The organism is Altererythrobacter sp. CAU 1644 (genome assembly GCF_029623755.1).
GTDB classification, from domain to species: domain Bacteria; phylum Pseudomonadota; class Alphaproteobacteria; order Sphingomonadales; family Sphingomonadaceae; genus Erythrobacter; species Erythrobacter arenosus.
Genome location: NZ_CP121106.1, coordinates 1377981 through 1488342, shown reverse-complemented (window position 1 = coordinate 1488342; position 110362 = coordinate 1377981). Strand labels below are relative to the sequence as shown.

Sequence of the window (110362 nt, the reverse complement as noted above, 5' to 3'; positions counted from 1 at the left end):
AAGGGTGATCTCGTGCTGCTCCATGAACTGTCCGAGGGGCCAGCGGACCGGAGCTATGGCCTTGCAGTCGCACGGCTTGCCGGCGTTCCCAACCCCGTGGTGAAGCGGGCGAAGCAGGTGCTCGACAAGCTTGAGAAAGGTCGGGCCGAAACGGGCGGCCTCGCGGCAGGATTGGGCGAATTGCCGCTATTTGCGACCTTGGCCGACGAGGAAGAGGTCGATCCAGCGGATTCGGTGACGATTCGCCTGTCAGACACCGATCTCGACGCACTTTCTCCGCGCGAAGCACTTGAATTTCTTTATGAATTGAAGCGCATGGCGCAATCTACCGAAAGTTAACCGCCCCGCCGCTAATTTTCCGCACCATGCGGATCGAAATGCTCACCGATTCCAAGAAGGCCCTCTTCTTTGCGGGGGCGATCGTCTTTGGCGTGATCATGACCGTGGATTCGAATAGCGGAGAGACCGCCTTCGACGCGGCTGGTCCGGAGTATGCTTACGAGCCGCAAGACATCGTCGACGAGCGCGATCGCTCCGAACGCTTGTTCGGGCAGAGCGAAGACGCCGACCTTGGGCGCTACGGCGAGGAGTCCGACTACGAAGGCACGGATCCGGAAGGCTTCGATCCGACGCCAGACGATACCAGTCCGACCAATGCGATCTTCGAGCGGGACCCATTTGCCGGCTCGGTCAACGGGGCAATGATGCGCCCCGGCATCGACGGCCCGGATACCTAAGCAGCTTCCCGGTGCATTGCAGCCAAGTCTTGCGCCTTGTCCTTTTGGGTCAAGGCACTAGCCTAGCTTGATATGGCCGAAACCGACGACACCACCCAACCCTCAGACCCCAGCACCAAGATGGCGGAGGATCGCACGGATTGGGCGGAAGACCGCACGATCATGGCGCTCGAGCGGACTTTCGCCGGTTGGATGCGTACCTCCTTCGCAGCCATCGCCATCGGGATAGGGTTTCGTGCGCTGTTCGGGGAATTCGACCCGCCTTGGCTGGCCAAGGCGATCGCCACCGGGTTCCTGTTGCTGTCGATCCTGTTCGCGCTCGGTGCAGAGCGGAGAGCATGCCGCGCCTTCGATCGACTGACGTCGCACGCGGTTGACGCGCCCAAACTACCCAACATCAAGTTGATCGCTTATTCGATCTCGATTGGTGCAGTGCTCTTGATCGTAGCCTTCTGGGTGTTGAGCGACGGAACGCTCGCGCCTGACTAGGAGCCGTCGCCCGGCAAGTCGTCGAGCTTGTTGCTCTCGCCATACTTGTCGACGTTGTCGTCATGGTTGGGCTCGCCCGCGAAGGCATCCATATCGATGCGTCCGGAGCTCTCCATATCGCGCATGTGATCGATGGTGTCCTGGGTCGAATTGCCGAGAATATCGCTGCCATTCGGACCCTTCACGCTTTCCGTCGCACCGGCGACGGCATTGGCGTGTTCGCGCGCCTGCTGGGCGATATTATGTGCCTGGCTCATCGCATCGTCCTGTTCGCTATTGTGCGTTTCAGGCGCGAGTTCGGACTCGGTTTCTTTGATCTTGGGCATACCTTCGGTCATGCAAATTCTCCTTTGCCAGACCAACGGGCCAGCACGGCCAGCGTTCCGGTTAACCCTCGAACCTACCGATAGATAGGGAGAAACCGGACGCCGCCTGCACTTACCCTACCTTCTGGTAGGCAATCTGGATATTACCGTGTCGGAACAGGAGCTTCGCCTGAATAATCGTAGAAGCCGCGGCCCGTCTTTCGACCCAGCCAACCGGCCTCGACATACTTCACGAGCAACGGCGCGGGCCGGTATTTCGCGTCGCGCGTCGTCTTGTACAGCACCATGATGATGTCGAGACAGGTGTCGAGCCCCACGAAATCGGCCAGTTCGAGCGGTCCCATCGGATGGTTGAGCCCGAGGCGGCAGCCCTTGTCGATATCGGCGATGCCGGCGGTCGATTGACCAAGCACAAAGATCGCCTCGTTGATCATCGGCAGGAGGATTCGATTGACCACGAAGCCGGGTTCGTCCTGGCTCAGCACCACTTGCTTGCCCAGGTTTTCGGCAAAGGCGGTGATCCGGTCGGTGGTGTTCTGTGCGGTGGCAAGGCCGGGGATCACCTCGATCAATCCCATCACCGGCACTGGGTTGAAGAAGTGCAACCCGATGAAGCGCTGCGGATCGGGTGAATAGTTCGCCATCCGGGTGATCGGGATCGAGCTGGTGTTCGAAGCCATGATGGCGTCCGGCCCCAACATCTTGCCGGCAGCCTCGAAAATGCTCTTCTTGATCTCTTCGCGTTCGGTCGCCGCCTCGATGATGAGTTCGGCATCGGTCATGGGTGAGTAGTCGGCGACCGGCGTGATCCGCGTTAGTGTCGCTTCGGCATCGGCGGCTTCGAGCTTGCCGCGACCGACCAGCTTGGTCAGTGCCTTGTCGACGCTTTCCTTGCCCGCCTCGGCGCGGGCGAGATCGACATCCGACAGCAGCACCTGCATGCCATGCTGGGCGATAGTCTGGGCGATGCCCGTTCCCATCTGGCCCGCACCGATGACCGCGACTGTTCGCATCTGAAATCCCTTCGCACCTGCAGCAAAGTGCGCCTGTTAGCGGCTCGGCAAGGGTGTGGCTAGTGCTGTTTGGGCGGGTTTGCCCGACGCGCTATCGATTGGCGCCAGGGACCCATTTTACGTCGGCACACCCGTTGTCATTGAGCACTCGCGCGAGCACGAAAAGGTAATCGGAAAGTCGGTTGATATAGGCGAGTGCCTGCGGGTTTATCGGTTCACTATCGCCCAAGGCTACCACCGCACGTTCAGCCGCGCGGGATGCGGCGCGGGCAACATGCGTGCGGGCAGCGGCTTCACTACCGCCCGGCAGGACGAAGCTGGTCAGCGGCTCGAGCCCTTCGTTGAGCGCGTCGATCGCCTGCTCCAGCCACGCCACTTGGCTCGCGACGACCCGCAGCACCATTTCCGATGGCGCGAAGTCGCCGTCCTCGCTCGGCGTCGCAAGGTCGGCGCCGAGGTCGAACATGTCGTTCTGGATGCGGAAAAGCGCGGCAGCGTGTTCGCTTTCTCCGAGCGCGGCGGCTGCCAGCCCGATCGACGAGTTGGCCTCATCGACCTTGCCGATGGCGACGATGCGCGCAGAATGCTTCGCGGTGCGCGATCCGTCGACCAGGCCGGTCGAACCATCATCACCGGTGCGCGTATAGATCTTGTTGAGCTTGACCATGCGCCCTCCCCCGCAATCCGGGCAGGTTAGCGACTGATCATCAGGATGATGGCCACCACTACGACCGCCAGCGCCTGATACTTGATCCGGGCGAACATCGCGCGGTTCTGCATCAGCTGCATCTCGGTGATGTTCTCGCTGGTGTTGTTCTCCAGATCGACCTTGGTGGTCTGCAGAAAGGCGATGATGCCGCGCACGAGCGAGACGACGACCATCAGGCACAGGATGGCGAGAACGATGATGAGAAGCGTTGTCATGGTTGGTCCTATCTAGGGACTCCCAAGCGAAATTCCAGCGGGAAGGTTCCCCGCCCGCAATCGGTCCGCCAGTGCCAGCCCATCCTCGCCGGCTTCGCGCATTTCGGCAAGCGAGGGGCTTTCCCTGCGCTTGGCCAGCTTCTTGCCGGTTTCATCGAGCAGCAGCGCATGGTGATGCCAGCGCGGCACGGGCAGGCCGAGCAGCGCCTGCAGCAGCCGGTGAATGTGGGTGGCCGCGAATAGGTCGGCCCCGCGCGTCACCAGTGTGACCCCGTCCGCCGCATCGTCCAGCGTGGCCGCCAGGTGATAGCTCGCCGGCTCGTCCTTGCGCACCAGCACCACATCGCCGAACTGGAGGGGGTCGGCTGACTGCTCGCCCGCCAGCTCGTCGAACCAGGAGAGCTCGCCGACCTGCATCAGGGCCTTCTCGATATCGAGCCGCAATGCGGCAGGCCTGGCGGGATCCAGCAATCGTCCCTTGCAGGTCCCGGGATAGATCAGGCCGTCCGGCCCCAATCGCGGCTTGGCAGCCTCGATCTGCTTGCGAGTGCAGGTACAGGGGTAGACCAGCCCCTCTTGAACCAGGCGGGTCGCTGCTTCCTCATAGCTGGCCAACCGCGATGACTGGGCTGACACCTCGTCCCATTCCAGCCCCAGCCACTCGAGGTCACGGTGGAACTCGGCGGCCAGTTCTGGGCGGCTGCGCGCGCCGTCGATATCCTCGATCCGCAGCAGGAAGCGCCCGCCCCGCTCTCGCGCCAGGTCATGCGCAACGACGGCCGAATAGGCGTGGCCAAGATGCAGCATGCCATTGGGGCTAGGCGCAAAGCGGGTAACCGCCGCGCTTGACTCGAATTGCGATTCGCTCACGCTTTCAGTCAAATCCCTCTTGTGGAAAGCATCTTTGTAACGGGGTTGACGCTTTTGGCAGCAAATGATTCTCTGGCATCAGTCAGGGAGGGAGCCAAGATTTGTTCAAGGCCGAACTGATCGAACGGGCCGCGCGCTTTCGCAGCGCCGATGAAGATCCGACAAGGAACCTGTCGGCATGCCCTTCGCTCGTGCTCAATGCGGACTACACGCCGCTGTCCTATTACCCCCTCAGCCTGTGGCCGTGGCAGACGGCGATCAAGGCGGTGTTTCTCGACCGGGTCGATATCGTGGCGAGCTACGACCGCGAGGTCCATTCGCCCTCGCTCGACATGAAGATCCCGAGCGTAATCGCGCTCAGGCAATATGTGAAGCAGAGCGAGTTCCCCGCCTTCACGCGCTTCAACCTGTTCCTGCGCGACAGCTTTCAGTGCCAGTACTGCGGGAGCCACAGCCACCTGACCTTCGATCACGTGATGCCGCGCCGATTGGGCGGCAAGACCACCTGGGAGAACATCGTCACGGCCTGCGCGCCCTGCAATGCCAAGAAGGGTGGGCGTACGCCCCAGCAGGCCCAGATGCATCTCTATGAGAAGCCGATTCGCCCGACCAGCTGGCAATTGCAGCAACGCGGCCGACTCTTCCCGCCCAACCACCTCCACGAAACCTGGCGCGATTACCTTTACTGGGACATCGAGCTGGAGGAGTGAGGCTCAGATCCCACGAGATCAACGGAAAGATCTGCGCATGAATCTGTTGCCTGTGACGTTATCCGGGGCCACCTATTCCCACCAAGAGTCCAGTCGGTAGCGTTATTTAGACAGCCGGATCAGCAAGCTGCCGGATCGCTAGGGCCGGAGGGAATGCATCGATGGGAAATGGGGGAAACGAATGCTAATTTTTGCTCGGGCAATGGCCGTTTCGCTTGTCGCGGCTCTGGCTGTATTGCCATCGATGAGCGAGGCCGAAACCTCACCGCCCGCCGCTCAAACTGTGCGCGCACGGGATCTCGGCGTTCCCTTCGACGGGACACCTGGTCCGCTCAATGCGATCACCGATGTGCCGGGGATCGAAGTCGGGCACACCACGCTGATCGCGGGTGAAGGCAAACTGGTGACCGGCAAGGGACCAGTGCGTACGGGCGTGACCGCGATCCTGCCGCGCGGGAAGACCTATGATCCGGTCTATGCCGGCTGGCATGCGCTCAATGGCAATGGCGAACTGACCGGCACCACCTGGGTCGAGGAATCGGGCTGGCTCGAAGGGCCGGTGATGATCACCAATACGCACAGCGTCGGCACCGTGCGCGATTCGACCATCGAATGGGCGCACCAGCGCAAATTCTTCGCGCCGCTGGCGGGCGAACCAGATACCTTCTGGATGCTCCCGGTCGTAGGCGAGACCTATGATGGCGATCTGAGCGACATCAACGGCTTCCATGTGAAGAAGGAGCATGTCTTCGCCGCGCTTGACGGCGCGAAGGGCGGTCCGGTTGCCGAAGGCAATGTCGGCGGCGGCACAGGGATGATCACCCACGGCTTCAAGGGCGGGATCGGTACGTCGTCGCGTGTCGTGACCACCGGCGGCGGCGAGTTCACCGTGGGCGTGCTGGTCCAGTCCAACTACGGGATTAGGGACACATTCACCGTCGCAGGCGTGCCGGTCGGCCGGGAGATCACGGACCTCACCGCGACCTATGGCGATCATAACCAGGAAACGGGCTCGATCATCATCGTGATCGCCACCGATGCGCCCCTGTTGCCGCACCAGCTCAAGCGCGTGGCGCAGCGCGCGACCATGGGCGTCGCCCGCAACGGCTCCTACGCCTCAAACGGTTCGGGCGACATCTTCATTGCTTTTTCGACCGGCAACCCGGGCGCGTGGAGCAGGGAGGAAACGGCAAAGGTCGCGAGCCTGTCGAACGACTCGCTGAGCCCGATTTTCCGGGCGACCGTCGAAGCGACCGAAGAGGCAGTGATCAACGCCCTTGTCGCGGCGAAGACCATGACAGGCATCAACGGCAACACGGCGCACGCAATACCGCATGACCGCCTGCAAGCTGCGCTGCGCAAGTACGGGCGGCTGGTTGAACAGACGGGACCCGCGCCGAAGAACTGACTTGAGGTCCAGGCGAGGGTTCCGCGCCGCGCGGATCGCCTGCCCCTAGGTGACTGCCGCCCGTTCGCGGAACTCGGGCCGCTCCCACTCGCCGGTGCGCAGGACCTCGGCCAGATGCCGCGCCGCCTCGGCCATATCCTCGAACCGCAGATAGGCAGGGGCAAAGCCCAGCCGCAAGATATCGGGATCGCGGAAATCGCCGATCACGCCGCGCGCGATGAGCGCCTGGCAAATGGCGTAGGCTTCAGGGTGGCGGAAGGAGAGCTGGCTCCCCCGCTCGGCACTATCCTGCGGACTGACAAGCTCCAGCTTGAGATCCTGCTCGACGAGACATTCAAGAAAGAACTCTGACAGGGCGCGCGACTTGCCGAAAAGCCGGTCGACCCCGATCTCGGCGATCAGTTCGACACCCACTTCGAGTGCCGCGAGGCCGAGTATGGGCGAGGTGCCGCATTGCAGGCGGTCGATGCCCGGGGCGGGCGCATAGTCATCGCTGAACTCGAACGGCGCAGCATGCCCGAACCAGCCGGTCAGCGGCTGATGCAGCGCGGCATGGTGCCGCTCGGCAACGAAGGCATAGGCTGGCGCGCCGGGACCGCCGTTGAGATATTTGTAGCCGCAGCCGACGGCGAAATCCGCGTGGCAGGCATTGAGGTCCACCGGCATCGCGCCGCCCGAATGCGACAGGTCCCATAAGACCAGCGCGCCCGCGCCGTGTGCAGCGCTGGTCAGCCCTGCCATGTCGTGCATCGCGCCGCTCTTGTAGTGAACCTGCGTCAGCAGCAGCAGCGCCACGTCGTCGTCGAGCGCCCCGATCAGCTTGTCGCGCTCGGCCAGCCGACGCTCGGCCAGTCCCTGCCGTTCCAGTCCGGCAATCATGTAAAGGTCGGTCGGGAAGTTACCCGGCTCGCTGAGGATCACCTTCCTGCCTGAGCGCATATCGAGCGCGGCTGCAATCAGCTTGAACAGGTTCACGCTGGTGCTGTCACAAGCGACGACTTCGCGCGGACCCGCCCCGATCAGCGGGGCGATCTTGCCGCCGACGCGGCGCGCCGCGCTGATCCAGTCGGCATCGTTCCACGACCGGATCAGCCCCTCGCCCCATTCCTCGCGGATGACCTGCTGCATGCGCGCAGAGGTCGCCCTGGGCAGCGCGCCGAGCGAATTGCCGTCGAGGTAAATCACGCCATCGGGCAGATCGAACCGGTCGCGGTAGCCGCTCAGCGGATCGGCCGCGTCGAGTTCCCGCGCCCGATCAAGCATCGGGCAGTTCCCGCAACACAGCGCGCACGGGCGAGGCATCTCCGCCAACAATTGGCAGCGGCAGGGCGATGAGTTCGTAGCGCCCCGGCGCGATATCATCGAGCACCAGGCCTTCGAGCACGCGCATGTCCGCCGCCAACACCGCCATGTGCGCATCCATGGTCTTCGAATCCTGCGGGTCGAGCGATGGACCGTCCATGCCGACAAGGATTACGCCAGCATCGGCCAGCGCCCGGATCGTTGCCGGCGCGATGGCGGTGTGTAGCTCCTCCCAGCGATCATCTGGAAAGGCTTCGTAGCTACGGAACAGCACCCTGCGCGCACCGCCAAGGTCGACGACATGCTGCGGCTCGATCAGGTCGCCGCATTGACGGGCGTCGATTACCACGCATTCGCCGAGATAGGGTTCGAGCGTCACGCTGGCGATGTCGGGCGCACCTGCGGCATAGTGCAGCGGGGCATCCGCATGCGCGCCGGTATGTGTCGAGAGCGTCAGGGCCGAAACGTTGACCGGCGATCCCTCACCCATCTGCCAGGTGCCGGCCTGCTGGAACTCAGTATCGCCCGGCCACACGGGGATCCCCGGACGGAGGCGTTGGGAAATGTCCCAGATCCGCCTCTCCGCCATCAGATCGCAGTCCTGACGCTCAGCAATTCGGGGAAGAAGGCGCGTTTCAGCACGCCCGCGAGATAGGGCACGCCCGGCGTTCCCCCGGTCCCGGTCTTGAAACCGATGATCCGCTCGACTGTCTTGAGGTGGCCGAAGCGCCAGCGCTGGAAATGGTACTCGAGGTCGACCAGCTTCTCGGCCAGTTCGTACAGATCCCACAGCTTGTTGGGATGGCGATAGACCTCGGCCCAGGCAGCCTCGACGCTAGGGGAGTGTTCGTAGGGCGTCTCCACGTCACGCTCGAGGACCGATGGGTCGATCGCAAATCCGCGCCGTGCAAGCAGCCGCACTGCCTCGTCGTAAAGACTCGGTCGGGCGGCTTCCGCGCGGAGTTTTCCGGCGGTTTCCGGCACGGCTTCGTGGATCGCGATCATGTCCGGATTGCGCCCGCCGAGCATGAATTCCATCAAGCGGTACTGCGCCGACTGGAACCCGCTCGACGAGCCGAGATGCGGACGGATGGTCGAGTAGTCATGCGGCGTCATTGTGCTCAGCACGTCCCAGCTCTGGATCAACTGCCCTTGCGCGCGGGCCACGCGGGCGAGCATCTTGAAGGCAGGGCGCAGATTGTCCGCGGCGATATGATCGCGCGCTTCGGTAAGCTCGTGCAGGCACAGTTTGAGCCACAGCTCGCTCGCCTGGTGAACGATGATGAAAAGCATCTCGTCATGCGCGTCGGACGATGGGTGCTGCGCGGACAAGACCCGGTCGAGATCGAGATAGCTGGAGTAGGTGACGTCTTGACTCATAGGCGAGCCCTAACCCAGACTAGTAGCAAATGAAACTAGCTCTCGATGATCTGTGTCGAGGGGTGATGCTTGTCGAGGTGGCGTTTGACGATCTTGAGGTTGCGCGTGTTCGAACGGAACAAGAAGTCGGCCGCGTCGCCCACGATCGGTACTGCGCCCAGCGCAGTATCAAATGCGACGTTGCCAGCCATCCGCCACAGTTTCCACTTGGGCATCCCGAGATTGCGGGCCTCCCAGACGAGATAGGCGCCCATCGCGGTAGTGACGATCTCGCCGAGAACCGGAATCAGCCCGACCACCGCGTCCAGGCCGACCGGGTAATTGATGCCGGGAATGCGGAAGCTGCGTTCTAACAAGTTCTCCATCGCCTCGATCCGCTGGCGAACCGAATGAGGGTCGTTACCGGTTGGAATTGCCATGCCCATGGGGCGAGGACGCTCAGGGCCGTTCATCGGATTCTCCTTTCCCACCTAATTGGTGGGTTCCGCGAGCGGGGACAAGGGGTGCAGCACCCAGCCATTGTCTTCGAACCCGGCAATCGTCCCGCGCACGAGCGACCAGCGGATCGGCGCCCCGAAGGGAATGAAGATATTCGAAGCGCGCAGTTCCAGCTGCGCCTCGGCCAGAGTCGCCGATTTCTCGTTGAGGTCAGCCTCATTGAGCGATTCGGCGACCATCGCATCGGCTTGCGGCGAGCACGGGCCCGACCGAATACCGCAATTGAACTGGTTGAGGAACCAGCGCGGAGAGGCATAGCGGGCGACGCTATCGAACAGCTCCAGATCCCCTCGCTGGCCCGCGGCGGCGCGCCGTGCTGTCACGCCGATCGCCTGGAAGTCGCGCGCGATCCGTTCGAACAATTGGTCGCTACCGGGGCCTGAGGGAAGGCTGACCGAGACGACAGCGTTACCGCCTTGAGAGCGCGCCCAGCTCCCGATCCGATTGCGCGCATCGGCGCGGCGCTGCTCCATCGTCCAGTCCTCCCAGACCACGCGTTGTGGGACGACGTCGCCCCACAGCTCGCGCGGGACAATCTCGTAGGAAGGGCGCCAGCCGCCGATGCTGAAGGGCTGCATCATCGTATCGCGGTCGATCGCCATCGACAGGGCTTCACGCATGCGCGGATCGGCCAGCAATCCCTCGTTGCTCCGGACGAGCAGTCCGAACAGTCCGAGGGCAGGGTCGAGCCTGACGGTGCCACGGGTCAGGGGGCCGGTATCAACCAGCGGCAGTTCTGCCAGCCGCCCATTAAGGACCAGATCGACCTCCCCATTGGAAAATGCGGTTACCGCCTGACCGGCAGGGAGCGCGCGAAAGGTCAAATCGCGGCTGCGGCCGCGCCAGTCGTCGGCTGCTGGCAACCCACGCAGCTCCGGTGGCAAGAGGGCAAGGCGAGCGATGCTGCTGTTATCCTCGCGGGTGAGGGCGAAGGGCCCAGTCCCTTCCCCACCGCGGATCAGCCCCATCTCGGGTTGCGCCAGCAAGCGAAGGAATTCGGGCATCGGGCTCGACAGGCGGATTTCAATAACCCGCCCCGCCATCGCGCGGATGTCTGAGATCTTGGCGAGATCGTGCCCCAGCGACGTCCCTTCGAGCTGGCGGATATTCTCGCGCAGCAGGCGCTGGACGTCGCGTGAGGAAATCCGCTCGCCGCCCGGCCAGGTGGAGTCGCGCAGCTTGAAGATGTAGCTCAACCCGTCGTCGGTCACGAGCCAGCGTTCGGCAATCGCGGGAACGACTTGACCGGTGGCGTCGAAGCCGATCAGCCCTTCATGCGTGGCCGACCGCAAGTGTTGCGCGCCGTAGGACAGCCGCACGCCCTTCTGGAACAGGCTGGCGGGCTCGCCGATCACCGCCACATTGACCGGCCCGCCGCCGCCGGACTGGCCGCAAGCGGCGGTCGTCACAAGCAGCAGGAAGGCCAGCCAGAATCGCACCATGCGACCGGCGTTAGCAGCATGCGCAGCAAAGGTCAGCGAAGTTTGATCGCGATATCGCCCGTCAGATCGGGCGGTACTTCTCGTGCCGGGTCGAGCCGCCCGGGCGCTCGACAATGGCGCTTTCAAGCGAACGGCTGGCGGCGCTGTTGAAATAGACGTGCTTGGCGTGTTCGCAATCGACCTCGACATCGAATGCCACGCCGAACCGATCGCCCTGCACCCAGGCAACGGTTCCGTTGACCGGCTCGAGTCCGCGCAGGGTTATGGTAACTCGCGAACCGAGTACGACCCGCGCCTCTCCGGCGCCCATCATGCCGCCAGGCGACAGGTTGCGTACCTTGATACGGTAGTTCGCAACCACGTTCTCGACCCGCATGTCCGCCATCATGATCAGGCTTTCACGGGCCAGATTCCGAGTTTCTACACCAGCCATGTCTGATCGAGATCCTTACCAAAATCCTCGCGTTAAGCACCAATACGCCCATCATCGGACGTATGTTTGGGAAGCTAACCCGAAGAGCCTAAGGAAGCTTTAACCTAAACCTTCGCGGCACCGCTGGTCGCAGCGCGCAGCGGGTCTCAAGACAATATCTGGGTGGTGGAAGAACTCGCGCCTCAATCGTCGCGCGAGATCTTCTCCTTGCGCTCGTGCGCTTCCTGCGCCTCGACCGTCATGGTCGCGACCGGACGCGCGATCAGGCGCTTCAGGCCGATCGGATCGCCGGTTACTTCGCAATATCCGTACTCGCCTTCGTCGATCCGGCGCAACGCCGAGTCGATCTTGGAAATCAGCTTGCGCTGCCGGTCACGCGTCCGCAGTTCGATCCCCCAGTCGGTCTCGCTCGATGCGCGGTCATTGAGGTCGGGCTCACGGATCGGGCCATCCTGCAAGGCATGCAAGGTCTGGTCGGCCGCGCTGTGGATCGAGCGCTTCCATTCGATCAGCAGCATGCGGAAATAGTTCTGCTGCTGCTCGTTCATATAGGGCTCGTCCTCACTCGGAACGTAGTCCTCGGCGAGCATGCGCTTTGCTTTAGCGAGAATGTCGATGTCGTTAGACGCCGCAGTGGCCATTTGGTCCTCGTACCCCAATCGCTAACCTGTCAGACCGTCCAATAGTGACGCCCCGGATTTTTCCGGTAGCGCGGTCCGACCCCAGGCTTTGGTCGATTGGCGCGCCTATAGGCGGGGCCGGATTGCCATACAAGACGGTTTGACCGGGAAGTCCTTTAGCGTGGAAAAATTAATCATTACGGAACGCCCAAAAGCGATGAATTCATCGGTGAGCGCCTCCTGCGCAGCGCGCTCCTCGATCATTTGCCCGGATAGCATGATGAATAATTGCATCACCAATTAACCATTTGTTGACCATGTTGGGGCGATCTCCGGGTCAGGCAGTCAGCGCAAAGGGGGCTCGGGCTGCCGACCACAGGGGGACCAAATATGGAACTGAAGGGTATCGATGGTGGCGCAGCCACGGAACTGAAGACAAACCAGGGCGACCTGCTGGTCGCGCGCTGCCTTGCCGCTGCGGCGCAAGGTGACATCTCGGCCTATTTCGACCTAGGCGTCGCTTTCTCGACCGGCAGCCATGGCGCCGATTGCGACCTGATCGAAGCGCACAAGTGGTTCAACCTCGCCGCTTCGAAGGGTCACGAGGAAGCAAGCTGGTGCCGCGCCGACATCTCCGACGAGATGTGCGCACGCGAAATTGCCGAAGCCCAGCGCCGCGCGCGCGAATGGCTGGCCGACGAACGCCGCAAGGCCGCCTGAAATTCGCCTTTAGCCCTTCTTGAAGGGCGTTCTCATGCCGAGGTAATTCTGGTCGAGTGCAACGCCTTCGCGTTCTCGCTCGAGAAAATCGGCAACAGCTTCACTGAAGGATGGGTTGGCCAGCCAGTGCGCCGACCAGGTTTTGACCGGTTCATAGCCCCGCGCGAGCTTGTGTCCGCCCTGGGCGCCGGCTTCGACCCGGTCCAGTCCCAGCTCAATCGCCAGATCGATTGCCTGATAATAGCAAAGCTCGAAATGCAGGAAGCGCTTGTCGAGCGTGCACCCCCAATAGCGCCCATAAAGCGCATCGCTCCCGATAAAATTGAGCGCACCGGCGATCGGCTGACCTTCGATCTGCGCCAGGATCAGGACCAACCGGTCGGCCATCCGTTCGCCGAACAGGCTGAAGGCCTCGCGCGTCAGATAGGGTGAGCCCCACTTCCTGGCCCCGGTATCCTGGTAGAAGATCCAGAAGGCGTCCCAGTGGTGTGGCTTGATATCGTCGCCGGTCAACCGAACGATCTCGACACCTTCCTGCGCCGCAGCGCGCTCCTTGCGCAGGCTCCGGCGCTTGCGCGATGCGAGCTCGCCGAGAAAATCGTCGAAACAGCCGTAGCCGCGATTGTGCCAGTGGAACTGGATATCGCTGCGCATCAGCCAGCCGGCCTCTTCGAACAGGTGCAGTTGGGCGTCCTCGATGAATGTCGCATGCGCCGATGACAGACCGTTCTGATGGCAAACGATGGACGCCGCCTTGAGCAGTTGCGGGGCAAGGCTCTCGTCCTTCAGCAGCAGCCGCGGACCGTTGGCAGGGGTGAAAGGCGCCGCGATCTGCAGCTTGGGGTAATAGCGCCCCCCGGCCCGCTCGAGCGCGTCGGCCCAGGCGTGGTCGAATACATATTCGCCCTGGCTATGTCCCTTGGCGTAGCTCGGCATGGCCGCGAGCAGCTTTCCCGCGTCATCCTCGATCACGATCGGCACGGGATCCCAGCCGGTACCGCTACCCACGCTGCCCGAATCTTCGAGTGCGCTGAGGAATTCATGGCTAACGAAAGGATTGCGATAACCGCCCAAGGCATTCCATTCGGCGGCATCGAACGCGCCGACCGAGGGCGAGAGTTTGACGGTCAGCTCTTCGCTGCTCATGCCAGCCCGGCGCCCTCGCTGATGAGCGCGTCGGTGCAAGTGAGTGCACGCGCGCGGGTCTCGGGCGAATTCACCGTCCAGGTGAGGACAGGCAGACCCTTGGCGCGCAGTCCAGCCACCCATGGATTGGGCAGCGCCGCGATATGATAGGCGAGAAACTGCGGCCGCGCGATCGCGAAGGCCAGCCGCCGCTGCCACGCCTGCTGCGTATAGCCGTGCTCGTCTTCACGCATGACCAAGCCATAGGGCGTGCCTGTTGAACTGCGCCGAAACCAGCGCGAGACCCGCGGGTCGAAGCTCATCACCGCATGGGGGCCGCGATAGTTGGCGAGCGCCTCTGCGACCAGCTTGCAGGTGTGTTCGACATCATAGCCGCGCTTCGACTTGATCTCGATCAGCAGCGGCGCCTGGCCGTTTACTTCACCGAGCAGGTCCGACAGCGTGGCCGGGCTTTCGTCGCTGTCGAGATAGCGCAACTCACGCAGTTCGAGCGCAGTGCGCCCTTCGGTGAGCCCCTCGGTACCGGTGAGCCGCAGCAGGTCCCAATCGTGGAACACCATCAGCGATCCGTCGGCGCTGCGCTGGATATCGCATTCGATGCCCATCCCGGCCGCGATCGCCCGCCGCGCACCCTCGAGCGAGTTTTCGGGTATGCCGTTCCCGTGCAGGCCGCGATGGGCATATTCCCATTGCGTCAGCCAGTCGGGAGCGGTCCTGCCAGTCACGCGCGAACGGCAACCACCGCATCGACCTCGACCGCGACGCCGAGCGGCAGCGACGGAGCGCCGACTGCAGCGCGCGCATGCTTGCCCGCCTCGCCGAACACCTCGAGCATTAGGTCGGACGCGCCGTTCACCACCTTGGGCTGGTCGGCGAATTCGGGAGTCGAATTGACGAAGCCGCCAAGTTTCACGATCCGCTCCACCCGGTCGAGCGAGCCCAGGGCGGCTTTCAGTTGGGCGAGGATCATCAAGCCGCAGCCACGCGCTGCCTTGACCCCGTCATCGAGCGAAACATCGTCGCCCAGGCGGCCCTTGAGCAATTGGCCGTCGACAAAGGAGACCTGGCCCGAGACATAGGCGAAGCCGCCCGCGACCACGACCGGCACATAGCTCGCCACCGGAGCGGCTGCCTCGGGCAGGGTAATTCCCAGTTCTTCCAAACGCGCGTCGATGCTCATCATTGGTCCTTTTCAAGCTCGCCGAGCAGCCAGGGAAGCGCCTCGGCCCAGTTGTCGATCCGCGCATGGGCGTGCCCCGCTTCATGGGCGCAGGGAATGCGCCCGGCGATCATGGGTTCGCCGCACAGGTGCAGCCGGGTCAGGTGCGGCACCGTCTCGGCGGCTGATTGATGGTGCTGGGCCAGATCGTCGATGAAGATCGCGTGCGAGGGGGCGTATTCCTCGACGATTGCCTTGAGCGTCGGCCCCTTCGGGCCCTGATTGGTGAAGACGCGCACATGCACGCCATGGTCGGCCAATTGCCGCGCCCGGTTGTCGCGGCGCTTGTCGAGCAGGTTGGTAAGGATGACCACGTCGCAATCCTCGGCCAGCCGGTTGATGCCGTGCACTGCGCCGTCGATTGGCATCTGGCGATGCATCTCCGTATCGAAGAAACCGTTGAGCAGGCGCCAGACGTCGTCATGTGCGACCAACTCGTCGCTTTCCTTCCACCGCATGGCAGTGCCGAAGTTGTTGCCGACGAGATTGAACGACACGCCCTGGCTTTCTTCGAGCCAGTCCTTGAAGGGCGCGACCATGTGCAGCAGCACTTCGTCGCAATCGCTGATGATCAGCGGGCGACTCATCGGGCCAGTTCCCGGTGCGCGGCGACCAATTCCTCGGGCGTGACCGCCATCGCCTCGGCGCAGCGGATCAGGTCCGGCTCGTGATTGGCGAGGAATTCCAGCACCGATGCCTGTACGCCACGTTCCGAGAGGCTTGTCCGCAAGGTGTCCGGATCGAGGCCGGTGAGCGAGAGAAACCGATCGGCCCGATCGCCGTCCTGCAGCACCCAGCCGAGCGCTGCCAGCGCCAAGGTGGAAGGTTCGGCGCCGGTATCCTTGGGGGATTCAGTCGAATTGCGAATTGTGGGGTTCATTCCATTAATCTAGTTAGGTGCCGAATGTGGGAGCGCTAGTGCCAGTGGCAAAGAGAATCCTGGTTGTCGAGGACAACGACCTCAACCGGAAATTGTTCTGCGATGTTTTGAAGGCCAATGGATTCGAAGTCGAGCCGGAAGCCGACGGCGAGCAGGCGCTCGACACTGCGCGGCGCGTGTCGCCCGATCTCATCATCATGGACATCCAGCTGCCCAATGTTTCGGGCGTCGACCTGATCGAGCAGGCCAAGCGGGACTTGACCCTGCGCGAGATCCCGGTGCTGGCAGTGACCGCCTATGCCGGCAAGGGCGATGAAGAGCGCATTCGCGATGCGGGCGCGGCGAGCTATCTTGCCAAGCCGGTCTCGATCGTGCCCTTCATGAATGCGGTGAAGGCCCTGCTCTGAAAAACCCCATTAAACCAAAGGATTGCCCCGAGGGCGGTCCGGCCCGCGGAACCTGCCGGTAGGCTCAAAGCTTGACAAGCGCGGCCAACAACCGCTTTTCCGCCGCAATAACGTGGCAGGCGCCGCCAGCCGACGAGATCTGAGAAAGAGAGTTCACACATGGATCGTGCCGAAGTCGACACCCGCATCCGCTCGCTGATCGAGCCATTCAACAAGAAGGGCGTCGAGATCAGCGAAGCCACCACCTTCGCGGGCGACCTTGAATTCGACAGCCTGACGGTGATGGATTTCGTCGCCGAGATCGAAGACGAATTCGATGTGATCATCAGCATGAACCAGCAGGCCGAGATCGAGAATTACGGTCAACTGGTCGACGCCGTAACCAAGCTCCAGGACAACTGAGAGGCGCCCCCAGCATGAGCGAAGGCATCAGCCAACCCGACCAGCCGGTCGCAATCGAAGGCGAGGGGAAGGATCTGTTCTCCAAGTTCGACGACCTGATCCAAATGCGCGAGGGCCTGCTCGCGAGCGGGGTCGAGGATCCGTTCAACCTGGTGATGGAGAAAGTGCTGTCGCCGACGCGCGCGATCTGCAACGGGCGCGACACGATCCTGCTCGGCACCTACAACTACATGGGCATGACCTTCGATCCCGACGTGGTCGAGGCAGGCAAGCAGGCGCTGGCCGATTTCGGTTCGGGCACCACCGGCAGCCGCGTGCTCAACGGCACCTACCAGGGTCACAAGGAGTGCGAGGAAGCGCTCAAGGAATTCTACGCCATGGATCATGCCATGGTGTTTTCGACCGGATACCAGGCCAACCTCGGGATCATCTCGACTATCGCCGGCAAGGGCGATTACATCGTGCTCGACATCGACAGCCACGCCTCGATCTGGGACGGCTGCGCGATGGGCAATGCCGAAGTTGTCCCGTTCAAGCACAACGACATCGAGGCAATGGAAAAGCGCCTCCGCCGTATTCCCGAAGGTGCGGGCAAGCTCGTCGTGCTCGAGGGCGTCTACTCGATGCTCGGCGACGTTGCCCCGCTCAAGGAAATGGTTGCGGTTGCCAAGAAATATGGCGCGATGGTGCTGGTCGACGAAGCGCACTCGATGGGCTTCATCGGCGAACACGGTCGCGGCGTTGTCGAAGACCAGGGCGTGATCGATGATGTCGATTTCATCATCGGTACGTTCTCGAAGAGCGTGGGCACGGTTGGCGGCTTCTGCGTTTCGAACCATCCCAAGTTCGAGATCATGCGGCTGGTCTGCCGCCCCTATGTCTTCACCGCTTCGCTGCCGCCTTCGGTGGTGGCAACTGCGGCGACCTCGATCCGCAAGCTGATGCACGGCTCGAACAAGCGCGCCCACCTGTGGGAGAATTCGAAGAACCTGCACAAGGGGCTAGCCGATCTCGGCTTCCAGCTTGGTACAGAGGAACCGCAAAGCGCGATCATCGCGGTGATCATGCCCGATCTCGAGCGCGGCGCGGCGATGTGGGAAGCGCTTCTGAGGGAGGGCCTCTACGTCAACCTTGCGCGCCCGCCGGCAACGCCCGCCAACATGACGCTGCTGCGCTGCTCGCTGTGCGCCGAACATACCGAAGAGGAAGTCAACACCATCCTCGGCATGTTCGAACGCGCCGGGAAAGCGGTCGGGATTATCTAATCTGCAGCGACGCCATGTCGGACCGGCTTCACCGGGATGCGGAGATAAGCGATCCCATTGTCCTCGGCCTCGGGAAATTTCCCGGCCCGAATGTTCACCTGGATCGAGGGCAGTAACAGGCGCGGCACGGCCAGACCGGCGTCACGCGCTTCGCGCATGGCGACAAACTCATCCTCGCTTACGCCGTCGTGCACGTGGACGCTGCCGCGCCGCTGCGCACCCACGGTGGTTTCCCATGCGAATTCGTCGCGGCCCGGTGCCTTGTAATCGTGGCACATGAACAGCCGTGTCTTTTCGGGCAGGTCGAGCAGCTTGCGGATCGATCGGTAAAGCTGGCGTGCGTCGCCGCCGGGGAAGTCCGCGCGTGCGGTGCCGTAGTCAGGCATGAACAGCGTGTCCCCGACGAAAGCCGCGTCCCCAATCAGATAGGCAACGTCGGCGGGCGTATGACCGGGAACATGCAGGACCTCGACCTCGAGCCCGCCGACTTCGAACCTGTCGCCGTCATCGAACAAGCGGTCGAAGTCGCTCCCGTCGGTGGTTTGTCCGGCAAGAGCAAAGACCGGCCGGAAGATCTTCTGGACCTCGGTGATGTGCCGGCCGATCCCGATCCTGGCGCCGGTCTGCTGCTTGATGAAGGGTGCAGCGGAAAGATGGTCGGCATGGGCATGGGTTTCGAGCACCCATTCAATGCTTATGCCCTCCTCCCTTGCTGCTGCGAGGATGGCTTCGGCCGAGCGCACATCCGCCTCGCCCGAGGGGAGGTCAAAATCGAGTACGGGATCGATCACGGCACCGGATTTGGTCTCCTCGTCCCATGCCAGATAGCTGACAGTGTAGGTCGGCTCATCGAAGAAGGCGCGGATTGCGGGGGTCTTCATCTTGGTCTCCATAGCAATGCCCTTGACATATATGAGCATTTGCTTAATTAGCAAGTGCTAATGAAACAGGTCCTTACCCCCACCCCGCTCGACCTCGCCAGTTTCGAGGCGAATGCCGCCGAGGTTGCCGCGCTGCTCAAGGCGCTGGGCAATCGCAAACGCCTGATGGTGATGTGCAAGCTCGCCGAACACGGAGAGATGCGCGTCAACGATCTGGCGAACGAGGTCGCCCTGTCCCAATCGGCGCTGTCGCAGCATCTGGCGAAGATGCGGGCCGAGGGTCTCGTCGAGTATCGGCGCGAAGCCCAGGCGCTGTGGTATCGGATTGCCGATCCGCGCTGCGAGAGCCTGCTCGCGACGCTGCACCAGCTCTATTGCCGGGAGGACTGAAAGATGCGGCCTCGCCTGAATGTCGTCCTCGCAGCCAGTGTGCACCCTGTGAGTTGAGCCGATGGAGCCCGCGAGCATCGCCTTCGCCGCATTACTAAGCGGCGCGCTGATCGGGTTCGTGCTGGGCCTGGTCGGCGGCGGCGGCTCGATCCTCGCCGTGCCCCTGCTCGTCTATTTCGTGGGCGTGGGGCAGCCGCATTATGCGATCGGGACCTCGGCGCTTGCCGTCACGCTGAACGCGCTTGCGGGCCTGATCGGGCATGCAAGGCAGGGCAATGTCCGGTGGCGCTGCGCGCTGGCCTTTGCGCTCGCGGGCATGGTCGGTGCAGCCATCGGCGCCGAACTGGGTAAGGCATTCGATGGCGAGCGGCTGGTCGGCCTCTTCGGGATCCTGATGGTGATCGTCGGGCTGATGATGATGCGCAAGCGCAAGACCGCGGAGAATCCCGAGGTTCGCCTGACGATGCAGAACGCTCGTACGATGCTGGCACGGATCCTGCCGACCGGCCTAGCCGTCGGCTTGCTATCGGGCTTCTTCGGGATCGGCGGCGGCTTCCTAATCGTGCCCGGGCTGATTTTCGCGACTGCGATGCCGATCGGCCTCGCGATCGGCACATCGCTATTCGTCATCACCGCACTCGGGGCGACGACCGCCGTCTCCTACGCCGTATCCGGCCTGCTCGATTGGGGCCTGATCATGTGGCTTGTCTTAGGCGGTATCGCCGGGAGCACCCTCGGTCGCTGGATCGGCACGCGTCTGGCGAGCCGCAAGCGGGTGCTCGAGATCGGCTTTGCCATCATGGTCATCGCGATCGGCCTGTGGGTTGCCGGCCAGGCATTCCTCTAGGTTCGCGCCCCTCGCCTTCGATGGTCAACGGCGGCCAGGGTCCTCTCCCAAACCCCGGCCGCCGCCCTTCAGGCGGCTTCGAGAGCCGCCCTCTCCCCAACCTCTTTGGGCATTTCCTTGTTCTCCGGAAAGATCGGCCACAGCAGCTGCTGGCCGAGCGTGGCCGGCGCGAGGTTCTCGACGCCGTAGCTGTGCGGATAGCTGCGGGTGATCTTGGCGGTGCCGAAGAGCACATCCCAGAAGAACAGCAAATTGCCGTAATTGCCCTTGTAGTTGACCGCCGGATCGTCGGCGTGGCGGCCGTGGTGCCCATGATGGGTCGACGGGGTCGAGATCGTGCGTTCGACCAGCCACATCACCGGCGAGAGCCACTTGATGCGATAGAGCGGCTTGTCCCAGGCGACGTCCGAATGCGCGCCGATGATCACCGCCATCTTGACCACGAGATAACCGGCGTACACCCAACCGAGGCCCATGTAGATCAGCGCGCCGGAGAGCCAGATCCCGGGCATCATCGCATAATAGATGACGTTGTTGCGGTATACGAGCCGCACAGACATGTACTTCGCGTTGTGATGCGCCCGGTGAAGGTTGTACAGCCAGTGGAAGCTGTGGCTCGCGCGATGCCACCAATACTGGGTCATGTCGTCGAGCACGAGGAACAGCGCGATCGCCGCAAACAAGTTGATGTCCGACAAGGCGCCTTCGAGCTGAGGCGCAAAGGTTGCCATCAATCCGGCGGACAGGAACAGCACCGCCGGCTGGGTGAAGGCGAGGAGCATGGTCATGCTGATCGCTTCCACGATCCCGTCGTCGCGGGTCTGCTCGGCCTTCGCGAACAGGTTCGATCGAAACAGTTCGAGCAGCGCGTAACCGAGATAGATGCCGAGCACGGCGTAAGTGTAGGCGGGCATGGTCCTCTCCTTTGACCTCGCGACTCTTAGCGGGTATCGCTCACACGAAATGTCGGAAATCTTACAATCGTCGGAGCGGCCGCGCCGCCAGCGCTCGCTGGTGGCGCCGATGCTGGTTTCGGTGCTCGACGAGGCGGCGCAGGACTTCCTCCGCCAGCGCAGTTCGCTGCGCCGCTTCGCGCCCGACCAGATTATCCAGCAGCGCGGCGACAAGGGCGAAGGCCTGTGGTGGATCGAGCGCGGTGCGGTCACCGTCGGGCGGTTCCATCCCGACGGGGAATTCCGCCGCGTGGCACTATTGGGGCCAGGCGATTCCTATGGCGAGCTCGCCATGCTCTCGGGCCGCCCGCGGGTCGTCGACGCGATCTCGCGCGGGGAGAGCGAACTGCGCTTCGTACCGGCGCGGGCGATCGAGGAGCTGTTCGCCGCCCGGCCCGAAACCGCGCAAGTGATGCTCGGCGCAATGGCGCTGCAACTGCAGGAGATGCTCGACATCATCGCCGGAATCCGGCGCGGCACCGGTCTCGCGCGGATCGCCGGGCTGCTCGTCAACCTGTCGGCAGGGGCCGCAACCACCGTCACGACCACACAGCAGGAGCTGGGCGAGCTGCTGGGCCTGACCCGCGCGACGGTCAATCTCGCGCTCGGCGAACTCGAAAGCCAGGGCGCAATCCGCCGCAGCTATGGCAAGGTGGAAATCCTCGCGCCCGAGGAGCTGGCGCTAGCCGCGCTCGGCTGAGCCTTCAGCTCCAGCGGTCATCCAGCCAGCCACGAAGGTGGCGATCACCGCCCCGACGAGTTGCGCGGCAATAAACATCGGCACGTCGGCAGGAGCGATCCCGGCGAAGGTGTCGGACAGGCTGCGAACCACGGTGATCGCAGGATTGGCGAAACTGGTCGACGAGGTGAACCAGTAGGCGCTCGCGATGTAGAGCCCGACTGCCGCCGGGATGGCTGCGGGCCTCAGCCGAACCAGCAGCAGGATCGTGAGCACCAGGCCGAAGGTCGCGATCAGTTCGCCGGTCCACTGGCCGATCCCGGCGCGCGCCTTGGTCGAGAACTGCAGGACCGGCAGGTCGAACATCACGTGGACGGCGAAGGCGCCGATTGCCCCGGCTGCCAGCTGGACCGCGACAAAAGCCGCGCTCGCCGCGAGCGAGATTTCGCGCCGGATGGCGAAGGCCAGCGTCACTGCCGGGTTGAAGTGCGCGCCCGAGATCGGACCGAGCATGGCAATCAAGACGTAGAGGATCGCCCCCGTCGCGATGGTATTGGCGAGCAGCGCAATGGCCACGTTACCGCCCGCCAGCTGTTCGGCCATCACGCCCGAGCCGATCACCCCGGCAAAGAGGAAGAAGCTTCCGATCCCTTCGGCGGCGAGGCGCCGCGACAGGTCCGGCCTTGCCGCCCCGTCCATGTCAGGCTGGCTTCACCGTGGTGGCCGCCTCGCACTTGTCCTTCACCTCTTCGTCGCTGCCCGAAAACTGCGTGAGGACAATGAAACCCCCGACCACGAGCACGATGAACAGCGTCGTGACCGTGCCGAGATATTTGTCGATCATCCGCTTGATCGGCGCCCCGAAGACCCGGAACAGGATCCCCACGGTCATGAAGATCAGCGCGCGCGCAGCCAGGCTGGCGAGCACGAAGGGCACAAAGGCCATCTCGATAAAGCCGGCCGTGATGGTCAGCAGCTTGAACGGAACGGGGGTCGCGCCGGCGATCAGGATCGCCTCGATATCGTATTCGCGCAGGTAGCAGGCCGCGACCGGGAAGCTTTCGCGCAGCCCCAGCAGGCCGAGCAGCGGCTCGCCCACCGTGTCGTAAAGGCCCCAACCGATCGCATAGCCGAGCACGGCCCCGGCGACCGAAGCAAGCGTGGCGATGATGGCGAAGCGGATCGCCTTCTGCGGCTCGGCAAGGCACATCAGGCCCAGCAGCGGGTGCGGCGGGATCGGAAAGAAGCTCGCCTCGATGAAACAGAAGAAGGCCAGCCACCCCTGCGCATGCGGGTGTGCGGCCTTGTCCATGGTCCAATCGTAGAGACCGCGGAGCGGCTTCATCAGCATTGCGGGGAACCTTTCGCGAGGAATTGCGGCGATTAGGGCAGAGGGCGTGCCCGCGCAACTGCAATTAGAATTAACCGTTTTGGCACTTTCTTATTGACATCGTCACGCTCTTTAGGTACATATCAGGAACATCGCGATAATGTGATTCGAACGGGGCGGGCACCGCAAGGTGCTGCGCCCCTTTGCTTTTCCGCCAGCCGGACCGAACGATGGGAGCGCAACAATGAGCACGACCTACAAGCCGCGCCTGGCGTGGGAACCGGCCTTCTTCAAGGCATTGGCCGAGATCGGAATCATCAAGCGTGCGGTCGAAGAAGCCGGCGTTACCACTGGCGCCTATTACGGTCAGATCGATCGCAACCCGAATTTCAAGCGCGAATGCGAGCGCGTACTGGACAGCGTCGTCAGGTTCGGTCGCGCACCCTCGCCATCGCAAATACAGCGCACCTTTCTGGAGGCGCTGGGAGAGACGTCGAACGTCACCGCCTCAGCCGAACGCGCCGGGACCTCGACCCGCGAAGTCTACAAGCTGCGGCGCGAGGATCGCGAATTCGCGCGCAAGTGGCAGGCGGCGCTCTACGAAGGCTACGTCAATCTCGAGATGGAAGTGCTCGGCTTCCTGCGCGATCCGGATCCCAAGCGGAAAATGGACGTCGCCACCGCGCTGCGCCTGCTCGCCGCGCACAAGGAAACCATCGCCAAAGAACGCGCGGTGCGCACCAATGTCAGCGCCGCCGAAGTGCGCGCCTCGATCGATCGCAAGGTCGAGGCATTGCGCCAGCAGGTCTCCGCCGAACGGGCGCGCAAGGAACGGTGAGCGAGCCGGCCTCGCGGCCCGAACTGTTCGCCGCCGCATCACCCTCGCAGAGAAGCCGCTTCATCGCCAAGCTGGGCCAGGACGAGCGCAATGAATGGGAAAGCTATTTCCTCAACACCGCTCATCCCGGGCAGTTGCCGCCAGACGGCGACTGGCTGGTCTGGTTGCTCATGGCCGGGCGCGGCTTTGGCAAGACCCGCGCCGGGGCCGAATGGGTGCGCATGGTCGCCGAGAACAACGAACGCGCCCGGATCGCGCTGGTCGCCGCATCGCTGGCCGAGGCGCGCAGCGTGATGGTCGAAGGCGAAAGCGGGTTGATCGCCTGCTCGCCCGAAGAGCGTCGCCCGGTATTCGAACCATCGCTCCACCGGCTGCGCTGGCCCAATGGCGCGCAGGCCTATCTCTACTCGGCTGCCGAGCCGGAAAGTCTGCGCGGACCTCAGCATTCGCACGCCTGGTGCGACGAGATCGGCAAGTGGCCACTCTCGCACGAACGCGCGAGCCGCTGCTGGGACAATCTGCTGCTCGGGCTGAGACTGGGCGAGGACCAGCGCATCGTCGCGACAACGACGCCGCGCAACGTGCCGCTGGTCAAGCGGCTGCTCGACAGCAAGGACACGCGGGTAACCGGCGGAGCGACGCATGAGAACCACGCCAACCTCCCGCGCAGCTTCATCGACGCGGTCGAACGCGAATTCGGCGACACGCAGCTTGGGCGGCAGGAGCTGCTGGGCGAGCTCATCGCCGATGTCGAAGGCGCCCTGTGGCACCGAGCCCTGCTGGAGCAGTGCCGCGAGACTGCTGCTGCCGCCAGCGACCATCTCCGGGTCGTGGTGGCGGTCGATCCACCTGCCTCCGCGCGCGGCGATGCCTGCGGGATCGTCGTCGCGGCGCTGGGTGGCGATGGAATTGCGCGGGTCCTGGCCGACTGCTCGGTCGAGCAGGCCAGCCCCGAAACTTGGGCGCGAGCGGTCGCGCAGGCCGCCGACAGTTGGCAGGCTGACCGCGTGGTCGCCGAAGCCAATCAGGGCGGCGCAATGGTCGCCAGCGTGCTGCGCGCGGCTGACGTATCGCTGCCGCTCAAGCTGGTGCACGCGCGCCGCGGCAAGGTGGCCCGCGCCGAGCCGGTTGCCGCGCTCTACGAGGCCGGCCGAGTCAAGCATTGCGGGATGTTCGCGCGGCTCGAAGACCAGCTGTGCGGGCTGATGGCAGGCGGCGCTTACGAGGGGCCGGGGCGCAGCCCTGACCGCGCCGATGCGCTGGTCTGGGCGCTGAGTGAATTGATGCTTTCCCGTCGCGGCGCACCGCGCGTGACCCAAATCTGACGCTTCAACCAAGGAGCTTTCATGTCGTTTCTCGAAACTATCGCTTCCGCCTTCAAGGGCGGGGGCGAAGGTCGCGTGCCGCTCGCGCGCGGCTTTACCTCGCCTTGGGCGCTGGCCGTCGGCCATGCCTCGGGCCACCGCCCCTTCGACTATCGCGAGGCGGTGCGGCAGGGCTTCCTTGCCAACCCCATTGCGCAGCGCGCGGTGCGGATCGTGGCCGAGGGCGTCGGACGCGCGCCGCTTGCGATCAGCGACGATACGGTGGCCGGCCTGATCAGCGCCACCAGCGCGGGCCAGCCGCTGGTCGAGACGCTTGCCGCGCAGCTGCTGCTCCACGGCAATGGCTATGTGCAGATCCTGAAAGACGGAGCCGGCCGGCCGGTCGAGCTGTTCGCGCTCCGGCCAAAGCGGATCAATGTCGTCGCGGGCGAGGACGGCTGGCCCTGCGGCTACGAGTACCGCGTCGGTGCGGGCAAGCTCACCATCGCGCTCGAGGACGACAATGGCTGGCCCGAGATCGTGCATATCAAGGCGCTGCATCCCGCCGACGATCACTACGGCGCGGGCGCCTTGTCTGCCGCGGACCGGGCGATCGCGCTCCACAACGCCGCGACCGAGTGGAACCGCGCGCTGCTCGAGAATGCGGCGCGGCCCTCGGGCGCGCTGGTCTATGATGCGCCCGACGGGGCGGGCCTGACGAGCGAGCAGTTCGAGCGGCTCAGGTCGGAACTCACCGCGGCCTTCTCTGGCCAGGCCAATGCCGGGCGGCCGATGCTGCTCGACGGCGGGCTCAAGTGGCAGTCGATGGCGCTCTCGCCCGCCGACATGGACTTCGCCGAGCTCAAGAGCAGCGCGGCGCGCGACATCGCGCTCGCTTTTGGCGTCCCGCCGATGCTGCTCGGCCTGCCGGGCGACAACACCTACGCCAATTACCGCGAGGCCAACCGCGCGCTGTGGCGGCTGACGCTGTTGCCGCTCGCGGACAAGCTGCTGGCGGCACTGCAGGAAGGGCTGGCACCGTGGTTCCCCGAGGCGAAGCTGGCGGTCGATCTCGACCGCGTCCCGGCGCTGTCGGAGGATCGCGAGCGGCTGTGGAAGCAGCTGTCCGAGGCCGACTTCCTCACCCGCGCGGAGAAACGCGCGATGCTTGGCTTCGAACCTGAAGGAGAGACGCAATGACCCGCGAAGAATTGCTCGCGCGACTGATGGCGCAGGCCGTCAGCGAAGGCGGCGAACTGGTGACGCTGCGCGCTATCGTCGAGGAAACCAGCGAGATGACCGCCGACCGGGTGCTCCAGCGCCTCGGCCTGTCGGACAGCGGCGCGCAGGACGATCTCGACGAATTGCGCGAGCTGCTGCGGGCCTGGCGCGATGCCAAGGCTTCCGCCTGGAAGGCCTTCGTCGATTGGGCGGTGCGCGGCGCGCTGGCGCTGCTGCTGATCGGGATCGCGGTGCGGCTGGGCGTCGGGGAGTTGCTGCAATGAGCCTGAGATTTGCGGGCTATGCGGCGCTGTTCGGCCAGCCTGACGGCGCGCGCGATACGATCCTGCCGGGCGCCTTTGCGCGCACGCTCGCGGCGCGGCGCGAGCCCCTCCCGCTCTACTGGCAGCACCGGCCCGACCAGCCGATCGGCCTGGTCGAAAGCGCCGAGGAAGATCCCAGGGGCCTGCGCGTCATCGCCCGGATCGACAATCCCACTGGCCGCGCGGCGGCCATGCTCAAGCACGGCGCCGTGAGCGGTCTCAGCTTCGGCTACCGCGCCCGCTCCTTCCGCCACGAACAATCGGGCCGCGTGCTCGAAGAGATCGACCTCTTCGAGGTGAGCCTCGTCACGCACCCGCTCCAGCACGCGGCGCGCGTCCACCTCGTCGCCTGAAATGCCCCCCAAGAAAGGACCCCCATGGACATTCACTCCACTTCCCAGACCGACCAGCTCGAAGAGAGCTTCGACATCGTCGCCCGCCAGGATAAGGCCGACGAAGCCATCGCGACCCTGCGCAGCGATGTCGACGAGGTGAAAGCCCGCATCGACAAGATCGGTCGTGCCGCCGCCCGCCCCGCGATCGGCTCCACCGACGCTGCACCCGAGATCAAGGGCTTCGTCGACGGCTACCTCCGCCGCGGCCGCGAAAGCGAGATCAAATCGGTCAGCGGCGCGGTGCCGGCGGACGGCGGCTATGCCGTGCCGCAGCAGGTCGACCAGCGCATCGCCAGCGAGCTGGCCGAGATCAGCCCGATCCGCGCGCTGGCGCAGGTCGTCCAGACCGGCTCCTCGGGCTATCGCAAGCTGATGGCGACCGGCGGCACCGCCTCGGGCTGGGTCAGCGAAACCGCCGCACGGCCCGAAACAGATACGCCGCAGTTCACCGAGATCGCCCCGCCGACCGGCGAGCTCTACGCCAATCCGGCGGCAAGCCAGGCCATGCTCGACGATGCCGACTTCGATATCGAGGGCTGGCTGGCGAGCGAGATCGCCATGGAGTTCGCCCGCGCCGAAGGTTCGGCCTTCGTCAATGGCAGCGGCGTCAACCAGCCCGCCGGCTTCCTGACCGCGCCGACCTCGACTGCCGAGGACGCTGTCCGCGTCTTCGGCTCGATCCAGTATATCGGATCGGGCGATGCGACCGGTTTCGACGCTGCGCCCGATGCGCGGCTCGTCGACCTCATCCACACGATGAAATCGGGTCACCGCCAGGGTGCCAGCTTCGTGATGAACTCCGCAACGCTCGCCGAGGTGCGCAAGCTCAAGACCGCCGACGGTGCCTTCCTGTGGCAGCCGGGCCTGGTCGAAGGCCAGCCCGACCGCCTGCTCGGCTATCCGGTGGTCGAGGCCGAGGACATGCCCGATATCACGGGCGGCGCCTTCCCGATCGCCTTCGGCAATTTCCGCCACGGCTATCTGATCGCCGAGAGCGGGGCCACGCAGATCCTGCGCGACCCTTATACCAACAAGCCCTTCGTCCACTTCTACGCCACCAAGCGCGTCGGCGGGCAGGTGCTCGACTCCAACGCGATCAAGCTCCTCAAGATCGAAGCGTAGTTTGATTGGCCTCAGTCGCCGGCGGGGCCATCCGGCCCCTTAGGCTTTCGCGCCAGTAGGCGCGGCGCGTCGGCACTGAGCCTGAACCAGACTGCGTTTCTCCCGGCGAGGTAGAGGACGCCCCTTTCCTCCCTCGCCGCACCCCGCGCCCGCACTGCCCGCCTCTTGCACCTCCCCCGCGAAGCGAAGGCGGTGCGGGCGCACCCAATCCGACCCATTCTCAGGGAGACCGCGATGAAGCGGACGATCGTCCAACCTGCCGATCTATCGGGCGCGGCCCTTGCCGAGTTCAAGCAATGGCTCGGGATCTCGAGCGCGAATGAAAGTGTCCAGCTGGCAATGCTGCTGAGCGCCAGCCTCGAACTGTGCGAAAGTTTCACTGCACAAATGCCACTGGAACAGGGTTGCGAGGAGCGCCTTGCGGCAACGCAAGGCTGGCTTGCTCTCGACACGCGACCGGTGCGCGCCATCACCTCGGTCGAAACGCTCACTGCCGACGGATCGCGCAACGCGCTTGCAACAGGCGAATACGAGATCGAGATCGGCGCGACCGGGCTTGGGCAAATCCGCCTGACCGGTGAGCCATCAGATCGAACACTGGTTGTCTCTTTCGTGGCGGGAATCGCGCCCGAATGGGCCAGCCTGCCCGATGCCCTGCGCCACGGCATCATCCGCCTTGCCGCGCACAACTACCGCGACCGCGATGCGAGCGAGCCGCTCGGCCCGCCCGCGAGCGTCGCCGCACTGTGGCGACCTTGGCGCAGGCTGCGCCTCGCATGATCCGCGCCCGGCTCGCGCTCGCCAGCCGTGCCCTGCAGTCGCGCATGGCGACGAAGCTGGTCGGACTGGCCGAGGCGCGGAGCGCAAGTCTTCGCCGCGCCGCGAAGCAGGACGGCTCGCATTGGCGCGATGCCCGCCTGCTTTGGCCGCTTTTCGGAAGGGAGCACTAGCTCATGGAAAACCAATTGCGCGCCGCGCTGATCGACTGGCTGCGCACCGACACAGCGCTCGCCCACCTCAATGCGGTCGAGGAGGAGAGCCCGCTGTCGGTCAGTCCGCCCTGGCTCGGCATCGCGGCCAGCGCCTCGATCGACTGGAGCACCAAGGATCGAACCGGTCGCGAAATCCGCGTCGCGCTCGAACTGTTCACCCGTGGCGACGATGCTGCCGCAGACGGCAGCACGATCAACCAGATCGGCCGCCGGATCGAAGCCATGCCGCCCGCGCAACCGGGCTTCGAGCTCGTCACCATACGGTTCTTGCGCGCCCGCGCCGAACGCCGCCCGAACAATATGCGCGCGGTCCTGCTCGAATACCGTTTCCGCCTTCTCGAAACCCCAACGGAGTAACCGCCCATGACTGCCCAGAAAGGCTCTGCCTTCCTCCTCAAGATCGGAGACGGCACCCAGCCGCCTGCCTATGAAACCGTCGCCGGGCTGCGCACCACGCAGATGTCGATCAACGGTGACACGGTGGTTGTCACGCACAAGGAATCGGGCGGCTGGCGCGAGCTGTTGTCGGGCGCGGGCACGCGCTCGGTCTCGGTCAGCGCGGCCGGAATCTTCCTCGGCTCGGCCGCCGAAGATTCCGTCCGGTCGCATGCCCTCTCCGGGACGATCGAAGATTACGAACTCTCTTTCGAAGATGGCGCGAAGCTGCGCGGCAGGTTCCTCGTCCAGCGGCTCGACTACGCGGGCGACTTCAACGGCGAGCGCAACTACACGCTCCAGCTCGAAAGTTCCGGCCCGGTGGTGCCCGCGTGAGCGAGGCCGCCACGGACAAGAATCCGGCCAATCCGCATCGCGGCGAGGCCAGCATCGCGATCACGGGGCGTCTGTTCACCCTGCGCCCCAGCTTCGAAGCATTGGTTGCCGCTGAAGAGGAAGTGGGCCCGCTCTTCGCGCTGGTCGAGCGCGCTTCGGAAGGGAAGCTCACGCTTGGCGAGATGGGCGCGCTGGCGTGGCATTGCCTGCCGCGCGAACAGCGCCCCGATCGCAGCGAAGTGGGCGAAGCGCTGATGGCGATGGGCCTGGTCCGGGCGACCCAGCCGATCCGCACAATCCTTTCTCAAGTGCTCAAGGGCGGCAGGTGAGCGACACTTTTGCGCGCTCGGCCCGGGAACTCGCAGCCGTGAGCGCCCAGGCGCTCGGCTGGAAACCCGACGAGTTCTGGCGCGCCACGCCCGAAGAACTGGCCACCTCGCTGGCCGATCCGCGCGCGCCTGGTGCCGAGGGGGCGCTGAGCCGCAGCGATCTTGAAACCCTGATGGAGCGTGACCGCAATGGATGAACCGATGGACGAACTGGTGGTCGAGGTACGCGCGGCGACCAACGGCTTCGCCAGTGATTTGGCGCAGATGCGCGGCGCTTTCGACAGCACGTTGCTCGATGGCTTCGAGCGCGCGGGTTCGGTGCTCGAGCGCGGGCTGGCGAAGGCGATCCGCAGCGGCAGCCTGGGCTTCGGCGAACTCAAACGCAACGCCATGCAGGCGCTTGACGAGATTGCATCACGCGCATTGCAGATGGGCCTGGATGCGATCTTCGGCAGCTCTGGAGGAACGGGCGGCGCGGTCGGCGGCTTGCTGACGTCGCTGCTCGGACTGCCGGGGCGCGCGACCGGCGGTCCGGTGTCGCCGGGCCGCGGCTATGTGGTTGGCGAACGCGGGCCGGAGCTGTTCGTGCCGACCAGCGCGGGCCGGGTCGAAGCGGGCATGCCCGGCCAGCCATCGGGGCGCGATGTTCGGGTTTCGATCCAGCTGGCCACGCCGCGCGGTGCCTCCGCCCCCACCTCGCTGCGCCGCTCGTCACGCCAGGTGGCCAGCGCGGTGCGCCGCGCATTGCAAGACAGCTGAGGAGTTTCCGACATGGCATTTTGGCTCGCCAGCAGAAGGCGGGGGCAGGAAACGAGCTGGATCCAGCGGTTCGATCCGCGTTTCTGGACCGTCGACTTCCCCCGCCCCGCGCTCGCTTCGGTCGTCACGACCGGCCCCGATAGCATGCGGGTGGATTGCGAATTTCACCATGCAGGCGAACTGGTCGGGCTGATCTGGGACAGCGAGGACAAGTGGGATCATCCGCTGCTCGCTTACGAGACCAGGCGCAATTACGCCCACACGGCCCTGCGTTTCCGCTGGCAATCGACCGGCCTGATCGCGCTCGACCAGGCTAATGGCCCGACGCTGACGATCGAGGGGCGCGACGCGTCAGGCAACGCGCGAACCTGGTATGTCCGGCTGTGGAACTATGCCACTGGCAGCCCGACCGACGCGCAAATCGAACTCCGCTTCTCCGACCTCGAGGGCGGATGGTTCCTGCCGGGCGACAAGGTCCATCCCTCCGCGATCGACCGGATGTTCATTTCGCTGGTGCCGCCGGGCTATGTGTCGGGGAGCGAAGTTCCCTTGGCGTCGCGCGCCAACGGCTCGGTCACGATCAGCGGCATTTCCTGCGACGGTGCGCATTCGATGCTCGAGACGGGCGATGTGCTCACGCCAACGCACGGGGTCCGCATCGCCACTGCCTATGACGACGCCTACAACCAGACGCCTGCACGGCTGGTCCGCAGCGCGATCGGCCTCGGCTATCGCGACGAGATATTGCACTACGTCGGCATGAGCCACTTCATGCGATTGGCCGCCGTTGGCGGGTTGGTCGAAGTGGTCGCGCCAGCAGTCATCTCGTCCCCTGCCGAGCAATGGCACCGCAGTTTCTTCGGGCATTGCCGCGACAACGAATTCGAGGTGATCGCCTCGCTCTCCTACGAGCTGTTCGACGAGTATTGCCCCGCAGACTGGAAACAGCGCACGCATGATGGCGAGGCCGCGCTGACCGGCTGGGTGCCGCCCTCTACCCTCCTCTCGCCTGCCCAAGCGGAGGCGATGCAGTGGCTGCAGCAGGCGGCGACCGCGTTCGTCTTGCTGCAGGAGCAGGCCGGCCTGCCGGTCCGCTTTCAGATTGGCGAGCCCTGGTGGTGGGTGGCTGCCGACGGGCGGCCGTGCCTCTATGACGAAGCGGCGATGACAGCATTCGGCGGCTCGCCAGCGGTCATCACCGATATGCGCGCGCCATTGTCCTCTGCGCAGACCGCGCTGCTCGACCATGCCGGGACATTGCTCGCGCAATCAACCGCCAGCGTCGCACAGGCCGTGCGCGAGGCCGCGACGGGCGGTGCAGAGGTCCTGCTCCTCGCCTTCACACCGACGATACTCGATCCGCAGATGCCCGAGCTCCATCGCGCCAATCTGCCGAGCGGCTGGGCCTACCCGGCCTTCGACCGGCTGCAGCTGGAGGATTACGACTGGGTCACTGCGGGTGCCGATGCGGCGCGCCGGAATGCCTATGCCCAAGTCGACCAGCGGCTCGGCTATCCTATCGCTGCGCAGGACTATCTCTCGGGCTTCGTGCTCAGGGCAGAAGACAGCGAAGCGCTCTGGCCCCGTATCGATGCCGCGCTCGACGAGGCAGAAGCGCGCGGCGTGTCGCGTCGTTTCGTCTGGGCGCTGCCGCAAATCTCGCGCGACGGATATGTGCGCTTACCCTCCTTCGAACAGGATGACGACATGCAAGCCTTCGATGATGTGCTCTATCCCTTTGCACTCGGCCGCGATGCCTCGGCCAGCCCCGAGTTCTCGACTTCGGTAGTGGTCACCGCATCGGGGCACGAGCGCAGGAACTCGCTGTGGTCGGATGCCCGCATGCACTTCGATGCGGGGCCCGGCATCCGCTCGGAGGACGAACTGGCCGAGTTGTTGGCCTTCTTCCGGGCGCGGCGCGGCGCGGCCCGCGGATTTCGCTTCACAGACCCCTTCGATTTCAGTTCCAGCGGCATGATCGGAACACCGTCGGCAACCGATCAGCTTATCGGAATGGGCGATGGACTGAAGGCGGATTTCCAGTTGGTAAAGCGCTACGGCGACGGCGAGGAACCGCAGGTCCGACCGATCTCGCGTCCCAAAGCGGAAACAATCATTGTAAGCGTGAACGGGGTCATCGAGAGCGACTGGTCGCTGGAAGCCAACGGGCGAGTCCGTCTGGCAAGTGCTCCGCCCGAAGGAGCGGAGGTCCGCGCGGGGTTCCTGTTCGACGTCCCCGTGCGCTTTGCCGAGGACCGACTGGATGTCTCCGCGGTCAACTTCGCCGCCGGCGACGCGCCCTCCGTTCCCATGGTCGAAATTCGCGAGGTCGAGTGATGCCGGTCTTCTTCGCCACCGAACTCGAGGGGGTTGCAACCTATTGGCGGATCTTCCGGCGGGACGGCATCGGTCTGGGCTTCACCAGTCACGATCAGGCGCTCTTCTTCGGCGGAGTTATGCATCACGCGGCACCGGGTATGGTGCCTTCCGCCATCCGCAAGACTGCCAACCTGACCTCGGATTCAGCGGAAGTCAGCGGTGCGCTGAGTCACGACGCGGTCCGGGAAGCCGATCTCGACGCGGGCCTATACGACGGGGCTCACATCGAGATCGGCGCGGTCGACTGGGAGAGCCTGGAGAGCACGTCTCTCTATTCCGGCACGGTCGGCCAAATCGAACGAGGCAAGCATGGCTTTACCGTCGAATTACAATCAGCGAAATCTGCGCTCGAGCGCGACCTTGTGCCGAGGACCAGCCCGGTATGTCGAGCCGATTTCTGCGGCAAAGGCTGCAGCCTATCGAGCCAGAGATTCCTTTCTCGCAAAGCGGTGGAGGCGGTCGACTACGAAGCGAACTCCGTCAGCTTCGCAGGCCTTACCGGAGCAGAATACATCGACGGGATCGTCCGATTCCTTGGCGGGCCGCAGGTCGGCGTAGCATTCTCTGTAGTTCACTCGGAGGGCTCGCAGCTCTTTCTCGACCGGCCGCTCGCGCCAGGCCTCTTGGGCGGAACGATGGCGGTGCTGCGCCAAGGCTGCGATCACACGCTGGCGACCTGTCATTACCGGTTTGGTAATGCCCTGAATTTTCGCGGCGAGCCCTTTCTTCCGGGCAATGATCTGCTCGCTCGCTACCCCTCGCCGCGGCAATGACACCCGGCCAGCGGCTGGCGAAGGAAGCCGCCGCATTGATCGGGACCCGGTTCAGACTGAACGGTCGCCAGCCCGAATACGGTCTAGACTGCGTCGGCCTGCTCGTTGTTGCATTGACCAGAGCCGAGGTGACCGTGTCGGATCCCGTCGGATATGCGCTGCGCAACCTGAGTATCGAACCTTGGCTGAACTGCGCCAAGGCAAGCTCACTGACCGACGCTCGCGGCCCGGTTATCGCCGGAGATATCCTCCTAGTCGTTCCCGGAGCAGCTCAGAGCCACATCCTGATCGCTGAAAGCGAGCGAAGCTTCGTCCACGCGCATGCCGGGCTGGGCAAGATCGTGAGGCATGCTGCCGACCTTCCGTGGCCAATCCTGAGGCACTGGCGCCTCGATCGACAATTTTAGGGAATTTCCATGGCGACGCTTCTTCTAACCGGCCTCGGCACATTGATTGGCGGTTCCGTCGGGGGTGCGATCGGCGCGGTCATTGGACGGCAAGTCGATGGCCGGATCTTCGCGCCCGGCAAGCACGCTGCGCCAAGGCTCAAGGATCTGTCGGTGACTTCGTCCAGCTATGGCGTTCCCATTCCGCGCCATTTCGGACGAACCCGGGTCGCCGGCTCGATCATCTGGGCAGCGGAACTTGCGGAGAGATCCCAAACGACTGGCGGAGGCAAGGGAAAGCCCAAGACCAAGAGCTATAGCTACAGCACTTCTTTCGCGGTGGCCCTGAGCAGCCGTCCGATCAACGCGCTCGGTAGGATCTGGGCCGATGGTAAATTGTTGCGAGGCATAGCCGGGGATCTCAAGGTCGGGGGCCAAATGCGATGGTATCGCGGCGACGGCGACGAATTCCCCGATCCTCTGCTGAGCGGGGCTATCGATGAAACCTGCCCCGGCTTTCGCGACACAGCCTATGTCGTCTTCGAGGACCTTCAACTGGAAGATTTCGGCAACCGAATTCCCGCACTGACTTTCGAAGTTATCGCCGACCGGTTCGAGCAAGTCGCTCTCGATCAAATCGTACCCGACCTAGGTCTCGGTCAAGCCACTCTCGAACTGAAGGACATGTCAGGCTTCAGCGATGAAGGAGGGTCACTACTCTCCAACCTGGAACTGTTGGAGCAAGGCTATCCGCTTCTCTGCATCAATTCGCGAGACGGGGTGGAACTGGCCCTGCTCGAGACGGCTCGCAGAAATCCGCAAATGCTGCCCCCGATGATCGATTTCGGCAGCGACGAAGAAGGGAATGATTACAGCAGCAGCGGCTACATCCATCGGGCGGCAAACGAACGCGCAGCGCCAAGATCACTGCGTTATTATGATAGATCGCGGGATTACCAACCTGGCGTCCAGCGTTCGGTCGGACAGGCCGGGACGGGACGCGAGGAGGTCGTGGAACTACCGGCGGTCTTCGACGCTCCGGCGGCCGTCAGACTTTGCAACCGGATTACACGCCGAGCGCGGTGGCGGACTGAACAGCTGGACTGGGCAATCGCCGAGCTGGACCCATCGATTCAGCCCGGTTCGATCGTGAAGCTCCCGGGCAAACCCGGCCTGTGGCTGGTGCGCAATTGGGAATGGCATGATCGCGGCATCCAGCTTTCGCTTGAGCGCGTGCAGGCCGCGGCGGACGCTGTCTTGTCTTCGGATTCGGGGGCGATCGTTCCACCTACAGACCAGCAGCAACCCGCCAGCAAACTGTGGGTGTTCGAGTTGCCATGGGACGGAGCCTCATCCTCCAGCGCTCGCATGATCTTTGCGGCCGCTTCGGCGGAGAACGCAGCGTGGCGGGGAAGTGCGCTTTACCTCGACCGAATGGGTAAACTGGTCGATCTCGACCAGGCGGCGACCAGACGCGCGGTTGCCGGGCATCTGGTGAGCGCGCTCCGCCCCTCGAGCGCGAATTTTTTCGAGCGCGAAGCTGCCCTAGAGGTCGAGTTGGTTGGGGACGATCTCGAATTCGCGACCACCACCGCTGCCGGGATTGGAGACGGAGAAAACCGTCTGCTGGTGGGTGAAGAGATCCTGCAGTTTCTCGATGCGAGACAGATTTCTTCCCGTATCTGGCGCCTATCGGGACTGCTGCGCGGGCGAGGCGGGACTGAACATCTGGCTGCAGCAGGCCACGCCGCCGGAACTTCTGCCATCTTGCTCGACAATTCCTTGGTTCCTCTCGACCCGGCCGAAGTTCCAGCGACACCGGAAACGCGAATCGCTGCGATCGGCTTAGGCGACGAAGCGCCCGTCATAGCGAACCTGGCTGCTGGCGACGCCACTCGGCGCCCCCTCTCGCCGGTGCACACCTCCCAAAGGTTGACGCAGGATGGCGGCTGGAATCTGGGTTGGGTTCGCCGGGCACGCGGCCAATGGCTCTGGCCTGATCATGTCGACACGCCGCTCGTCGAGGAGACCCAGTCTTTCGAAGTAGGTGTCGGTTCGGTCGAGAGCCCGTCCGTTTCCTGGACGGTCGCCAGCGAAGGTCTCGATCTTCCAGCGGCGGAAGTTGCGTCGCTTCTGGCCAGCTTTCCAGGCGCGCCGGTGTGGGTGCGTCAGATTGGCACCTACGGGCGCTCTCCTGCCACCTTGATCACCGACCTCATTTAGAAACTACTGCGAGACTTACGACATGGCAGAGGCGACAGCATTTTCTTCGCGGACTCCCAGATTTGAACTTCCCCTGCTTCACCCGGGGCAGGCTCAGAAAGAATTTTCGGTCAACGAAGCGCATGCTTTGATCGATGCCTTGCTACACACGGAGGTGACCGGGGTGGCGACGACTCCCCCGCCATCGCCGCAGGAAGGCGATACGTGGTTGGCCGGCGAACAGGCTGATGGCGCGTGGTCGGGATTTGATCACCATCTTTGCACCTTTGCCGGCGGAACCTGGCATTTCGCGCCTCCGCGACCTGGAATGGTGCTGCTCAATCTTCAGGATCAGGTTCGAATGTTCTTCGATGACGGGTGGACCGCCGCTGGAGTTCCCATAGCACCCGACGGCGGCTCAGTTGTCGATATCGAAGTTCGGCAGGCCCTCTCCGAGGTTGTCGAAGCGCTTCGCCAATTTGGAATTTTTCCAAGAAATTAGCGGAACTTTCATTCCTTTGCGGCGTTTTGCCCACTCACGACTAATGGTCGTGATCAGTCATAAGGCTGTTCTGTTTAAAATAGAGGCTAATTTGCAACAGTTTGGGCGGAATGCCTGCTTGCCACCATCCAGCGGAAAAGTTAGACACTGGCTGGTGGCTCCAGTTCGCTAAGAAGGGGAATATTATAATGCGCAAACTCGTCATAGGAATGGCGATGGCTTCGACGGCGCTCTCCGCGCCGGCGTTTGCTCGCGACAATGAGTGGTATGTCGGTGTCGACGGCGGTGTAATGCTTGTCGAAGACACTGATCTCAAGATCAACGGTACTTCGGATGGCACTTCTGTCGATCACGATACCGGCTATGACTTCGGTGCAGTAGTCGGCCACGACTTCGGCGGCTTCCGTCTCGAAGCAGAAGCCAGCTACCGTGAAGCTGATATCGAACAGTTCAACCTCGGAAACGTCGGTCTCATTGGCGCCAACCCTGCGGCTCGTTCAACCGGTGGTTTGGTCGATGCGATCGGTGAAACCAATGTCCTCAGCTTCATGCTGAACGGCTTGCTCGATTTCGGAGACGATGACGGCCTTCAGGGCTTCGTCGGTGGCGGCGTCGGCGTTGCGCGGACTTCGATCGAAGGCACTTTCAACGTCAATGGCCCTGGCGCGATCGACGATTCGGACAGCGGCTTTGCATGGCAACTGCTCGCTGGCGTTCGCGCTCCGCTGAGCGGAAATTGGGACGTAGGTTTGAAGTATCGTTACTTCAACGCCCCAGACCTGAACTTCGTTGATACCGCAGGTGGAGATGTTGCTGGCGACCTGACGAGCCACTCGCTGCTGGGTTCGCTGATCTACAACTTCGGTGGTGAAGAGGCTCCGCCGCCTCCTCCGCCGCCCCCGCCGCCTCCGCCGCCCCCGCCGCCTCCGCCGCCTCCGCCGCCTCCGCCGGCTGCGGTGTGCAACACGGGGCCGTACATCGTCTTCTTCAACTGGGACGAATCGGACATCACGCCTGAGGCAGCGACCATCCTCGACAACGCGGTTAGCGCCTATGCTGATTGCGGCACTGCCAGCGTCATGCTTGCTGGTCACGCTGACCGTTCGGGTTCGACCACTTACAACGTCGGCCTATCCGAGCGTCGTAACGCCGCCGTGCGTGACTACCTCACTGGCCGCGGCGTTCCTGACGACCGCATCGCCAGCGAAGCGTTCGGTGAATCGCAGCCGCGCGTTCCGACCGCCGATGGCGTTCGCGAACTGCAGAATCGCCGCGTGGAAATCACTTACGGTCCGGGTTCGGGCATGTAAGTCGCTTCACAGCAGACGATACGAAGGGGCCGGAGCAATCCGGCCCCTTTTCTTTTGGAGGGCCATCAAGTCCCACAAAGGTGATCGCTACCCTCCGCCGACAGCTTGCGCATACCCCCCAAGAGCAATGTCAGTTACAAGCCTGACCCCAAGAGGATCGAGAGGCTTACCCTCAGACATGCTGCTCAAGGCTGGGCAGCGGCAGGCTCAATCATCCGACTTGAGCCCGCCGGTGAAATCTTGCCATCATTATGACATACGGGCGGCGCCCCACCGTGGGTAGCCAGGACCGAAATGACGCAAGGTACCGGTGAATCCGCGTTCACCGCTTCGCGATGTCACAACTACATTGGTGCGACTCGGTCCCGTCCATCAATCGATACATCCCAACGACGCTGCTGGCCCGAGCACCTTTAGCAGCGGTCCCAATCCTATCAGTGGGAATTGCGTGTCGGACGGATTCTCCTAGCCAGGTTCACCGGCAGATCTGGCTCGATCCAGAACCGATGCCGCTGCTGCCGGAACTAGCCGGATGGCGGCAATCAAGAGCAGCAGCCCGATCGGCGTAATCCAAAGCGTCGACAAGACACCAGCACTCAGATCACCGTTGTTCTGGGCGGACACATAGCCGGCGGTATAGGGGCCAAGAGCCAGGCCTACCAAAGTCGTCGCCAGGAAGAATGTTGCCGTCGCAGTGCCTCTCATTCGCGGCAGAACCAGGGCTTGGCTCGTCGCGGCGGCAGCTCCCAGCGCCGACGCAGCGAGTGCCCCGACCACCACATTGAGGATGATGAAGAGCGAGAAGCCTTCCGTCGTATATTGTGCGATGGCGAAGGGGATCGGGCTGAGCAATCCGAACAGAATGACCCACACGCGCCCGGACTTGTGCCGAATGAACAGCGCATCGGCCATCCGCCCGCCAAGGATCACACCCAGGAAGCCGCCCGCTGCACCTCCTCCACCGAGCCAGAAGCCAAGCTCTGCTTTCGAGACGTCGAACACACGTTCCGCATAGGGTGCGCCCCAATAGGAGGCCGAGTAGGCCATGAAGGCGACGGTGCCATAACCAAGGATCGTGCACAGAAAGGCGGGCGACCCCCAAGTCAGTCGGAAGGTGGGATAGTCGCGCACGCGCAGGGCACTCGCCCAGGAAAAGACCGCGTAATATCCAATCGCAAGCAAGAACCATTGGTCGGTGATGGGTGGGAAAATTCGGCCCGGGCCCGATTCCAGCACCAGGGTCAGGCCGTAGGCTATCGCCATCCCGCCGAGAAAAGCCGCCACATTGATGGCCAGGCTCTGCATTCCCCGGGCCGCTGCACCGAAAAACGTAAAGCCCGGAATGATCGTGTAGAGTTCTCCCATGAACCCTTTGAACGGCTGCGGGTCTTCTTCGGTCGGCAGCCCGTCGATTGCTCCGCGCACAGGCTCACGCAGTGTAAAGACCCACACTGCCAGCAACAGGCCCGGCAGTCCGACGGCAATGAACGCAGCCTGCCAACCAACGAAGCCAAGCCAGGGGTCACCTGCAGGGAAGGCAGCGTTCCACCGATCGACGATCACTCCGCCGATGGCGAGCGAGATGCCGCCGCCAATATAAAGTCCCGAGCTGTAGATCGCGAGAGCCGTGGCCCGCAGTCGCGCCGGAAACCAGTCAGAGATCAGCGAGTAGGCCGAGGGGCTTGCAGTCGCTTCGCCAACACCGACACCGATCCTCGCGACGGTAAGAGTCGCGGCATCCTTCGCAAATCCCGAGAATGCGGTCATGGCCGACCAGAGCGCCAAGCCAATCGTCATCAGTCTGACGCGCTTCCAACTGTCGGCCAGCTTGCCGAGTGGGATCCCGAAGAGCGCATAAAATATCGCAAAGGCCGTGCCGTAGAGGAAGCCAAGGTAGGCGTCGTCCACCCCCAAGTCGGCCTTGATATCGTTGGCAAGGATCGAAAGGATTTGGCGGTCGATGAAATTCAACACATAGACGAGCACCAAGACGCTCAGTGCATACCAGCTGTATGGCGGAACCGGCTGATCCGCGAGGGGTGGCTTGATCGTGCCAGAATCCGTAGTCTCGCTGGAATTTTCGCTCATCATGATCCTTCCCGATCCGATGCCTTAGCCGCAGCCTCAGCCTCAACTTGCGTAGGTTGTGGTGTCTTCTTGTCCGGACTCTGCGAAGCCCTTCTTGCGCAATCGACACGAATCGCACTCACCACAAGCCATTCCTTCTGGCGTGGGGTCGTAGCAGGACCAACTCCAGGCAGGATCGAGGCCCAATCGGGCACATTCCGTCGCGATGTCGGCCTTGGTCATGTGTTGCAGCGGAGCGTGGATGTTGAAGGGCGCGCCTTCGACACCCGCCTTGGTGCCAAGCCGCGCAGTCTCTGCAAAGCTGGCGATGAATTCGGGACGGCAATCCGGATACCCGGAGTAATCGAGCGCATTGACCCCGATGAAGATATCCGACGCGCCGGACGCCTCGGCACAGGCTACCGTCAGCGCCAAAAAAACCAGATTGCGCGCCGGGACATAGGTTATTGGAATATCGTCACCAACGCCGTGTTTCGGCACCGGAATGTCATCTGTCAGCGCCGATCCACCGAAGGCGCTCAAATCCAATGCGAGCACGCGATGCGACGCCAGATCGAGGCGCTGCGCGATCACCCGCGCGGCGTCGATCTCGCGTCTGTGGCGTTGCCCGTAATCAATCGTAAGCGCGTGGACCTCATAGCCCCGGGACTTTGCAATCGCGGCCGACACCATCGAATCGAGCCCGCCTGAAAGCAACACCACTGCACTGGCGCGTCCGTGACTAATCTCGTTCATCGCTCAAGGGCTTAGCGGACCCCTCGGACGATGCAATCGCCTCCGGCAATTTTCGACCTGGTTTAGCGGCAGGAACCGGTCCGGCGAGCCTCCGCCTGAAACTGGAAAGGCAGACCGCCCGAGATCCCCTGGCTGCGAAGCTGGACGAGGGACGCGGTTTCCTTGCGAATATTCGTCCGCCCGTATCCGTCTCCCGTACAGGTATACTGCACGGTCACCTCTCCGGCGCTGTCTTCCACGACATAGCGACTACATTCCGGGCCGCCGTGCTTGAGCTGGATAAGCTCGCGCCCTGTCCGGACGCAGACCCTCCGGTCAATCGTTCCATCGCGAGACTTGATCGTCCATTCGCCTTTCGCCAGCCCGTCGAGCATGACGAGACCAGGCGCCTGCGCCGTACCAGGCACAGAAAGTCCTGCCGCGAAGGCAGCCCCGGTGACGGCAAGTCTGCCGATCTTCAGTCTCAATCCGTGTTTCATTCAGTCTCTTAATTGGCGTTTGGTCGCCAACATCCTTGTATGCCATGGCATGCATGCGATAAACCGTTGCTTAACAGCGACGAATGGTTCACGCCTCGAGCACGAACTCCCGGGAACAGAACGCGCAATCAACGATGATCAGGCCGTCTTGATTGCGCATCGCATCCTGCTCATCCGCAGGAAAACGGGCGATTACATCGTGATAATGCTCGACACTGCAGCGGCAACCCTTTTCAAGCCTGTCGCCCTGCCGCACGCGGATTTCTTCCTCCTCGTGAAACAGCCGCCAGACAATCCCCTCCATGGAGAGCGCCTCATCGAGCAATTCGTCATGGCTAATCGTGGCGGCCAGCGTTTCGACATGCTCCCAATCGGGATGATCGAGCGTGACATGCAGCCGCTCACGGCCCTCCTCTCCATCCGGCAGGTGCTGCAGCAGGATCCCACCTGCCACGCAGCCAGCAGCGCCCGAACGGATAGCGACCCGCAATAACGTCGGCACCTGTTCAGACTGGACGAAATATCTTTCGCAAGCGGCCGCAAGCGATCCACCCTCAAGAGGAACTATCCCTTGATACCTTTTGCCCTTCTCCGTTTCGAAGGTGATCGCAAGGAAGCCCTTGCCGAATAGCGCAAACAGCGAAGGATTAGCGCCGAGTTCCGCCAACCGACCGGCATCGAAATCGACATAGCCGCGCATTTCGCCGCCGCGATAATCGCAAACCAGCAGCTTAACCGGTCCTTCCTCGGTCTGCGCCTGCATCGTCATCTGGGCGCCTTCCCCCTTGAGAAGCGCACCCATGAGTGCCGCCACGACCAGCGCCTCGGCGAGCAGATGCGTAATGGGGGCCGGATATGCGTGTGCCGAAAGAATCTCGTCGAGCACCCGGTCGAGTCGTACAGCACGCCCGCGAGCACCCCTGTCAGGCAAGGTGAACGCGAGCAAATGGTCGGTAAAAGTTTCAGCCTGTTCGTTCATGGCGGCCAATATGGGGGCGGCCCACAGCGAAAATAAGGCCCTGTTGTTCGGCGATCAGTCGATCAGGCCGAAGCACCACAGGAGCACGGATTTCTGGGCATGGATCCGGTTCTCCGCCTCGTCGAACACCACCGACTGCGATCCTTCGAACACGCTCTCACTCACTTCTTCGCCGACGTGCGCTGGAAGGCAGTGCAGGAAGATGGCTTCATCTTTCGCCCCAGCCATCAGTGCCGAATTCACCTGGTAAGGAGCCATCGCCGCCAGCTTGTTGTGTGCATGGTCCTGCCCCATCGAGATCCAGGTATCGGTCACCACGACGTCGGCTCCCGCTGCCGCGGCGTCGGGATCGTCTGTAAGCGTGACTGTGGAGCCGCCGGAACGCGCCATCTCGACGAATTCCGGTTCGGGCTCATACCCCTTGGGCGTGGCCACGCGAACATTGAACTTCATTAGCCCGGCCGCTTCGAGGATCGAGTGGAGAACGTTGTTCCCGTCGCCCAACCATGCCAGCTCCAATCCCGGCAGGGCCTTGCCATGTTCAATCATGGTCAGCAGGTCCGCGACGATCTGGCAGGGGTGAGAGCGATCGGTCAGCCCGTTGATTACCGGAACGGTTGCGTAACGCGCCATTTCCTCGATTTTCGCATGATCGTCGGTGCGCATCATGATGGCGTCGACCATGCGGCTGAGAACCCGTGCGGTGTCCGCTATCGATTCTCCCCGACCGAGCTGGCTCGAGGCCGAATCGAGGATCAGCGATCCTCCCCCCAGTTGCCGCATCGCCATGTCGAAACTGATGCGGGTGCGGGTCGAATTTTTCTCGAAGACCATGCCGAGCACGCGTCCTGCCAATGGCGCATCGCCATCAGGGCGCCCCTTGGGCCAATCCTGCCGTGCCGATTTGCGGTCGATCGCGTCCCCGATCATTGCGGCGATGGCATTGCCGCCGGCATCGTTCAGGTCGAGAAAATGCCGCATCGAGCTACCCCGCAGGAATTTCGAAGCTCGCCGCGCCGGCAGAAAGCTTCTCGAAAAACTCGTCGATCTCGGCATCGCCGATCACCAGCGGCGGGAGCACGCGCAGCGTGTTGTCGCCAGCAGCCACGGTCAGCAGCTGGTGATTGTCGCGCAGATGGACGAAGAAGGGCCGGCTTTCGACCTTCATCTTGATCCCCAGCATCAGCCCCTTGCCGCGAACGAGTTCGAAGAGCTCGGGATAGTTCCCGATGAACTGCTCGAGCCGCGAACGCAGGCGCTCCCCCTTCTCGCGCACCGAGGCGAGAAACTCGTCATTCGCCACGGCTTCCATCACGGCGCCGCCTGCTGCCATCGCCAGCGGATTGCCGCCATAGGTCGAGCCATGCGTGCCGAACCCCATTCCGCGCGCCGCCTTCTCCGTGGCGAGACATGCGCCGAGCGGGAAGCCGCCACCGATGCCCTTTGCCGTAGCAAGAATGTCCGGCTCGATGCCGTATTGTTCATAGGCATAAAGCGTTCCGGTCCGCGCGACCCCGCACTGTACCTCGTCGAGCACCAACATCAGGTCGTGCTCGTCGGCGAGCTGGCGCAGGCCCTGCATGAACTCGTCAGAAGCGGGACGGATGCCACCTTCGCCCTGGATCGGCTCGACCAGGAAGCCCGCGGTGTTGGGACCCATCAGCGCCTTGGCGGATTCGAGATTGTCGAACTCGGCGTACTTGAACCCCGCGAGCAGCGGCGAGAAGCCGTGGTGCATCTTTTCCTGATTCGAGGCGCTGATGGTCGCCATCGTGCGGCCATGAAAGGCGTTGGCGAACGTGATCAGCTCAAACCGGGTCGTGTCGCCCTGATGCTGGTGATAGGCGCGGGCGGTCTTGATCGCGCATTCGACCGCTTCGGCGCCCGAGTTGGTGAAGAATACGGTGTCGGCAAAAGTGTTGTCGACCAGCGTCTGTGCCAGCGCTTCCCCCTGCGGGCTGCCATAGAGGTTCGAAACATGCATCAGCGTTTCGGCCTGCTTCTGGATCGCGCCAATCAGTCCGGGATGCGAATGCCCGAGCAGGTTCACGGCAATCCCGCTCGCGAAGTCCAGGTACCGCGTGCCGTCCTCATCGATCAGGTGGCAGTGCTCTCCGCGCACCGGGCGCACACCGCAACGGGGATAGACAGGCATCAAGGGGGAGATCGACATCGGGCACCTTTGAACTTTGCGAGTTTGGTAAAAGAGAAATGGCGGCCCCGAAGTCACTAGGACTCAAGGAACCGCCATTTCGCACCGTTTAGATTGTCGCCAAGCGCCGGTCAAACCAGCAATTGGCCGAAGGCGTCAGCCTTGAACGGGCACAAGGTTGACCGCCGAGTACTTGCCTCGTCGATCGACCTCGAGATCGAATTCGTAACGCTCGCCTTCGTTGAGGGCCGAAAGGCCCGAACGCTCGACTGCGCTAATGTGCACGAAGGCGTCCGGCTGGCCGTCATCACGAGTGAGGAAGCCGAAGCCCTTCATCGAATTGAAGAACTTGACCGTGCCGGTTGCCTTCTCGCCGGTGAGTTCGCGTTGCGGCGCGGCGCTCTTCTGAGCGACCGGAATGACATCGCCGACCACCTGGAGATCCTGCGCCGAAACTTTTCCGCCGCGATCGACCAGGTTGAACTCGAGCTCCTGCCCTTCGGCAAGTCCCTCAAGTCCGGCGCGTTCAACCGCGCTGATATGTACGAAGATGTCTTCCCCGCCGGTCTCCTGCTGGATGAAGCCGAAACCCTTCTGCGAGTTGAAGAACTTCACAGTGCCCTTGCCGGTGCCGACAACTTGCGCCGGCATGCGGTTGAATCCGCCTCCACCAGCACCGCCGCCTCCGCCCGGGCCACGCCCGCGGCCACCACCGCCACCGAAGCGATCGCCACCGCCGAAACGGTCACCACCACCGGGGCCACGGTCGCCACCGCGCCTGTCGTCATTGAAACGATCGCCACCAAAATTTTGGGGCGGTTGGAAGCTGTCCATGCCGCCGCCGAAGGGATCGAAGCCGTCCTCGCCGAAACCGTCGCGCTTGTCCCGGCCCCGGCGGCGCCCTCTATCGTAACCCATAATCTACGTCGTACCTTGTCCCGCCGCCCCTGTATTGCTTGTGCGGAAACGGCGGACGACGGCCGAAACTCACACGGCAGGCTATCCGGCAATGCGGAATCCCCCACCTCCTGAACAAACGTTCATAGCGCAGAATAACGCGCTATGCGAATGATTTAACGTTGCGGCAATCCCTGGCGCAAAATTGTGACATTTTCACAAAGAAACGCTTGTTTGCAGATGCTTGGCCCGATTCACTCGCGATAATCGAGCGGAGGGTCCCGATCACCGAGCAGCGAGCTATATTGGTAGTTGGGCCCGCGCGAAGCGTCGAATTCGGCCCGGGCGGCACCTCGCAATTCGGGATTGGTGAAGAGCTCGACTGCCATCAGCGTCATCGCCTTTGCTGCAACCTGGGCTCCCTTGAAGCCGATCGAGTTGCCGCTCGCCGCGACCGCCTGCCAGCTGTGCGCGCTCGTGCCTGGCACCCAGGTGGCGGCGCGCAAGCCGACGGTGGGCGTGGCCCATGAGACGTCGCCGACATCCGTCGAGCCGTATCCAAGCGACTTATTGTATGGCTCGATGCGCGCCGCGTTCTCCAGCGGCTCAGCCGCATCGCCTAGGCTCTTTGCGATTTCGGCCGCCCAGGCACGCTCTTCTTCGGTGTAATTCACGCCGCCCACCTGGCGCAGCTTGGCGTCCATCACCCTGGCGAGTGTCTCGTTCACCAGCAGGGGGTTGTTGCCGTGAATCACTTCCCACGCGACCTTCGTGCCGGTCCCGAGCGCGGCCCCGCGCGCTGCGTTCTCGAGCCGCTCCCAGATCTCGTCTACGCCCTTCGGATCGGGGTGACGAACATAGTAGAACACTTCGGCGAAATCCGGCACGACGTTCGGAGCATTTCCGCCCGAGGTAATGACATAATGCATGCGCGCATCCTGCGGCATGTGCTCATGCATCATGTTGGCCATCATGTTCATGGCCTCGGCGCCATCGAGCGCGCTTCTTCCGCGCTCGGGTGCGCCAGCTGCATGGGCAGAGAACCCGGTGAAGCGGAACTTGGCCGACCGATTCGCGAGACTCGTGCGGGCTGCCGCGCTGTTCTCGTCGTCGGCATGCCAATGAATCGCGATATCGACGTCTTCGAACAGGCCTTCGCGAGTCATATAGACCTTGCCCGATCCGCCTTCCTCGGCGGGCGTGCCGTAAAGCCGAATGCGTCCGCGCGTGCCGGTGGATTCGAGCCACCGCTTGACCGCAATCGCCGCGGTCAGTGAGCCCGCTCCGAAGAGATTATGCCCGCAAGCATGACCTGCCCCCTTGCTCTCGATCGGATCGCGGCTGGCCGAAGCGGATTGGTTGATACCCGGCAAGGCATCGTACTCGGCCAGGATTGCAATGACCGGACCACCCTTGCCCCATTCCGCAACGAATGCGGTGGGAATGCCGGCAACGCCACTCTCGATCCTGAAGCCCTCGCTGGCCAGTTCGCTCTGCAATAGAGCGCTGGAGCGGGTTTCGAGATACCCCACTTCTGCCCAATCCCACAGCTGCTGCGCTACGCGGGTGGTGCGGTTATGTTGCGCCTCGACTGTGGCGACCGGGTCCAGAACGGACTGCGCCAAGAGCGGCGTTGCCGCGCAAGCGAGAAAGCCAACGGAAATGGCGGCGATTCGATTCATGGCATACTCCCTTGCGCGGATGCTTGCCGCAAACCGCGGGCCATGCCAATCCGGCGCGCATGGAAATTCCGCCCGACGTCCTCAAATTCCTTGGTTCGCTGATCGCCATCCTGGCGCTCGCCGGGATTGCGCTCTGGCTCAAGCTGGGTCCACAGCCCCGCATCGAAAGTCCGGAGGAAGCGCGCATTGCCGCCGACCAGGCGGTCAGCGGGTTCGACCCGGTCGAGATCGGCCTCGACCAGAATGGCCGCGGTGCGATCATGCGCGATGCGGCCGGCCGGCTGTTGTTGCTGCGCCCTCACGGCAGCCATTTCGCAGGGCGTATCCTGACACCGCTGGCAAGGCTGAGCCAGGAAGGGGAGCAACTTGTGATAGACACCGGAGAGAGGCGCTACGGCGCCTTTACGCTGGCACTGAAGGATCCTTCAGCTTGGGTGCGAGCGTTCGAGGCGGTAAAGGGATAGCACCATGCCTGATTTTTCGCCAGTCGATTATGCCGTGCCCGGCTTCGTTCTCCTCGTCCTGATCGAGATGATCTGGGCGTGGCGCAAGCGCCCCGACGCCTATGAGCCCAAGGATACGCTGACCAGCCTTGCCTTCGGACTCGGCAGCACCGTATCCGGTCTGCTGTTCGGCGGGTTCTTCTTCGTCCTGTTCCTTGCGGTCTGGGAATATCGCCTGATCGATTTCGGCCCGGAGTGGTGGGCCGTGTGGTGGGCCTGGCCGCTGTGCTTCGTGCTCGACGATCTGAAATATTACTGGGTGCACCGAGCGGGCCATCGGATTCGCTGGATGTGGGCGGCCCATGTGAACCACCATTCGAGCCAGCATTACAACCTGTCGACCGCGCTCAGGCAGACCTGGACGAATTTCCTCACCTTCGGCTTTCTCTTCGCAGTGCCGCTGGTGCTGCTCGGCTTCCACCCGATCATGATTGCGATCTGCAGTGGCTTCAACCTGATCTACCAATTCTGGATCCACACCGAGGCGATCGACCGCACGCCGCGCTGGTTCGAAGCGGTGATGAACACGCCCAGCCATCACCGCGTCCATCACGCGACCAACCCGCGCTATCTTGACCGCAATTACGCAGGCGTCTTCATCGTGTGGGACAAGCTGTTCGGCACCTTCGAGCCCGAAACCGATGAAGAGAAGATCCGCTACGGCATCGTCAAGCAGCTCGGCAGCTTCAACCTGCTGTGGGCCGTCTTTCACGAATGGGTCGGCATCGTCCAGGACATGTGGCGCGCGCCGTGGAAGCACAAACTGTCCTACCTCCTGCGCGAACCCGGCTGGACCCACGATGGAAGCCGCGAGACCAGCGACATGATCCGCGATGCCTGGCTCGCTCGGCAAGGCAAGCAGGGCGATATGAAAACAGTTTCAAGCGAAAACCCGATTGCGGGTAGCGGCGAGCCTGCCTAACGTCTCTCTCGACAAGGAGAGGATATGGACGCGTTCGACTATGTAGTGATCGGCGGCGGCAGCGCGGGAAGCGCGGCAGCAGCCAAGCTGGCCGAGGACGGTAGGCGGCGCGTGTGCCTGTTGGAAGCTGGCGGCGAAAACAAGCATATCTTCACCCGCACGCCCGGCCTGTTGGGCTTCATGCCGGAGAAAAGCACCTATAAGTTCGATACGGAACCTATGGAATCGCTGGGTGGTCGAATCGGTTACCAGCCTCGCGGCCGAGGCTTGGGCGGGTCTTCTGCGGTAAACGGGATGGTCTATATTCGCGGCAACCCGTGGGACTATGACAACTGGGCCGCGCTCGGTTGCACCGGCTGGGCCTGGGAAGACGTGTTGCCGGTCTTCAAGCGGCAGGAAAACAACGCCCACGGAGCCGATGCATATCACGGCGGCAGCGGCCCGCTACCAGTCAACGACCTGATCAGCCCGAGCCCGATCGGTAAGGCATTTGTCGAGGCCGCTACTCGGCTGCAACTCCCGCACAACACTGATTTCAACGGAGCCCGGCAGGAAGGCTTCGGCGTCTACCAGGTGACGCAAGGCAATGGCGAACGCTGGTCCGCGGCCCGCGCCTTTGTCGAGCCGCTGGAGGGAAGGCCGAATTTCGACATCCGAACTGGCGCGATGGTCGAGAAGATCGAGATCGAGGACGGCCGCGCAACCGGGGTCACCATTCGCCGCGGGCGCAAGCGAGAAACGATTCGCGCCAATGCAGGCGTCATCCTCTCCGCAGGCGCTTTTGGATCACCACAGATCCTCATGCTTTCAGGCGTTGGCCCAGGCGAGGAATTGCGGCGTCATGGCATCGAGGTGAAGCTGGAAAAACCAGCGGTGGGCGCCGACCTGCAGGACCATTGCGATTACCTCACCAGTTATGAGCTCAACGACATGAGCCTGTTCGGCGGTTCGTTGCGCGGCATCATCGCGGTCGCCAAAGCGTTCATAGAACATCGTCGTCACCGCACCGGCCTGCTGACATCGAATATCGCTGAGACCGGCGGCTTCGCTAAGATCCGGCCGGACGCACCCGCTCCCGACGTGCAGTATCACTTCATGCGCGCCATCATTCAGGACCATGGCCGCGAGAAGCTGCGAGAGCATGGATATTCCCTCCATGTCTGCGTGCTGCGCCCCGAAAGCCGGGGCTGGGTGAGGCTCAATAGCGCAGATCCGGCCGATGCCCCGGCAATCAATCCCAATTTCCTTTCGGACGAGCGCGATATGGAATTGATGAAGGAAGGCGCACGGCTGATGGCACGGATCGCGGACACACCCCCACTGTCAGAGACCGGAGCAAAGGATCGCAATCCAATCGATTACGATGACGATGACGCTCTCGAAGCACGTATCCGCGAAGTCTCAGACACTATCTATCACCCAGTCGGCACCTGCCGCATGGGGCCGAATGATAACGATGTGGTCGACCCTACGCTCAAGGCGCGCGGCATCGAAGGCCTATGGGTCGCCGATGCCTCGATCATGCCGCGCCTTATCAGCGGCAACACCAACGCGCCGAGCATCATGATCGGCGAGCGCTGCGCCGACTTCGTCAAGGCGGCGACGGCTGGATAGGCTCAAGGCCTGGGCCAAAGCGCTCAAGCGGGACATTCTCGCATTGTGGATCGCAGCGCGCGACAGGCGCACACCACTGGCGGCGCGGCTATTGGCGCTCGCCGTGGCCGGATATGCGCTCAGCCCCATCGACCTCATTCCTGATGTCATTCCGGTGCTGGGGTTGCTCGACGATGTCATTCTGCTTCCGCTCGGGATCTGGCTCGTGCTGCGAATGATTCCGCCCGATCTGATGCGGGACTACCGCGCAAAGGCGGATAGCTTGCAGGATCGACCGCGTTCCCTTGCCGGAACAATTGCAGTGGTGGGGATATGGATTATCGCGATCGCAGCGCTTGCCTGGTGGTTTTGGCCACGATCAGGATAGGGCTTCAGCCGATCCTCTTCCACATGGTGGCGAGCGGCACGGGCACCGCGCCGTTCTGGTCGAACCATTCGCTTTCCACCTCGTAGCCGCACGCACGGTAGAGCGGCTTGCCCGACATCGTGGCAGCCATCTCGAGCTCGCGAAACCCTTCGTTCCGCGCGGCATTCTCGGCGGTTTCAAGGATTAGGCGGCCGATCCCTTTCCGGGTGTGATCGGGGTGCGTGTACATAGCCCGGATACGCGCGCGCTCGGTCGCGGGATCGAGCAGCCGTGGGTCGCGCCCCGCCGAATGATTGCCGCCGTAGAGCGTCGCTCGCCGCGACCACCCGCCGCAGCCCACCAGGGCCCCATCCTCCTCGACGCAGAAATAGGTACCATCGTCGATCAGTTGCAGGTCGAGCCCCATGCCCGCGCGCGAAGACTCGATTTGCTCGGGCGTCAGGAATCCCTTTTGCAGTTCGGCGATAGCAAGCCCCATCAATTCGGCGATAGATGCGGCATCGGCGGGCCCAGCCGGTCGAATGGTCAGCATGTTTCGCGCCTCTCCCAACGAAAAAGGGGCGACCCGCAGGCCGCCCCTTTCCCTAGCATGGCTGAATTCGGTGTTACCACTGGAAGCGGGCGCGAATGTAGTAGCTGCCTCCGTTGAAACCGAACGGCGAAGTAACCGCGTACCTGGCACCGGCAATACCTGCCCAGGGGTTCGATTCCGGATAGTTGTCGAGGAAGTTCTGCGCACCCAGCGCGATCTCCAGGCCGTCGATCACTTCATAGCCGAGTTCGGCGTCGAGCGTGATTTCCGAACCTGCATCGATCGGCAGGGTATCGTCATCGAGGTGAGCTTCCCAAAACTTCCCGAAGTAGTTGGCGCGCAGCAGTCCACGGAAGCGGCCCTGCTCGTGCGTCAGGTTGAGGAAGCCCTTCCAGCGGGGAAGGTTTTCCTCGAGCTGACGGATACGGCCCGCCGAGATCGTCGGGTCGGCATTCAGCACCTTGGTTTTGGTGTAGTTGATCGCCAGCGTCGCCCGCGTGGTGCCGCCCGGGATCGGGAAGATCCGCGCGTTGGCAACGAAGTCGATACCCTGCGTACGGGTGTCGAACGCGTTATTGAAGAAGGCGAATGCCGTCAGATCTTCGAACCCGGTGAAGTCATTGCGATCGATGACCCCAGCCGTGTCGAGTTGCGCCAGCAGGTCGGCCGTCCGCGGAAGCGGATCGTTGGCGAAGTCTGCCGGGCAAGCCGTGGCCACCCCTTCGCGTGCTGCCAGATAGCAGAGCGCTGCCGGGAAGCTGATCGTCGACGAACGCGAGATGCGATCCTTCAGCTTGATGTTGAAGTAGTCGAGCGTGAAGGTGACGTCACCAAAGTCGCCCGCCATACCAAGCGTGAAGCTGTCTGACTTCTCAGGCCCAAGCGTCGGACGAGCAAGTCCGAGACCCTGATTGGCCGTGTCGGACACGTAATCCGAAACGATCACCCCGGCCGGGCTGAACAGCGGGAAGGTACCTTCGTCCTGCAACTGGCCGTTGGAGAACTGGGTCGTCACGTTGATGACGTTGGCCTGACCGGCGGTCGGGACGTGGAAGCCGGTCGAGTAGGTTCCGCGGAGGCGCAGGGCATCCGAAAGCTTGTACAGCGCACCGACCTTCCAGGTGGTGGTGTTACCAAAGCTCTTGGTGTCTTCGTACCGAACCGCCGCCTGCAGGGTCAGAGCATCGGCCAGATCGGCTTCGATGTCGATGTACCCGGCCTTGTTGTCTTCAGTGCTGGAGCCGCCGGCATTGTCACTGAAACCGCCGAAGCCGTTCGAGCTGGTCGAGAAGCCCTGACCGACCGGATAGGCGACGCTCGGCTGGGCAAGCGGGCCCAGCGCAAAGGAGGCCGGATCACCCGGGGTGATAGTGAACTTCTCCTTGCGATACTCGGCACCGGCCGCGACGTAGACACTGCCCGATCCCATCGGGATCTCGTAGCCGAGGTCGAGGTTGACCAGGTTTTCCTGCTGGCGATAGCCGCCCGGATTGAACTCGGTCGGCGTGTTCGGACCAAGCGAAGCGTTGATCGTGTTGCGGATGAAGAAGCTGACGTCGTTGCTGCCGTAGCGATAGCTGAGGTCGAAATCGAGACCGCCCAGCACCTGGCCGCGAATGCCGCCGGCGAAGGAGTAGTCTTCGAGATCACCGCCGAAGCGCGGAGTGAAACCGCCCGGGAACAGCTCGACGAACGAGAAGCAGTTGGCGCTGGCCTGAACCACGGCAAGGATGGTCGGATCCGGGATCAGTCCACCGCCCTGGGTCAGCGGAATGCCGGCCGGACAGTCACCAGCGGTGTCGAGCGAAAGGTCGCCGACGAGGACCGAGGGCACGCCGCCTGCGTTAGCGGCGAGCGGCTGACCCGTGGCCGGGTCGACCGTGGGGCCAGCATAGACGCCGGCACGGTTGGTCGGGTTGCGGAAGAAGAACCCGCCGTCCACGTTACGCTCGGCATAGTTGCCGAAAGCGTAGAGTTCGATTTCGGGCGACAAGTCGACGCCGAAATTGGCGAACAGCTTAAAGTCGTCGTTGACGTTGGGCTGGCCCCAGATCTGCGCCGGATCCGCAACCGCCGTGTTTCCAGCGGCAATCAGGGCGGCAGCATCGTCGCGTTGGACCGAACGGCTGGTTGCATCGGATTCGCCGTACTCGGCGCTGATGTTGAAGAAGCCGGCGTCGCCCAGCGGAACGCCGATATTGGCACCGATCTGGTAATTGTCGCCGTCACCCTCATAGGTCGAGCCCCACTTGGCCGACACCATGCCACCTTCTGGTGCGTCCTTGATGATGAAGTTCATGACCCCGGCGATGGCGTCCGAACCGTATTGCGAGGAAGCGCCGTCGCGCAGCACTTCGAGTTGCTTGATCGCGATCGTCGGAATGGTCGAAACGTCGGGCCCTTGCGAACCGTCGGCGATACCGCCGCCGAGAAAGGTAATGACGGCCGCGCGGTGCATGCGCTTGCCGTTGACGAGGACCAGGGTGTTATCGGGCGACAGGCCGCGCAAGTTGGCCGGGCGGACCAGCGTCGCCGCGTCCGAGATCGGCTGGGTGTTGACGTTGAACGAAGGCACGGCGACGCGGAGCAGGTTGCTCATGTCGGTATCGGCCTGGTTGGTCAGCTCCTCACCGGTGACGATATCGACCGGGGCGACGGTATCAGCGGCCGAGCGATCCGACTGGCGGGTGCCGGTGACGATAATTGCGGGCTGTGTCGCGGCAGAAGCAGAAGCATCGCCAGCATCCTGCGCCATTGCCGGCGAGGCGGAGGCAAATATCGCGACCCCGCATAGCAGGGCGGTTTTCGCGCCAAAGGCGCCGTTACGCACGGTTTTCATTGATATGATCCTCCCAGGATTGATATTTTTTCGGAATCTGGCGTTTGGGAGGGGTTCCGAGCAAGAGTCTTTCTCGTGTCCCGCGTTCAAGGGACCGCGACTGTAACCAGTTTGCAACAGATCAAAAAAGGGGCCGGAGCGGCTGGCTCCGGCCCTTATCAGTCGGTTGTTCGCAGGAGGAACATCGGTTGGCGGGGCAGGTATCGGGAGAGGATGCGATCCCCGCCCCGCCAATCTCTTCGATCAGTTGTAGGCGCGCTCTCCGTGCTCGGAGATGTCGAGCCCGTCGACTTCGGCTTCTTCATTGACCCGGAGGCCGACCAGAGCCTTCACGATCATGCCAGCGACAAGCGTGCCGATAGCAGCCCAGGCGATGGTGACTATCACGCTGAAGACCTGGATGCCGAGCTGGGTGCCAAGCGCGGTCGAGCCGTCGCCAGGACCACCGAGGAATGGTTGGTAGACAACCGCGGTGCCGATCGCGCCGACGATGCCGCCGATGCCGTGGATGCCGAAAGCATCGAGGCTGTCGTCATAGCCGAACTTGGCCTTCACCTTGGCGACGAAGAAGTAGCAGATCGCCGCGCTCAGGATGCCGAGCAGGATAGCACCGAACGGGCCGCTGTTGCCGGCCGCTGGGGTGACGGCGACGAGGCCGGCGATCACGCCCGAGCAGAAGCCGAGAGCCGAGCCCTTGTGTCCGGCAAGACGCTCGATCACCATCCAGGCGAGCGCACCGGCGGCCGTGGCGACGAAAGTGTTGATCATGGCAAGGCCAGCTGAGCCGTCCGCTTCGAGTGCCGAGCCGGCATTGAAGCCGAACCAGCCCACCCACAGGAGGCCGGTGCCGACCATGGTCAGCGTCATCGAGTGCGGCATCATCGGCTCCTGGGGCCAGCCGCGACGCTTGCCGAGCAGGTAGGCGAGCACGAGGCCCGAAACACCAGCGTTGATGTGCACCACCGTGCCACCCGCGAAATCGAGCGCGCCGTCTTCGAACAGCAGGCCGCCGCCCGCCCACACCATGTGTGCGATCGGGAAGTAGACGATGGTTAGCCAGATCGGCACGAAAGCCATGACCGCGCTGAACTTCATGCGCTCTGCCGTCGCGCCCAGGATCAGGGCGGCGGTGATCGCGGCGAATGTCATCTGGAAACTGATGAAGACATATTTGCTGATGACTTCATCGGTGAAGGTGGCCGCCGTGCTGCTCGCATCGGTACCGGCAAGGAAATAACTGCCCCCGCTGATGAAGAGGCCGAGCGTGCCTTCATAGGTGGTGTCACCGAAGGCGAGCGAATAGCCCCACATCACCCAGATGATCATTGCCAGCGCGGCTGTCGCGCCGATCTGGGTCATGGTCGAGAGCATATTCTTGGAGCGGGTCAGACCGCCGTAGAACAGCGCGAGACCGGGCAGGATCATCAGCAGGACGAGGATCGTCGCAGTCATCATCCAGGCATTGTTGCCGGGGTTCGGCACAGCTGCTGCGGCTTCGGCAGCCTCCTGCGCCAGCGCGGCGGATGCGGCGAATGTCGAGGCGCCCAGCGCCCCGAGGCCGCGCACAAAATTGCGGATCATTGTTGTACCCCTCATGGATTTCTACAGCGCGGTGTCGCCGGTCTCGCCGGTGCGAATGCGGGTCGCGCCGGCAAGGTCGAACATGAAAATCTTGCCGTCCCCGATCGAGTCGGTGCTGGCGACCTGCTGGATCGTTTCGATCACTTGTGGTGCGATCTCGTCGGCAGCGGCGATCTCGATTTTCACCTTGGGAAGCATGTTGGTGGAGTATTCGGCGCCACGATAGATCTCGGTCTGGCCTTTCTGGCGTCCAAAACCCTTGACCTCGGAGACGGTCATCCCTGCGACGCCGATGCCGCCCAATGCTTCGCGAACCTCGTCGAGCTTGAACGGTTTGATGATGGCGATGATGAATTTCATCCCTGCCCCTTTCTACTTGACCGGAAGACCCGGCTTTCGCAGATGCAGCAAATGCCATGCCAAACAGGGAGGGTGCTGTAATAAAACGCTTTTCTGATCACGGCGCATGGCACCGAAACAGGCTTTGCCTAATTTTTGATCATGTGATCGTTATTTAGGCACTTTGAGTGTGGCCCATACCGGCAAATGATCCGAGGCCTGCGCTGCGAGGGAGCTGTGATGCACCCCGCCTGCCACCACCCGGCAATCTGGTGAAGCGATGATCCGGTCGAGCCGCGCGATCGGGCGGCGGGCCGGATAGCTCGCCCCGGGTGCCAGCATCTGCCAACCCCCGTCGAACTCGTCCATCGCTCCGGTCCGGATGCCCCATTGGTTGAAATCCCCCATCATCACGGTCGGCAAATCGCCATTCTCGCGCTCCAGCCGATGAAGGATCGCCCGGATCTGGTCGCGGCGACGAAAACCCGACAGATCGAGGTGCATCCCGATGACCCGCATTCGCGCCCCGTTCAGTGACAGCTCCGCCATGGCTGCGCCGCGCGGCTCCAGCGTCGGCAACTCGAGCGCCCCGGCAGCGAGACAAGTCATCGAACGCCGCACCAGCAGGGCGTTGCCATGCCAGCCGAGGCTGCGCCGCCGCTTGGCCACGGGCACGGCCGTCCACGAGGTGTCGTCCAGCAGCGCACGCGGGATCACGCTGGCCCTTTGGCCAACCCGTCGATCGGCTTCCTGCAAGGCGATGACGTCCGCATCGAGTTCGCGCAGGACCGCGATGATCCGCTCGGGATCGCGGCGGCGGTCGAGACCGACCGCCTTGTGAATATTGTAGCTGGCGAAAGTGAGCTGCACCCTGCCCGCTCAATGAGCCTAGTCGGCTTCCGTTCCGACCTCGCCCGCGATGTAGCGATCGGTCGCACGTGTCGGCAGCCCGTCGATGCTCGCAATGCGGGTCGCCATCTTGGCTTCCCATTCGCCCGGGTCGGACTGCGCATGCGCCTTCTTGAGCGTTTCGCGCTCGCGCTCGAACTCCATGAAAGGCACGCCCCAGCCGCAGCTGGTCTGGACGCTTTCGACATCGATCACAAAGATCTGCCGCGTGCCGGGCAGCAGGGTGAAATTGGCGGCGAGCTTCTCCCAGCCATCATCCTGCGGCAACACGGGCACCCCGCGCCCATAGATGCGCAGGATCAGTGCAGGCCGGTCGAAATTGCAGAACATCACCGTGATGCGCCCATCGGCGGCGAGATGCGCGTGGGTCTCGTTGCCCGAGCCGCCAAGGTCGAGATAGGCAACCCGCTTGGGCGAGAGCACCCGGAACGCGTCATAGCCTTTAGGGCTGAGGTTGATCCGGCCCATCGGTGCCGAAGTGGCGACGAAGAACATGGGCTGCTTATCGATCATCGCGACATGCTTGTCGTTCAGCGCGTCGAAGAAATCCGCCATCAGAGAAACTCCCTCAGAACGCCCATGAACCGGTCGAACTGGTCATGATGCAGCCAGTGACCTGCCTTTTCGAACTCGATCACTTCGGCATTGTTGAAATACTTGATCCGGCCATCCTTCTCGGGGTTCGAGGCCCAGCTGTCGGCGCCGTAGAGCAACAGCGTCGGCGCAGTGATCGCCCCCCAGGTCTGCTGGATGAATTCGTCGGCGATATCCTCAACCGCCCAGACGTTGAGATGCGGATCGAACTTCCAGCTATAGGTGCCATCCTCGTTCCGGTTGACGCCGTGGATGGTTAGGTGACGCGCCTGCTCTTCGGTGAGGTAGGAGTTTTCCTCGATCATCCGGGCGAAGGCCGCCTCGATGCTCTCGTATTTGCGCGGGATGCGGCCCGAAGCGGAGCGCTTCTTGCCGATCCATTCGTTCAGCCGCTCGGGATAGGGCTTTTCGCGCATCTCCTGCTGGCGTGTTGGACTGGGGCCGAGACCCTCAATGGCAACGATCTTGGTGACCATGTCGGGGAAGGTGCCGGCGTAGCGCAACGAGACATTGCCACCCATCGAATGGCTGACGATGGTGACTGGGCCTACCCCCAGCTGATGGATCAACTGGGCGAGGTCATAGACCATGTCGCTACTGTTGTAGTTCCCGTCGCTCACCCAGTCGCTATCGCCATGGCCACGGTGGTCCATCGCCACGACATGCCAGTCCTCGCGCAATTCCTCGGCAACCCAATCCCAGCTGCGCGCGTGATCGCGGCCGCCATGAACGAGGATCAGCGGCGGTTTGCCGCGATTGCCCCAATCGAGATAGTTGAGCCGGAGACGCTGCGAAATGAAGGTCTGCGAGTTCGGGCCGGTGAGTGTCATGCCGCTTCCATGCCGCGAAGCATGGACAGTCGCAAGCTCACCTTTCTTTGGTCGCCGAGAAGGTGAGCTCGGGGTTCTTCTCTTGCTGATAGCCGACGTCCCACGGGCTCTTGGCCATGAACACCAGGTCGCCGTCGCGGTCCTTGGCTAGATTGGCGCGATTGAAATCCTCGAAATTCTTCAGCGCCGCATCGGTGCCCTTGAGCCACCTTGCCGTGGCGAAGGGTGAAGCTTCGAGACTTGCGCCGACCTTGTATTCGGCCTCGAGCCGCGAGACGAGCACGTCGAGCTGGAGCTGACCGACGACGCCGACGATCCATTGCCCACCGATCTCGGGATAGAAGACCTGGATCACACCCTCTTCGCTGAGGTCGTCGAGCGCCTTCCTGAGCTGCTTGGTCTTGGTCGGATCCTTGAGCACCACACGGCGCAGGATTTCAGGCGCAAAGTTGGGCAGGCCGGTGAAGCGAACCTGGTTCTTCTCGCTCAGCGTATCGCCCACGCGCAAGGTACCGTGGTTGGGAATGCCAATGATGTCGCCCGCCTCGGCGGTGTCGGCCAGTTCGCGGTCCTGCGCGAAGAACAGGATCGGCGAATGGATCGCGATCGGCTTGCCGAGGCCTGACGGGGTCAGCTTCATGCCGCGTTTGAAGGTGCCAGAAACCTGCCGCATGAAAGCGATGCGATCGCGGTGGTTGGGGTCCATATTGGCCTGCACCTTGAAGATGAAGCCGGTAACCTCGTCGCGCTCGGGGCTGATCTGCTCTTCCCCCGCCGGCTGGGGGCGCGGCGGCGGGGCGTAGCGGGCAATCGCGTCGATCAGCTCCTCGACGCCGAAGTTCTTGAGCGCCGAGCCGAAATAGACCGGCGTCAGGTCGCCATTGCGATAGGCCTCGAGATCGAACTCGGGATAGCCGATCTGCGCCAGTTCGACATTCTCGGCGATCTCGCCCGCCAGCTCGACATTGTCGTCGCGCTGACCGGCGAATTCCTTCGACGGGCCTTCCGGACGCGCGACCTTGCCGCTCGCGAAGTCGAGAATGCCTTCGAACTGCCCCCCCATGCCGAGCGGATACATCTGCGGCGACACATCGAGCGCCAGCATGTCGGCGATCTCGTCGAGCAGCTCGAACACCGGGCGTCCTTCGCGGTCGACCTTGTTGACGAAGGTGATGATCGGCACACTGCGCAACCGGCAGACCTCGAACAGCTTGCGCGTCTGCGGCTCGATCCCCTTGGCGGCGTCGATCACCATGATTGCCGAATCGACTGCCGTCAGCGTGCGATAGGTGTCTTCGGAGAAATCCTCGTGCCCCGGCGTGTCGAGCAGGTTGAAGGTGATCGTCTCGCCTTCATATTCCTTCTCGAACGTCATCACGCTGGAGGTGACCGAGATGCCGCGCTGCTGCTCGATCTTCATCCAGTCGGAGCGCGCACGGCGGGCCTGCCCGCGCGCCTTGACCTCGCCAGCAAGGTGGATCGCGCCGCCTTGCAGCAGCAGCTTCTCGGTCAGCGTGGTTTTGCCCGCGTCAGGGTGCGAGATGATCGCGAAGGTACGGCGATTGGACATGGTACTCCAGCTCCGCGCGTCAACCGCGCAGTTCCGCCCCCTGCTTGGCTGCGGCTGCGACAATCGCGTCGGAGATCGCCTTCAGATCGGCGTCCTTGTAGCTCTTGTCCTGCGGCTGCAGCGTCACCTCGATGGCGACCGACTTCTTGCCTTCAGGGACGCCCTGGCCGGCAAAGATGTCGAAGATTCGCGCATCGACGATATTGGCCTTGTCGGCATTCCTGACTGTGCGCAGCAGCTCGCCCGCCGCAACCTCCGAGGGAACTAGGAAGGCGAAGTCGCGCGTCACCGCCTGCAAGGCGGGCGGCGCGTAGTCGGTGCGAGCGAATGTGCCGCCCCCCTTCTTCGCCGGAATTGCGTCGAGGAAGATCTCGACCGCCATTGCCGGGCCGTCGACATCGAAGGCTGCCAGCGTCTTGGGGTGCAGTGCGCCAAAGCGCGCGAGCACGTTCTTGGGCCCGAGCCGGAGCGTAGCGGACTGGCCGGGATGGAACTGGCCGCCGGCCGCGCCCATCACCATCAGATTGTCGACCGGCGCACCGGCGGCCTCGAGCAGCGCAAGCGCCTCGCCCTTGGCGTCGTAAGCATCGAACCTGCTCGCCTTGCCGTTCGCCCAACCGCGCGGCGTCTTGTCGCCCGCCAGCACGATCCCGAGCGTCAGCTTCTCATCGCTGGCGCCATCCTTGCCGCGGAAGTAGCGGCGCCCGATCTCGAACAGGCGAAGCCAGGACGCGCCGCGGTCGAGATTGCGCCGCGCCGCGCTGAGCAGGCCGGGCAGCAGCGAGGGCCGCATGGCCTTCATGTCTTCGCTAATCGGGTTGTCGAGCACCCAGAGCTGCGCGCCCTCGGCAAAATGTTCCGCCTCGTCGGTCGGGAGGAAAGACCAGGTTACCGCTTCGTTGAGGCCGCGCGCTGCGGCCGCGCGGCGCAGCTTGCGCTCGAGCATCTGCTGCGGCGTGGCGGTCGGCCTTGCGACACCGTCAACGCGCGGCAGGGCAACGCTCTCGACCTTGTCGAGCCCGTGAATGCGCACGACTTCCTCGACCAGGTCGGCTGGCCCCTCGATATCGTGGCGGCGCAGCGGGCAGGTGACCTGCCAGTCATCCGCCACCGCGAAGTCGAGGCTCGCGAGAATCCGGCGCTGGTCGGCTTCGGCCACATCGACGCCGCCAAGCCGCGCCGTCAGCGAAGGATCGAACCGCACAACTTGAGGATCGCTCGGCGGAGAACCCGCCCGCACGACCTCGCTCGGCTCGCCGCCGCAGGTGCGGATGATCAGATCGGTCAGTATCGCGAGACCATGGTCGAGAAAGGCCGGATCGACACCGCGCTCGAACCGCGTGCGCGCGTCCGACGCAAGGCCGAGCTTGCGCCCCGTCACCCCGATACGGGCCGGATCGAAATAGGCGATCTCGAGCAGGACATCGGTTGTGCTCTCGCTCGCACCAGAATGCTCGCCACCCATGATGCCGCCGATGTCGTGGACGCCGCTGTCGTCGGCGATCACGGTCATGCTGTCGTCGAGCGTATAGGTCTTCTCGTTGAGCGCCTCGACCGTCTCGCCGTCCTTGGCGCGGCGCGCGATGACAGCGCCATCGAGCTTGGCAAGATCGTAGACATGCGCGGGACGGCCCGTCGCGAGCATCAGGTAATTTGTGCAATCGACCAGAGCGCTGATCGGGCGCTGCCCCGCGGCGAGCAGCCGGCGCTGCATCCAGTCGGGCGATGCGCCGTTGCTCACGCCCCTGATCACTCGGCCATAGAATGCCGGGCAGCCTTCTGGGTCGTCGGTTCGGATTTCGGTCGGACAGGGATACTGGCCATCGATCTTCGGGACATCGAGCGGCTTGAACGTGCCGAGGCCAGCCGCCGCAAGATCGCGCGCGATACCCATCACGCCCATGCAATCGGGGCGGTTGGGCGTGATCGCAACATCGAACACGGGCGAAGCGGACTGATAGTCGGCAAAGCTGGAGCCGACCGGCGCATCTTCAGGTAGCTCGATGATACCGTCGTGTTCGTCGCCAAGCTCAAGCTCGCGCACCGAACACATCATGCCGTTCGATTCGATCCCGCGGATGGCGCTCTTGCGCAGTTCCATCCCATTGGCCGGAACGACCGCGCCGGGCAGGCCCAGCACGCCCTTCATGCCCGCCCGGGCATTGGGCGCGCCGCACACGACCTGCAGCGGATCACCCTCGCCCATGTCGACGGTGAGGACCTGCAGCTTGTCGGCATCGGGGTGGCGGTCGGCCGTGAGCACCTTGGCGATACGGAAGCCCGCGAACCTCTCGGCGGGATCCTCGATTTCCTCGACCTCATGCCCCACCGCGTTGAGCGCGGCCGCGATCTCGGTCACCGAGGCATCGGTGTCGAGGAAGTCTTTCAGCCATTCGAGCGAGAACTTCATGCCTTCGCTCCTACGCCTGCGGAAAGGGTCGGCTGGTCGAAGGGCGAAAAGCCGTAGTGCTGCAGCCAGCGGACATCGCCGTCGAAGAAGGCGCGCAAATCATCCATGCCGTATTTGAGCATGGCGAGCCGGTCGACGCCGACGCCGAAGGCAAAGCCCTGCCACTGGTCTGGGTCGAGCCCAGCGAACTCGATCACGCGCCGGTTGACCACGCCGCTTCCGAGCAGCTCCATCCAGCCGTGCCCTGGCGCATCGCCGCTGCCGCCAAGCACGCGCTTGCCTTTCACCACTTCGAAGCCGACATCGACTTCAACGCTCGGCTCGGTGAAGGGGAAGTAGCTCGGACGCAGGCGCAGGACGATGTCCTCGCGCTCAAAGAACGCCTTGAGGAAGGTCTCGAGGGTCCATTTGAGATGGCCGAGATGGATGTCGCGGTCGATCACCAGTCCCTCGATCTGGTGGAACATCGGGGTGTGCGTCGCATCGCTGTCGCTGCGATAGACGCGGCCGGGCGCGATGATGCGGATCGGAGCGCCACCGGGATTTGCCTTCGCGACTTCCTTCTTGGTGCGGATCTGCACCGGCGAGGTGTGCGTGCGCAGCAGCATCTGGTGCCCCTCCGCGTCGCGATCGGGGAAGTAGAAGGTGTCGTGCATCGCGCGCGCGGGATGGCTCTCATCCATGTTGAGCGCGGTGAAATTGTGCCAGTCGTCCTCGATCTCGGGGCCGGTGGCGACAGCAAAGCCGAGGTCGGCAAAGATTTCCGCCAGCTCGTCCATCACCTGGCTGACCGGATGCACGGTGCCGCGCGGCGCTTGCGGCGCCGGCAGGGTCAGGTCGAGCGTTTCGCCGGAAAGCTGCGCATCGAGCGCGGCGCTTTCCAGCGCGTCCTTCTTCGCCGCGAGCGCGTCGGACACTTCGGCGCGGATCGCCTGGATTGCCGGCGCTGCCTGCTGGCGTTCATCGGGGCTGATCTGCCCCAGCGTCTTCAGCGCGAGACTCACCCAACCCTTCTTGCCGAGCGCGGCAACGCGCTGCTCTTCGAGCGCGTCGAGCGTCTCCGCCGCGGCGATCGCAGCGAGCGCCGCATCCTTCTGTGCATTCATTTCCGTCATTGCGCCAAATTTCTTACGTGAAGGGCGCCCCGCTAGCGCCAAATCGCCCGCAAGGCAAAGCGCGAATGGTCAGCGCGTCGCCTTGGGCTCGTGGAGCACCTGCATCGCCTCTCCCGCGATCTCCGCCCTCGCCCTTGCGGCAGCGCCCAGCAGCGGATGGTCGAGCTTGGCATAGGCGCTGGGCGTCATGCCCATGAAGAAGCGAAACTCGCGGGTAAAATGGGCCTGGTCGTGGAAGTGCGAGTCGATGGCGCCAAGCCATTTGAGCGAGGGATCGAGCATGTATTGCGCCAGCGAGCGCAGGAATCGCTGCCGCCGAAGCAGCAGCTTGGGCGAAAAGCCGAAGGCGCGGTGCGACATGCGTTCGAGCGTCCGGACCCCCATTCCAGCCGCCTCGGCTAGTTGGGAGACCGTGTCGATGCCCGGGTCGACCAGTGCCGCGTTGACCGCCAATATTGCCCTTTCGTGCTCGAGCGGCCGATCGAGCAGGCCGAGCAAGTGTTCCTCGATCAGCGCCAGGCCGCTGGCGAAATCGCCTTCTTCCGCCAACAGCCGTTCAGCCAGCGGCGCGAAGGCGGCAAAGGCAGGTTCGGACAGACCGTCGACGAAACGGTTCGCGAATTCTTCGGCCGATGCGTCGATAAATTTAGCCCAGCCCAACGGCATCAGCCCGATCCCCCAGGTGCTGCCCCGGCCCATGCGGAAGCGCGAGGCGCGCATGGTCGGGCCGCTCACGGCGAAATCCTTGGACGGCTGGAGTTCCTTCGCCCCGGCAGGTGCAATCCACGAAGCTTGGCGCACTATGCGCAGATTGGCCCATTCGGGGTGAAAATAATCCTCGATCCACGCCGCCGGATCAGCCGGGTTGTACTCGCACAGGTACAAGGTCGTGACGAAAGGGCGCAGCTTCTCGCTCGGCAGGGCGAAGTGGACCCTGGGCGAAGCCGAGAACATCTGCTGCTGAGAAATGTGGCGCCCCTCGTTACTCACGCGATCCATGCACCAGCCAACGCTGCCGAGTTCACCCGCGGGCGTTATGCGCTTGTTACAAAAGCATCAAGGCCAAACCCGTCTGGATTATCCCGGGCGGTCGAGCGCCTGCGCCGGAGAACCCCACACCCGCGCCCGTTCCTCCATGAAGGCCGCCAGGACAGGGTGTTCCAAAGCGGCGTATTCGCTTGGATTCATGGTCATGAATTCGCGGAACTCCCGGCTGAACTGGGCCTGGTCGTGATATTCCTCGTCCATGGCCTCGGTCCACTTGCCGCCTGGGTGAAGCATGAAGGTGGCGAGGGTCCTGACAAAGCGCTGGCGCCGCATGAGCAGCTTGGGCGGAAACCCGAAATAGCGATGGCACAGTCGTTCGAGCGACCGAATGCTCAGCCCGGCGAGTTCCGCGAACTCCTTCACGTTGATGGGCTTGTCCTCGACCAGCACGCGGTGCACCGTGACGATCTTGTCCTCGTCGCGCGACGGCTTCATCAGCTTGCGCATCGTTTCGACGATCGCATCGCACTGCTCTTCCGGGCTGCAGGAATCTTCGCACAGAACCTCGGCGAGTTCCGCAAATTTGGCAAAGGCCGGATGCTTGCGGCCGTCGCAAATCACGTTGGCGAGCGAGCTGGCCTGGACACCGAACAGCCGCGACCAGCCGAGCGGCAGCAGACCGATGCCCCACATACGGCACGAACCGAGTTCGAACTGGACCGGGAGGCTGCTGGGACCGGTCGCGGTAAAGTCCGTCGCCGCAAGGATCTCACGGCCCGGGATGCGAGACATGGGCAGCGCGCCGCAGAAAAAGCGCAGGTTCGACCACTCCGGCTGCAAATAGTCGCTCACGGTCCCGCCGCCAGCAACCTCAAGATCGAGTTGATAGAATGTCGTGAAGCAGCCCCGGAATTCTTCCGGTGGAGCAAAGAAGCGGCAGCCGACCTTATAGTTCGTGTTGTCGCTTCCGCTGGACGCAGCGAACCCTTCCATGACCATCAGACATGGCCGATTTGGCGCAAATATACAAATGCAAAGGGCGCCGAAACCGAAGTCCCGACGCCCTTGCTTGTCTCGTTTGGCGAGGCTTAGGCGGGCAGCGCCTTCTTGGCCTGCTCGATCACGGCCTTGAAGGCAGCGCCTTCGTTCATGGCGAGATCGGCCATCACCTTGCGGTCGAGTTCGATGCCGGCGAGCTTGGCGCCGTGCATGAACTGCGAATAGGTCAGGCCTTCGGCGCGGACCGCCGCATTGATGCGCTGGATCCACAGGGCGCGGAAGTTGCGCTTCTTAACCTTGCGGTCGCGATAGGCGTACTGGCCGGCCTTTTCGACGGCCTGACGTGCAACGCGAATGGTGTTCTTGCGACGACCGCGATAGCCCTTGGCCTGGTCGAGTAGCCGCTTGTGCTTCTGGCGCGTGGTGACGCCGCGTTTGATGCGAGGCATTTCGTGTTCTCCTTAAACCTGGCTCAGTCGAGGCCGTAGGGGGCCCATTTCTTCACTGTCTTGCTGTCGGCTTCCGACAGGACAGTGGTGCCGCGGTTCTGGCGAATATACTTCGCATTGTGGCTGATCAGGCGGTGACGCTTGCCAGCGACGCCGTGCTTGACCTTGCCGGTTGCGGTGATCTTGAAGCGCTTCTTCACACCGCTCTTGGTCTTCAGCTTGGGCATTTTCATCTCCTAAAGTCAGAGACACATCCGATTAGCCCTGGCAGCCCTTTCGGCCAGGCCAATCTCCGATTCATGTGTCGGTGAAGGCGCGCGAAATAGCGATTCTCGCGCGAAATGCAAGCTTGTTTGCGCCTCAAGCGCCGGCGCTCGCCTCCGCTCGCTTGGCTTTCCTCGCTCCCTTCGGTCGCTGCGGGCGGGCAGTCGCCCTTGCGACGCCTTGGGCGTCGATTCCCACCCTTGCCGGGTTGCTGGATTCCTACTTGATGGAACACTTGGAACACGGTCCAAGGGCGAAAGCGCCTTTGTGTGACTGTAGACCGCGCAAAGTGTGACTTTTGGCGCGAAACCGTGACCGTCGCTGTGCAAATGTGTCAACCTCGCCGGCCAGAGTGTGACCCTCAGACACGCAGGACCGTAACCCTTGCGGAAACGCGCCATTGCTTGTGGGGATCGACGATTGGAAAGAGCCACTCGGACGATAGCTGCTCGCATGCCGGGTAGGAAAGCTTAAGCGCCGCAGCGCAGAAACCGACAGCGGCCCGATCGATCGCCGCATTTCATCGTCCTCTAGCGAAGCATTTGCGGACCTAGGGCAGAGTTGATTCTCCTCATCAATTGTCTCGCGCAAGGAGCTTCCGATTGGGGCGACGAAGGCGCGGGGGTTGGCCAGCTACATTGGTGTGGAGATTGCCAGCGCCACATCATCTGTGGTTGGGTGGGAGTTGCTATTGCATTCCTTGGAGCCTGTTTTTGCCCGCGCCCGATGTCTTCCTCTCTTACAGCCGCCGGGATGCGGAGCGAGTAAAGGTGTTTGCCGACGCTTTTGCGAAGGAAGGATTCGACGTCTGGTGGGACACCGCCATTCGTTCGGGCGAGGCATTCGACGAAGCAATCGAAGCGGCCTTGCGCGGCGCGAAATCGGTCGTCGTGTTATGGTCAAAGAGTTCGGTCGCGTCCCGATGGGTTCGCGCCGAAGCGACCGTCGCGGATCGCAACAAAACACTGATGCCCGTGATGATCGAACCGTGCGAACTACCGATCATGTTTGAGCTCACCCAGACGGCTGATCTTGGCCATTGGCGAGGAGCTGAGGAAGACTCGGCTTGGCGGAGTTTTGTGCACGATGTGCAATCGCTTGTCGGAAAGGACCTGTTGGTCGAGAAAGTTCCGCTGGCGAGCGCGCAGCCATCGAAATCCGTCAACGGCAAATCCGAATCAGCCAAGCTAGCCTTGCTGCCTTTTGCCGATCTCAGCGCCGCAAAGGATCAGCGGACATTTATCGAAGGCCTCGATGAGGAGATACGCGGTCGATTAGCGTCCCTTTCCAACACAATGCTGGTTGAAGCTGCAGGCCACGATACACCTTACCGGCTTGAAGGAAGTGTGCGCGGTTCGGCCGACAGGCTGCGTGTAACATTCAAACTGGTCCAGTCGAGCGACGGTAAACAACTCTGGTTTGAGCGGTTCGATGGAGCCAGGGAGGATGAGTTCGCGCTTCAGGAACAGATTGCTTCGACCATTGAAGCGCAGCTTTCGTCACATATTTTCAAGGCCGAAGTCATTCGATTGCAGAATTCTGCAGAGGCTCATCACTCGGCAGCAGATCTGGTCCTAAAATCAATCGCGCTCATCGCGAACCTTGACCCGGATTCCATCAAACTGGCTCTCGGATATGCGGAAAAAGCCCTCACGCTCGAACCGCATCTGGCAATCGCTCACGCTCTTGCAGCTCGCCACTATGCCACCCTTTATATGGAGAAAGGAGACTGGGACTTGGATGAGGTTCATCGCCGGGCACTAGATCATGCGGCCAAAGCTATGCGCGGCGCAGAACAGGATTCTACCACTCACCAGTTTCTGTTTATGGCGATAATGACTCTTGGTGGCGATCTTGCTCCACTTGAAGCCATGGCCAAACGATTTTTGGCGAAAACGCCCAATAATCCGTCACTGTTCATTACGCTGGGCTGCATCAATGCCTTCCAGGGACAAAAGACCGAGGCATCCAGGAGACACATCGATACCGCCATCCGGCTCAATCCAAACTGGGAAGGTGATATCTACGTCTTGGCGGCACAAATGGCGTGTCACTTCGAGCTTGGCGAATATGCTCTAGCAGCCGAACGGGCGAACGAGATCTCGTTTCGCAGAGAGAACTTTACTCCCGCCCTTATGGTTGCTGCGGCAAGTGGTGCCCATCTGGGAGAAATGGACGCGGCTCGAACGGCGTTGGCGCAGATAAAGCCGGAAATGCAACTAGTGAGGTTTCTGAACTGGTTCCGAGATAGCGAAGCGCGAGAAATGCTTCGTTCGGGATTGAAGCTCGCTGGAGCTGATGTCTAAGCCAACTCTTCGATAGTTGATGGTCGCGCACCCTAGTGGTGATCGTGTTCGACCCCGCTCATCGCCTCCAGCACATCCTCCAGCCGCGCGGGGTCGCCCAGCGCTATGACCCGTCCGTCCGAACCGGCGTCGAGCGGATTGCCCTGCCAGTCGCTCATGATCCCGCCGGCGCCTTCGACCACCGGCACCAGCGCGGCATAGTCGTAAAGCTTGAGCCCGGCCTCGACCACGAGGTCGACGTGGCCCGAGGCGCAGAGTGCATAATTGTAGCAATCGCCGCCATAGATGATCTTGCGCTCGGCAACCGACTTGGCGACCCCCATGAAGGCATCGACGTCATCGCCCGAAAACTGGTGCGGCGTCGTCGTGCCCAGCACCGCATCGGCCAAGTCCTTGCACGGGGCGCAGCGCACCGGCTGGCCGTTGAAGGTCGTCCCTTCGCCGATCAGCCCGACCCAGCGCTCCTTTAGAATAGGCTGGTCGATCACGCCGAGCACCGGCCAACCGTCCTGCACCAGCGCGATCAGCGTCCCGAAGATCGGGCGCCCGGCGATGAAACTGGTGGTGCCGTCGATCGGGTCGAGCACCCACTGCCGCCCCGCGCCTTCGTTGCGGGTGCCATATTCCTCGCCCACGATACCGTCATTGGGGCGCTCGGCCTCGATGATCGCGCGCATCGCGGCCTCGGCGGCGCGATCGGCCTCGGTAACGAAGGTCATGTCGCCCTTCTTCTCCTGGCTCCAATCGCCGCGAAACAGCGGCCGGATGGCATGGCCGGCAGCATCGGCGAGACGATTGGCCAATTCGACGTCAGGCAATTTCATGAAAGCTTTCCCGGGCGGCAAGATCGACAAGTTGTGCGGAACCGCCGTCTTGTGCAATGGTTGATCACTTGGGGCCAATATAGAAATGTCCGAGGAAGACAACCATGAGGGAAATACCAGCGGGCTGCGCTCGGCCTATGGTCATGCCCGCAACGGTGATCCGCTCTCGATAAACCGAGCCCCGGCGAGCGACATCGCGCCCTGGGTGGCGCGCATCTACGCCACCGATATCGACGCCGATCCGAACAATGTGGTGCGCTGCGGGATCCTGTCGGACACGCCGATCCTGCGCGTCATCTTCCGCGGCGAATGGACCGCCGAGACGATCTACGGCAAGGGCCGCTACAAGCGCACCGCGGTCTTCGCCGGCCCCCAGACCAAGGTCATGCCAGTGACGGTGCGCGGCCCCTTTGCCGTGCTGGGAGTCGCGCTACGTCCAGGTGCGGTCGATGCGCTCAACGGCCCGCCGATCGCCGAAACACTCGATCGCGTGATCTATTACGACGACGTCTACGGCGATCAGGAATGGGGCAGGAGCAAGACGCTGATCAAGTGGTTCGACCCCGCCGGACCGCCCGAGCGCTGGCTGGCCGTGGCAGACAAGCTCATGCGCCAATTGATCGCTCTGCACGGCGGGCATCGGCCGGACCCGATCATCGGTGCCTTCGACCGGGCGGCATTCGAGAACCCCAATTTCAGCGTGCGCGATTTCTGCGACGAGCACGGTATCGGCCAGCGGCGACTCGAGCGGCTGATCAAGCGCGCCTACGGCCAGACGCCCAAGAAGGTGTTGCGGCGCGCCCGGGCGCTCGACATCGCCGCGGATCTGCGCGGAGTCGCCGACCATGCGGAAGCGGAAGTCATGGCCCTGCGCTATTATGACCAGTCGCACATGATCCGCGAATTCTCGCATTTCTTCGGGATGACGCCCAAGCAATTTGCCCGCTCTCCCGCGCCCTTGATGACTTTGACCCTGGAAGCCCGGCAGCAGCGCAGGCTGGAAGTGCTCGGCCGCAATCATCCGGGGACTTTGCCGCCATGGCGGCGTTAAACGGTTAAATGGCGGATCACTCCAATATCGCTTTGTAAAATCGCGTATAGAGGCCGGAAAACGGCAGGTCGCATGGGGTAAATGGCAGACAGCACCTACACCGATATCTGGAGAAGGAACCTGGCACCGCTGTCGGGCACCTCTCGCGATGGGCTGCCGCTGTCGGAGAATCGTGCACCGGCGAGCGACATCGCGCCGTGGGTTGCGCGCCTCATCTCGGCCAAGGCGACCAACGATCCCGACATGCTGCTCGCCTGCGGCATGTGCAACGACATGGATTACACCCGCTACGTCTTCAACGGGCGGTGGACCGCGATGACGCGGGACGGACACGGCACCTATCACAACGAAGTGCTGCAGTTCGGGCAACACGCGCGCTACATGCCGTTGACGGTGACAGGCGACATCATGTCGGCCGGGTTCGGCTTGCGCGCCGGCGCTTGGCACGCGCTGACCAAGCGGAGCGCGGTCGAGATCGTCGACCGGATCGAACGGGTCGATATCTTCGGCATCGGCCACCCCGATTTCCAGGACGTGCTGACGGACCAATATACCCCTGAACAATGGAATATTGCGCTCGAGGAAGCCCTGCGGCGCTATATCAAGAAGCACGACCCCGAGCCGCCCGACCCGATCTCGGCCGCGTTTGAAATGGCTGCGTTCGAGAATCCGACGCGATCGCTGAGCGAGCTCGCCGAGAGCTTCAACATCAGCCTGCGCAAGCTCGAACGGGTGGTGAAGCGCGACTTTGGGCTGACCCCGCGGCTCGTGATGCGGCGTGCGCGGGCGCTCGACCTCGCCTCTTCGCTATGTGGAGTCGTCGACGAAGACGAGGAGCAGGACATCATCCTGCGCTATTTCGACCAGTCGCACCTGATCCGCGAGTTCGCCAGCTTCTTCGGGGTCACACCGCACAAGTTCCGCGCCGAGCCTCGACCGCTGATGACCATCGCGATGGAGCAACGTCAGGCCCGTCGTCTCGAGGAGCTCGAGCGCCTGGAGCCGGGGGAACGCCGCCCCTGGCAGCCCTGAATCGGGGAGCCTAGTCGACCGGCGTTCGCTCTGGCTCGCCTTCGATCAGCACATAGGTGGCGATGGCGCGAAAGCCGTTGTCGCCGGCTTCGGCCGAATGAACCGTGCCGGGCGCAATTCGCAAGCCGTCGCCCGCTCGCATCACGAGATCGGGCATCCCCTTGCGGCGCAGGGTGACGTCGCCTTCGATCACGTAAACGAATTCCTCTCCGGCATGATAATGCTGGGGCACGATCGCTCCGGGCGGCAGCGACAGGTCACGACTGCGGAGCGCCCGGCCAGGCGCCGACATGATCGGCCCCTGCAAGGCCACGCCGGGAACAGCAGGTGGGTCGTAGAGCTTGGCCTGCGTGGTGCATCCCGCCAGCGCCGCCGCGAGCAGCACAGCCGGGGACCGCAGCCCGGGCATCAGTCGAACAGGCTCGAAACCGAGCTTTCGTCGGCGATCCGGCGCACCGCCTCGCCCAGCAGCGGTGCGATGGTGAGGATACGGATCTTGGCCGAAGCCTCGGCCGCTTCGGTAGGCCGGATCGAATCGGTGATCACCAGTTCCTTGAGCGCCGAACCGTCGACCCGCGCAACCGCGCCACCCGACAGCACGCCGTGGGTGATGTAGGCGGCCACGCTCTTTGCGCCTTCGTCGAGCAGCGCCTGCGCGGCGTTGCACAGCGTGCCGCCCGAATCGACGATGTCGTCGATCAGGATGCAGTGGCGGCCCGAGACGTCACCGATGATGTTCATCACTTCGCTTTCGCCCGGACGGTCGCGGCGCTTGTCGACGATAGCCAGCGGGGCGTTGTCGAGCCGCTTCGCCAAAGCGCGGGCACGGACCACGCCACCGACGTCGGGCGAGACGACCATCAGGTCCTGGTCGCCGTAGCGGGCCTGGATATCGGCCGCCATGACGGGCGCGGCATAGAGATTGTCGGTCGGAATATCGAAGAAGCCCTGGATCTGCCCCGCGTGCAGATCGACCGCCAGCACGCGGTCGGCGCCCGCCCGGGTGATAAGGTCGGCGACCAGCTTGGCCGAAATCGGTGTGCGTGGGCCCGGTTTGCGATCCTGCCGCGCATAGCCGAAGTAGGGCACCACTGCGGTGATCCGCTTGGCCGACGCGCGCTTGAGCGCATCGATGCAGATAAGCAGCTCCATCAGATTGTCGTTCGCCGGGAAGCTGGTCGGCTGGACGAGGAAAACGTCCTCGCCGCGGACATTCTCATGAATCTCGACGAAGACTTCCTCGTCGGCGAAGCGGCGGACGCTCGCATCGGTCAGCGGGATTTCGAGATAGGCCGCGACCGCACGCGCGAGCGGCAGGTTCGAATTGCCCGACATGATCTTCATGATGCGAATCCCCGATGCAGATGTTGCCCCCGCCTAGACGAGAGTCATGGGAATGCAACAGGGGAGGGGCTGCCGTTTTGCCCAGCAGGGGCGACTACCCGATCCGGTGTTCGCCCTTGATCCAGCGCACGGTGCCCGATGAGGCGCGCATGACCACGCTGTCGGTCGTCATCACCCCGCTGCGCAGGCGCTTGACCCCGTCGAGCAGCGAGCCCGAGGTTACGCCGGTCGCAGCGAAGATACAGTCGCCCTTGGCGAGGTCCTGCAGCTTGTAGATCCGGTCGAGGTCCTCGATGCCCCATTTGCGGGCGCGGGCCTTCTCGTCCTCATTGCGGAAGACGAGCCGTCCGTTGAACTGGCCGCCGACGCAGCGCAGTGCCGCCGCCGCGAGCACGCCTTCTGGCGCCCCGCCCTGACCCATGTACATGTCGATCGTGGTGTCTTCGTCGGTCACCGCGATCACGCCCGCAACGTCGCCGTCGCCGATCAGCACCACGCCACAGCCGAGGCCGCGCAGTTCGGCAATCAGCTCGGCATGGCGCGGGCGGTCGAGCACGCAGACGATGATGTCGGACGGGTCGACACCCTTGGCTTCGGCCACTGCCTTCACATTGTCGGTCGGCGACTTGGCGAGGTCGATGATGCCTTCGGGATAGCCGGGGCCCACCGCGAGCTTGTCCATATAGACGTCGGGCGCATTGAGCAGGCAACCCTCTTCCGCCGCGGCCAGCACGGCCAGTGCATTGGGTCCGGCCTTGGCAGTGATCGTGGTGCCTTCGAGCGGGTCGAGCGCGATGTCGATCTTGGGGCCCTTGCCCGGCGCACCGCCGACCTTCTCGCCGATATAAAGCATCGGCGCCTCGTCGCGTTCGCCCTCGCCGATCACCACCGTGCCATCCATGTAGAGATCGTCGAAGGCGCGGCGCATGGCCTCGACGGCAGCGGCATCGGCCGCCTTCTCGTCGCCGCGACCGATCAATTGCGATGCCGCGACGGCAGCCGCCTCGGTCACGCGGACCATCTCGAGCACGAGCACGCGGTCGAGCGCTTTGGAGGATTTCGGCTTCTTCGCGAGGATGTCGGTATTCATGAGCAATTCAGTCCAAGGCTGTGAGTTGTCGGGCGCTTAGACCGGGGGAGGCGGATTTGTCGAGCATACCTATGCCAATCATCCGCAATTGCCCCCTCCCGCTCATCTTGCTCTGCCTCCTTTGCGCCACGCCAGCGCACGCCCAGCAGCGCGAAACCACCGCGCCTGACGGCAGCACGCGGATCGACGTGCTAGCCACGACCGAGGAACTATACGGTCCCGAACCGCCGATGGAGGACTGCTCGGACGAGCAGGAAGCCGCCATTCTGTCGGGCGAGATCGTGGTCTGTCGCCGCAAGCAGGACCAGCGCAAGTTCCGGACCATGCCGGAAAGCGATGCGAAGAAACGCTACGCCCGCGAGACCATGCATGCCGGAGACATCCTGCCGCCGGATGTGGCAGGCGAAGGCATATTTCGCGGACCTGCCACGGTCGGCGGCCTGTGCTTTATCCCGCCGTGCCCGAAGGACCCCGCCCTGATCATCGATATCGAAGCACTGCCCGAGGCCCCACCCGGATCCGATGCCGATCGTATCGCGCGCGGGTTGCCGCCGCTGGGCCGCGATGCCGCGAATGCGCCCCCCCGATCACAACAGAGCGGCGTGCTGGGCTTGCCGCCAAGCACCGTCGCGCGCCCTGACGCAGCCGCTAATCCCGCAGGATCGGCAGAACCAGAGGCGGAGCCGTAAGGCTTTCCGAACCGTCGAGCAGGTCGAGCGCCTCGCGCACGCAGCGCTCCGGCCCCTCATGCGTGACCATGGCAACCAGCACATCGCCGCCATCGACCGCCCGTCCCTGCTGGATCAGGCTTTCGATCGAGACCCCTGCGTCGCGCATCGCCGCAGTGATCTCGGCCAGGACGCCGGGCCGATCGTTGACGGTAAAGCGGAGGTAGGTGCTCTCGATCCGGTGCCCCGGTTCGGTCGGCTGCATCGCCGCGAGCTGGGCGACAGGGATGGAGAATGGCGCGCCCACTTCGTCACGCGCAATGTCGATGAGGTCGGCGACGACCGCGCTGGCGGTAGGGCCATCGCCCGCACCTGCGCCCTGGAACAGCAGGCGGCCGGAGAAATTGCCCTCGGCGACGACCGCATTGGTCGGACCGTCGACGCTCGCCAGGGGATGACCCTTCGACACGAGGCAGGGGCGCACGCGCTGGAGCAGCAGCGGTTCGCCGCTGTCGCTCTCCTCCACATCGGTCATGGCGATGAGGCGAATGACGAAGCCGAGCGCATCGGCCTGTGCGATGTCGGCTGCCTTGACCTGGGTGATGCCGGTGGTGCGCACGGCGGCGAAATCGAGCCGCGCGCCGAAGCCGATCGCGGCGAGGATGGCGAGCTTGTGCGCGGCGTCGACGCCCTCGATGTCGAAGGTCGGATCGGCCTCGGCATAGCCCAGCCGCTGCGCCTCGGAGAGAACCTCGGCGAAGTCGGCGCCGGTGTCCTCCATCTTGGAGAGGATGTAATTGCAGGTGCCGTTGAGGATGCCGTAGATCCGTTCGAGCGCATTGGCCGAAGTGCCCTCGCGCAGCCCCTTCACTACTGGAATGCCGCCGCCCACCGCCGCCTCGAACTTGAGCGCGACGTCCTGCTCCTCGGCGCTTTCTGCGAGCGCGATGCCGTGATGCGCAATCATCGCCTTGTTGGCTGTGACCAAAGCCTTGCCATTGTCGAGCGCTGCATGCGCTAGCGCGAGCGCAGGGCCGTCCGCGCCGCCAACTAGTTCTACCACTACGTCGACATCGTCGCGCGCGGCGAGCGCCGCCATGTCGTCTTCCCAGGTATAGGGTGACAGGTCGACGCCGCGATCCTTCGCACGATCGCGCGCGCTGACTGCGACCACCTTGAGCTCGCGACCGGCGCGCGCGGCCAGCAGGTCGCGGTTGGTTTCGATCAGGCGGATGACGCCGGCCCCGACGGTGCCCAGTCCCGCAAGGGCTATGCGCAGCGGCTCAGCCATTCTGGGCCTCCTCCACCGGATGCCCGAACGCGCTGCGGGCGGCATCGGGAATGCGTTGCGGTTTGCCGGTCGGCAGGTCGACAAACACCGCCACCAGCCGGATTTCCGCGCGCAGCGAATCGTCATCGGCACCATGGAGCGTGATGCGCTGCTCCATGCTCGAATTGCCGATGCTGGGCACGGTAAGCCGCCCCTCGATCAACTCATCGACCCTGATCGGGGCGAGATAGTCCACTTCTGCGCGGCGCACGTGGAACTCCAGGTCCGCCGGCATGCCGCGCTCGCGGCAGTCGCGGAAATACTCGGTCACCAGGATGTCCGCATATTCGAGATAGCGCGAATTGAAGACGACCGACTGCGGGTCGACTTCGGCATAGCGCACGCGAAAAGTGTGTTTGAAGGGTTCGCTCATCGGTCCTGCCCCTAGCGCGGGGACAGGGTGTGATGGAACCACTTTGTCTTGAGGTGACGCTAGATCGGCTTGGCCGGAGCGCGCGCTATGGTCGCACCAGGGTCCGCACGCAGGGCCCGAGCGCACCGAGCACGAGCGAGTAATCGCGCTCCGCCTGGGCGCGGCTGGCGGGTTCGCGCGAGAGGTTCGCGTTCGAAGGCAGGCGCGCCGGAAGGGCGCAAGCGAGGCGATACCAGGCCAGCGTGTTGGCCTGTGGAGGGAGGGCGGCCTGGTCGATGATCTCGCCCCATGACACGCCCCAGACCGGATCGCGCCCCGGGCGCCGCAGGACCGTGATAGAGACCGGCGATCGGTCGGCGGTTTCGAGGAAAATCTGCGTCTCCGATTCGCCGACGAGGTTCCCGGGGACCGACAGCGCATCGCTGACCCCGGTCACGACCGGCGGCGCATCGGTTGCAACCAGTTCGGCCAAGACCGGCCGGATCCTGGCCTCTCGCTCGGGTGAGTAGGCAAGCTGGGCATTGGGGCCGACGAGCCGCAGCTCTCCCGGGCGCCCGGCCACCGGGTTGGCGAACAGGAGCACTTCCTGCTTCCTGAGCTTCGGCGCCTTGCCCTTCGCATCGCGCGGCAGGTCGACCAGGTAACGCAGCGATTCGCCGATCGGGACGCGGCCCGAGATCAGCGCCAGCGTCTTGGCCTCGATATAGAGCCGAACGAATCCGGGCGCGAGACCGGGAGCCCGCTCGGGCTCGACTTCGATCTGTTTCTTCACCTGTGCCCGCACCACCAGCTGCGCCGGATCGGCGAGGTCGGCCACGTCGGCATAGGTCAGCGCGTCGGCCGGCACCTCGACCTGCTGGGCCGCACAAATCTGCGCGGTTCCAAGGGTCAGGGTCGCCGCGACCAAATATCCGAAATGTCTCATGAAGTTCATGCTGCTCACTATCCTGCTGGGGCCAGGTTACCATCGAATCATCGCGGTGGCCGGGAAACTTTCTGCTTGCCTGTATGTTCCATACAACAGCCTGTGAATCAGCCGTTAACCGATAAAGCGTTTGCGCGGGTGGGGTATGGCGGTTAAAGCGGGCGCCGGATTGGGTGGCGTTGGGGACATTCTCGCCACCGTCCGGGATGCGGTCCGGTCATGGCCCGGCTCGCCGTCCCAACCGAGAGAATTCTCTCGGCCAGGGAGGAAAATGGATTGGGATTCCCGCAGGTTCGGTTCTGCGGCGAATGATTGTCGGGCTTCGGTCCGACTCGGAAATGGAGAGAAAGCGACTGGATGGCCTACGCTGACCAACAAATGAGCGGTAACCGCATTATCGCTCTGATCATCGTGGCGTTGATTCATGTGGGTATCGGCTACGTACTCATCAGCGGGCTCGCCTACGAGGCAGCCAAGAAAGTTGTGGAGCGCGTAACTACCGTCGATATCGAGGAACCACCGCCCCCCGAAGAACCGGACGAGCCGCCGCCGCCAGAGCCTGACCAGGCTCCGCCGCCGCCGGTCGCACCGCCGCCGCCGATCAACATCGCGCCGGCACCGCCGCCGATCCGAACGCAGCCGACGATTCCGCCGCCTGCACCCCCGGCGCTGGTGGTACCGCCGCCGGCACCTCCGGCTCCCCCGCCGCCGCCTTCCAAGGCGCGAGGCGCGTCGCCGAAGGGTCAGGGTCGCTGGGCTGCACGTATCCAGGAGAACTATCCTTCGCGCGCACTGCGTGAGGAAATCCAGGGTACCGTCGGTGTTACCGTGACGGTCGGAACGGATGGCCGGGTTGCCGGCTGCCGCGTGTCGCGGTCGAGCGGGTCGAGCATTCTCGACGAAGCCGCTTGCCAGGGCATGCAGCGTTACGCTCGATTCGATCCTGCGCTCGATGCCGCCGGCAATGCGATCCAGGACAGCTATTCCACCGCAATCACGTACCGGTTGAATTAAAGACGTTGATCTGAACCCTGCTCGCCGGACGCGAAAGCCGGGTTTCACGGGGACAATTTTTTAAGAGGACTATTCGCAATGATTATCGAACTTCTTGCAGCAGCAGGTGAAGCGGGTCCCAAGACCCAGTTTGGGTTTTGGGAAGCCATGGAACAGGGCGGTGCCATCGCCTGGTTCATTTTCAGCGTGCTGGTTATCATGTCGGTCGGCTCGTTCTACATCCTGATCACGAAGCTGCTCGAGCAGAACAAGATCATGCGCCAGTACAAGGGCGTGCGCACCAACTTCTGGCGCGCTCCGAGCCTCAAGGACGGCGCGGCCAAGCTCGAGAAGAACAGCGCGTGGCGCCAGATCGTCGACGATGCCAACAAGGCGAACGACGACGTTGCCAAGATGACCGACAGCCTCGAAGCCCACGACTACCTGCACGGTTCGCTGCAGCGGTCGGAAGATTCGATCATGGCACGCCTGAACGGCGGCCTCCCGTTCCTCGCAACCGTGGGCGCGACCGCTCCCTTCGTCGGTCTGCTCGGTACGGTTATCGGTATCTACCGCGCCCTGATCAACATCGGTCTCGCCGGTTCGGCATCGATCGACAAGGTCGCTGGCCCGGTTGGTGAAGCACTGATCATGACCGCCATCGGTCTGCTCGTCGCGGTTCCGGCCGTGCTTGCTTACAACTGGTTGCAGAGCCGCAATCGCCGTATCGCCGAGAACCTGACCGGTTTCTCGACCGAACTGCTGGCCTACTTCAACTCGAACGGTGCGGTGAAGCCCGCTGTCGTGGCTGCTCCGGCGGCCAAGACCGCTGCCAAGCCTGCTGCTGCTCCGGCTGCGGCCCCGAAGGCCTGATCCGTCGATGACGGGGGCGGCCACGTGTCGCCCCCGCATCCGCAGAAATTGGCGAAGTTTTACGGATAGGATTTAGCAATGGCCATTCAGATGGGAGGCGGGGCAGAGACCCCGATGTCAGACATCAACACCACGCCGCTCGTGGACGTGATGTTGGTGCTCCTGATCATCTTCCTCATCGCGGTTCCGGTGGCGATCCAGACGATCGAGAAGCTCGAGATCCCCGTCATGGAGTCGGTGGAGTCGAAGGACAAGGTCGAGAACCTGCTGCTGACTGTGAGCACGACGGATGCGAACGGCCGCAGCGCTGGTGAACCTGGGTTCGAAGGTGCGACTCGCAATGGAGAGTGCCGGGTCTACTTCAACAACGTGACCCCGGTGACCTCGGAAGAGCTCTACGACCAGGCATTCGAACGTCTCGACGCGATCGTGCAGCGCGCCGGTGGCGCGGAAGCGATCATGGAAGATCCCGAGGCGATCCCGCAGGTGCACATTCGCGGTGACGTGAACGCGCCATGGCGCTGTGTCGCCGGTGCGATCTACAACATCCAGGCTGCTGGCTACCCTACGGTCGGCTTCATCTCCAACCCGGTCGAACCAGGCATCTGACCGGGCCGGCAGAGAAACAGGAGTAACACACCATGGCAATGGCAGGCGGCAAGGATGATGGCTCGCCGATGATGGAAATGAACATGACGCCGTTGATCGACGTCCTGCTCGTTCTCCTCATCATGTTCATCATCACCATCCCGGTTGCGACGCACTCGGTCGATATCGACCTTCCTGCGCCGAGCCCGACCCCACCCGACGTGATCGTCGAGCCGATCAAGAACAAGCTGGTTCTGACTCAGACCAACGAAATTCTCTGGAACGGCAACCCGATCGATGCCGGGCAGCTGCGCACGCTGCTGGCGGAATCGACCCAGATGGCGGTCGAGCCCGAACTGCAGTTCGAACCGGAAGCGCTCGCGAGCTACGATCTCTCGGCCAAGGTGCTCAACATCATCAAGGCCTCGGGCGTGACCAAGTTCGGTTTCGTCGGCAACGAGAAGTATCGTCAGTTCGGCTCGATCGGCGGCGTCCAGTAAGCGCAGCGGATCACTATCGAATAGCGAGAAGGGGCGGAGCGATCCGCCCCTTTTTCTTTGCCCAAGAGCAAGGGCGCAATTCTCGCTTCAGTTGGAACACAGGAAAGCTCCCGCCAGCCGCAATCAAGCTCTTCTTGCCCAACGAGGCGTTGTGATATAACATTGCATTATTGCAGTGGGAGAGTTGCAATGCCGACGACCTATCGCCGCCCCGACATCTACGCCCGCGCACGGCCGATGTCCGAGATGAACGTCACCCCCTTCATCGACGTCCTGCTGGTCCTCATTATCATGCTGATCATGGTGGTGCCGATCGCGACCCATAAGACCGAGATCGACTTGCCCGGACCGTGCCCGGGATGCTTCAGCCACAGCGAAGGCAATACTGTCGTCATTGACGCAGGCGACCGGCTATTCTGGAACGGTGAACCCGTTTCGCGCGATCGCCTGAAGGCGCAGGTTGGTTATGCCAGCGCGCTGCCCACCCGACCGGTGCTGCGCTTCGAGCCCGATCCGCTCGCAAGCTACGACACCTCGGCGAAGACCATCGCGCTGATCAAGGATGCCGGCGCGAAGAACTTCGCCTTTGTCGGAAACGAACGGCACAGGAATTTCGACCGATGAAAAGGTTCGTGGGGCGGCGCCGCGCGGCGATCAGCCAGTTGCATCGGGAGCCGCCGCTGTGGCGCCCGAGCCTCGCACCGCTCGCGTCGATCTGGTTGATCGGGGCCGCGCTGCTGATGGGCGTCTACGTCAATCCCCGGCATGCCTTGCTGGTCCAGCTTCCCGCGCCCCCGCCACCCGATTTTCTCGATGTGCTGACACCCACCTACAACCGCGTCACCATTGCGGCGGACGACACAACGCGCTGGAACGGCACTGTCGTCTCGGACAGCGAACTGGCCTTGATCCTGGCAGGTACGTACGACGATTCTCCGCAACCTGCCTTGCTGTTCCACCCGGACGCGGACGCATCTTACGAGCGTGCGCTTGAAGTGATGGACATCATCCGCCGCGAAGGCCTGGTCGATAGATGCTTTCGGTTTGCCGAAACCGCGCGGTACCGCAGATTCGAAGTCGCCCCTGATCTAGCGGAACCTCTGCCGGCGCAAAGCGCGGAATGTTCGCCGTATTTCTACTGATCGTTGTCGCCTTCCGAAGCTGGCCGCTCCTCGACCCGCATCGCCTCGCCCGCCAGCGTCTCCGCCTCGAGCAATAGCTCTTCGTCGACCGCGCCCTGCGGGACTGCCTCGCGCCCGATCATCGTCATAACCGGGACCGCAAGCGGTGACACGCGCTCGAGCTCGACATGGACCAGCTCGCGCTCCGAACGTTCGAGCAGGTCGCCAAGCCGCCCGACATCGGTCATCCGCGCGCGGGCATCGGCCCAGGCCGCCTCTAGCAAGACGTGGTCGGGCTCATACTTGCGCAGCACGTCGTAGATCAGGTCGGTCGAGAAGGTGACCTGCCGCCCGGTCTTGCGCTTGCCCGGGTGCTGGCGCTCGACCAGCCCGCCGATCACCGCCACTTCGCGGAAGGCACGCTTGAGCAAATAGCTTTCCTGCACCCATTCGACGAATTCATGCGCCAGGATGTCGGGCGACAGCAGCGGCGCCGGATCCGTGACCGGCTTCAGGCCCCACACCGCAAGCGAATAGTCATTGGCGACGAAGCCGCCCGGTTGCAGCCCGCGATCCTCCATCCGCCGCGTGATCAGCATGCCGAGGCTCTGGTTCGCGTTCCACCCTTCGAAAGTGTAGTAAACGCTGTAGTGCTTCTTCGCGTGCGGAAAGCTCTCGACCAGCAGCATCCCCGGCCCCGGCATCTGGCTGCGCCAGTCCTGCACTTCTAGCCATTCGCGCACGTCGTCGGGGAACCGCGCCCAGCCCGCCCGGTCGACCAGCATTTCGCGCACGCGGCTGGCCAGATGGGTCGAGATCGGCAGCCGCTGGCCGCCGTAGGAGGGGATGGTGGCGCTCTTCTTCGCCGCGCGCACCACGACGTCCATATCCTTGATCTGTTCGACCTCGAGGCTCAGCCCGGCAAAGAAAAAGGTATCGCCCGGCGAAAGCGTCGCGGCGAAGCGCTCCTCGACCTTGCCGAGATTGCGCCCGTTTCGGAAGCGCACGGTCAGCATCTCGCTATCGACGATGATCCCGGCGTTCATCCGGTGCCGTTGCGCATGCTCGGGATGGGTCAGCCGCCACACGCCTTCTCGGTCGCGGACGATCCGCTTGAACTTGTCATAGGCCTTGAGCGCGTAGCCGCCGTTCTCGACGAAGCCGAGCACGCGCTGCCAATCCTCCGGCTCGACCCAGGCATAGGCGAGCGAGCTTCTCACTTCGCGGTGGAGCTCGTCCTCGTGGAACGGCCCGGCGCAAGCGCAGGCCATGACATGCTGGGCGAGCACATCGAGCCCGCCGGGGCGGAAATCCTCGCCGTCGCGCTGGCCATCGTCGACTGCGTCCTTGGCCGCCGTGGCCTCGAGGAATTCAAAGCGATTGCCGGGGACGAGGATCGCGCGGCTCGGCTGGTCGAGCCGGTGGTTGGCCCGGCCGATGCGTTGCAGCAGGCGCGACGACCCCTTGGGCGCGCCCATCTGCACCACGCAGTCGATGTCGCCCCAGTCGACCCCGAGATCGAGACTGGCGGTGCAGACCAGCGCACGCAGTTCGCCCCGCGCCATCGCGCCTTCGACCTTGCGCCGCGCCTCCTTGGCGAGCGAGCCGTGATGGATGCCGATGGGGAGGTTGTCCTCGTTGATGTCCCACAGCAGTTGGAAGATGAACTCGGCGAGGAAGCGCGTATTGGTGAAGATCAGCGTGGTCTGGTTGCGGCGAATCTCCTCGTACAGCTGCGGGATCGCCCAGCGCCCGGCATGGCCGCCCCAGGGCACGCGTTCTTCGTCGGGCAGCAGGATCTCGACCTGCGGTTCCGCCCCCTTCTCGCCGTCGACCAGTTCGACCGCGTCCAGATCTCCCCAGGGCGCGAGCCAGGCGCGGAACCCCTCTGGATCGGCCACGGTTGCCGACAAGGCCGCGCGCTGCATCTCGGGCGCGATCGCCTGCAGGCGTGTCAGCGCGAGCGCGAGCAGGTCGCCGCGCTTGCCGGTGGCAAAGGCATGGACCTCGTCCACCACCACGCGTTTCAGGCCGCGAAACATCTCGAAACTGTCGGGGTAGGACAGCAGCAGCGAGAGGCTTTCGGGCGTGGTCAGCAGCACATTGGGCGGTTTCAGCCGCTGGCGTTTCTTGCGATCCGATGGCGTATCGCCGCTGCGCGTCTCGATCCGGATCGGTAGCCCCATCTCCTCGACCGGGGTGAGCAGGTTGCGCTGCACGTCATGCGCCAGCGCCTTGAGGGGCGAAACATAGAGCGTGTGCAACCCGTCGGGTGGCTTCGCTCCGTCCAGCCGCGAGGGGCAGAAATCGGCCAGCGTCGGCAGGAAGCCCGCGAGCGTCTTGCCCGCGCCAGTATCCGCCACCAGCAGTGCGTGCTGCCCCTTGTCCGCAGCCTCGAGCATGTCCGCCTGATGCCGCCGCACGCGCCAGCCACGGCTGGAAAACCAGTCACTTATCTCCGAGGGAAGCCCTTCGCGCGGCATGCCGCAATCCATGCGGCAAATCTCCGGGCAGCGCTAGTAGCCGTTGGTGGTCGCGCGAATACGCTCGATGGTCGCGCTGTTCATGGCCTGCTTGTTCCAGCCGTAGGCGCCGCCCGGCAGTTGTGCGAGCAGGCGCGCCGTGGCCTGCGCCGTCGCGATCACCTCGGCCGGTTCGACGATCTTGTCGAGCGCGCCAAAAGCGAGCGCCTCTTCCGGCCCGTACATATAGGCCTGGGTGACGAGCAGCGTCAGCTTGGTCGAGTCGAGCCGCGCCCTGCACATCTCCTGCGCGAAGACCGGCAAGTTCATCCCATTGAGCGTCTCGTTGGCGCCGAAGCGGAATTCGCCCTGCGCGCCGATCCGCGTGTCGCAGCTCAGCAGCAAGAACAGCCCCATCGCGATTGCATGGCCGGTGCAGGCGGCGACCACCGGGCGCGGGCTGCCATAGACCCGGCAGCACAGCTCGCCCGCCGTATCGAGCAATCCGCCCATCTCCTCGGCCGTGGCCGTGGGCATCCACTTGAGATTGAACCCGCCGCTGAACACGCCCTCGCGTCCGGCGATGACGATCGCCTTCGCGCCCTTCTCAGCCTCGCCGAAGCGCTCGAGAAACTGGTCGAGCCATTCCGGGTTGATCGCATTGGCCTTGCCATCGTCGAGCGTGATCGTGGCAATGTCATCGCTGATGGAGAGGGTGATCGACATGGGGCTTCCTTCTCTGTTGTTCTATTCCGACGCTTCCATCGAGGCTGCGGCCGCCTGGAATTCGCGCAGCTCCGCTTCGCTGAAGCCGGTCAGCTCGACCACCCGTTTGCGTTCGGCTGCCGAAAGCTGCGCGAAGTCGCGCACCGGCGGCAGATCGGCGGTGGCCTCTTCCATTCGCGCCTCGATGGTCGCCATCGACGCAAACATCGCTGGCATCGCCTCCATCATTCCGCCGACCACGCGTGGGTCGCTCGACATGGTGAAGCTCTTGCGCGCGAAGGACAGCCCCGATTGGGTCGAGAAGAAGGCATCGATGTCGGCCAGTTCCCGCTCGTCGAAATAGACGGCATAGGCCTCTGCCATCGCCTTGCGCATGGTCGGCTCGATCGCGGTCATCATTTCCCCCATGATCGCGGGCATGACCTCAAGGAAGCGGGCGTTGCGCTGCTCGCGGATCGGGTCGAGCATATCGGCCAGTTCGACGAGCTCCTCGTCGCTCATTTCGAGTTCGGCGGGCGTGACCCCCAATTGCTTGGCCACGTCGCCGCGCGGCGCCTTGGTCGCCATTTCCATGATCGGCGTCATGATCCCGTCGAACATCGATCCCATCATCTCGCCCATCGCGCCTTCGGGAATCATCCGCTCGATGATTGCCTGGGCCTGCGGCAAGCGCGCTTGCTGCTCGGCGGTCAGCGGTTCGACTTTGAACATCTCGCTGAGCGCGGCGAAGGCTTCGGCATCGGGTTCGTCCTGGGCCGCGACCGGCTGGGTGGCCAGTGCGAGACCGGCGCCAAGGGCCAGGATTGATTTGCGGATCATGGTGAGTTGTCCCTCCGAGAATTTGGATCAGTGCCCGACGCTTTCGCCGCGCTCGAGGCCCGACAGGGCCAGTTGCTCGTCGATCTGCACCAGCAAGCGCCCGAGGCCCGCCTCGGTTTCGCTCTCAGCGCGGGCGACAAGTACGTCCTGCGTGTTCGATGCGCGCAGCAGCCACCAGCCGTCGTCCGTCGTGACGCGCACGCCATCGGTGGTGTCGGCCACGGCATCGCTGGCAGCAATGCGCGCAGCAATTTCCTCGATCGCGGCGAACTTGCGGCTCTCATCGACCTGGAATCGCATCTCGGGCGTATTGAGCATGGCGGGCATTTCGCCGCGCAACTGTGTCACCGATTTGCCCAGCCGCGCCGCCGCGGCGATCAGCCGCACGCCCGCGTAGAGCGCATCGTCATAGCCGTAATAGGTGTCGGCGAAGAACACATGTCCGCTCATCTCGCCCGCCAGCGGCGAACCAGTTTCCTTCATTTTGGACTTAATCAGCGAGTGGCCGGTCTTCCACATCAGCGGCTCGCCACCGCATTTCGCGACATGGTCGAACAGGGCGCGGCTGGCCTTCACATCGGCAATAATCGTCGCATTCCCGCGGCGCGTGAGCAGGTCTTCGGCATAGATCATCAGCAACTGGTCGCCCCAGATCACACGCCCCTCGCCGTCGACTGCGCCGATCCGGTCGCCGTCGCCATCGAAAGCCACTCCGAAATCGAGCTGCTTGGCCGCGACGAGCGCCTTCAGATCCTCCAGATTGGCTTCGACAGTGGGATCGGGATGATGATTGGGAAAATTGCCGTCGACCTCGGTGAACAGCAAGTGATGCTCCCCCGGCAGCCGCGCGGCGAGCGCCTCAAGCGCAGGTCCGGCGGCACCGTTCCCGGCATCCCAGCCAACCTTGAGCGAGGAGAGCGCATCGCGGTCGATCCCATCGAGCCCGGCGAGCAGCCGCTCGACATACTCGCCCATGATCTCGCGGTTCTCGACTTCGCCGGTGCCATCGATCCAGTCGCCCTCGGCAGCCATCCGGCCGAGCGTCTGGATGTCCTCCCCGAAGAAGGGGCGCCCCTGAAATACCATCTTGAAGCCGTTATAATTGGCGGGATTGTGGCTGCCAGTTATCTGAATGCCGCCGTCCACCTCTTCGGCTGATGCCTCCGCGTAATAGAGCATGGGGGTTGGCCCCATGCCGACCCGCACCACGTCGCAGCCGCTCGAGGTCAGCCCCTCGATCAGCGCGTGTTCGAGGATCGGCGAACTCACCCGCCCGTCAAACCCGACCGCGACCTTCGAACCGCCGGCGCGGCTGAGCAAGGTAGCGAAGCCGCGGCCGATCGCCCGTGCGTCGTCGGGCCCGAGCGTCTCGCCAATGATCCCGCGGATGTCGTATTCGCGCAGAACGGTCGGGTGAAAATCGTGCTTCATCTTGGCAGAATGCCCCTTCAATTCGGATCTCGCCCCGTTGTGGCGGGCCGAGCCGTGGCTGTGAAGTCTAATTGTTTCAGTTCTGGTCGGGGAGAACGTCGGGGAGTTCGTCGAGCAGCAGGTCGCGCGCGGCATTGGCCTCGTGCACCTGGTCGTTGGAGCCGCCACGGTCGGGATGAACCATGGTGATCAGCCGTTTGTGCGCCTCGAGGATTTCCGAGTGGGTCGCATTCTCGCGGACGGCAAGCAGCTTGCGCGCCTTGAAGATCGCCTGCTGCCGGGTCGAAGTCGGGCGCAGATAGTCCCATGGCCACTTGCCCAGCGCCCATTTGCAGAACACGCTCGCGATCGCGACGATGATGACCAGCCGCAGCATGGCTCAGGCGAACTCCAGCCTCGGCTCGGCGCCGGTGAACGCGGGCAAGTTGAGCGACTGGACCAGCTGGCGCAGCTCCTGGCGCGCGACCAGATGGCTGGTCCCGAGCTCGCCCAGGTGTCCCTTGTCGAGCAGCGTCAGCCCCGAGGGGAACAGCTCGCGATAGATCACGCGTTCGGACAGACCCTGCGCCACGCGGAAACCGACCCGCTTCGACAGCTCGGTCAGCGCCTGCTCGATACGCGTCATGTTGCGCGCCTCGACATGGCCGGTGCGGTTGCGGACCACGACCCAGTCCATCTCGCGCCTTTGCTGCTCGATCGTCGCGCGGCTGCGCTTGATCCGCGCTTCCCAGATCAGCTCGGCATAGAAGCTGAGCCGCTTGACCTTGAAGGTCTCGCCCTCGACCTGACCGATGAGGTCGAAATCGACGAAGCTGTCGTTCATCGGCGTGACCAGCGTGTCGGCCTCGGTCGCGGCATGGCGCGCAAGCGGATCGTCACGGCCGGGGGTATCGAAAATCAGGAAGTCGGCGCGGTCGCCCATTTCCTGCGACAAGGCCTCGAGCCCATCGACTTCGCCCTCGTAGACGGTGAATTCGGCGGTCGGGAGGTCGATCTGGCGGCGCTGTGCGGTTTCGGCGCGATTTTCGAGGTAGCGCGCAAAGGTGCGTTGGCGCGGATCGAGGTCGATCGCCGCCACCCGCGCCCCGCGATAGGCCAGCGCCACCGCGATATGGACCGCCGTGGTCGATTTGCCGGTACCGCCCTTCTCATTGGCGAAAACGATCCGATGGGGGCGATTGCTGGACACGCTGCGACGAACTCCTACTGTCTTGCTATTGGCGCTTTGCTTTGCCCCAGAGGGCCTTATGCACGGCGCGAACTATATCTGAACCAAGTTTGCACTGGCAAACCGCAGATTGGTCGTAGCGGTTGAGAACTGGTTAGTACGGAGGCTAACGCTGAGCGGTATATGAGGGGTGAACCGGCTTGAATAACGAGGATTTCCGCGCGGCAGGCCACGCCATGGTCGACTGGATTGCCGACTATTTCGCCAATATCGAAAGCTATCCGGTGCGCGCGCAGGTCAAGCCGGGCGAAATCGCGGCCAAGCTGCCCGCTTCCGCGCCCGAGAGCGGCACCGCCATGGCCGAGATCATGGCGGATTTCGAACGCGACATCATGCCGGGCATCACCCATTGGCAGCACCCCAGCTTCTTCGCCTACTTTCCAGCCAATGCGAGCCCGCCGAGCGTGCTGGCCGAATTCCTTACCGCCGCCATCGCCGCGCAATGCATGCTGTGGCAGACCTCGCCCGCGGCCAACGAGATGGAAGGGCGCGTGCTCGACTGGCTTGCCCAGCTGATCGGCCTTCCCGAAGGCTTCCGCGGCGTGATCCAGGATAGCGCCACCAGCGCGACGCTCGTTGCGCTGCTTACCGCGCGCGAGCAGGCGAGCGGTTGGCGGGGCAATGACGCTGGGCTGTTCGCGCTTGGCGCAGAAGGTCAGCGCTTTGCCGTCTATTGCAGCGAGGAATCGCACAGCTCGATTGAAAAAGGCCTGAAGGTGATCGGTCTGGGGCGCGATAACCTACGCAAGATCGCGGTGAACGACGACCTCTCGATCGATCTGGAGGTCTTGGCGCGCACCGTGGCGGAGGATCGCGCAGTCGGCATTACGCCGCTCGCCATTGTCGCCGCGCTCGGCGGGACGGGCACGGGCGCGATCGATCCGCTTCGCCCGCTGGGCGAGTTCGCGCGCGCGGAAAAGGTCTGGCTGCATGTCGACGGGGCCTGGGCCGGATCGGCGCTGATCTGCCCCGAACTGCACCACCTCATCGACGGTATCGAGCTGGCCGACAGCCTCGTCTTCAACCCGCACAAGTGGCTGTTCACCAATTTCGATTGCTCGGCGTACTACGTGCGCGATGCCGGTGCACTCGAACGTACGCTGGCGCTCGTTCCCGAGTATCTGAAGTCGCGCGAGAGTGATCAGGTTACCGACTACCAGAACTGGTCGGTGCCGCTCGGCCGCCGCTTCCGCGCGCTCAAGCTGTGGTTCGTCCTGCGCAGCTATGGCGCCGAGGGGCTGCGCGAGAAGATCCGTGCGCACATGACGCTCGCGGCGGCGCTCTATGCCAAGGTCGTCGCGGCCGAGGATTTCGAGATAACCTCGCCGCTCAGGCTGTCGCTGTTCTCCTTCCGTTATCGACCCAAAGGCGTAACCGAGGACCAGCTCGATGCGGTCAACGAGGAACTGCTTGCCCGGCTCAACGACAGCGGCAGGATCTATCTCACCCAGAATCGTTTTCGCGGGCGGTTCGTCATCCGCTTCCAGGTCGGCGGCCAGATGACCGAGACCCGCCATGTCGAGGAGGCGTGGGAGTTGATCCAGCAGGTCGCTCGGGGCATGGAGCCTCAGGGATAGGCGAGAAGGGGACAGCCGTGGCCATGCAGACCGTGAGCGAGCTCGACGCGCTGCGCGCTGCCATGGCGGGCCTGCGCCGCGACGGTGCGAGCATCGCTCTCGTCCCGACCATGGGCGCATTGCATCAGGGCCATCTTGCGCTGGTGCGCGAAGCGAAACAGGCATGCGATCATGTCGTGGCATCGATCTTCGTCAACCCCACCCAATTCGGCGCCAACGAAGATCTCGATGCCTATCCGCGCCAGTTGGCGGAGGATTCCGCCATGCTGGAGGCGGAGGGGGTCTCGCTGCTGTGGGCCCCGGACGTAAAGGCGATGTACCCCGAGGGCTTCGGCACCGAGGTTGCCGTGAGCAAATTGACAGAGAACTTCTGTGGCGCCTCGCGGCCCGGCCATTTCGATGGGGTCGCGACCGTCGTGTGCAAGCTGTTCAATCAGGTCATGCCCGACCAGGCGTTTTTCGGCGAGAAGGATTTCCAGCAGCTGACGGTCATCAGGGCGATGGCGCGCGACCTCGACCTGTCGCGCCCGCATGCGAGCGCAATCGTGGGGGTGCCCACCGTGCGCGAGCCCGATGGTCTCGCGATGTCGAGCCGCAATCGCTATCTCTCGCCGAGCGACCGCGAACGCGCCGCCACGCTGCCGCGCGCGATGCGCGAGGCGATCGCCCGGATCGAGGAAGGCGCCGACGTCACGCGCGCGCTCGCCGCGCTCGAGGACGATTTGCTCAGCGCCGGTTTCGACGAGGTTGATTACGCCGAGCTGGTCGATGCCCGGACACTTGAGCAATTGGCCGCCCTCACAAGTGCCCCTGCGCGCTTGCTGGTTGCCGCGCGGATTGGCGGTACGCGATTGATCGATAACATGAAAGTCGGGGCCGGCTGATTTGGTGGGACTCGGGCACCTAAGTTACAAGTCTCCGTAACGCTACGGAATGCGTCATTGGGAGGTCATGAACGAGTCACAGATCGGTTATTGGGATGCCCTCGCCCTGGCGGCACACGCGGAAAGCGTCGTTTCCTTCCGCCGTGCCATTTACAAGATACTCGAGGCGATTGAATTCGGCGCGGTCTACTTCCTCGCACCGGTGGTTGCCGATCGACGCGTCGGCCGCGTGTTGTGGAATGTCGGCTTCCCCAAGGAGTGGGAAAAGCACTACAACGAGAAAGACCGCAGCGCCGACCCACTGCCGACGATCGCTCTCGGCCGTTCGAGCGGTTTCCGGTGGTCCGACGCACCCCAGTTGCGGGATCTGACCCTGGCGGAAAGACAGTATCTCGAGCGTCTCGAGGAATTCGGCATGGGCGAAGGCGTTGCTGTCCTGTGCGCCGCCCCGAATGCGCGCTCGGGATTCGTCGGCGTCGGACTGCCTGCTGATCCCGAAGCCATCGACGAAGCCATGATCCGCAAGGTCTCGGTCGCAGCGCAACTCTGCTTCCAGCGCTATTGCGCACTCGTCAGCGGGTTCAGCGAGGAATTGCCCGACCTCTCCCAACGTGAGCTCGACGTGATCCGTTGGATCGGGGAAGGTAAGAGCAATGCGGTGATCGCCGAAATCCTCGGCATCTCGAAATATTCGGTCGACAGCTATGTGAAACGCATCTTCGCCAAGCTCGGCGTTTCGGACCGCACTGCGGCGGCCGTCAAGGCAGTTGCGCTGGGCCTCATCGCCCCTGGCAGGCACAGCAAGAAGGCGGCACATCGACCCCGGTGGAACCCCTGATTCCAGCTCTGTAACAAATGTTAAATGTTGACCCTCAGTTTGGGGACAAGCCAAAGCGAATCCGACCTGTTAGTCGCAATTCCCAGACGGGCATCGCGCCCTTCGGGTCTCGCCGGACGTCACGGGTAAATCCCGGGCGTCCGGCCTATCATTACCCTGCAAGAGTCGAGATTCCGAGCGCCCGTTGGGCTGCTCGCCGAGCCTTCAATTGCGCGATTGCGGGGGTGACTGCCGATGAAGAAAAGGCTGGAGCGGGTAAGGGGAATCGAACCCCTCTAGCCAGCTTGGAAGGCTGGAGCATTACCACTATGCTATACCCGCTTCGATGCATTGAACCGCACCGGGCGCGCGCAATTGCCACGGTTGCGGCGCTTTCGTCAACCGCTTTGACGGCCTAGTCGGAGCTTTGCGAACTGTCCGCTTGTTGCTGATTGTCCGGCTTCTTCGAGCCCGCGCGCGGCAGGCTCACCGTTATATCGACCCTGCGGTTGGCGGCGCGACCCGCTTCGTTGGGCGAACCGTCGGGAAGCGCATTGGGCTCGACCGGATTCTGCTCACCGAACGAGATGATCGTGATCCGATCTTCTCCCACGCCCATCTCGACCAGCCAGTCGCGTACCGCCTCGGCGCGGGCCTGAGAGGCCCGGATATTGGCTTCGTCATTGCCCCCGGCATCGCTGTGACCGCGCAGCACGATCGGGCCGCCCTCTGCAACTTGTGGCGATTCGCGCACGGTAGCGAGTTCGGCCAGCGCTCCCTCGCTCAGCTCTGCACCGCCCTCGGGGAAACCGATGCGTGCGGTGAGCGGGGCGAGGTCGGCCTTCTGCGGGGGCTGTTCGACGTCGGGGCGCAGGATCGAAACCGGCGTTCCCGATGGCTTCGGCGAGGCTTCCGAGCCGGGTTCAGCCGTGTCGTTGTTGCAGGACGCGACCAACACGCAGGCCAGAGCCGTGGATCCCAGCGAGTGTAGTTTCATCTTCGCACCCCTCAATTCATGCCGGTTGCGGCTTCTGTCCGTCACCCTCGGCGCGGCGGGCGGCGGCCTTCTCGGCCGCCTTGTTCTGCGGCGGAGAGAAGGAAATGATCGTATCTCCGACCCGCGGTTCGGGCCGTGCGGCATGGGTGAAGAAGCGCAGCCGCCCACCCTTGCGGACGAGCAGCAGCATATGCGCTGAATCGGGCAGCTTCTCCTGCGCGTCGGCGAAATCGAACTCCTCGCTCAGCTTGGTCTTGCGGAAGATCCAGCCCATCGCCTGGCGTTCGTTGACATCGGTAACACCGAAACCGCTTTCGAACAGGGCGCGACCGCGGATCGACGGCGGGATGGCATGGCGATCGTCATCATCGGCGCTTTCGCCGAGCTGGTAGACCGAATCGCGCCCGATCTCGTGCGCAAACTCATTGCAGACCAGCGCGTTGTAGGCTTCATTGTCGGTCGCTGCGACCAGCACCTGATATGGGGTCGTGTCGAGATTATGCTCGGTCGCTTCGTTGAGAATCTCTCCGTGATAGAACGGCAGCCCCTCGCGCCGGGCCGCACCGAGCCGCTGCCAGCTCGAATCGACGATCATGACCGGGGTCTTGAGCGATTTCATTTCTTTCGCGAGGGCGATGGTCCAGGGGGTAGATCCGACGATCAGCAGCCCGGGGCGCGACGATCCCTTGATGCCCAGCAGCCGGGCGACCAGATCGACGGTGAAGCCATGCGCGACGACGGTCGCGACCACCACGGCAAAGCTCAGCCCGATCAGAATCTGGCCACCTTCGATACCGAGATCGCCCAGGCGCAGCGCAAACAGGCCCGAGATCGCCACGAGCACGATACCGCGCGGGGCGATCCAGGCGATGAACAACCGCTCGTTCCACGGGACCGAGGAACCGAGCAACGAGATCAGCACGGTGAGCGGACGGACTACAAACAGCAGCGCCAGCAGGAAAGCGAAAGGCCGCCAACTCGTCTGCAAATAGGCAAGCTCGTCCCACTGGAGGCTGGCCGAAAGCAGGATGAAAATGCCCGAAACCAGCAGGACCGCGATGTTTTCCTTGAACGGGTGAATGCTGCGCAAGCTGGTGACGCCCATATTGGCGAGCGCCACGCCCATGACGGTCACGGCGACGAGGCCTGCCTCGTGCTCGATCTTGTTCGACAGCACGAATACGAAGATCACCGTGATGAACAGCACGGGGACCTTGAGATATTCGGGGACCGCGCCGCGCGGGAAGAGAAAGGCGATGATGCGCGCCGCGACATAGCCGATACCACCGGCCAGGAAGGCCGCAATGATGAGAGGCGGCACCACTTCGATGACCGACGCCCCCGGGCTTTCGGCGACCTTGCGGAAATATTCGTAGGCGATCACCGCGCACAAGGCGCCGGTCGGGTCGTTGACGATCGCTTCCCACTTGAGGACCGAGGCTGGGCGGGTCTGGATATTGGCTTGTCGCAACAGCGGGATGACGACGGTCGGACCTGTCACGATCAGGATACCGCCGAACAGGACCGCGACCGGCCACACCAGGCCGGCGATGTAGAAGCCGGCCGCCGCACCGAGCGCCCAGCCGACGATCACGCCGATCGTGGCGAGGCGCCAGACGGCACCCCCCGAGTGGCGCAGCTCTCTCAGGTCGAGGCTCAGGCCGCCCTCGAACAGGATCAGCGCGACCCCGATCCCGATCATCGGCTCCAATAGGTCGCCGAAAGCCTCTTCGGGATGGATGATGCCGAGCACGGGACCCGCCATGAACCCCGCGAACAGCATGAGGACGATCGCCGGCCAGCCAGTCCGCCATGCGACCCATTGCGCGCCGATACCCAGCACGCCGATCGTGGCAATGACAATTGCTTGCGATTCCATCAGGCTATCCCGCCGTCCTCATTTGAAGCTGAGCCCTTCCCTTCAATGCATGGGCCGGACAATCTTTCCCGCACGCCCGGATCAGGTGCCCCGAAGGGACAAACGGGATCTCCAAACGCAAGGCGCCCCGCCATCCTGTGCGGACGGCGGAGCGCCTCATGTTCGTCAAGAAACGGAGTTGTCTGATCCGCTTGCCCGTCAGTCCTTGCGCGGCTTGATCGAGGCCCAGATCTGCTTCTTGGACAGGTAGGCGAGGATCGTGGCGAACAGGAGGAAGGCGAGCACGGCCCAGCCGGTCTGCTTGCGCTTTTCCATCTTGGGTTCGGCCGTCCATGTGAGGAAGGCTGCAACGTCGGCCGACATCTGGCTGATGGTCGGTTCCGGATTGCCATCGCCATAGGTCACCTGACCGTCGCTGAGCGGCGGAGCCATCGCCAGGTTGAGGTTGGCGAAATAGGGGTTGTAATAGAGGCCGTCGGGCGTCTTGGCGTCCGGGAAATGCTCCAGCAATTCGGCTGGCTGCGCCTGATAGCCGGTCAGCAGCGAATAGATGTATTCCGAACCGTTGTGGCGCGCCTTGGCCATCAGCGACAGATCCGGCGGGATCGCGTTGTTGTTCGCAGCCGCCGCGGCCACTGCATTGGGATAGGGCGAAGGGAAGCGGTCGGTCGGCAGGCCGGGACGCGTCGTCGCTTCACCGGTATTGGGATCGATCCCCGGCACCTGCTTGCTGGCGGCGAAAGCCTTCACCTGCGCTTCGCTGTAGCCGAGCGCCTCGATGTCGCGGAACGACACATATTTGAGGCTGTGGCAGGCCGCGCAAACCTCGGCATAGACCTGCAGGCCGCGTTGCAGCTGCTGCTTGTCATATTTGCCGAACGGGCCGGCGAAGCTGAAGCCACCCTCGGGTGCGTGCGATTCCTTGTGGAACTCATGCTCGGCAGTGGGCGCCACGAAGCGGCCATGCTCGGCAAAGACCGAGAACGCCGGGCCGACACCGAACAGGAAGGCCAGGAGGACGACGCCCGAGAAACCGAGGCCAACCAGCATTGCGATAAGACGGATCATGTCAGGTCTCTTTCTCTCGTCCTCAAACCGCGGGTTCGGCGTTCTCGCCCAGGACCGCCTTCTTGTCGGAGCCGAGCACGGCTTCGGTTATCGAATAGGGCAGCGGCTCGGGCTTCTCGATCAGGCTGACGATCGGCAGGATCACCAGGAAATGCAGGAAGTAGTAAGCCGTCGCGATCTGACTGAGCATGATGTACGGCTCTTCGGCGTGTGCGCCGCCCAGATAGAACAGCAGCGCCATGCACGGGATCAGGCCGAACCAGAAGAACTTGCGGAACAGCGGGCGGTAGTGGCCGCTGCGGACCGGGCTACGGTCGAGCCAGGGCAGGAAGAACCACACCAGGATCGATGCGAACATCGCCAGCACGCCCCACAGCTTTGCGGGCAGGATGAAGTCGAAGGTGAAGGCGCGCAGGATCGCGTAGAACGGATAGAAATACCATTCCGGAACGATCAGCGCCGGGGTCGAGAGCGGATTCGCCTCGATATAGTTGTCGGGGTGACCCAGCGCGTTGGGGCTGAAGAACACCATCGCGAAGAAGATCAGCAGCACGACGCCGAGGCCGAAGCCGTCCTTGGCGGTGTAATACGGGTGGAACGGCACAGTGTCCGATTCCTGCTTCACCTCGACACCGGTCGGGTTCGAAGAGCCCGGAATGTGCAGCGCCCAGATGTGCAGGATAACCACCGCTGCAATCACGAAGGGCAGCAGGTAGTGCAGCGAGAAGAACCGGTTCAGCGCCGCATCGTCGGGCGCAAAGCCGCCCAGCAGCCAGATCTGCAGCGGCTCGCCCACCAGCGGGATCGCACCGAACAGGCCGGTGATGACCTTGGCACCCCAGAAGCTCATCTGGCCCCAGGGCAGGACGTAGCCCATGAAGGCGGTCGCCATCATGAGCAGGAAGATCACCACACCCAGCAGCCAGATCATCTCGCGCGGCGCCTTGTAGGACGAGTAATAGAAGCCGCGGAAGATGTGCAGGTAGATGACTATGAAGAAGAAGCTCGCGCCGTTGGCGTGGGCATAGCGCATCAGCCAGCCCCAGTTGACGTCACGCATGATGTGCTCGACCTTGCCGAAGGCCACGGTCGCGTCGGAGGCGTAATGCATCGCCAGGATGATGCCCGTGACGATCTGCAGGACCAGGAAGAATCCGGCGAGGACGCCGAAGTTCCACATGTAGCTGAGGTTGCGCGGAACCGGATATCCGGCACCGACGGCGTTATAGACCAGACGGGGAAGCGGAAGCTTCTCGTCCATCCACTTCATGAAACCGTTCTGCGGTTCGTACTGGCGTGCCCAGGGAAAGCTCATAAATCGTCTCTCAGACCTCAGCCGACGCGGATGACCGTGTCGGAAGTGAATTCATATTCCGGAACTTCGAGATTGGTCGGCGCCGGTCCCTTGCGGATGCGGCCTGCCGTGTCGTAGTGCGACCCGTGGCAGGGGCAGAAATAGCCCCCGAATTCACCCTTGATCTCGCCTTCGGCGGCACCGAGCGGGACACAGCCGAGGTGGGTACACACGCCCATGGTGACGAGCACATCCTCGTGCCCTTCCTTGGTGCGGTCGCCCAGCGACTCAGGGTCGCGAAGGGAATCGGCCTCGATCGCGTTGGCGGCCTCGATTTCGGAGCGGGTCAGGCGCTTGATGAAAAGCGGCTGCTTGCGGAATACCGCCTTGATCGCCTGGCCCGGTTCGATGGCCGAAATGTCGACCTCGGTGCTGCTTTCGGCCAGCACGTCGGCCGAAGGCGCCATCTGGCTGATCAGCGGAAGCAGGGTGGCCACGCCGCCCACGCCTGCCGCGCCAACCGCGGCAATATTGATGAAATCGCGCCGCCGAACCCCGTCTTCGCTGTGTTCAGCGACTTCTGCGGGCGTAGCGGTGCCAGTTGTTTCAGCCATCAGCCTTAACCTTGCTCGAGCCAAGCGCCCCATTGCCGAATGGCGGGGCAGATACGCGTTCAACCGCCTTGGGGAAACTGTCCGCGCCCCCGCGACGGCTACCCCGGGATTTCGACCGACTGATGCGGTTTCCAAGCCCGGTTTGGGCGCGCTGATAGACGCAATGGCCGTCAAAGCCAACCGTGTTTTCAGCATGAATTGTGCAGTTTCATGCAAGTGCGATGAGGCTCAGCTGTCGCCCATAGTTCGGCTCGGCGCGGTGGGTCGCGCGGCGATAGGAATAATAGCGCGATTCATTGGCGTAGGTATCGAGGCCGAGGTCCTCGATTCTAGAGAGCCCGGCGCGCGCCAGCCGCGCCGCGACATAGGCAGGAAGATCGAATTGCCAATGCCCTTCGCGGCCTTCGACGAAGAAGCGCGAATCGTCAGCCGGGAACTGCGCGCGGAAACCGTCGTCGACCTCATAGCTGGCCTGCGCGATGGTCGGACCGATCGCCGCAGCGATCTGCGCGCGCCTGGCGCCGAGAGCCTCCATTGCTGCAAGGGTGTTTTCGAGCACTCCTTCGTGCGCGCCTCTCCAACCCGCATGCGCAGCGCCGATCACGCCGGCTTCGCCATCGGCGAACAGTACCGGGGCGCAGTCGGCGGTAACGATGCCGAGTGAAATGCCGCGCCTGTCGGTGACGACGGCATCGGCGACCGGCCTGCCCGTGGGCGCATCCTCCCATGCTTGCGTCACGGTCACCACGTCGGGCGAATGAACCTGGTGCGGGGCGACAAGTACCGACCCGGCGAGGACCTCATCCGCTGCGCACGCGCGCATGGCCGCAATGTCGGGCGGCGAACCTTCACCGCCAAAGCCGAACTGCCAGCCGGAGTCGGCGTGACCGACGAACCCGTGCGGGATGTCCCCCAGCAACCGGGATCGCGCAATGTCGAGTGGCAGGTCAGCCATCAAGGCTCCGCGCCACCTGCTCGTAGGTATCGCGCGATAGCTTGGCCGCCTCGCGGATCCGTTCGAGCTCGCTGCGCATCAACTCCGAGCGATTTGGCTCGATCTTGCGCCACTTGCCGAGCGAGGGGACGAAACGCGCCGCAGTCTGTGGATTGATCGGGTCGAGCGCCAGAATGAGGTCGGCGATCAGCCGGTAGCCCTCGCCGCTCTCGACATGAAACGCGTACGGATTGCCGGCGAAGGCCATGTAGAGCGACCGGACGCGGTTGGGGTTCTTGAGATTGAAATCCGGGTGCTCCGCGAGCGCCTTCACATGCTCAAGCGCATCGGGGTGGAGCGACAGCGCCTGGAGGGTGAACCACTTGTCGATCACCAGCGCATTGCCGCGATAACGCGTGTAGAAATCGAGCAGCTTGTGGGTGCGTTCGGGATGATCGAGGCCGCACAGCACCATCAGCGCACCTTGGCGGTCGGTCATGTTGTCGGCTTGGTCATACTGACGGGCCGCGAGTTCGGCTGCCGTTTCCGGATCGCTGGCAGCGACGTAGGTCAGTACCTGCGTCTTTACCTTGAGCGCACCGCGGGCACCCTCGCCATTGAACGGAACATTTGCGACGCGCTCGTAGATGTCGCGCAGCGGCTGCGCGAGCCGCGCTCCCAGCAGTGCCTTGAGCCCTTCGCGCTGTTCGTGAATCGTGCCGGGGTCGGCCGTCGCGCCGTCGCGCGCGACCTGTTCAAGGAGGTAAGTCTGGCTCGGCAGCATCATCAGCTCGCCGCGCATGGCATCGTCGAGCGCCTCATCGGCAAGAATCGCGCGCATCGCCTGTGCAATCGCGTCTTCGCCCGCGGTACGCTCCGTATCCGATAGCGAGTCCCTGGCAGCGGCGACCAGGTGCCCGACCACCAGTTCCTGCATTGCCTCGTACCGCGCAAAGCTGTCGTCATCATTCGCGGCCAGAAAAACGAGGTCGTCACGCGGTACATCGCGCTGGATCGTGACCGGGGCGGAGAAGCCGCGATTGATCGAAAGGATCGGCGGCTTGTCGAAACCGGTGAAATTGAAGCCCTTCTGCGCCTCGTCGAGGATCAGGAGCTGCTCGCCCGAATGCTTGCCGGTATCGCGGTCGAACAGGGCGACCTTGAGCGGCACGACCATCGGCTGCTTGCGGGATTGGCCCGGCGTGTCAGGCACCTCCTGTTTGAGCGCGAGCAGCGTCGTATCGCCCGAATGCAGCAGCGATGCCTCGACCTTCGGCGTGCCGGCCTGCGAGTACCACAAGCGGAACTGGGATAGATCGACCTCCGCTCCATCCTCCATCGCCTTGACGAAATCCTCGCAAGTCGCCGCTTCACCATCGTGGCGGTCGAAATAGAGATCGGTACCCTGGCGGAAGCGTGCCTCGCCCACCATGGTCCGGATCATGCGGATCACCTCGGCACCCTTGTTGTAGACGGTGGCGGTGTAGAAATTCGAGATCTCGCGATAGCTGTCGGGCCGGATCGGATGGGCGAGCGGGCCAGAGTCCTCGGGGAATTGCGCCGCGCGGAGGATCCGCACATCCTCGATCCGCTTGACCGCTTCACCCTGCATGTCCTGGCTGAACAGCTGGTCGCGCAGCACGGTGAAGCCTTCCTTGAGGCTGAGCTGGAACCAGTCGCGACAGGTGACGCGGTTGCCCGACCAATTGTGAAAATATTCGTGCGCGATCACGCCTTCGATCGCGTCGTAATCGGCATCGGTCGCGGTGTCCTCGTCGGCCAGCACATATTTGGTGTTGAAGACGTTGAGGCCCTTGTTCTCCATCGCGCCCATGTTGAAGTCAGACACGGCGACAATGTTGTAGAGGTCGAGGTCGTACTCGCGACCGAACACCTCCTCATCCCACTTCATCGACTTCCTGAGCGATTCGAGCGCGTGGTCGGTGCGCGACAGGTCTTCCTGCCGCACCCAGATATTGAGCGTGACCTCGCGTCCGTTCATCGTGGTGAAGGTGCCGCTGTTGGCCACCAGATTGCCAGCGACCAGGGCGAAGAGATAGCTCGGCTTGGGCCATGGGTCGTGCCAGTCCGCCCAGCCGATCCCGTCGTCGGTGGTCCCGCGCGCCACCTCGTTGCCGTTGCACAGCAGTACCGGGAACTGGTCGGCGGGCCCGCGCATGCTGACCGAGAAGATCGACAGCACGTCTGGCCGGTCAGGAAAATAGGTGATGCGGCGGAAGCCCTCAGCCTCGCACTGCGTGCAGAGCATGCCGTTGGAGGCGTAGAGTCCCTCGAGCTGCGTGTTGGCGCTGGGATCGATCTGGGTAGCGATCTCGATCTCGTGAGACTCGGCGCTGAGCGGGATGATAAGGTCCTCCCCGTCGACCGACCAGCTGTTCACCGCCTCGCCATCGACCTTGACCGAAAGCGGCGCCTGCCCATCGCCGTTGAGCCGGATCCGGCCCGAGGCCTCGGCCTGGGGATTAGGTTCGACCGAAAGGATAGCGGTCACCTTGGTCGAGTCCAAGCCAAGCTCGAAATCGAGCTTCGTTTCCGGCACCAGCCAGGCAAATGGCCTATAGTCCTTGCGATAGATGATCGCCGGTTCGTGCGGAGTCGGCGCCGCATCGGCGAGTTCGGGGTTGCCTTCGGGGTTATTGGGCGTTGCTACGATATCCATGGCGCTCGATTTAGGTTGCTTTGACACTGGGTCCAACGTTTAGAACGGCGAAATGGGACGATTGTTCATATTTGGCCTCGGCTACACGGCAGGACAGATTGCCGAAGCGCTGGAAAAATGCGGGTGGCAGGTCGATGCGACGGGCAGCAAGGGCAACTTCGATTTCGGCGACGAAGCGGCGGTGCGCGAGGCGCTCGCAAATGCCAGCCACCTGTTGTCGAGCGTCCCTCCCGATCGCGAGTCCGGCGGCGATCCGGTGCTCGAACGCTATGGCAACGCGATCCAGGGTCGTTGGATCGGCTATCTCTCCTCGACCGGGGTTTATGGCGACACCGAGGGCGCGTGGGTCGATGAAAGCGCGCCGACGGTAACTTCCGGTGCATCTGGAAGACGCAATGCGCGCGCTGAGGTAGACCAAAAGTGGCTTGAGATAGGCGCACGCGCTTTCAGGTTACCGGGCATCTACGGTCCGGGCCGTTCTGCGCTCGACCGGGTCCGCGAAGGCAAGGCGCGGCGGATCGATTTGCCCGGACAGGTCTTCAGCCGGGTGCATGTCGACGATATCGTGGCCGGGGTGGTTGCGGCGATCGACGATGACGCGCCGCCCGGAGTCTACAACCTCGCCGACGATCTTCCCGCCAGCGGCAATGCGGTGATCGAGGAGGCCTGCCGCTTGCTCGAGGTCGATCCACCGCCACTGCAGTCGATCGAGGAAGCCGGGCTGAGCGAGATGGCGCGCGGATTCTATGCAGAGAACCGCCGCGTCGCGAACGGCAAGGCCAAGCGATTGCTGGGCTGGCATCCGCAATATCCGACTTATCGCGAGGGGCTGTCGAGCTTGCTCTAGGCCTGCCGCGCCCTGAGCGCGATGAGCAGGCCGAACAGGGCGAGCAAAGCCCCGCCGATGGCCAGCAAGGACCAGCCATACCCTTCCGCCAAGGTCGAGATCAGCATGGCGATGATGACCACCGCCACGCCGTTATAGGCGGCACGGCCCGCCCCGAGCTCGCGCACGAGCTGGTAATAGAGCGGGAAGGTGACGACCGAGCCCGCCAAGGCGAGCCACACCAGGCCGTACCAGAAGGCCGGAACCACGGGCAGCACGGGCACACCTTCGGCCCACCACGCTATCGCGATGTTGAAAGCCGTTCCGTAAAGCATCGACCAGGCCAGCAGGCTCGCCATCGGCAGGACCCGTCCGACGCTTCCCGCCTGGATGATGTTAGCGAAGGACGCCGACAGCATGCCCAGCATCCCGAGCCCTATTCCCAGCACCACGTTCCCGCCGAGAGGGCTGACCCGGGCTTCATGCACCAGCAGCAGGGCGATCCCCGACAGCGCCACCAGGCTGCCCAGCAGGAAACGCCCGCTGATCGGCTCGCCCAGCATCGCTCGCCCGAGCAGCGCATTGGGAACGAACACGATCGAGAACATCACCGCGACGATGCCCGAGGTCAGGTGCATCTCCGATCGGTAGACGAAGTTGAAATTGCCGCAGAACTGGAACAGCCCGATCATCACCGCCAGCATCTGGCCCCGTGGTCCAAGCGCCAGCGGACGGCGCATCAGCAACGCGACCAGGAACATCGCCGGGGTGGCTATCATGAAGCGCCATGCGATCGACCAACTGGCCGAGGCATCGGCGATCTGCCCGGTTATGACATACCAGGTCGAACCCCAGATTAGCGCAGTGAGGAGAAACGGGAGAGCGATACGGGGCCGCAGCAGCGCATGCGGCGGAGGGGCGTCGCTCATAGGCTGGCGATCGCCCGTCGCAGCGCAACGGCATCATCCTGCGCCGTGTTCCACGCGGTGACGAAGCGGGCGGACTCCGCGCCCCAATCGTAGAAATCGAAACCCTGCGCCCGCAACGCTTCGCGCTCGGTTGCGGTCAGCCGCATAAAGACCTCATTGGCCTCGACCGGGTACATCAGCCTGTCGCTCGCCGCCTGGCCGATCTCGGCAGCGGCGCCATTCGCGGCGCGCGCATTGGCAAGCCACAGGTCGCCGTCGAGCATCGCCAGGATTTGCGCGGCGAGGTAGCGCCCCTTGCATTGCAGGTGCCCCGCCCGCTTGCGGCGGTACTTGACCAGGTCGGCCTGCGCCGGATCGAACAGCACCAGCGCCTCGGCGCTCATGCCGCCGTTCTTGATGCAACCGAAGCTGAGCGTATCGACCGGGCCGGCAGCCTCCGAAGCATTGCCGCCGAGGAACGCGGCCGCATTGGCAAAGCGCGCGCCGTCCATATGCAGTCCCAGCCCACGTTCCCGCGCGAACTGGCCGATGGCGGCCAACTCGCCTAGCCGGTAGCTCAGCCCATATTCGCTCGCCTGTGTAATAGAGATCGCATGCGGCTGAACCTGGTGGACGTCGTCGCGGATCGGATCGATCAGTGCAGCGATCCCCTCTGGAGTGATCTTGGCGCCGTCCCCGCTTGCCAGCATCAGCTTGGCCCCGTGGAGGAAGAAGCCAGGCGCGCCGCCCTCGTCCACCTCGATATGCGCTTCTTCATGGCACACCACCGCGCCGTGCGGCTGACACATGGTGGCGAGCGCCAGGCAATTGGCGGCGGTCCCGGTGGCGATCCAGATCGCGGCACATTCGCGCCCGAACAACTCGCTGAAGCGCGCATCGAGCCGGGCGCTAATTTGATCTCCATCATATGGCGAATCTGGCTGGTCTGCTAAACGCATGGCCTCCCACACGTGCGGGTGTACCGATGCGGCATTGTCGGAGAGGAAGGGCTTACGATCCATCGGGGAACGGCCTTACCGCGGCCTGCGTTATTGGCAAGAAGGAGCTTGGACACAATGAGCGACACCCTCGACGTCACCATCACCCACCATGTGCAGGGCCAGGGCGGCAAGTACGTCGCCCATCCCGCGGGAGAGAGCACGACCGGCTATCTCGAATGGGAGCCAGGGGAAGACTGCGACGGCAAGGAAGTGCGCGTCGCCACGCACACCATCGTGCCGCGCAAGATCGGCGGTCGCGGCATCGCCAGCCGGTTGGTCGACCACCTGATCGACCATGCCCGGCGCAAGGACTTCCTGATCGATCCGCAATGTTCCTTCGTCGCCGCGAAATTCGACGAGAATCCTGACTGGGCGGACCTACGCGCCAGCTAGGCGAGTTCGGAAAAGTCCTTCGTCGCGATGCTCGTGAGGATTGCGGCGCGCAGCTCGCGGGCCCGCTCCAACGGGATGCCGGGCATCGAGAAGTTTCCGCCAGCGAGCCCCAGATTGACGGTGGCATAGCCGCGCCGCTGGGCGATCGGGCCCTGCGATATCTCGATCGAATGCAGCTTTACCCGGCTCGCGATCTGGGTCGCGGGCGAGAGATAGCCCTTGGTCGACAGAACCTGATTGTCGTCGAGGGCATGGCGGTGAAACTGCCAGCCATAGAGATTTGCGGCGGCAGCTATGGCAGCCCCTGCCAGCGGCAGGAGCGCGAATCCGACTGGTGCGGCAATCGCCACAGGGATCGCCACCAGCACGAAGGGCAGCGAATCGTAGAAGGCACTGTCGAAGCGGTAGCGCCTGCTCGCACGGTGCCATTCGAGATCGCTGGCCGGCGGAGCGAAACCGGCCGCGCGCACGATCGGCGCGATCTCTTCCATCTGCGCGAAGGGCGCGACCACATGGTTGGAAGATCCGGCGTCCTGCGCCAGGCTGACGAAGCTCAATCCATGCCAGCCGAAGCGATAGCGCAGGAATCTGGTCCCGATCTTGATCGCCTGTACCCGATGCGCAGGCATGACCACATCGGTGCGGGTAAACAGTCCGCGACGGCGGCGGAAACCGCGCGATGTGCGCTCCAGAAGGAAGCCCCATTCGCGCGCGAAGGTGCGGGCAATGCCGGTCACCAGGCCGACAAGGATGAGCGACAAGGCCGCGATGAACGCGCCCAGGACCTGCGCCAGCGGGCCAAGGCCGGCGAGCCAGGCACCCGGCCCGGCCAGCTGTTGCTGCCATGCATCGAGATCCCACAGTTCGAATGGCAGCAGGAATTCGAACTGCTGCGTTACGCCGAACAGCACGGCGACGATCGCGAGCGAGAATTCGAACAGGCCGAACTTCAGGAGGCGCGGGGATTGCATGGCGAAGAGGGTTTCCGACTGCTCCTCCATCGGCTCGAGCGCCGCCTCCGTTTTGGTCGCTGCTTCAGCATCGCTCGCGCGCCAGGCACGGACCAGTTCACGCAGCCGCGCGCCCTCGCCTTCGGTGAGATAGCTCAGCTTGAGGTCTTCTCCGCCGCCCGATCCGGTCTCGAACTTGACCTCGACGAGGCCGAACAGCCGCGGGATAAGCTGCTGCTCGAGGCTGACGTCCTGGATTCGCTCATAGGGGACCGAACGCGCGGCGCGGCTGACAATGCCCGATTCGACGCGGATATCTTCCTCGCCCACGCGATAGGTGAAGCGCAGCCAGCCGAGATAGGCAAGCGCGACATTGATGCCGATCACGACGATGATGAGCGGGATGACGTAGGCGATCACGTCCGCCAGCTTGCCGTCGTCGATGATGGTGTAGGCCCCGATCACCAGCGGGATGATCATCTGCCCCATCAGCGCGACCGCGCGCACCAGGAAGCTCTTGGGATCGGTCCGCTGCGCCTCGCCGTCGGTGGTTGCCGGAAGGCTGATCACAGGGTCTCGCGCCTGATGTGGCTGCGGATTTCCTCGCGCATGTCCATCGCCAGGGTGTGTTCGAGCCCCGGCAAATTGACGGAGGCATTGTGCGTTCCGGCGGTGTGGAGCGTGAGCGTCGCGATGCCGAATGCGCGTTCGAGCGGACCCTGGTTGACATCGATATGCTGCACCCGGCCGAACGGCACCACCGTATCGGCGCGAAACCAGATGCCGCGCACGACCCGCAAGCGATCTGCGCCCATCGCATAGCCGCGCGCCAGGTGGCGGCGTAGCGGCAGTCGCAAGATCGCCACCACGGCAATGGCCAGGACCGGTCCGAAGATGGCCCCGGTCGGGAGCAAGTCCGCACTCTCCAGGATCAGCGACCCGGCGAGGAACGGCAGCGAGACCAGCGCCGCCTGGATCCGCAAGACCTTGACGTGGTTGGGGTGAAGCTGGGTGAGCGCGTCATCGTCGAGCGTCTCGACGGGTTTGGGGGTTTCCTCGTCCATGCTGTGTCAGATGGCTAATACGGCTGCGCCGCGCAAGAGGATTTGCGTCAGGTCAGGCTGGCATCGGCAATGGCTTGCGCCGCCTTGTAGTCGGGCTTGCCATTGTTGAGCCGCAGCGAATCCTGCGTGAAGACATAGGCCCGCGGCACCTTGTAATCGGCCAACCTGTCGCGAACATAGCCGTCGAGATCACGCTCGAGATCGCCGGCGTCCGGCTTGGGTTGCACGACTGCCACGACCTTGCGGCCGAAGCGCGGGTCGGGTGTGCTGACGATCCGGGCGTCGTGGACGCCGCGGTGTTCCATCAGCACTTCCTCGACCTCCTCCGGGAAGACCTTCTCGCCGCCGGTGTTGATGCACATGTTGTCGCGCCCGATGAATTCTATCGAACCGTCGGCGCCCCACCGCGCGCGGTCGCCGGTGAGCAAATAGCGCTTGCCGTTGATGGTCGGAAAGGTCTCGGCATTCTTTGCGTCCTCGCCGAGATAGCCGAGTGGCAGAGCGCCGCCCCGGGCGACGATCCCGATCTTGTCGCTGCCGGGCGGGATCTCGACCAAATCCTCATCGAACAGCGTGATCGCCCGGTCGGGCACGATCGTGAAATCGCCGCCTCCGGTGGTGCCGTCCTTGGTCGTCAGGCGCACCGCCGTCCCCCCGCCGCTTTCGCTGGAGCCGAGCACGTCGAGGATCATCAGCCCTTGATTGATCGCGATGAACCGCTCCTTGAGCGGGCCGGAGAACAGCGCGCCCGATGATCCGAGTTGGTGCAGCGTGGCAATCGCCTCCTTCGCATCGGCACGCGCTTCGAGCGCGGCGAGCAGCGGGATTGCATGTGCATCCCCGACGATGACGGTCGTTCGCACCCGGTGATCGCGGATGGTGTCGATTGCGATATCGGCATCGAAATTGGCGCCGGGTATGGTCACGACCGTTCCGCCGCGCAGGAGATGGGCGATGGCCGAGTATTGCGCGGTGCCATGCATGAGCGGGCAGAGCAGCAGCATCGGCGCCTGCGTGTCCGGGTGTTCGGGGACCAGCCGGGCAGCCGCGGCCACATGCTCGCTGAGCGAGGCAGCGACAAAGGGCTCGACGGTCAGGTCGCGCGCGAAGGTCGAAACTCCGTTCGATTGCCAGAAATCGGCGCACGGCCACATCACCGCCTTGGGCATGCCGGTGGTGCCGCCGGTCGCCATGAAGAAAGTGACCGAACGGTCGGCGCAGACCTCGAAACCCTCCGGAAGCGGCGCCCCCAAAAGCGAATCCCACTCGGCCTGCCCCGGCTCGGCGACGAGCGGGTCGAGCGCGCCGTCTGGCATGGCGCCCGCCGCGATCCCGGCGAACTCCGCGTCGACGAACAATGCGCTGAGACCAAAGCGCGCGAAGATATCCGCCAGCTCGCGCTCCTTGTAACGGTAGTTGACGTTGACCGGGGTCACGCCCGCCTTGAGCGCCCCGAAGAAGGCGAGCAGGTATTCGGGCGAATTACGCTGCATTTGCCCGGCGACGTCGCCTTGCTTGAGCCCGCGCTCCAGCAAGCCAGCGGCGATGCTGTCGGTCAGCCGGTCGAACTCGCCCCAGGCAATCACCCGGTCGCCATGCACAAGCGCCGGCCGTTCCGGCTCGATCGCCTGGGCCAGAGCCTTGATCGCAAAGCCGAAATTCTCACCCTGCCATGTCATCGATCTCTCCCTGCCGGGGGTCCAGCGTCACGGCAGGCTAGCGCAGGCGCGCGAATATGCAACGCGCCTTCGTGGCCGGAAAAAGATATGGGAGATGGCCTGGTGCTGCTGGGGAGGATTGAACTCCCGACCTCACCCTTACCAAGGGTGCGCTCTACCACTGAGCTACAGCAGCGCTCCGTCAGGCGGGCGCGCTATTGTCGCGCAAGCCCCCAATGTCAAGCAGGACCTGCAAGCATCTTGAGCTTGGGGCGCAATAGCGGCATGTGATTTCGCATGAATGAAGAGACCGGCAAGAATATGTCGCGCGAAGAGCGGCTGGCAGCCAAACTGCGCGAAAACCTGCGCCGCAGGAAAGCGCAAGGCCGGGAAATGTCGCAGCAAAGCGGCGAATCGGGTGCAGAAGGCCTTTCCAAAGACAGTGAGCGCAGCTAACGCCGGGTGCTCCTGAAAACCGGAGCAACGCGTGCCAAAACTGATCCTCGTCCGCCACGGCCAGAGCCAGTGGAATCTCGAAAACCGTTTCACCGGTTGGTGGGATGTCGACCTGACCGACAAGGGCGTCGAGGAGGCCAAGGCTGCCGGCGCGCTGATGCAGGACAAGGGCGTCCTGCCGACACGCGCCTTCACCTCGTTCCAGACCCGCGCGATCAAGACGCTCCACCTGGCGCTCGAGCACTGCAACCGGCTGTGGATCCCCGAGACCAAGGACTGGCGCCTCAACGAGCGGCACTATGGCGGGCTGACCGGGCTCGACAAGCAAGAGACGCGCGACCGGCACGGCGACGAGCAGGTGCATATCTGGCGCCGCAGTTTCGACGTGCCGCCGCCGCCGATGGAGCCGGGCAGCGAGTATGATCCGGGCGCCGATCCGCGCTACGCCGGGATCGACGTGCCCTATACCGAAAGCCTCAAGCTCACGATCGAACGGGTACTGCCCTATTGGGAATGCGACATCCTGCCGGTGCTGACAAGCGGCGAGACGGTGATCATCTCCGCGCACGGCAATTCGCTGCGCGCACTGGTCAAGCATCTTTCGAACATCTTGGATGAGGACATTACCGGGCTGGAGATTCCCACCGGCCAGCCGATCATCTATGATTTTGACGATAGCATGGCGCCGGGCGAGCGCTATTACCTCAAGGACAGCTGAGTAAGGACGTAGGGATGGGGGGAAAGGTTGCCATCGTCATGGGAAGCCAGTCGGACTGGCCGACCATGCAATGCGCCGCGCAGGTGCTCGACGAACTCGAAGTCGAGCACGAGGCGCGGATCGTTTCGGCCCATCGTACACCCGACCGAATGGCCGCCTTTGCCAAGGGAGCCGAGGGCGAAGGCTTTGACGTCATCATCGCTGGTGCCGGGGGTGCGGCGCATCTGCCGGGCATGATCGCGGCGATGACGCATCTCCCCGTGCTCGGCGTGCCGGTGCAGTCGAAGGCGCTCAACGGACAGGACAGCTTGCTCTCGATCGTGCAGATGCCCGCCGGGATCCCGGTCGGTACGCTGGCCATCGGCGAGGCGGGTGCGACCAATGCCGGGCTGCTGGCGGCGGCGATCCTTGCCCTGAGCGACGAAGAGCTGTCTGACCGATTGCAGGACTGGCGCGCCGCCCGCAGCGCTGCCGTGGCCGAACGCCCGAGCGACGCATGATCCCGCCCGGATCCACGATCGGCGTCCTCGGCGGAGGACAGCTCGGGCGGATGCTGGCGATGGCCGCCGCGCAGCTCGGTTACAGGGTGACCGGCTATGCACCCCCTGGCGACAATGTCATGGCGGATGTGTGCCACGACTTCTTCGAGAAGGGCTGGGGCGACAAGGTTGCGCTCGCCGCCTTCGCCTCGAAATGCGACGTCGTGACCTGGGAGTTCGAGAACGTCCCGCTCTCGGCGGTCGAGATGATCCCGCCGCACATGCTGGCGCCCCATCCGCGCGCACTCGGCATCGCGCAGGACCGGTTGAAGGAAAAGCGCTTCGTCGAGGAACTTGGCGGCAGGCCCGCGCCCTATGCCTCGGTCGGATCGGATCAGGAATTCGCAGCCGCGGTCGAACGGATCGGCGCGCCCGGCATCCTCAAGACCGCGCGTGACGGATATGACGGCAAGGGCCAGTGGCGGGTCGCCTCGGTCCGCGATGCGGACAGCGTGCGCTTTCCCGGCAATGCCTGCGTCTACGAGGGCTTCGTGACCTTCGAAGCCGAATTCTCGGTCATCCTCGTGCGCAGCCATGATGGCGAAGTGCTGTTCTGGGATTCGTCCGAGAACGTCCACGAGGACGGCATGCTGGCGACCTCCACTTTGCCGGCCAGCGAGACGATTGCCGCGCAGGTCGATGCGGCACGCGGCATTGCGCGAAAGGTCGCCGAGGCATTGCAATATGTCGGCGTGCTGACGCTCGAAT

122 protein-coding genes and 2 tRNA genes (2 of these 124 only partly in view) are annotated in these 110362 nt (G+C 63.6%); 54 read left to right on the top strand and 70 right to left on the bottom strand.

The features are described 5' to 3' along the window. The 3 genes from mutS to P7228_RS07385 all read left to right on the top strand — a co-directional run. Positions 1-339 carry the end of a DNA mismatch repair protein MutS gene (gene mutS / locus P7228_RS07395; RefSeq protein WP_278017569.1) on the top strand. 2307 nt of this gene lie to the left of the window's left edge, so only the last 339 of its 2646 coding nucleotides appear in the window; the start codon falls outside the window, past its left edge; it ends in the stop codon at positions 337-339. 38 nt (positions 340-377) lie between these two features. Next, complete coding sequence (locus tag P7228_RS07390; RefSeq protein WP_278017568.1) at positions 378-737, top strand: hypothetical protein; 360 nt, start codon at positions 378-380, stop codon at positions 735-737. 72 nt (positions 738-809) lie between these two features. Continuing rightward, positions 810-1226, top strand: coding sequence for a YidH family protein (locus tag P7228_RS07385; protein ID WP_278017567.1), 417 nt, complete (start codon positions 810-812; stop codon positions 1224-1226). On the opposite strand, the gene P7228_RS07380 is transcribed toward P7228_RS07385, so the two are convergent. The 5 genes from P7228_RS07380 to gluQRS form a co-directional block, all read right to left on the bottom strand. Then, the gene (locus P7228_RS07380; protein ID WP_278017566.1) at positions 1223-1564 is read right to left on the bottom strand and encodes a hypothetical protein; all 342 of its coding nucleotides are present in this window, start codon (positions 1562-1564) and stop codon (positions 1223-1225) included. The two genes, P7228_RS07385 and P7228_RS07380, sit on opposite strands and share 4 nt — an antisense overlap. Positions 1565-1695: 131 nt before the next feature. Next, positions 1696-2565: a 3-hydroxyacyl-CoA dehydrogenase NAD-binding domain-containing protein gene (locus P7228_RS07375; RefSeq protein WP_278017565.1), complete on the bottom strand. Its 870-nt coding sequence runs from the start codon at positions 2563-2565 to the stop codon at positions 1696-1698. Positions 2566-2656: 91 nt separating this feature from the next. Beyond that, positions 2657-3232 (bottom strand): cob(I)yrinic acid a,c-diamide adenosyltransferase, encoded by a 576-nt coding sequence (locus tag P7228_RS07370; protein ID WP_278017564.1) that lies wholly within the window; start codon positions 3230-3232, stop codon positions 2657-2659. Positions 3233-3258: 26 nt separating this feature from the next. Next, on the bottom strand, positions 3259-3489 hold the full coding sequence (locus P7228_RS07365) for an HIG1 domain-containing protein (RefSeq protein WP_278017563.1): 231 nt from the start codon (positions 3487-3489) through the stop codon (positions 3259-3261). Between the two features lie 12 nt (positions 3490-3501). Next, positions 3502-4359 carry a tRNA glutamyl-Q(34) synthetase GluQRS gene (gluQRS, locus tag P7228_RS07360; protein ID WP_278017562.1) on the bottom strand — a complete coding sequence of 286 codons (858 nt, stop codon included), beginning with the start codon at positions 4357-4359 and terminating at the stop codon, positions 3502-3504. 101 nt (positions 4360-4460) lie between these two features. Here gluQRS and P7228_RS07355 point away from each other — a divergent pair, with 101 nt between their 5' ends. Both P7228_RS07355 and P7228_RS07350 read left to right on the top strand, forming a co-directional pair. Next, positions 4461-5069, top strand: coding sequence for an HNH endonuclease (locus P7228_RS07355; RefSeq protein WP_278017561.1), 609 nt, complete (start codon positions 4461-4463; stop codon positions 5067-5069). A 181-nt stretch (positions 5070-5250) separates the two neighbouring features. Then, positions 5251-6477 (top strand): DmpA family aminopeptidase, encoded by a 1227-nt coding sequence (locus P7228_RS07350; protein WP_278017560.1) that lies wholly within the window; start codon positions 5251-5253, stop codon positions 6475-6477. Between the two features lie 45 nt (positions 6478-6522). Here the strand turns inward: P7228_RS07350 and kynU are convergent, their stop codons facing one another. The 7 genes from kynU to dksA form a co-directional block, all read right to left on the bottom strand. After that, positions 6523-7740 carry a kynureninase gene (gene kynU, locus P7228_RS07345; protein ID WP_278017559.1) on the bottom strand — a complete coding sequence of 406 codons (1218 nt, stop codon included), beginning with the start codon at positions 7738-7740 and terminating at the stop codon, positions 6523-6525. Further along, positions 7733-8368: an arylformamidase gene (gene kynB / locus P7228_RS07340; RefSeq protein ID WP_278017558.1), complete on the bottom strand. Its 636-nt coding sequence runs from the start codon at positions 8366-8368 to the stop codon at positions 7733-7735. The genes kynU and kynB overlap by 8 nt, the downstream gene beginning before the upstream one ends. Then, positions 8368-9159, bottom strand: coding sequence for a tryptophan 2,3-dioxygenase (locus P7228_RS07335; RefSeq protein ID WP_278017557.1), 792 nt, complete (start codon positions 9157-9159; stop codon positions 8368-8370). Before P7228_RS07335 ends, kynB begins: the two co-directional genes overlap by 1 nt. 35 nt (positions 9160-9194) lie before the next feature. Beyond that, positions 9195-9611: a DUF4112 domain-containing protein gene (locus P7228_RS07330; RefSeq protein WP_278017556.1), complete on the bottom strand. Its 417-nt coding sequence runs from the start codon at positions 9609-9611 to the stop codon at positions 9195-9197. An 18-nt stretch (positions 9612-9629) separates the two neighbouring features. Further along, positions 9630-11099 carry an ABC transporter substrate-binding protein gene (locus tag P7228_RS07325; RefSeq protein WP_278017555.1) on the bottom strand — a complete coding sequence of 490 codons (1470 nt, stop codon included), beginning with the start codon at positions 11097-11099 and terminating at the stop codon, positions 9630-9632. Between the two features lie 61 nt (positions 11100-11160). Continuing rightward, a complete protein-coding gene (locus P7228_RS07320) occupies positions 11161-11532 on the bottom strand; it encodes a PilZ domain-containing protein (RefSeq protein WP_278017554.1) in 372 nt (123 codons plus the stop codon). A gap of 182 nt (positions 11533-11714) precedes the next feature. Continuing rightward, positions 11715-12173, bottom strand: a complete 459-nt coding sequence (dksA, locus tag P7228_RS07315; RefSeq protein WP_278017553.1) for an RNA polymerase-binding protein DksA — start codon at positions 12171-12173, stop codon at positions 11715-11717. A gap of 369 nt (positions 12174-12542) precedes the next feature. On the opposite strand from dksA, the gene P7228_RS07310 reads away from it, so the two are divergent. Then, on the top strand, positions 12543-12872 hold the full coding sequence (locus P7228_RS07310) for a hypothetical protein (RefSeq protein WP_278017552.1): 330 nt from the start codon (positions 12543-12545) through the stop codon (positions 12870-12872). A 9-nt stretch (positions 12873-12881) separates the two neighbouring features. Here P7228_RS07310 and P7228_RS07305 read toward each other — a convergent pair whose 3' ends face one another. From P7228_RS07305 to P7228_RS07285, 5 genes are read right to left on the bottom strand one after another with little or no spacing between them, the layout of a single operon-like run. Continuing rightward, positions 12882-14018 (bottom strand): GNAT family N-acetyltransferase, encoded by a 1137-nt coding sequence (locus P7228_RS07305; protein ID WP_278017551.1) that lies wholly within the window; start codon positions 14016-14018, stop codon positions 12882-12884. Further along, on the bottom strand, positions 14015-14743 hold the full coding sequence (locus P7228_RS07300) for a glycerophosphodiester phosphodiesterase family protein (RefSeq protein WP_278017550.1): 729 nt from the start codon (positions 14741-14743) through the stop codon (positions 14015-14017). The genes P7228_RS07305 and P7228_RS07300 overlap by 4 nt, the downstream gene beginning before the upstream one ends. Beyond that, positions 14740-15201 carry a RidA family protein gene (locus P7228_RS07295; RefSeq protein ID WP_278017549.1) on the bottom strand — a complete coding sequence of 154 codons (462 nt, stop codon included), beginning with the start codon at positions 15199-15201 and terminating at the stop codon, positions 14740-14742. Before P7228_RS07295 ends, P7228_RS07300 begins: the two co-directional genes overlap by 4 nt. Beyond that, entirely contained in the window at positions 15198-15824 is a 627-nt protein-coding gene (locus tag P7228_RS07290) for an HAD family hydrolase (RefSeq protein WP_278017548.1), read from the bottom strand. Before P7228_RS07290 ends, P7228_RS07295 begins: the two co-directional genes overlap by 4 nt. Continuing rightward, entirely contained in the window at positions 15821-16117 is a 297-nt protein-coding gene (locus P7228_RS07285; protein WP_278017547.1) for a DUF3572 domain-containing protein, read from the bottom strand. Before P7228_RS07285 ends, P7228_RS07290 begins: the two co-directional genes overlap by 4 nt. 44 nt (positions 16118-16161) lie before the next feature. Between P7228_RS07285 and P7228_RS07280 the strand changes: the two genes are divergently transcribed. The 3 genes from P7228_RS07280 to spt all read left to right on the top strand — a co-directional run bounded on the left by P7228_RS07280 (position 16162) and on the right by spt (position 18191). Beyond that, complete coding sequence (locus P7228_RS07280) at positions 16162-16524, top strand: response regulator (protein ID WP_278017546.1); 363 nt, start codon at positions 16162-16164, stop codon at positions 16522-16524. Between the two features lie 159 nt (positions 16525-16683). Continuing rightward, the gene (locus P7228_RS07275) at positions 16684-16926 is read left to right on the top strand and encodes an acyl carrier protein (RefSeq protein WP_278017545.1); all 243 of its coding nucleotides are present in this window, start codon (positions 16684-16686) and stop codon (positions 16924-16926) included. 14 nt (positions 16927-16940) lie between these two features. Then, entirely contained in the window at positions 16941-18191 is a 1251-nt protein-coding gene (gene spt, locus P7228_RS07270; RefSeq protein ID WP_278017544.1) for a serine palmitoyltransferase, read from the top strand. Here spt and P7228_RS07265 read toward each other — a convergent pair. Beyond that, the gene (locus P7228_RS07265; RefSeq protein WP_278017543.1) at positions 18188-19072 is read right to left on the bottom strand and encodes an MBL fold metallo-hydrolase; all 885 of its coding nucleotides are present in this window, start codon (positions 19070-19072) and stop codon (positions 18188-18190) included. The two genes, spt and P7228_RS07265, sit on opposite strands and share 4 nt — an antisense overlap. Before the next feature lie 60 nt (positions 19073-19132). Between P7228_RS07265 and P7228_RS07260 the strand changes: the two genes are divergently transcribed. Together P7228_RS07260 and P7228_RS07255 are read left to right on the top strand one after the other, a co-directional pair. Continuing rightward, positions 19133-19462, top strand: a complete 330-nt coding sequence (locus tag P7228_RS07260; RefSeq protein ID WP_278017542.1) for an ArsR/SmtB family transcription factor — start codon at positions 19133-19135, stop codon at positions 19460-19462. 61 nt (positions 19463-19523) lie between these two features. Beyond that, positions 19524-20309: a sulfite exporter TauE/SafE family protein gene (locus P7228_RS07255; protein WP_278017541.1), complete on the top strand. Its 786-nt coding sequence runs from the start codon at positions 19524-19526 to the stop codon at positions 20307-20309. A gap of 68 nt (positions 20310-20377) precedes the next feature. Here the strand turns inward: P7228_RS07255 and P7228_RS07250 are convergent, their stop codons facing one another. Continuing rightward, positions 20378-21223, bottom strand: a complete 846-nt coding sequence (locus P7228_RS07250; protein WP_278017540.1) for a sterol desaturase family protein — start codon at positions 21221-21223, stop codon at positions 20378-20380. Between the two features lie 49 nt (positions 21224-21272). On the opposite strand from P7228_RS07250, the gene P7228_RS07245 reads away from it, so the two are divergent. Further along, positions 21273-21962 (top strand): Crp/Fnr family transcriptional regulator, encoded by a 690-nt coding sequence (locus P7228_RS07245; RefSeq protein ID WP_278017539.1) that lies wholly within the window; start codon positions 21273-21275, stop codon positions 21960-21962. On the opposite strand, the gene P7228_RS07240 is transcribed toward P7228_RS07245, so the two are convergent. Together P7228_RS07240 and P7228_RS07235 are read right to left on the bottom strand one after the other, a co-directional pair. Next, entirely contained in the window at positions 21945-22640 is a 696-nt protein-coding gene (locus P7228_RS07240) for an aquaporin (protein ID WP_278017538.1), read from the bottom strand. The two genes, P7228_RS07245 and P7228_RS07240, sit on opposite strands and share 18 nt — an antisense overlap. Before the next feature lies 1 nt (position 22641). After that, positions 22642-23292, bottom strand: coding sequence for a YqaA family protein (locus P7228_RS07235; RefSeq protein WP_278017537.1), 651 nt, complete (start codon positions 23290-23292; stop codon positions 22642-22644). Positions 23293-23515: 223 nt separating this feature from the next. On the opposite strand from P7228_RS07235, the gene P7228_RS07230 reads away from it, so the two are divergent. The 19 genes from P7228_RS07230 (at position 23516) to P7228_RS07140 (ending at position 38877) form a co-directional block, all read left to right on the top strand. Beyond that, entirely contained in the window at positions 23516-24109 is a 594-nt protein-coding gene (locus tag P7228_RS07230; protein ID WP_278017536.1) for a hypothetical protein, read from the top strand. Between the two features lie 23 nt (positions 24110-24132). Continuing rightward, positions 24133-25434: a DNA-packaging protein gene (locus P7228_RS07225; RefSeq protein ID WP_430732513.1), complete on the top strand. Its 1302-nt coding sequence runs from the start codon at positions 24133-24135 to the stop codon at positions 25432-25434. A 21-nt stretch (positions 25435-25455) separates the two neighbouring features. After that, positions 25456-26613: a phage portal protein gene (locus P7228_RS07220; protein ID WP_278017535.1), complete on the top strand. Its 1158-nt coding sequence runs from the start codon at positions 25456-25458 to the stop codon at positions 26611-26613. After that, positions 26610-26918 carry a DUF6127 family protein gene (locus P7228_RS07215; RefSeq protein ID WP_278017534.1) on the top strand — a complete coding sequence of 103 codons (309 nt, stop codon included), beginning with the start codon at positions 26610-26612 and terminating at the stop codon, positions 26916-26918. Before P7228_RS07220 ends, P7228_RS07215 begins: the two co-directional genes overlap by 4 nt. Then, on the top strand, positions 26915-27310 hold the full coding sequence (locus tag P7228_RS07210; RefSeq protein ID WP_278017533.1) for an HK97 family phage prohead protease: 396 nt from the start codon (positions 26915-26917) through the stop codon (positions 27308-27310). Before P7228_RS07215 ends, P7228_RS07210 begins: the two co-directional genes overlap by 4 nt. A gap of 24 nt (positions 27311-27334) precedes the next feature. Continuing rightward, the gene (locus tag P7228_RS07205) at positions 27335-28474 is read left to right on the top strand and encodes a phage major capsid protein (RefSeq protein ID WP_278017532.1); all 1140 of its coding nucleotides are present in this window, start codon (positions 27335-27337) and stop codon (positions 28472-28474) included. 234 nt (positions 28475-28708) lie between these two features. Then, entirely contained in the window at positions 28709-29254 is a 546-nt protein-coding gene (locus tag P7228_RS07200; RefSeq protein ID WP_278017531.1) for a head-tail connector protein, read from the top strand. Beyond that, positions 29251-29424, top strand: a complete 174-nt coding sequence (locus tag P7228_RS07195; protein WP_278017530.1) for a hypothetical protein — start codon at positions 29251-29253, stop codon at positions 29422-29424. The genes P7228_RS07200 and P7228_RS07195 overlap by 4 nt, the downstream gene beginning before the upstream one ends. A 3-nt stretch (positions 29425-29427) precedes the next feature. Beyond that, positions 29428-29823 carry a DUF3168 domain-containing protein gene (locus P7228_RS07190; protein WP_278017529.1) on the top strand — a complete coding sequence of 132 codons (396 nt, stop codon included), beginning with the start codon at positions 29428-29430 and terminating at the stop codon, positions 29821-29823. Between the two features lie 6 nt (positions 29824-29829). Further along, complete coding sequence (locus tag P7228_RS07185) at positions 29830-30237, top strand: phage major tail protein, TP901-1 family (RefSeq protein ID WP_278017528.1); 408 nt, start codon at positions 29830-29832, stop codon at positions 30235-30237. Beyond that, a complete protein-coding gene (locus tag P7228_RS07180) occupies positions 30234-30566 on the top strand; it encodes a gene transfer agent family protein (protein ID WP_278017527.1) in 333 nt (110 codons plus the stop codon). The genes P7228_RS07185 and P7228_RS07180 overlap by 4 nt, the downstream gene beginning before the upstream one ends. Continuing rightward, positions 30563-30763, top strand: a complete 201-nt coding sequence (locus P7228_RS07175) for a phage tail assembly chaperone (RefSeq protein ID WP_278017526.1) — start codon at positions 30563-30565, stop codon at positions 30761-30763. The genes P7228_RS07180 and P7228_RS07175 overlap by 4 nt, the downstream gene beginning before the upstream one ends. Further along, a complete protein-coding gene (locus tag P7228_RS07170; RefSeq protein WP_278017525.1) occupies positions 30756-31325 on the top strand; it encodes a tail tape measure protein in 570 nt (189 codons plus the stop codon). The genes P7228_RS07175 and P7228_RS07170 overlap by 8 nt, the downstream gene beginning before the upstream one ends. 12 nt (positions 31326-31337) lie before the next feature. Beyond that, positions 31338-33662 (top strand): DUF2460 domain-containing protein, encoded by a 2325-nt coding sequence (locus tag P7228_RS07165; RefSeq protein ID WP_278017524.1) that lies wholly within the window; start codon positions 31338-31340, stop codon positions 33660-33662. Continuing rightward, positions 33662-34477, top strand: a complete 816-nt coding sequence (locus P7228_RS07160; protein ID WP_347402860.1) for a DUF2163 domain-containing protein — start codon at positions 33662-33664, stop codon at positions 34475-34477. The genes P7228_RS07165 and P7228_RS07160 overlap by 1 nt, the downstream gene beginning before the upstream one ends. Further along, positions 34474-34884 (top strand): hypothetical protein, encoded by a 411-nt coding sequence (locus P7228_RS07155; RefSeq protein WP_278017522.1) that lies wholly within the window; start codon positions 34474-34476, stop codon positions 34882-34884. The genes P7228_RS07160 and P7228_RS07155 overlap by 4 nt, the downstream gene beginning before the upstream one ends. A gap of 9 nt (positions 34885-34893) precedes the next feature. Then, positions 34894-37086, top strand: coding sequence for a phage tail protein (locus P7228_RS07150; RefSeq protein WP_278017521.1), 2193 nt, complete (start codon positions 34894-34896; stop codon positions 37084-37086). A 22-nt stretch (positions 37087-37108) separates the two neighbouring features. Further along, positions 37109-37567, top strand: a complete 459-nt coding sequence (locus P7228_RS07145; protein WP_278017520.1) for a DUF2793 domain-containing protein — start codon at positions 37109-37111, stop codon at positions 37565-37567. Between the two features lie 188 nt (positions 37568-37755). Beyond that, positions 37756-38877 carry an OmpA family protein gene (locus P7228_RS07140; RefSeq protein ID WP_278017519.1) on the top strand — a complete coding sequence of 374 codons (1122 nt, stop codon included), beginning with the start codon at positions 37756-37758 and terminating at the stop codon, positions 38875-38877. Between the two features lie 465 nt (positions 38878-39342). Here P7228_RS07140 and P7228_RS07135 read toward each other — a convergent pair whose 3' ends face one another. The 8 genes from P7228_RS07135 to P7228_RS07100 form a co-directional block, all read right to left on the bottom strand. Beyond that, complete coding sequence (locus tag P7228_RS07135; RefSeq protein ID WP_278017518.1) at positions 39343-40965, bottom strand: MFS transporter; 1623 nt, start codon at positions 40963-40965, stop codon at positions 39343-39345. A 42-nt stretch (positions 40966-41007) separates the two neighbouring features. After that, positions 41008-41700, bottom strand: coding sequence for a 7-cyano-7-deazaguanine synthase QueC (queC, locus tag P7228_RS07130; protein ID WP_278017517.1), 693 nt, complete (start codon positions 41698-41700; stop codon positions 41008-41010). Between the two features lie 62 nt (positions 41701-41762). After that, positions 41763-42179: a DUF3617 domain-containing protein gene (locus P7228_RS07125; protein ID WP_278017516.1), complete on the bottom strand. Its 417-nt coding sequence runs from the start codon at positions 42177-42179 to the stop codon at positions 41763-41765. 88 nt (positions 42180-42267) lie between these two features. Continuing rightward, the gene (gene hslO / locus P7228_RS07120; RefSeq protein ID WP_278017515.1) at positions 42268-43158 is read right to left on the bottom strand and encodes an Hsp33 family molecular chaperone HslO; all 891 of its coding nucleotides are present in this window, start codon (positions 43156-43158) and stop codon (positions 42268-42270) included. A 54-nt stretch (positions 43159-43212) separates the two neighbouring features. Continuing rightward, the gene (argF, locus tag P7228_RS07115; protein ID WP_278017514.1) at positions 43213-44139 is read right to left on the bottom strand and encodes an ornithine carbamoyltransferase; all 927 of its coding nucleotides are present in this window, start codon (positions 44137-44139) and stop codon (positions 43213-43215) included. 4 nt (positions 44140-44143) lie between these two features. Then, positions 44144-45331, bottom strand: coding sequence for an aspartate aminotransferase family protein (locus P7228_RS07110; RefSeq protein ID WP_278017513.1), 1188 nt, complete (start codon positions 45329-45331; stop codon positions 44144-44146). 135 nt (positions 45332-45466) lie between these two features. Next, the gene (locus P7228_RS07105; protein WP_278017512.1) at positions 45467-46228 is read right to left on the bottom strand and encodes a cold-shock protein; all 762 of its coding nucleotides are present in this window, start codon (positions 46226-46228) and stop codon (positions 45467-45469) included. A gap of 233 nt (positions 46229-46461) precedes the next feature. Beyond that, entirely contained in the window at positions 46462-47889 is a 1428-nt protein-coding gene (locus P7228_RS07100) for an amidohydrolase (protein WP_278017511.1), read from the bottom strand. 23 nt (positions 47890-47912) lie between these two features. On the opposite strand from P7228_RS07100, the gene P7228_RS07095 reads away from it, so the two are divergent. The 4 genes from P7228_RS07095 (at position 47913) to P7228_RS07080 (ending at position 51295) form a co-directional block, all read left to right on the top strand. Continuing rightward, positions 47913-48353 carry a hypothetical protein gene (locus P7228_RS07095; protein ID WP_278017510.1) on the top strand — a complete coding sequence of 147 codons (441 nt, stop codon included), beginning with the start codon at positions 47913-47915 and terminating at the stop codon, positions 48351-48353. 4 nt (positions 48354-48357) lie between these two features. Beyond that, positions 48358-49314 (top strand): sterol desaturase family protein, encoded by a 957-nt coding sequence (locus P7228_RS07090; protein ID WP_278017509.1) that lies wholly within the window; start codon positions 48358-48360, stop codon positions 49312-49314. Between the two features lie 24 nt (positions 49315-49338). After that, entirely contained in the window at positions 49339-50928 is a 1590-nt protein-coding gene (locus P7228_RS07085; protein WP_278017508.1) for a GMC family oxidoreductase, read from the top strand. A gap of 91 nt (positions 50929-51019) precedes the next feature. Then, positions 51020-51295 carry a YkvA family protein gene (locus P7228_RS07080; RefSeq protein WP_347402859.1) on the top strand — a complete coding sequence of 92 codons (276 nt, stop codon included), beginning with the start codon at positions 51020-51022 and terminating at the stop codon, positions 51293-51295. A 4-nt stretch (positions 51296-51299) separates the two neighbouring features. Here the strand turns inward: P7228_RS07080 and P7228_RS07075 are convergent, their stop codons facing one another. From P7228_RS07075 to rpmI, 14 genes are all read right to left on the bottom strand, one after another. Beyond that, complete coding sequence (locus P7228_RS07075; protein ID WP_278017507.1) at positions 51300-51827, bottom strand: GNAT family N-acetyltransferase; 528 nt, start codon at positions 51825-51827, stop codon at positions 51300-51302. A gap of 73 nt (positions 51828-51900) precedes the next feature. Continuing rightward, positions 51901-54666: a TonB-dependent receptor plug domain-containing protein gene (locus tag P7228_RS07070; RefSeq protein ID WP_278017506.1), complete on the bottom strand. Its 2766-nt coding sequence runs from the start codon at positions 54664-54666 to the stop codon at positions 51901-51903. Between the two features lie 243 nt (positions 54667-54909). Beyond that, the gene (locus P7228_RS07065) at positions 54910-56247 is read right to left on the bottom strand and encodes an ammonium transporter (protein ID WP_278017505.1); all 1338 of its coding nucleotides are present in this window, start codon (positions 56245-56247) and stop codon (positions 54910-54912) included. A gap of 21 nt (positions 56248-56268) precedes the next feature. Next, entirely contained in the window at positions 56269-56607 is a 339-nt protein-coding gene (locus P7228_RS07060) for a P-II family nitrogen regulator (protein WP_278017504.1), read from the bottom strand. 150 nt (positions 56608-56757) lie between these two features. Beyond that, positions 56758-57456, bottom strand: a complete 699-nt coding sequence (locus P7228_RS07055) for an endonuclease/exonuclease/phosphatase family protein (protein ID WP_278017503.1) — start codon at positions 57454-57456, stop codon at positions 56758-56760. An 18-nt stretch (positions 57457-57474) separates the two neighbouring features. Then, positions 57475-58050: a pyridoxamine 5'-phosphate oxidase family protein gene (locus tag P7228_RS07050; protein ID WP_278017502.1), complete on the bottom strand. Its 576-nt coding sequence runs from the start codon at positions 58048-58050 to the stop codon at positions 57475-57477. Beyond that, complete coding sequence (locus P7228_RS07045) at positions 58050-58919, bottom strand: alpha/beta fold hydrolase (RefSeq protein ID WP_278017501.1); 870 nt, start codon at positions 58917-58919, stop codon at positions 58050-58052. The genes P7228_RS07050 and P7228_RS07045 overlap by 1 nt, the downstream gene beginning before the upstream one ends. Positions 58920-58956: 37 nt before the next feature. Beyond that, positions 58957-60489 (bottom strand): peptide chain release factor 3, encoded by a 1533-nt coding sequence (locus tag P7228_RS07040; protein ID WP_278017500.1) that lies wholly within the window; start codon positions 60487-60489, stop codon positions 58957-58959. A 19-nt stretch (positions 60490-60508) separates the two neighbouring features. Then, positions 60509-62899, bottom strand: coding sequence for a phenylalanine--tRNA ligase subunit beta (gene pheT, locus P7228_RS07035; RefSeq protein ID WP_278017499.1), 2391 nt, complete (start codon positions 62897-62899; stop codon positions 60509-60511). Then, complete coding sequence (pheS, locus tag P7228_RS07030) at positions 62896-64014, bottom strand: phenylalanine--tRNA ligase subunit alpha (protein WP_278017498.1); 1119 nt, start codon at positions 64012-64014, stop codon at positions 62896-62898. Before pheS ends, pheT begins: the two co-directional genes overlap by 4 nt. A gap of 69 nt (positions 64015-64083) precedes the next feature. After that, complete coding sequence (locus P7228_RS07025) at positions 64084-65013, bottom strand: helix-turn-helix domain-containing protein (RefSeq protein WP_278017497.1); 930 nt, start codon at positions 65011-65013, stop codon at positions 64084-64086. A 78-nt stretch (positions 65014-65091) separates the two neighbouring features. Beyond that, positions 65092-65853, bottom strand: coding sequence for a helix-turn-helix domain-containing protein (locus P7228_RS07020; RefSeq protein WP_278017496.1), 762 nt, complete (start codon positions 65851-65853; stop codon positions 65092-65094). A 236-nt stretch (positions 65854-66089) separates the two neighbouring features. Beyond that, positions 66090-66449, bottom strand: coding sequence for a 50S ribosomal protein L20 (gene rplT, locus P7228_RS07015; protein WP_278017495.1), 360 nt, complete (start codon positions 66447-66449; stop codon positions 66090-66092). A 23-nt stretch (positions 66450-66472) separates the two neighbouring features. Further along, a complete protein-coding gene (rpmI, locus tag P7228_RS07010) occupies positions 66473-66676 on the bottom strand; it encodes a 50S ribosomal protein L35 (protein ID WP_067693021.1) in 204 nt (67 codons plus the stop codon). 750 nt (positions 66677-67426) lie between these two features. On the opposite strand from rpmI, the gene P7228_RS07005 reads away from it, so the two are divergent. Beyond that, positions 67427-69019 (top strand): TIR domain-containing protein, encoded by a 1593-nt coding sequence (locus P7228_RS07005; protein WP_278017494.1) that lies wholly within the window; start codon positions 67427-67429, stop codon positions 69017-69019. Between the two features lie 32 nt (positions 69020-69051). On the opposite strand, the gene hisN is transcribed toward P7228_RS07005, so the two are convergent. Further along, positions 69052-69843, bottom strand: a complete 792-nt coding sequence (gene hisN / locus P7228_RS07000) for a histidinol-phosphatase (RefSeq protein WP_278017493.1) — start codon at positions 69841-69843, stop codon at positions 69052-69054. Positions 69844-69928: 85 nt separating this feature from the next. On the opposite strand from hisN, the gene P7228_RS06995 reads away from it, so the two are divergent. Together P7228_RS06995 and P7228_RS06990 are read left to right on the top strand one after the other, a co-directional pair. Then, positions 69929-70894, top strand: coding sequence for a helix-turn-helix domain-containing protein (locus P7228_RS06995; protein ID WP_278017492.1), 966 nt, complete (start codon positions 69929-69931; stop codon positions 70892-70894). 81 nt (positions 70895-70975) lie between these two features. Further along, positions 70976-71926 (top strand): helix-turn-helix domain-containing protein, encoded by a 951-nt coding sequence (locus P7228_RS06990; protein ID WP_278017491.1) that lies wholly within the window; start codon positions 70976-70978, stop codon positions 71924-71926. Positions 71927-71936: 10 nt separating this feature from the next. Here P7228_RS06990 and P7228_RS06985 read toward each other — a convergent pair whose 3' ends face one another. The 3 genes from P7228_RS06985 to glpX form a co-directional block, all read right to left on the bottom strand. Next, a complete protein-coding gene (locus P7228_RS06985; protein ID WP_278017490.1) occupies positions 71937-72335 on the bottom strand; it encodes a cupin domain-containing protein in 399 nt (132 codons plus the stop codon). After that, positions 72335-73270, bottom strand: coding sequence for a ribose-phosphate pyrophosphokinase (locus P7228_RS06980; RefSeq protein WP_278017489.1), 936 nt, complete (start codon positions 73268-73270; stop codon positions 72335-72337). The genes P7228_RS06985 and P7228_RS06980 overlap by 1 nt, the downstream gene beginning before the upstream one ends. Before the next feature lie 94 nt (positions 73271-73364). Beyond that, complete coding sequence (gene glpX / locus P7228_RS06975) at positions 73365-74360, bottom strand: class II fructose-bisphosphatase (RefSeq protein ID WP_278017488.1); 996 nt, start codon at positions 74358-74360, stop codon at positions 73365-73367. Positions 74361-74431: 71 nt separating this feature from the next. Between glpX and P7228_RS06970 the strand changes: the two genes are divergently transcribed. Continuing rightward, entirely contained in the window at positions 74432-75049 is a 618-nt protein-coding gene (locus P7228_RS06970; protein WP_278017487.1) for a hypothetical protein, read from the top strand. On the opposite strand, the gene P7228_RS06965 is transcribed toward P7228_RS06970, so the two are convergent. The 3 genes from P7228_RS06965 to P7228_RS06955 form a co-directional block, all read right to left on the bottom strand. Next, positions 75009-76319 (bottom strand): homoserine dehydrogenase, encoded by a 1311-nt coding sequence (locus P7228_RS06965; RefSeq protein WP_278017486.1) that lies wholly within the window; start codon positions 76317-76319, stop codon positions 75009-75011. The genes P7228_RS06970 and P7228_RS06965 overlap by 41 nt on opposite strands. Further along, positions 76312-76731 carry an acyl-CoA thioesterase gene (locus tag P7228_RS06960; protein ID WP_278017485.1) on the bottom strand — a complete coding sequence of 140 codons (420 nt, stop codon included), beginning with the start codon at positions 76729-76731 and terminating at the stop codon, positions 76312-76314. The genes P7228_RS06965 and P7228_RS06960 overlap by 8 nt, the downstream gene beginning before the upstream one ends. Positions 76732-76816: 85 nt before the next feature. Further along, entirely contained in the window at positions 76817-77665 is an 849-nt protein-coding gene (locus P7228_RS06955) for a hypothetical protein (protein ID WP_278017484.1), read from the bottom strand. Positions 77666-78013: 348 nt separating this feature from the next. On the opposite strand from P7228_RS06955, the gene P7228_RS06950 reads away from it, so the two are divergent. The 6 genes from P7228_RS06950 to P7228_RS06925 all read left to right on the top strand — a co-directional run bounded on the left by P7228_RS06950 (position 78014) and on the right by P7228_RS06925 (position 81752). Then, complete coding sequence (locus P7228_RS06950; RefSeq protein WP_278017483.1) at positions 78014-78670, top strand: TonB family protein; 657 nt, start codon at positions 78014-78016, stop codon at positions 78668-78670. Between the two features lie 78 nt (positions 78671-78748). Next, positions 78749-79522 (top strand): MotA/TolQ/ExbB proton channel family protein, encoded by a 774-nt coding sequence (locus tag P7228_RS06945; RefSeq protein ID WP_278017482.1) that lies wholly within the window; start codon positions 78749-78751, stop codon positions 79520-79522. 78 nt (positions 79523-79600) lie between these two features. After that, a complete protein-coding gene (locus P7228_RS06940) occupies positions 79601-80131 on the top strand; it encodes an ExbD/TolR family protein (protein WP_278017481.1) in 531 nt (176 codons plus the stop codon). A 32-nt stretch (positions 80132-80163) separates the two neighbouring features. Next, a complete protein-coding gene (locus P7228_RS06935) occupies positions 80164-80610 on the top strand; it encodes an ExbD/TolR family protein (RefSeq protein ID WP_278017480.1) in 447 nt (148 codons plus the stop codon). A 189-nt stretch (positions 80611-80799) separates the two neighbouring features. After that, positions 80800-81234, top strand: coding sequence for an ExbD/TolR family protein (locus tag P7228_RS06930; RefSeq protein ID WP_278017479.1), 435 nt, complete (start codon positions 80800-80802; stop codon positions 81232-81234). Further along, complete coding sequence (locus P7228_RS06925) at positions 81231-81752, top strand: ExbD/TolR family protein (RefSeq protein ID WP_278017478.1); 522 nt, start codon at positions 81231-81233, stop codon at positions 81750-81752. The genes P7228_RS06930 and P7228_RS06925 overlap by 4 nt, the downstream gene beginning before the upstream one ends. Here the strand turns inward: P7228_RS06925 and P7228_RS06920 are convergent. The 6 genes from P7228_RS06920 to P7228_RS06895 form a co-directional block, all read right to left on the bottom strand. After that, complete coding sequence (locus tag P7228_RS06920; protein WP_278017477.1) at positions 81746-84214, bottom strand: ligase-associated DNA damage response DEXH box helicase; 2469 nt, start codon at positions 84212-84214, stop codon at positions 81746-81748. The two genes, P7228_RS06925 and P7228_RS06920, sit on opposite strands and share 7 nt — an antisense overlap. Positions 84215-84247: 33 nt before the next feature. After that, positions 84248-84919, bottom strand: a complete 672-nt coding sequence (locus P7228_RS06915; RefSeq protein ID WP_278017476.1) for a crotonase/enoyl-CoA hydratase family protein — start codon at positions 84917-84919, stop codon at positions 84248-84250. A 21-nt stretch (positions 84920-84940) separates the two neighbouring features. Beyond that, entirely contained in the window at positions 84941-85738 is a 798-nt protein-coding gene (locus P7228_RS06910) for a hypothetical protein (RefSeq protein WP_278017475.1), read from the bottom strand. A 27-nt stretch (positions 85739-85765) separates the two neighbouring features. After that, positions 85766-87169 carry a phosphoglucomutase/phosphomannomutase PgmG gene (gene pgmG, locus P7228_RS06905; protein WP_278017474.1) on the bottom strand — a complete coding sequence of 468 codons (1404 nt, stop codon included), beginning with the start codon at positions 87167-87169 and terminating at the stop codon, positions 85766-85768. Positions 87170-87245: 76 nt separating this feature from the next. Then, on the bottom strand, positions 87246-87545 hold the full coding sequence (locus P7228_RS06900) for a J domain-containing protein (protein WP_278017473.1): 300 nt from the start codon (positions 87543-87545) through the stop codon (positions 87246-87248). A 3-nt stretch (positions 87546-87548) separates the two neighbouring features. Further along, on the bottom strand, positions 87549-88358 hold the full coding sequence (locus P7228_RS06895; protein ID WP_278017472.1) for a division plane positioning ATPase MipZ: 810 nt from the start codon (positions 88356-88358) through the stop codon (positions 87549-87551). A 179-nt stretch (positions 88359-88537) separates the two neighbouring features. Between P7228_RS06895 and P7228_RS06890 the strand changes: the two genes are divergently transcribed. The 3 genes from P7228_RS06890 to P7228_RS06880 all read left to right on the top strand — a co-directional run bounded on the left by P7228_RS06890 (position 88538) and on the right by P7228_RS06880 (position 91696). Then, positions 88538-89974 (top strand): pyridoxal phosphate-dependent decarboxylase family protein, encoded by a 1437-nt coding sequence (locus tag P7228_RS06890; RefSeq protein WP_278017471.1) that lies wholly within the window; start codon positions 88538-88540, stop codon positions 89972-89974. Positions 89975-89997: 23 nt separating this feature from the next. Then, a complete protein-coding gene (panC, locus tag P7228_RS06885; protein WP_278017723.1) occupies positions 89998-90858 on the top strand; it encodes a pantoate--beta-alanine ligase in 861 nt (286 codons plus the stop codon). Between the two features lie 67 nt (positions 90859-90925). Further along, positions 90926-91696: a helix-turn-helix transcriptional regulator gene (locus P7228_RS06880; RefSeq protein WP_278017470.1), complete on the top strand. Its 771-nt coding sequence runs from the start codon at positions 90926-90928 to the stop codon at positions 91694-91696. 247 nt (positions 91697-91943) lie between these two features. Here P7228_RS06880 and P7228_RS06875 read toward each other — a convergent pair. From P7228_RS06875 to pepN, 8 genes are all read right to left on the bottom strand, one after another. Continuing rightward, a tRNA-Gly gene (locus tag P7228_RS06875) sits at positions 91944-92017 on the bottom strand. Between the two features lie 73 nt (positions 92018-92090). Next, the gene (locus tag P7228_RS06870) at positions 92091-92672 is read right to left on the bottom strand and encodes an OmpA family protein (RefSeq protein ID WP_278017469.1); all 582 of its coding nucleotides are present in this window, start codon (positions 92670-92672) and stop codon (positions 92091-92093) included. A 16-nt stretch (positions 92673-92688) separates the two neighbouring features. Then, the gene (locus tag P7228_RS06865) at positions 92689-94551 is read right to left on the bottom strand and encodes a cation:proton antiporter (RefSeq protein ID WP_278017468.1); all 1863 of its coding nucleotides are present in this window, start codon (positions 94549-94551) and stop codon (positions 92689-92691) included. 198 nt (positions 94552-94749) lie between these two features. Beyond that, entirely contained in the window at positions 94750-95619 is an 870-nt protein-coding gene (locus P7228_RS06860) for a cytochrome c1 (protein WP_278017467.1), read from the bottom strand. Between the two features lie 22 nt (positions 95620-95641). Continuing rightward, positions 95642-96934: a cytochrome b gene (locus P7228_RS06855; protein ID WP_278017466.1), complete on the bottom strand. Its 1293-nt coding sequence runs from the start codon at positions 96932-96934 to the stop codon at positions 95642-95644. 17 nt (positions 96935-96951) lie between these two features. Next, entirely contained in the window at positions 96952-97527 is a 576-nt protein-coding gene (petA, locus tag P7228_RS06850; protein ID WP_278017465.1) for a ubiquinol-cytochrome c reductase iron-sulfur subunit, read from the bottom strand. Positions 97528-97735: 208 nt separating this feature from the next. Then, positions 97736-98482, bottom strand: a complete 747-nt coding sequence (gene pgeF / locus P7228_RS06845; RefSeq protein ID WP_278017464.1) for a peptidoglycan editing factor PgeF — start codon at positions 98480-98482, stop codon at positions 97736-97738. Continuing rightward, positions 98475-101141: an aminopeptidase N gene (gene pepN, locus P7228_RS06840; RefSeq protein ID WP_278017463.1), complete on the bottom strand. Its 2667-nt coding sequence runs from the start codon at positions 101139-101141 to the stop codon at positions 98475-98477. Before pepN ends, pgeF begins: the two co-directional genes overlap by 8 nt. Before the next feature lie 52 nt (positions 101142-101193). Here pepN and P7228_RS06835 point away from each other — a divergent pair, with 52 nt between their 5' ends. After that, the gene (locus P7228_RS06835) at positions 101194-101988 is read left to right on the top strand and encodes an SDR family oxidoreductase (RefSeq protein WP_278017462.1); all 795 of its coding nucleotides are present in this window, start codon (positions 101194-101196) and stop codon (positions 101986-101988) included. Here P7228_RS06835 and P7228_RS06830 read toward each other — a convergent pair. Continuing rightward, positions 101985-102896 (bottom strand): DMT family transporter, encoded by a 912-nt coding sequence (locus P7228_RS06830; protein WP_278017461.1) that lies wholly within the window; start codon positions 102894-102896, stop codon positions 101985-101987. The two genes, P7228_RS06835 and P7228_RS06830, sit on opposite strands and share 4 nt — an antisense overlap. Next, entirely contained in the window at positions 102893-103897 is a 1005-nt protein-coding gene (locus tag P7228_RS06825; protein ID WP_278017460.1) for a threonine aldolase family protein, read from the bottom strand. The genes P7228_RS06830 and P7228_RS06825 overlap by 4 nt, the downstream gene beginning before the upstream one ends. 54 nt (positions 103898-103951) lie before the next feature. Between P7228_RS06825 and P7228_RS06820 the strand changes: the two genes are divergently transcribed. Beyond that, a complete protein-coding gene (locus tag P7228_RS06820; protein WP_278017459.1) occupies positions 103952-104269 on the top strand; it encodes a GNAT family N-acetyltransferase in 318 nt (105 codons plus the stop codon). Here the strand turns inward: P7228_RS06820 and P7228_RS06815 are convergent. The 4 genes from P7228_RS06815 to P7228_RS06800 all read right to left on the bottom strand — a co-directional run bounded on the left by P7228_RS06815 (position 104266) and on the right by P7228_RS06800 (position 108137). Continuing rightward, positions 104266-105789: a PH domain-containing protein gene (locus P7228_RS06815; protein ID WP_278017458.1), complete on the bottom strand. Its 1524-nt coding sequence runs from the start codon at positions 105787-105789 to the stop codon at positions 104266-104268. The genes P7228_RS06820 and P7228_RS06815 overlap by 4 nt on opposite strands. Then, complete coding sequence (locus P7228_RS06810) at positions 105786-106283, bottom strand: PH domain-containing protein (protein ID WP_278017457.1); 498 nt, start codon at positions 106281-106283, stop codon at positions 105786-105788. The genes P7228_RS06815 and P7228_RS06810 overlap by 4 nt, the downstream gene beginning before the upstream one ends. Positions 106284-106330: 47 nt before the next feature. Next, positions 106331-107962, bottom strand: coding sequence for an AMP-binding protein (locus P7228_RS06805; protein ID WP_278017456.1), 1632 nt, complete (start codon positions 107960-107962; stop codon positions 106331-106333). A 100-nt stretch (positions 107963-108062) separates the two neighbouring features. After that, a tRNA-Thr gene (locus tag P7228_RS06800) sits at positions 108063-108137 on the bottom strand. A 101-nt stretch (positions 108138-108238) separates the two neighbouring features. Between P7228_RS06800 and P7228_RS06795 the strand changes: the two genes are divergently transcribed. The 4 genes in view from P7228_RS06795 to P7228_RS06780 are tightly spaced (at most 31 nt apart) and all read left to right on the top strand, a layout consistent with a single transcriptional unit that may run on beyond the window. Beyond that, entirely contained in the window at positions 108239-108397 is a 159-nt protein-coding gene (locus tag P7228_RS06795) for a hypothetical protein (protein WP_278017455.1), read from the top strand. Positions 108398-108428: 31 nt separating this feature from the next. Beyond that, entirely contained in the window at positions 108429-109115 is a 687-nt protein-coding gene (gene gpmA / locus P7228_RS06790; RefSeq protein ID WP_278017454.1) for a 2,3-diphosphoglycerate-dependent phosphoglycerate mutase, read from the top strand. Positions 109116-109129: 14 nt separating this feature from the next. After that, positions 109130-109615, top strand: a complete 486-nt coding sequence (gene purE / locus P7228_RS06785) for a 5-(carboxyamino)imidazole ribonucleotide mutase (protein ID WP_278017453.1) — start codon at positions 109130-109132, stop codon at positions 109613-109615. Then, positions 109612-110362, top strand: the 5' portion of a protein-coding gene (locus P7228_RS06780; RefSeq protein WP_278017452.1) for a 5-(carboxyamino)imidazole ribonucleotide synthase. Its footprint extends 317 nt past the window's final position; only the first 751 of its 1068 coding nucleotides appear in the window; its start codon is at positions 109612-109614; its stop codon lies off the right edge, out of view. The genes purE and P7228_RS06780 overlap by 4 nt, the downstream gene beginning before the upstream one ends.

What these genes read in the sequence shown, in the direction of transcription:
- purE (WP_278017453.1), top strand. Translation starts at nt 109,130, where the DNA reads ATGGGGGGAAAGGTTGCCATCGTCATGGGAAGCCAGTCGGACTGGCCG.
- P7228_RS06990 (WP_278017491.1), top strand. Translation starts at nt 70,976, where the DNA reads ATGGCAGACAGCACCTACACCGATATCTGGAGAAGGAACCTGGCACCG.
- P7228_RS06915 (WP_278017476.1), bottom strand. Translation starts at nt 84,919, where the DNA reads ATGTCGATCACCCTCTCCATCAGCGATGACATTGCCACGATCACGCTC.
- P7228_RS07275 (WP_278017545.1), top strand. Translation starts at nt 16,684, where the DNA reads ATGGATCGTGCCGAAGTCGACACCCGCATCCGCTCGCTGATCGAGCCA.
- argF (WP_278017514.1), bottom strand. Translation starts at nt 44,139, where the DNA reads ATGCGGCATTTTCTCGACCTGAACGATGCCGGCGGCAATGCCATCGCC.
- P7228_RS07295 (WP_278017549.1), bottom strand. Translation starts at nt 15,201, where the DNA reads ATGATGAGCATCGACGCGCGTTTGGAAGAACTGGGAATTACCCTGCCC.
- P7228_RS07370 (WP_278017564.1), bottom strand. Translation starts at nt 3,232, where the DNA reads ATGGTCAAGCTCAACAAGATCTATACGCGCACCGGTGATGATGGTTCG.
- P7228_RS06995 (WP_278017492.1), top strand. Translation starts at nt 69,929, where the DNA reads ATGTCCGAGGAAGACAACCATGAGGGAAATACCAGCGGGCTGCGCTCG.
- P7228_RS06820 (WP_278017459.1), top strand. Translation starts at nt 103,952, where the DNA reads ATGAGCGACACCCTCGACGTCACCATCACCCACCATGTGCAGGGCCAG.
- P7228_RS06865 (WP_278017468.1), bottom strand. Translation starts at nt 94,551, where the DNA reads ATGGAATCGCAAGCAATTGTCATTGCCACGATCGGCGTGCTGGGTATC.
- P7228_RS06870 (WP_278017469.1), bottom strand. Translation starts at nt 92,672, where the DNA reads ATGAAACTACACTCGCTGGGATCCACGGCTCTGGCCTGCGTGTTGGTC.
- P7228_RS06985 (WP_278017490.1), bottom strand. Translation starts at nt 72,335, where the DNA reads ATGCCCGGGCTGCGGTCCCCGGCTGTGCTGCTCGCGGCGGCGCTGGCG.
- P7228_RS07060 (WP_278017504.1), bottom strand. Translation starts at nt 56,607, where the DNA reads ATGAAATTCATCATCGCCATCATCAAACCGTTCAAGCTCGACGAGGTT.
- hslO (WP_278017515.1), bottom strand. Translation starts at nt 43,158, where the DNA reads ATGAACGAACAGGCTGAAACTTTTACCGACCATTTGCTCGCGTTCACC.
- P7228_RS07040 (WP_278017500.1), bottom strand. Translation starts at nt 60,489, where the DNA reads ATGTCCAATCGCCGTACCTTCGCGATCATCTCGCACCCTGACGCGGGC.
- pgeF (WP_278017464.1), bottom strand. Translation starts at nt 98,482, where the DNA reads ATGGCTGACCTGCCACTCGACATTGCGCGATCCCGGTTGCTGGGGGAC.
- rplT (WP_278017495.1), bottom strand. Translation starts at nt 66,449, where the DNA reads ATGCCTCGCATCAAACGCGGCGTCACCACGCGCCAGAAGCACAAGCGG.
- P7228_RS06930 (WP_278017479.1), top strand. Translation starts at nt 80,800, where the DNA reads ATGCCGACGACCTATCGCCGCCCCGACATCTACGCCCGCGCACGGCCG.
- queC (WP_278017517.1), bottom strand. Translation starts at nt 41,700, where the DNA reads ATGAACGAGATTAGTCACGGACGCGCCAGTGCAGTGGTGTTGCTTTCA.
- P7228_RS06860 (WP_278017467.1), bottom strand. Translation starts at nt 95,619, where the DNA reads ATGATCCGTCTTATCGCAATGCTGGTTGGCCTCGGTTTCTCGGGCGTC.
- P7228_RS07290 (WP_278017548.1), bottom strand. Translation starts at nt 15,824, where the DNA reads ATGAGTCGCCCGCTGATCATCAGCGATTGCGACGAAGTGCTGCTGCAC.
- P7228_RS06955 (WP_278017484.1), bottom strand. Translation starts at nt 77,665, where the DNA reads ATGAACTTCATGAGACATTTCGGATATTTGGTCGCGGCGACCCTGACC.
- P7228_RS06950 (WP_278017483.1), top strand. Translation starts at nt 78,014, where the DNA reads ATGGCCTACGCTGACCAACAAATGAGCGGTAACCGCATTATCGCTCTG.
- P7228_RS07165 (WP_278017524.1), top strand. Translation starts at nt 31,338, where the DNA reads ATGGCATTTTGGCTCGCCAGCAGAAGGCGGGGGCAGGAAACGAGCTGG.
- P7228_RS07070 (WP_278017506.1), bottom strand. Translation starts at nt 54,666, where the DNA reads ATGAAAACCGTGCGTAACGGCGCCTTTGGCGCGAAAACCGCCCTGCTA.
- P7228_RS07125 (WP_278017516.1), bottom strand. Translation starts at nt 42,179, where the DNA reads ATGAAACACGGATTGAGACTGAAGATCGGCAGACTTGCCGTCACCGGG.
- pheT (WP_278017499.1), bottom strand. Translation starts at nt 62,899, where the DNA reads ATGAAGTTCTCGCTCGAATGGCTGAAAGACTTCCTCGACACCGATGCC.
- pgmG (WP_278017474.1), bottom strand. Translation starts at nt 87,169, where the DNA reads ATGAAGCACGATTTTCACCCGACCGTTCTGCGCGAATACGACATCCGC.
- P7228_RS07215 (WP_278017534.1), top strand. Translation starts at nt 26,610, where the DNA reads ATGACCCGCGAAGAATTGCTCGCGCGACTGATGGCGCAGGCCGTCAGC.
- P7228_RS07335 (WP_278017557.1), bottom strand. Translation starts at nt 9,159, where the DNA reads ATGAGTCAAGACGTCACCTACTCCAGCTATCTCGATCTCGACCGGGTC.
- P7228_RS07100 (WP_278017511.1), bottom strand. Translation starts at nt 47,889, where the DNA reads ATGAATCGAATCGCCGCCATTTCCGTTGGCTTTCTCGCTTGCGCGGCA.
- P7228_RS06965 (WP_278017486.1), bottom strand. Translation starts at nt 76,319, where the DNA reads ATGGCTGAGCCGCTGCGCATAGCCCTTGCGGGACTGGGCACCGTCGGG.
- P7228_RS07190 (WP_278017529.1), top strand. Translation starts at nt 29,428, where the DNA reads ATGGAAAACCAATTGCGCGCCGCGCTGATCGACTGGCTGCGCACCGAC.
- pheS (WP_278017498.1), bottom strand. Translation starts at nt 64,014, where the DNA reads ATGACGGAAATGAATGCACAGAAGGATGCGGCGCTCGCTGCGATCGCC.
- petA (WP_278017465.1), bottom strand. Translation starts at nt 97,527, where the DNA reads ATGGCTGAAACAACTGGCACCGCTACGCCCGCAGAAGTCGCTGAACAC.
- P7228_RS07285 (WP_278017547.1), bottom strand. Translation starts at nt 16,117, where the DNA reads ATGAACCCCACAATTCGCAATTCGACTGAATCCCCCAAGGATACCGGC.
- P7228_RS06880 (WP_278017470.1), top strand. Translation starts at nt 90,926, where the DNA reads ATGAACGAGTCACAGATCGGTTATTGGGATGCCCTCGCCCTGGCGGCA.
- P7228_RS07330 (WP_278017556.1), bottom strand. Translation starts at nt 9,611, where the DNA reads ATGAACGGCCCTGAGCGTCCTCGCCCCATGGGCATGGCAATTCCAACC.
- P7228_RS07150 (WP_278017521.1), top strand. Translation starts at nt 34,894, where the DNA reads ATGGCGACGCTTCTTCTAACCGGCCTCGGCACATTGATTGGCGGTTCC.
- rpmI (WP_067693021.1), bottom strand. Translation starts at nt 66,676, where the DNA reads ATGCCCAAGCTGAAGACCAAGAGCGGTGTGAAGAAGCGCTTCAAGATC.
- P7228_RS06935 (WP_278017480.1), top strand. Translation starts at nt 80,164, where the DNA reads ATGGCAATGGCAGGCGGCAAGGATGATGGCTCGCCGATGATGGAAATG.
- P7228_RS07375 (WP_278017565.1), bottom strand. Translation starts at nt 2,565, where the DNA reads ATGCGAACAGTCGCGGTCATCGGTGCGGGCCAGATGGGAACGGGCATC.
- P7228_RS07305 (WP_278017551.1), bottom strand. Translation starts at nt 14,018, where the DNA reads ATGAGCAGCGAAGAGCTGACCGTCAAACTCTCGCCCTCGGTCGGCGCG.
- pepN (WP_278017463.1), bottom strand. Translation starts at nt 101,141, where the DNA reads ATGGATATCGTAGCAACGCCCAATAACCCCGAAGGCAACCCCGAACTC.
- P7228_RS07365 (WP_278017563.1), bottom strand. Translation starts at nt 3,489, where the DNA reads ATGACAACGCTTCTCATCATCGTTCTCGCCATCCTGTGCCTGATGGTC.
- P7228_RS07110 (WP_278017513.1), bottom strand. Translation starts at nt 45,331, where the DNA reads ATGTCGATCTCCCCCTTGATGCCTGTCTATCCCCGTTGCGGTGTGCGC.
- P7228_RS06925 (WP_278017478.1), top strand. Translation starts at nt 81,231, where the DNA reads ATGAAAAGGTTCGTGGGGCGGCGCCGCGCGGCGATCAGCCAGTTGCAT.
- P7228_RS06980 (WP_278017489.1), bottom strand. Translation starts at nt 73,270, where the DNA reads ATGAAGATCATGTCGGGCAATTCGAACCTGCCGCTCGCGCGTGCGGTC.
- panC (WP_278017723.1), top strand. Translation starts at nt 89,998, where the DNA reads ATGCAGACCGTGAGCGAGCTCGACGCGCTGCGCGCTGCCATGGCGGGC.
- P7228_RS07350 (WP_278017560.1), top strand. Translation starts at nt 5,251, where the DNA reads ATGCTAATTTTTGCTCGGGCAATGGCCGTTTCGCTTGTCGCGGCTCTG.
- P7228_RS06810 (WP_278017457.1), bottom strand. Translation starts at nt 106,283, where the DNA reads ATGGACGAGGAAACCCCCAAACCCGTCGAGACGCTCGACGATGACGCG.
- P7228_RS06830 (WP_278017461.1), bottom strand. Translation starts at nt 102,896, where the DNA reads ATGAGCGACGCCCCTCCGCCGCATGCGCTGCTGCGGCCCCGTATCGCT.
- P7228_RS07245 (WP_278017539.1), top strand. Translation starts at nt 21,273, where the DNA reads ATGTCGGAAATCTTACAATCGTCGGAGCGGCCGCGCCGCCAGCGCTCG.
- P7228_RS07135 (WP_278017518.1), bottom strand. Translation starts at nt 40,965, where the DNA reads ATGAGCGAAAATTCCAGCGAGACTACGGATTCTGGCACGATCAAGCCA.
- P7228_RS07195 (WP_278017530.1), top strand. Translation starts at nt 29,251, where the DNA reads ATGATCCGCGCCCGGCTCGCGCTCGCCAGCCGTGCCCTGCAGTCGCGC.
- kynB (WP_278017558.1), bottom strand. Translation starts at nt 8,368, where the DNA reads ATGGCGGAGAGGCGGATCTGGGACATTTCCCAACGCCTCCGTCCGGGG.
- P7228_RS07185 (WP_278017528.1), top strand. Translation starts at nt 29,830, where the DNA reads ATGACTGCCCAGAAAGGCTCTGCCTTCCTCCTCAAGATCGGAGACGGC.
- dksA (WP_278017553.1), bottom strand. Translation starts at nt 12,173, where the DNA reads ATGGCCACTGCGGCGTCTAACGACATCGACATTCTCGCTAAAGCAAAG.
- spt (WP_278017544.1), top strand. Translation starts at nt 16,941, where the DNA reads ATGAGCGAAGGCATCAGCCAACCCGACCAGCCGGTCGCAATCGAAGGC.
- P7228_RS06855 (WP_278017466.1), bottom strand. Translation starts at nt 96,934, where the DNA reads ATGAGCTTTCCCTGGGCACGCCAGTACGAACCGCAGAACGGTTTCATG.
- P7228_RS06900 (WP_278017473.1), bottom strand. Translation starts at nt 87,545, where the DNA reads ATGCTGCGGCTGGTCATCATCGTCGCGATCGCGAGCGTGTTCTGCAAA.
- P7228_RS06960 (WP_278017485.1), bottom strand. Translation starts at nt 76,731, where the DNA reads ATGAGCGAACCCTTCAAACACACTTTTCGCGTGCGCTATGCCGAAGTC.
- P7228_RS07145 (WP_278017520.1), top strand. Translation starts at nt 37,109, where the DNA reads ATGGCAGAGGCGACAGCATTTTCTTCGCGGACTCCCAGATTTGAACTT.
- P7228_RS06835 (WP_278017462.1), top strand. Translation starts at nt 101,194, where the DNA reads ATGGGACGATTGTTCATATTTGGCCTCGGCTACACGGCAGGACAGATT.
- P7228_RS07075 (WP_278017507.1), bottom strand. Translation starts at nt 51,827, where the DNA reads ATGCTGACCATTCGACCGGCTGGGCCCGCCGATGCCGCATCTATCGCC.
- P7228_RS07200 (WP_278017531.1), top strand. Translation starts at nt 28,709, where the DNA reads ATGAAGCGGACGATCGTCCAACCTGCCGATCTATCGGGCGCGGCCCTT.
- P7228_RS07390 (WP_278017568.1), top strand. Translation starts at nt 378, where the DNA reads ATGCTCACCGATTCCAAGAAGGCCCTCTTCTTTGCGGGGGCGATCGTC.
- P7228_RS07380 (WP_278017566.1), bottom strand. Translation starts at nt 1,564, where the DNA reads ATGACCGAAGGTATGCCCAAGATCAAAGAAACCGAGTCCGAACTCGCG.
- P7228_RS07250 (WP_278017540.1), bottom strand. Translation starts at nt 21,223, where the DNA reads ATGCCCGCCTACACTTACGCCGTGCTCGGCATCTATCTCGGTTACGCG.
- P7228_RS07170 (WP_278017525.1), top strand. Translation starts at nt 30,756, where the DNA reads ATGGATGAACCGATGGACGAACTGGTGGTCGAGGTACGCGCGGCGACC.
- P7228_RS06970 (WP_278017487.1), top strand. Translation starts at nt 74,432, where the DNA reads ATGCCAATCATCCGCAATTGCCCCCTCCCGCTCATCTTGCTCTGCCTC.
- P7228_RS06945 (WP_278017482.1), top strand. Translation starts at nt 78,749, where the DNA reads ATGATTATCGAACTTCTTGCAGCAGCAGGTGAAGCGGGTCCCAAGACC.
- kynU (WP_278017559.1), bottom strand. Translation starts at nt 7,740, where the DNA reads ATGCTTGATCGGGCGCGGGAACTCGACGCGGCCGATCCGCTGAGCGGC.
- hisN (WP_278017493.1), bottom strand. Translation starts at nt 69,843, where the DNA reads ATGAAATTGCCTGACGTCGAATTGGCCAATCGTCTCGCCGATGCTGCC.
- glpX (WP_278017488.1), bottom strand. Translation starts at nt 74,360, where the DNA reads ATGAATACCGACATCCTCGCGAAGAAGCCGAAATCCTCCAAAGCGCTC.
- P7228_RS06805 (WP_278017456.1), bottom strand. Translation starts at nt 107,962, where the DNA reads ATGACATGGCAGGGTGAGAATTTCGGCTTTGCGATCAAGGCTCTGGCC.
- P7228_RS07155 (WP_278017522.1), top strand. Translation starts at nt 34,474, where the DNA reads ATGACACCCGGCCAGCGGCTGGCGAAGGAAGCCGCCGCATTGATCGGG.
- P7228_RS07230 (WP_278017536.1), top strand. Translation starts at nt 23,516, where the DNA reads ATGAGCACGACCTACAAGCCGCGCCTGGCGTGGGAACCGGCCTTCTTC.
- P7228_RS07385 (WP_278017567.1), top strand. Translation starts at nt 810, where the DNA reads ATGGCCGAAACCGACGACACCACCCAACCCTCAGACCCCAGCACCAAG.
- P7228_RS06910 (WP_278017475.1), bottom strand. Translation starts at nt 85,738, where the DNA reads ATGATCCGCAAATCAATCCTGGCCCTTGGCGCCGGTCTCGCACTGGCC.
- P7228_RS07255 (WP_278017541.1), top strand. Translation starts at nt 19,524, where the DNA reads ATGGAGCCCGCGAGCATCGCCTTCGCCGCATTACTAAGCGGCGCGCTG.
- P7228_RS07085 (WP_278017508.1), top strand. Translation starts at nt 49,339, where the DNA reads ATGGACGCGTTCGACTATGTAGTGATCGGCGGCGGCAGCGCGGGAAGC.
- P7228_RS07065 (WP_278017505.1), bottom strand. Translation starts at nt 56,247, where the DNA reads ATGATCCGCAATTTTGTGCGCGGCCTCGGGGCGCTGGGCGCCTCGACA.
- P7228_RS07220 (WP_278017535.1), top strand. Translation starts at nt 25,456, where the DNA reads ATGTCGTTTCTCGAAACTATCGCTTCCGCCTTCAAGGGCGGGGGCGAA.
- P7228_RS07090 (WP_278017509.1), top strand. Translation starts at nt 48,358, where the DNA reads ATGCCTGATTTTTCGCCAGTCGATTATGCCGTGCCCGGCTTCGTTCTC.
- P7228_RS07320 (WP_278017554.1), bottom strand. Translation starts at nt 11,532, where the DNA reads ATGGCTGGTGTAGAAACTCGGAATCTGGCCCGTGAAAGCCTGATCATG.
- P7228_RS07045 (WP_278017501.1), bottom strand. Translation starts at nt 58,919, where the DNA reads ATGACACTCACCGGCCCGAACTCGCAGACCTTCATTTCGCAGCGTCTC.
- P7228_RS07105 (WP_278017512.1), bottom strand. Translation starts at nt 46,228, where the DNA reads ATGGGTTACGATAGAGGGCGCCGCCGGGGCCGGGACAAGCGCGACGGT.
- P7228_RS06825 (WP_278017460.1), bottom strand. Translation starts at nt 103,897, where the DNA reads ATGGATCGTAAGCCCTTCCTCTCCGACAATGCCGCATCGGTACACCCG.
- P7228_RS07240 (WP_278017538.1), bottom strand. Translation starts at nt 22,640, where the DNA reads ATGGACGGGGCGGCAAGGCCGGACCTGTCGCGGCGCCTCGCCGCCGAA.
- P7228_RS07205 (WP_278017532.1), top strand. Translation starts at nt 27,335, where the DNA reads ATGGACATTCACTCCACTTCCCAGACCGACCAGCTCGAAGAGAGCTTC.
- P7228_RS07260 (WP_278017542.1), top strand. Translation starts at nt 19,133, where the DNA reads ATGAAACAGGTCCTTACCCCCACCCCGCTCGACCTCGCCAGTTTCGAG.
- P7228_RS07050 (WP_278017502.1), bottom strand. Translation starts at nt 58,050, where the DNA reads ATGGCGGATTTCTTCGACGCGCTGAACGACAAGCATGTCGCGATGATC.
- P7228_RS07025 (WP_278017497.1), bottom strand. Translation starts at nt 65,013, where the DNA reads ATGGATCGCGTGAGTAACGAGGGGCGCCACATTTCTCAGCAGCAGATG.
- P7228_RS07210 (WP_278017533.1), top strand. Translation starts at nt 26,915, where the DNA reads ATGAGCCTGAGATTTGCGGGCTATGCGGCGCTGTTCGGCCAGCCTGAC.
- P7228_RS06920 (WP_278017477.1), bottom strand. Translation starts at nt 84,214, where the DNA reads ATGCCGCGCGAAGGGCTTCCCTCGGAGATAAGTGACTGGTTTTCCAGC.
- P7228_RS07310 (WP_278017552.1), top strand. Translation starts at nt 12,543, where the DNA reads ATGGAACTGAAGGGTATCGATGGTGGCGCAGCCACGGAACTGAAGACA.
- P7228_RS07235 (WP_278017537.1), bottom strand. Translation starts at nt 23,292, where the DNA reads ATGCTGATGAAGCCGCTCCGCGGTCTCTACGATTGGACCATGGACAAG.
- P7228_RS06940 (WP_278017481.1), top strand. Translation starts at nt 79,601, where the DNA reads ATGGCCATTCAGATGGGAGGCGGGGCAGAGACCCCGATGTCAGACATC.
- P7228_RS06795 (WP_278017455.1), top strand. Translation starts at nt 108,239, where the DNA reads ATGAATGAAGAGACCGGCAAGAATATGTCGCGCGAAGAGCGGCTGGCA.
- P7228_RS07140 (WP_278017519.1), top strand. Translation starts at nt 37,756, where the DNA reads ATGCGCAAACTCGTCATAGGAATGGCGATGGCTTCGACGGCGCTCTCC.
- P7228_RS07160 (WP_347402860.1), top strand. Translation starts at nt 33,662, where the DNA reads ATGCCGGTCTTCTTCGCCACCGAACTCGAGGGGGTTGCAACCTATTGG.
- P7228_RS07265 (WP_278017543.1), bottom strand. Translation starts at nt 19,072, where the DNA reads ATGAAGACCCCCGCAATCCGCGCCTTCTTCGATGAGCCGACCTACACT.
- P7228_RS07325 (WP_278017555.1), bottom strand. Translation starts at nt 11,099, where the DNA reads ATGGTGCGATTCTGGCTGGCCTTCCTGCTGCTTGTGACGACCGCCGCT.